This window comes from Kitasatospora viridis, assembly GCF_007829815.1.
In the GTDB taxonomy this organism is placed as follows: domain Bacteria; phylum Actinomycetota; class Actinomycetes; order Streptomycetales; family Streptomycetaceae; genus Kitasatospora; species Kitasatospora viridis.
Genome location: NZ_VIWT01000001.1, coordinates 5378937 through 5491659, shown reverse-complemented (window position 1 = coordinate 5491659; position 112723 = coordinate 5378937). Strand labels below are relative to the sequence as shown.

General features: G+C 72.6%; 104 protein-coding genes, 1 tRNA gene and 1 riboswitch (2 of these 106 only partly in view). Of the genes, 39 read left to right on the top strand and 66 right to left on the bottom strand.

Translation table 11 applies throughout. The features are described 5' to 3' along the window. Window positions 1-522, top strand: the 3' portion of a protein-coding gene (locus tag FHX73_RS24615; RefSeq protein ID WP_145907082.1) for a M56 family metallopeptidase. 441 nt of this gene lie to the left of the window's left edge; the window shows 522 of its 963 coding nt (coding positions 442-963); its start codon lies off the left edge, out of view; its stop codon occupies window positions 520-522. Between the two features lie 30 nt (window positions 523-552). Here FHX73_RS24615 and FHX73_RS24610 read toward each other — a convergent pair whose 3' ends face one another. Then, window positions 553-966, bottom strand: a complete 414-nt coding sequence (locus FHX73_RS24610; protein WP_145907081.1) for a MarR family winged helix-turn-helix transcriptional regulator — start codon at window positions 964-966, stop codon at window positions 553-555. Between the two features lie 87 nt (window positions 967-1053). Here FHX73_RS24610 and FHX73_RS24605 point away from each other — a divergent pair, with 87 nt between their 5' ends. Together FHX73_RS24605 and FHX73_RS24600 are read left to right on the top strand one after the other, a co-directional pair. After that, a complete protein-coding gene (locus FHX73_RS24605; RefSeq protein ID WP_145907080.1) occupies window positions 1054-2595 on the top strand; it encodes an MFS transporter in 1542 nt (513 codons plus the stop codon). Between the two features lie 206 nt (window positions 2596-2801). Continuing rightward, on the top strand, window positions 2802-3443 hold the full coding sequence (locus tag FHX73_RS24600) for a TetR/AcrR family transcriptional regulator (protein ID WP_145907079.1): 642 nt from the start codon (window positions 2802-2804) through the stop codon (window positions 3441-3443). A 58-nt stretch (window positions 3444-3501) separates the two neighbouring features. On the opposite strand, the gene FHX73_RS24595 is transcribed toward FHX73_RS24600, so the two are convergent. Then, window positions 3502-4368, bottom strand: a complete 867-nt coding sequence (locus FHX73_RS24595) for a helix-turn-helix domain-containing protein (protein WP_145907078.1) — start codon at window positions 4366-4368, stop codon at window positions 3502-3504. 384 nt (window positions 4369-4752) lie between these two features. On the opposite strand from FHX73_RS24595, the gene FHX73_RS24590 reads away from it, so the two are divergent. Continuing rightward, window positions 4753-5295: an ATP-binding protein gene (locus FHX73_RS24590; protein ID WP_246213697.1), complete on the top strand. Its 543-nt coding sequence runs from the start codon at window positions 4753-4755 to the stop codon at window positions 5293-5295. 209 nt (window positions 5296-5504) lie between these two features. Here the strand turns inward: FHX73_RS24590 and FHX73_RS24585 are convergent, their stop codons facing one another. Next, window positions 5505-5741, bottom strand: coding sequence for a DUF397 domain-containing protein (locus tag FHX73_RS24585; protein WP_145907077.1), 237 nt, complete (start codon window positions 5739-5741; stop codon window positions 5505-5507). 464 nt (window positions 5742-6205) lie between these two features. Here FHX73_RS24585 and FHX73_RS24580 point away from each other — a divergent pair, with 464 nt between their 5' ends. The 3 genes from FHX73_RS24580 (at window position 6206) to FHX73_RS24570 (ending at window position 9309) form a co-directional block, all read left to right on the top strand. Continuing rightward, a complete protein-coding gene (locus FHX73_RS24580; RefSeq protein ID WP_246213696.1) occupies window positions 6206-7171 on the top strand; it encodes a sirohydrochlorin chelatase in 966 nt (321 codons plus the stop codon). Between the two features lie 473 nt (window positions 7172-7644). Beyond that, window positions 7645-7792, top strand: a riboswitch (cyclic di-AMP (ydaO/yuaA leader). 5 nt (window positions 7793-7797) lie between these two features. After that, the gene (locus FHX73_RS24575) at window positions 7798-8988 is read left to right on the top strand and encodes a transglycosylase family protein (RefSeq protein ID WP_145907076.1); all 1191 of its coding nucleotides are present in this window, start codon (window positions 7798-7800) and stop codon (window positions 8986-8988) included. Window positions 8989-9108: 120 nt separating this feature from the next. Then, window positions 9109-9309: a hypothetical protein gene (locus tag FHX73_RS24570; protein ID WP_145907075.1), complete on the top strand. Its 201-nt coding sequence runs from the start codon at window positions 9109-9111 to the stop codon at window positions 9307-9309. A gap of 74 nt (window positions 9310-9383) precedes the next feature. On the opposite strand, the gene FHX73_RS24565 is transcribed toward FHX73_RS24570, so the two are convergent. From FHX73_RS24565 to FHX73_RS24545, 5 genes are all read right to left on the bottom strand, one after another. Next, a complete protein-coding gene (locus FHX73_RS24565; protein ID WP_425461419.1) occupies window positions 9384-10406 on the bottom strand; it encodes a LacI family DNA-binding transcriptional regulator in 1023 nt (340 codons plus the stop codon). Between the two features lie 25 nt (window positions 10407-10431). Beyond that, window positions 10432-12111, bottom strand: a complete 1680-nt coding sequence (locus FHX73_RS24560; protein ID WP_145908500.1) for a glycoside hydrolase family 13 protein — start codon at window positions 12109-12111, stop codon at window positions 10432-10434. A 73-nt stretch (window positions 12112-12184) separates the two neighbouring features. Continuing rightward, window positions 12185-13093, bottom strand: coding sequence for a sugar ABC transporter permease (locus tag FHX73_RS24555; protein WP_145907073.1), 909 nt, complete (start codon window positions 13091-13093; stop codon window positions 12185-12187). 49 nt (window positions 13094-13142) lie between these two features. Beyond that, window positions 13143-14093: a carbohydrate ABC transporter permease gene (locus FHX73_RS24550; protein ID WP_145907072.1), complete on the bottom strand. Its 951-nt coding sequence runs from the start codon at window positions 14091-14093 to the stop codon at window positions 13143-13145. Window positions 14094-14211: 118 nt separating this feature from the next. Continuing rightward, window positions 14212-15492 (bottom strand): extracellular solute-binding protein, encoded by a 1281-nt coding sequence (locus FHX73_RS24545; RefSeq protein ID WP_145907071.1) that lies wholly within the window; start codon window positions 15490-15492, stop codon window positions 14212-14214. Window positions 15493-15851: 359 nt separating this feature from the next. Here FHX73_RS24545 and FHX73_RS24540 point away from each other — a divergent pair, with 359 nt between their 5' ends. The 3 genes from FHX73_RS24540 to FHX73_RS24530 all read left to right on the top strand — a co-directional run bounded on the left by FHX73_RS24540 (window position 15852) and on the right by FHX73_RS24530 (window position 19257). After that, the gene (locus FHX73_RS24540) at window positions 15852-17072 is read left to right on the top strand and encodes a homogentisate 1,2-dioxygenase (protein WP_145907070.1); all 1221 of its coding nucleotides are present in this window, start codon (window positions 15852-15854) and stop codon (window positions 17070-17072) included. After that, window positions 17069-18274 carry a fumarylacetoacetase gene (fahA, locus tag FHX73_RS24535; RefSeq protein WP_145907069.1) on the top strand — a complete coding sequence of 402 codons (1206 nt, stop codon included), beginning with the start codon at window positions 17069-17071 and terminating at the stop codon, window positions 18272-18274. The genes FHX73_RS24540 and fahA overlap by 4 nt, the downstream gene beginning before the upstream one ends. Window positions 18275-18483: 209 nt before the next feature. Beyond that, window positions 18484-19257 carry a G1 family glutamic endopeptidase gene (locus FHX73_RS24530; RefSeq protein WP_145907068.1) on the top strand — a complete coding sequence of 258 codons (774 nt, stop codon included), beginning with the start codon at window positions 18484-18486 and terminating at the stop codon, window positions 19255-19257. A gap of 55 nt (window positions 19258-19312) precedes the next feature. Here the strand turns inward: FHX73_RS24530 and FHX73_RS24525 are convergent, their stop codons facing one another. The 6 genes from FHX73_RS24525 to FHX73_RS24500 all read right to left on the bottom strand — a co-directional run bounded on the left by FHX73_RS24525 (window position 19313) and on the right by FHX73_RS24500 (window position 27287). After that, entirely contained in the window at window positions 19313-19876 is a 564-nt protein-coding gene (locus FHX73_RS24525; RefSeq protein ID WP_145907067.1) for a GTP-binding protein, read from the bottom strand. Further along, entirely contained in the window at window positions 19876-20274 is a 399-nt protein-coding gene (locus FHX73_RS24520; protein WP_145907066.1) for a DUF742 domain-containing protein, read from the bottom strand. Before FHX73_RS24520 ends, FHX73_RS24525 begins: the two co-directional genes overlap by 1 nt. Continuing rightward, the gene (locus tag FHX73_RS24515; protein ID WP_145907065.1) at window positions 20271-20675 is read right to left on the bottom strand and encodes a roadblock/LC7 domain-containing protein; all 405 of its coding nucleotides are present in this window, start codon (window positions 20673-20675) and stop codon (window positions 20271-20273) included. Before FHX73_RS24515 ends, FHX73_RS24520 begins: the two co-directional genes overlap by 4 nt. After that, a complete protein-coding gene (locus FHX73_RS24510; RefSeq protein WP_211786250.1) occupies window positions 20672-22990 on the bottom strand; it encodes a sensor histidine kinase in 2319 nt (772 codons plus the stop codon). The genes FHX73_RS24515 and FHX73_RS24510 overlap by 4 nt, the downstream gene beginning before the upstream one ends. 267 nt (window positions 22991-23257) lie before the next feature. Continuing rightward, the gene (locus FHX73_RS24505) at window positions 23258-24322 is read right to left on the bottom strand and encodes an aldose epimerase family protein (RefSeq protein WP_145907064.1); all 1065 of its coding nucleotides are present in this window, start codon (window positions 24320-24322) and stop codon (window positions 23258-23260) included. A gap of 25 nt (window positions 24323-24347) precedes the next feature. Continuing rightward, a complete protein-coding gene (locus tag FHX73_RS24500; protein ID WP_246213694.1) occupies window positions 24348-27287 on the bottom strand; it encodes an ATP-binding protein in 2940 nt (979 codons plus the stop codon). Between the two features lie 236 nt (window positions 27288-27523). On the opposite strand from FHX73_RS24500, the gene FHX73_RS24495 reads away from it, so the two are divergent. Then, window positions 27524-28474, top strand: coding sequence for a terpene synthase family protein (locus tag FHX73_RS24495; protein ID WP_145907063.1), 951 nt, complete (start codon window positions 27524-27526; stop codon window positions 28472-28474). Window positions 28475-28570: 96 nt separating this feature from the next. Beyond that, window positions 28571-30076 (top strand): acetaldehyde dehydrogenase ExaC, encoded by a 1506-nt coding sequence (gene exaC / locus FHX73_RS24490; protein WP_145907062.1) that lies wholly within the window; start codon window positions 28571-28573, stop codon window positions 30074-30076. Between the two features lie 53 nt (window positions 30077-30129). Here the strand turns inward: exaC and FHX73_RS24485 are convergent, their stop codons facing one another. Continuing rightward, a complete protein-coding gene (locus FHX73_RS24485) occupies window positions 30130-31344 on the bottom strand; it encodes a serine hydrolase domain-containing protein (protein ID WP_246213693.1) in 1215 nt (404 codons plus the stop codon). 66 nt (window positions 31345-31410) lie between these two features. Between FHX73_RS24485 and FHX73_RS24480 the strand changes: the two genes are divergently transcribed. Next, window positions 31411-31938 carry an NUDIX domain-containing protein gene (locus tag FHX73_RS24480; RefSeq protein WP_145907061.1) on the top strand — a complete coding sequence of 176 codons (528 nt, stop codon included), beginning with the start codon at window positions 31411-31413 and terminating at the stop codon, window positions 31936-31938. Here the strand turns inward: FHX73_RS24480 and FHX73_RS24475 are convergent. Both FHX73_RS24475 and FHX73_RS24470 read right to left on the bottom strand, forming a co-directional pair. Further along, window positions 31908-32558, bottom strand: coding sequence for a cytochrome b/b6 domain-containing protein (locus FHX73_RS24475; protein ID WP_145907060.1), 651 nt, complete (start codon window positions 32556-32558; stop codon window positions 31908-31910). The genes FHX73_RS24480 and FHX73_RS24475 overlap by 31 nt on opposite strands. Then, entirely contained in the window at window positions 32542-33216 is a 675-nt protein-coding gene (locus FHX73_RS24470; protein ID WP_145908496.1) for a molybdopterin-dependent oxidoreductase, read from the bottom strand. Before FHX73_RS24470 ends, FHX73_RS24475 begins: the two co-directional genes overlap by 17 nt. A 152-nt stretch (window positions 33217-33368) precedes the next feature. Between FHX73_RS24470 and FHX73_RS24465 the strand changes: the two genes are divergently transcribed. Together FHX73_RS24465 and FHX73_RS24460 are read left to right on the top strand one after the other, a co-directional pair. Then, window positions 33369-34121, top strand: coding sequence for a TetR/AcrR family transcriptional regulator (locus FHX73_RS24465; RefSeq protein ID WP_145907059.1), 753 nt, complete (start codon window positions 33369-33371; stop codon window positions 34119-34121). A 68-nt stretch (window positions 34122-34189) separates the two neighbouring features. Next, a complete protein-coding gene (locus tag FHX73_RS24460; RefSeq protein ID WP_145907058.1) occupies window positions 34190-35953 on the top strand; it encodes a serine/threonine-protein kinase in 1764 nt (587 codons plus the stop codon). 91 nt (window positions 35954-36044) lie between these two features. On the opposite strand, the gene FHX73_RS24455 is transcribed toward FHX73_RS24460, so the two are convergent. From FHX73_RS24455 to FHX73_RS24425, 8 genes are all read right to left on the bottom strand, one after another. Next, on the bottom strand, window positions 36045-37109 hold the full coding sequence (locus FHX73_RS24455) for a YeiH family protein (protein WP_145907057.1): 1065 nt from the start codon (window positions 37107-37109) through the stop codon (window positions 36045-36047). Further along, window positions 37109-37231, bottom strand: a complete 123-nt coding sequence (locus FHX73_RS47295) for a hypothetical protein (protein WP_281292697.1) — start codon at window positions 37229-37231, stop codon at window positions 37109-37111. Before FHX73_RS47295 ends, FHX73_RS24455 begins: the two co-directional genes overlap by 1 nt. A gap of 97 nt (window positions 37232-37328) precedes the next feature. Beyond that, window positions 37329-38237 (bottom strand): LysR family transcriptional regulator, encoded by a 909-nt coding sequence (locus FHX73_RS24450; protein WP_145907056.1) that lies wholly within the window; start codon window positions 38235-38237, stop codon window positions 37329-37331. Window positions 38238-38291: 54 nt separating this feature from the next. After that, the gene (locus tag FHX73_RS24445) at window positions 38292-39104 is read right to left on the bottom strand and encodes an amino acid ABC transporter permease (protein ID WP_145907055.1); all 813 of its coding nucleotides are present in this window, start codon (window positions 39102-39104) and stop codon (window positions 38292-38294) included. After that, window positions 39101-39745, bottom strand: coding sequence for an amino acid ABC transporter permease (locus FHX73_RS24440; protein ID WP_145907054.1), 645 nt, complete (start codon window positions 39743-39745; stop codon window positions 39101-39103). Before FHX73_RS24440 ends, FHX73_RS24445 begins: the two co-directional genes overlap by 4 nt. Before the next feature lie 111 nt (window positions 39746-39856). Beyond that, window positions 39857-40747 (bottom strand): glutamate ABC transporter substrate-binding protein, encoded by an 891-nt coding sequence (locus tag FHX73_RS24435; protein WP_145907053.1) that lies wholly within the window; start codon window positions 40745-40747, stop codon window positions 39857-39859. 9 nt (window positions 40748-40756) lie between these two features. After that, window positions 40757-41512 carry an amino acid ABC transporter ATP-binding protein gene (locus tag FHX73_RS24430; RefSeq protein WP_425461418.1) on the bottom strand — a complete coding sequence of 252 codons (756 nt, stop codon included), beginning with the start codon at window positions 41510-41512 and terminating at the stop codon, window positions 40757-40759. Window positions 41513-41605: 93 nt separating this feature from the next. Beyond that, on the bottom strand, window positions 41606-41857 hold the full coding sequence (locus FHX73_RS24425; RefSeq protein ID WP_145907051.1) for a LapA family protein: 252 nt from the start codon (window positions 41855-41857) through the stop codon (window positions 41606-41608). Window positions 41858-42055: 198 nt separating this feature from the next. Here FHX73_RS24425 and FHX73_RS24420 point away from each other — a divergent pair, with 198 nt between their 5' ends. Then, window positions 42056-42910 (top strand): aldo/keto reductase, encoded by an 855-nt coding sequence (locus tag FHX73_RS24420; protein ID WP_145907050.1) that lies wholly within the window; start codon window positions 42056-42058, stop codon window positions 42908-42910. A gap of 108 nt (window positions 42911-43018) precedes the next feature. On the opposite strand, the gene FHX73_RS46420 is transcribed toward FHX73_RS24420, so the two are convergent. Beyond that, on the bottom strand, window positions 43019-43855 hold the full coding sequence (locus FHX73_RS46420) for a MarR family winged helix-turn-helix transcriptional regulator (protein WP_246213692.1): 837 nt from the start codon (window positions 43853-43855) through the stop codon (window positions 43019-43021). Between the two features lie 409 nt (window positions 43856-44264). Between FHX73_RS46420 and fabG the strand changes: the two genes are divergently transcribed. After that, window positions 44265-45032: a 3-oxoacyl-ACP reductase FabG gene (gene fabG, locus FHX73_RS24405; RefSeq protein ID WP_145907049.1), complete on the top strand. Its 768-nt coding sequence runs from the start codon at window positions 44265-44267 to the stop codon at window positions 45030-45032. A gap of 215 nt (window positions 45033-45247) precedes the next feature. Further along, on the top strand, window positions 45248-46087 hold the full coding sequence (locus FHX73_RS24400) for an SAM-dependent methyltransferase (protein ID WP_145907048.1): 840 nt from the start codon (window positions 45248-45250) through the stop codon (window positions 46085-46087). A gap of 27 nt (window positions 46088-46114) precedes the next feature. On the opposite strand, the gene FHX73_RS24395 is transcribed toward FHX73_RS24400, so the two are convergent. Further along, the gene (locus FHX73_RS24395) at window positions 46115-46318 is read right to left on the bottom strand and encodes a hypothetical protein (RefSeq protein ID WP_170304790.1); all 204 of its coding nucleotides are present in this window, start codon (window positions 46316-46318) and stop codon (window positions 46115-46117) included. Window positions 46319-46400: 82 nt separating this feature from the next. Next, entirely contained in the window at window positions 46401-46649 is a 249-nt protein-coding gene (locus tag FHX73_RS24390; RefSeq protein ID WP_145907046.1) for a hypothetical protein, read from the bottom strand. A gap of 102 nt (window positions 46650-46751) precedes the next feature. On the opposite strand from FHX73_RS24390, the gene FHX73_RS24385 reads away from it, so the two are divergent. Further along, on the top strand, window positions 46752-47027 hold the full coding sequence (locus FHX73_RS24385) for a DUF6343 family protein (protein WP_145907045.1): 276 nt from the start codon (window positions 46752-46754) through the stop codon (window positions 47025-47027). 1 nt (window position 47028) lies between these two features. Here the strand turns inward: FHX73_RS24385 and FHX73_RS24380 are convergent, their stop codons facing one another. The 16 genes from FHX73_RS24380 to FHX73_RS24305 all read right to left on the bottom strand — a co-directional run bounded on the left by FHX73_RS24380 (window position 47029) and on the right by FHX73_RS24305 (window position 65739). Further along, the gene (locus FHX73_RS24380; protein ID WP_145907044.1) at window positions 47029-48429 is read right to left on the bottom strand and encodes an aspartate aminotransferase family protein; all 1401 of its coding nucleotides are present in this window, start codon (window positions 48427-48429) and stop codon (window positions 47029-47031) included. After that, entirely contained in the window at window positions 48419-50341 is a 1923-nt protein-coding gene (gene dxs / locus FHX73_RS24375) for a 1-deoxy-D-xylulose-5-phosphate synthase (RefSeq protein ID WP_145907043.1), read from the bottom strand. The genes FHX73_RS24380 and dxs overlap by 11 nt, the downstream gene beginning before the upstream one ends. A gap of 67 nt (window positions 50342-50408) precedes the next feature. Then, window positions 50409-51569 carry a flavodoxin-dependent (E)-4-hydroxy-3-methylbut-2-enyl-diphosphate synthase gene (gene ispG, locus FHX73_RS24370; protein WP_145907042.1) on the bottom strand — a complete coding sequence of 387 codons (1161 nt, stop codon included), beginning with the start codon at window positions 51567-51569 and terminating at the stop codon, window positions 50409-50411. A gap of 88 nt (window positions 51570-51657) precedes the next feature. Next, window positions 51658-52680, bottom strand: coding sequence for an adenosyl-hopene transferase HpnH (hpnH, locus tag FHX73_RS24365; protein ID WP_145907041.1), 1023 nt, complete (start codon window positions 52678-52680; stop codon window positions 51658-51660). A gap of 2 nt (window positions 52681-52682) precedes the next feature. Beyond that, window positions 52683-53357, bottom strand: a complete 675-nt coding sequence (locus tag FHX73_RS24360) for a phosphorylase family protein (RefSeq protein WP_145907040.1) — start codon at window positions 53355-53357, stop codon at window positions 52683-52685. Then, a complete protein-coding gene (gene shc / locus FHX73_RS24355) occupies window positions 53354-55462 on the bottom strand; it encodes a squalene--hopene cyclase (RefSeq protein WP_425461417.1) in 2109 nt (702 codons plus the stop codon). The genes FHX73_RS24360 and shc overlap by 4 nt, the downstream gene beginning before the upstream one ends. Window positions 55463-55469: 7 nt before the next feature. After that, window positions 55470-56633, bottom strand: a complete 1164-nt coding sequence (locus FHX73_RS24350; protein WP_145907039.1) for a polyprenyl synthetase family protein — start codon at window positions 56631-56633, stop codon at window positions 55470-55472. Next, window positions 56630-58036, bottom strand: a complete 1407-nt coding sequence (gene hpnE / locus FHX73_RS24345; protein WP_145907038.1) for a hydroxysqualene dehydroxylase HpnE — start codon at window positions 58034-58036, stop codon at window positions 56630-56632. Before hpnE ends, FHX73_RS24350 begins: the two co-directional genes overlap by 4 nt. 94 nt (window positions 58037-58130) lie before the next feature. Next, window positions 58131-58991, bottom strand: coding sequence for a presqualene diphosphate synthase HpnD (gene hpnD, locus FHX73_RS24340; RefSeq protein ID WP_145907037.1), 861 nt, complete (start codon window positions 58989-58991; stop codon window positions 58131-58133). A 41-nt stretch (window positions 58992-59032) separates the two neighbouring features. Continuing rightward, entirely contained in the window at window positions 59033-59938 is a 906-nt protein-coding gene (gene hpnC, locus FHX73_RS24335) for a squalene synthase HpnC (protein WP_145907036.1), read from the bottom strand. 353 nt (window positions 59939-60291) lie between these two features. Next, entirely contained in the window at window positions 60292-61107 is an 816-nt protein-coding gene (locus FHX73_RS24330; protein ID WP_145908493.1) for an ABC transporter ATP-binding protein, read from the bottom strand. Window positions 61108-61111: 4 nt separating this feature from the next. Further along, entirely contained in the window at window positions 61112-62041 is a 930-nt protein-coding gene (locus FHX73_RS24325) for an ABC transporter permease (protein ID WP_246213690.1), read from the bottom strand. Window positions 62042-62191: 150 nt separating this feature from the next. Beyond that, a complete protein-coding gene (locus tag FHX73_RS24320; RefSeq protein WP_145907034.1) occupies window positions 62192-63115 on the bottom strand; it encodes a glycosyltransferase family 2 protein in 924 nt (307 codons plus the stop codon). Further along, complete coding sequence (locus tag FHX73_RS24315) at window positions 63112-63849, bottom strand: CDP-alcohol phosphatidyltransferase family protein (RefSeq protein WP_246213689.1); 738 nt, start codon at window positions 63847-63849, stop codon at window positions 63112-63114. Before FHX73_RS24315 ends, FHX73_RS24320 begins: the two co-directional genes overlap by 4 nt. An 85-nt stretch (window positions 63850-63934) precedes the next feature. Continuing rightward, on the bottom strand, window positions 63935-64996 hold the full coding sequence (locus tag FHX73_RS24310) for an iron-containing alcohol dehydrogenase family protein (RefSeq protein ID WP_145907032.1): 1062 nt from the start codon (window positions 64994-64996) through the stop codon (window positions 63935-63937). Continuing rightward, window positions 64984-65739, bottom strand: coding sequence for a phosphocholine cytidylyltransferase family protein (locus FHX73_RS24305; protein ID WP_145907031.1), 756 nt, complete (start codon window positions 65737-65739; stop codon window positions 64984-64986). The genes FHX73_RS24310 and FHX73_RS24305 overlap by 13 nt, the downstream gene beginning before the upstream one ends. Window positions 65740-66096: 357 nt before the next feature. Between FHX73_RS24305 and idi the strand changes: the two genes are divergently transcribed. After that, the gene (idi, locus tag FHX73_RS24300; protein ID WP_145907030.1) at window positions 66097-66687 is read left to right on the top strand and encodes an isopentenyl-diphosphate Delta-isomerase; all 591 of its coding nucleotides are present in this window, start codon (window positions 66097-66099) and stop codon (window positions 66685-66687) included. Window positions 66688-66710: 23 nt separating this feature from the next. Here the strand turns inward: idi and FHX73_RS24295 are convergent, their stop codons facing one another. Then, complete coding sequence (locus FHX73_RS24295) at window positions 66711-67163, bottom strand: ATP-binding protein (RefSeq protein WP_170305087.1); 453 nt, start codon at window positions 67161-67163, stop codon at window positions 66711-66713. A gap of 332 nt (window positions 67164-67495) precedes the next feature. Between FHX73_RS24295 and FHX73_RS24290 the strand changes: the two genes are divergently transcribed. The 3 genes from FHX73_RS24290 (at window position 67496) to FHX73_RS24280 (ending at window position 70748) form a co-directional block, all read left to right on the top strand. After that, a tRNA-Leu gene (locus FHX73_RS24290) sits at window positions 67496-67580 on the top strand. 308 nt (window positions 67581-67888) lie between these two features. After that, window positions 67889-68947, top strand: a complete 1059-nt coding sequence (locus tag FHX73_RS24285) for an iron ABC transporter substrate-binding protein (RefSeq protein ID WP_170305017.1) — start codon at window positions 67889-67891, stop codon at window positions 68945-68947. 184 nt (window positions 68948-69131) lie between these two features. Beyond that, on the top strand, window positions 69132-70748 hold the full coding sequence (locus FHX73_RS24280; protein WP_246213688.1) for a multicopper oxidase family protein: 1617 nt from the start codon (window positions 69132-69134) through the stop codon (window positions 70746-70748). Window positions 70749-70797: 49 nt separating this feature from the next. Here FHX73_RS24280 and FHX73_RS24275 read toward each other — a convergent pair whose 3' ends face one another. The 4 genes from FHX73_RS24275 to FHX73_RS24260 all read right to left on the bottom strand — a co-directional run bounded on the left by FHX73_RS24275 (window position 70798) and on the right by FHX73_RS24260 (window position 75979). Next, a complete protein-coding gene (locus tag FHX73_RS24275) occupies window positions 70798-71871 on the bottom strand; it encodes an ABC transporter ATP-binding protein (protein WP_145907029.1) in 1074 nt (357 codons plus the stop codon). Further along, entirely contained in the window at window positions 71871-73466 is a 1596-nt protein-coding gene (locus FHX73_RS24270) for an ABC transporter permease (protein ID WP_211786249.1), read from the bottom strand. Before FHX73_RS24270 ends, FHX73_RS24275 begins: the two co-directional genes overlap by 1 nt. 199 nt (window positions 73467-73665) lie before the next feature. After that, window positions 73666-75429 (bottom strand): oleate hydratase, encoded by a 1764-nt coding sequence (locus FHX73_RS24265; protein ID WP_145907027.1) that lies wholly within the window; start codon window positions 75427-75429, stop codon window positions 73666-73668. A 136-nt stretch (window positions 75430-75565) separates the two neighbouring features. Next, window positions 75566-75979, bottom strand: a complete 414-nt coding sequence (locus tag FHX73_RS24260; protein ID WP_145907026.1) for an organic hydroperoxide resistance protein — start codon at window positions 75977-75979, stop codon at window positions 75566-75568. A gap of 91 nt (window positions 75980-76070) precedes the next feature. On the opposite strand from FHX73_RS24260, the gene FHX73_RS24255 reads away from it, so the two are divergent. Both FHX73_RS24255 and FHX73_RS24250 read left to right on the top strand, forming a co-directional pair. Beyond that, window positions 76071-76589, top strand: coding sequence for a MarR family winged helix-turn-helix transcriptional regulator (locus FHX73_RS24255; protein ID WP_145907025.1), 519 nt, complete (start codon window positions 76071-76073; stop codon window positions 76587-76589). Between the two features lie 37 nt (window positions 76590-76626). After that, complete coding sequence (locus tag FHX73_RS24250) at window positions 76627-77967, top strand: DUF2254 domain-containing protein (protein ID WP_211786248.1); 1341 nt, start codon at window positions 76627-76629, stop codon at window positions 77965-77967. Window positions 77968-78001: 34 nt separating this feature from the next. Here FHX73_RS24250 and FHX73_RS24245 read toward each other — a convergent pair whose 3' ends face one another. From FHX73_RS24245 to FHX73_RS24235, 3 genes are all read right to left on the bottom strand, one after another. Beyond that, window positions 78002-79033, bottom strand: a complete 1032-nt coding sequence (locus FHX73_RS24245) for a ParB/RepB/Spo0J family partition protein (RefSeq protein WP_145907024.1) — start codon at window positions 79031-79033, stop codon at window positions 78002-78004. A 175-nt stretch (window positions 79034-79208) separates the two neighbouring features. Then, window positions 79209-80480, bottom strand: coding sequence for an MFS transporter (locus FHX73_RS24240; protein ID WP_145907023.1), 1272 nt, complete (start codon window positions 80478-80480; stop codon window positions 79209-79211). Window positions 80481-80486: 6 nt separating this feature from the next. After that, window positions 80487-80885, bottom strand: a complete 399-nt coding sequence (locus tag FHX73_RS24235; protein ID WP_145907022.1) for a hypothetical protein — start codon at window positions 80883-80885, stop codon at window positions 80487-80489. 677 nt (window positions 80886-81562) lie between these two features. Between FHX73_RS24235 and lysA the strand changes: the two genes are divergently transcribed. The 3 genes from lysA (at window position 81563) to metG (ending at window position 86847) form a co-directional block, all read left to right on the top strand. Next, window positions 81563-82828, top strand: coding sequence for a diaminopimelate decarboxylase (gene lysA / locus FHX73_RS24230; protein ID WP_145907021.1), 1266 nt, complete (start codon window positions 81563-81565; stop codon window positions 82826-82828). Between the two features lie 267 nt (window positions 82829-83095). Further along, window positions 83096-84934, top strand: a complete 1839-nt coding sequence (locus FHX73_RS24225; protein WP_145907020.1) for an LCP family protein — start codon at window positions 83096-83098, stop codon at window positions 84932-84934. A 203-nt stretch (window positions 84935-85137) separates the two neighbouring features. Continuing rightward, window positions 85138-86847: a methionine--tRNA ligase gene (gene metG / locus FHX73_RS24220; RefSeq protein WP_145907019.1), complete on the top strand. Its 1710-nt coding sequence runs from the start codon at window positions 85138-85140 to the stop codon at window positions 86845-86847. 30 nt (window positions 86848-86877) lie between these two features. Here metG and FHX73_RS24215 read toward each other — a convergent pair whose 3' ends face one another. Together FHX73_RS24215 and FHX73_RS24210 are read right to left on the bottom strand one after the other, a co-directional pair. After that, window positions 86878-87741, bottom strand: a complete 864-nt coding sequence (locus FHX73_RS24215) for an ABC transporter permease (RefSeq protein WP_145907018.1) — start codon at window positions 87739-87741, stop codon at window positions 86878-86880. Further along, window positions 87741-88685: an ATP-binding cassette domain-containing protein gene (locus FHX73_RS24210; RefSeq protein ID WP_246213687.1), complete on the bottom strand. Its 945-nt coding sequence runs from the start codon at window positions 88683-88685 to the stop codon at window positions 87741-87743. The genes FHX73_RS24215 and FHX73_RS24210 overlap by 1 nt, the downstream gene beginning before the upstream one ends. Before the next feature lie 245 nt (window positions 88686-88930). Between FHX73_RS24210 and FHX73_RS24205 the strand changes: the two genes are divergently transcribed. Together FHX73_RS24205 and FHX73_RS24200 are read left to right on the top strand one after the other, a co-directional pair. Next, window positions 88931-90073, top strand: coding sequence for a cytochrome P450 (locus FHX73_RS24205; protein WP_145908488.1), 1143 nt, complete (start codon window positions 88931-88933; stop codon window positions 90071-90073). Beyond that, the gene (locus FHX73_RS24200; RefSeq protein WP_211786247.1) at window positions 90070-90303 is read left to right on the top strand and encodes a ferredoxin; all 234 of its coding nucleotides are present in this window, start codon (window positions 90070-90072) and stop codon (window positions 90301-90303) included. The genes FHX73_RS24205 and FHX73_RS24200 overlap by 4 nt, the downstream gene beginning before the upstream one ends. Before the next feature lie 52 nt (window positions 90304-90355). Here the strand turns inward: FHX73_RS24200 and FHX73_RS24195 are convergent, their stop codons facing one another. Beyond that, window positions 90356-92281 (bottom strand): Xaa-Pro dipeptidyl-peptidase, encoded by a 1926-nt coding sequence (locus tag FHX73_RS24195; protein WP_425461450.1) that lies wholly within the window; start codon window positions 92279-92281, stop codon window positions 90356-90358. 142 nt (window positions 92282-92423) lie between these two features. Beyond that, window positions 92424-92693, bottom strand: a complete 270-nt coding sequence (locus FHX73_RS24190) for a DUF1876 domain-containing protein (protein WP_145907016.1) — start codon at window positions 92691-92693, stop codon at window positions 92424-92426. A gap of 205 nt (window positions 92694-92898) precedes the next feature. Between FHX73_RS24190 and FHX73_RS24185 the strand changes: the two genes are divergently transcribed. The 4 genes from FHX73_RS24185 (at window position 92899) to FHX73_RS24170 (ending at window position 96857) form a co-directional block, all read left to right on the top strand. Beyond that, window positions 92899-93381, top strand: a complete 483-nt coding sequence (locus FHX73_RS24185) for a hypothetical protein (RefSeq protein WP_145907015.1) — start codon at window positions 92899-92901, stop codon at window positions 93379-93381. Between the two features lie 116 nt (window positions 93382-93497). Next, window positions 93498-94196, top strand: a complete 699-nt coding sequence (locus tag FHX73_RS24180) for a class F sortase (RefSeq protein WP_145907014.1) — start codon at window positions 93498-93500, stop codon at window positions 94194-94196. A 110-nt stretch (window positions 94197-94306) separates the two neighbouring features. Further along, complete coding sequence (locus FHX73_RS24175) at window positions 94307-95878, top strand: alpha-amylase family glycosyl hydrolase (RefSeq protein WP_145907013.1); 1572 nt, start codon at window positions 94307-94309, stop codon at window positions 95876-95878. A gap of 100 nt (window positions 95879-95978) precedes the next feature. After that, complete coding sequence (locus tag FHX73_RS24170; protein ID WP_145907012.1) at window positions 95979-96857, top strand: polysaccharide deacetylase family protein; 879 nt, start codon at window positions 95979-95981, stop codon at window positions 96855-96857. 7 nt (window positions 96858-96864) lie between these two features. Here FHX73_RS24170 and FHX73_RS24165 read toward each other — a convergent pair whose 3' ends face one another. After that, window positions 96865-97683, bottom strand: coding sequence for an SDR family NAD(P)-dependent oxidoreductase (locus FHX73_RS24165; protein WP_145907011.1), 819 nt, complete (start codon window positions 97681-97683; stop codon window positions 96865-96867). A gap of 258 nt (window positions 97684-97941) precedes the next feature. Here FHX73_RS24165 and FHX73_RS24160 point away from each other — a divergent pair, with 258 nt between their 5' ends. Both FHX73_RS24160 and FHX73_RS24155 read left to right on the top strand, forming a co-directional pair. After that, window positions 97942-98811 carry a 3-hydroxybutyryl-CoA dehydrogenase gene (locus tag FHX73_RS24160; RefSeq protein WP_145907010.1) on the top strand — a complete coding sequence of 290 codons (870 nt, stop codon included), beginning with the start codon at window positions 97942-97944 and terminating at the stop codon, window positions 98809-98811. A 142-nt stretch (window positions 98812-98953) separates the two neighbouring features. Then, window positions 98954-100201 carry a glycosyltransferase 87 family protein gene (locus tag FHX73_RS24155; RefSeq protein ID WP_145907009.1) on the top strand — a complete coding sequence of 416 codons (1248 nt, stop codon included), beginning with the start codon at window positions 98954-98956 and terminating at the stop codon, window positions 100199-100201. A gap of 66 nt (window positions 100202-100267) precedes the next feature. Here FHX73_RS24155 and pheT read toward each other — a convergent pair whose 3' ends face one another. The 7 genes from pheT to infC form a co-directional block, all read right to left on the bottom strand. After that, window positions 100268-102805, bottom strand: coding sequence for a phenylalanine--tRNA ligase subunit beta (pheT, locus tag FHX73_RS24150; protein ID WP_145907008.1), 2538 nt, complete (start codon window positions 102803-102805; stop codon window positions 100268-100270). Continuing rightward, window positions 102805-103926 carry a phenylalanine--tRNA ligase subunit alpha gene (gene pheS / locus FHX73_RS24145; RefSeq protein ID WP_145907007.1) on the bottom strand — a complete coding sequence of 374 codons (1122 nt, stop codon included), beginning with the start codon at window positions 103924-103926 and terminating at the stop codon, window positions 102805-102807. Before pheS ends, pheT begins: the two co-directional genes overlap by 1 nt. Window positions 103927-104065: 139 nt before the next feature. Next, window positions 104066-105250: a sensor histidine kinase gene (locus FHX73_RS24140; protein ID WP_145907006.1), complete on the bottom strand. Its 1185-nt coding sequence runs from the start codon at window positions 105248-105250 to the stop codon at window positions 104066-104068. A 59-nt stretch (window positions 105251-105309) separates the two neighbouring features. After that, window positions 105310-106182, bottom strand: a complete 873-nt coding sequence (locus tag FHX73_RS24135) for a TrmH family RNA methyltransferase (RefSeq protein ID WP_145907005.1) — start codon at window positions 106180-106182, stop codon at window positions 105310-105312. Between the two features lie 96 nt (window positions 106183-106278). Continuing rightward, the gene (gene rplT / locus FHX73_RS24130) at window positions 106279-106674 is read right to left on the bottom strand and encodes a 50S ribosomal protein L20 (protein WP_145907004.1); all 396 of its coding nucleotides are present in this window, start codon (window positions 106672-106674) and stop codon (window positions 106279-106281) included. Between the two features lie 106 nt (window positions 106675-106780). After that, on the bottom strand, window positions 106781-106975 hold the full coding sequence (gene rpmI / locus FHX73_RS24125) for a 50S ribosomal protein L35 (protein ID WP_145907003.1): 195 nt from the start codon (window positions 106973-106975) through the stop codon (window positions 106781-106783). Window positions 106976-107117: 142 nt separating this feature from the next. Then, window positions 107118-107894 carry a translation initiation factor IF-3 gene (gene infC, locus FHX73_RS24120; RefSeq protein ID WP_281292722.1) on the bottom strand — a complete coding sequence of 259 codons (777 nt, stop codon included), beginning with the start codon at window positions 107892-107894 and terminating at the stop codon, window positions 107118-107120. A gap of 405 nt (window positions 107895-108299) precedes the next feature. Between infC and FHX73_RS24115 the strand changes: the two genes are divergently transcribed. Then, complete coding sequence (locus tag FHX73_RS24115) at window positions 108300-108644, top strand: DUF1844 domain-containing protein (protein WP_145907002.1); 345 nt, start codon at window positions 108300-108302, stop codon at window positions 108642-108644. Between the two features lie 31 nt (window positions 108645-108675). Here the strand turns inward: FHX73_RS24115 and FHX73_RS24110 are convergent, their stop codons facing one another. Then, complete coding sequence (locus FHX73_RS24110) at window positions 108676-109425, bottom strand: SseB family protein (RefSeq protein WP_145907001.1); 750 nt, start codon at window positions 109423-109425, stop codon at window positions 108676-108678. Between the two features lie 49 nt (window positions 109426-109474). On the opposite strand from FHX73_RS24110, the gene FHX73_RS24105 reads away from it, so the two are divergent. Continuing rightward, a complete protein-coding gene (locus tag FHX73_RS24105; protein WP_145907000.1) occupies window positions 109475-110563 on the top strand; it encodes a WD40/YVTN/BNR-like repeat-containing protein in 1089 nt (362 codons plus the stop codon). A 56-nt stretch (window positions 110564-110619) separates the two neighbouring features. Then, entirely contained in the window at window positions 110620-111855 is a 1236-nt protein-coding gene (locus tag FHX73_RS24100; RefSeq protein ID WP_145906999.1) for an alanine racemase, read from the top strand. Between the two features lie 77 nt (window positions 111856-111932). Here the strand turns inward: FHX73_RS24100 and FHX73_RS24095 are convergent, their stop codons facing one another. Next, a protein-coding gene (locus FHX73_RS24095; protein ID WP_145906998.1) for a DUF2510 domain-containing protein crosses the window boundary here: on the bottom strand, window positions 111933-112723 show its 3' portion. The gene runs 418 nt beyond the window's last position; the window shows 791 of its 1209 coding nt (coding positions 419-1209); its start codon lies off the right edge, out of view — the gene reads right to left on this strand; its stop codon occupies window positions 111933-111935.

Genomic DNA, 112723 nt, shown 5'->3' with positions numbered 1-112723 from the left:
GTGGTGCTGGAGAGCGGGCGTCCCGAGGCCTGGTCGCTGCCCGGCCCGCAGTCCCGGCTGGTGGTGACCACCGGGGCGCTGAGCCGGCTGACCGACCGTGAGCTGGCCGCCGTGCTGAGCCACGAGCGCGGGCACGTGCGGGCCCGGCACCACTGGCTCTCCCAGGTCTCCCAGGCGCTGGCCGCGGGCTTCCCCCGGGTCGGGGTGTTCACCGCGTTCCGCGACCAGGTGGGCGAGTTGGTGGAGTGGGCCGCCGACGACCGGGCGGCGCGCCGGCACGGCCGGGTGATCACGGCGCACGCGATGGTGGAGATCAACGCGGGGCGCGGGGTCTTCGGCTCCTGCGCGGGCGAGCTGCCGCCGGGTCAGCTGGCCCAGGCGCCGCGGCGGGTGGACCGGCTGCTGGCCGGCGAGCCGCGGCTGCCGGTGCTCACCCGGCTGTGGCTGACCCTGCTGGCGCTGGCCGCGCCGGCGGCTCCGCTGCTGCTCGCGGTGGCCCCGGGGCTCGGCGCGCTGCGCTGACGCTGCGCCGGTCCGCCGGGTGGGCCGGCGTCAGCCGCAGGTGACCTGACGGGCCGTCAGGGTGCGCCGGAGCACCTCGCGGTGGAGCGGGCGGGCCTGTTCGTAGCGCTGCCTGCCGTCCTCGGAGAGCAGCACGAAGACGCCGCGCCGGTCCTCGGGGCACATGTGCCGCTCGACCATGCCGTTCTTCTCCAGCCGCCCGATCAGCCGGGACAGCGCGCTCTGGCTGAGGTGGACCTTCTCGGCCAGCTCCTGGACCCGCACCTTGCCCCCGCAGTCGAGGTCCTCGGCGAGCCGCTCCAGCACTTCGAACTCGCTCATGCCGAGCCCGAAGTGCTCACCCAGTTCACGGTCGAGCGCGCATGCGGTGGCCGCGTGGCGGGCCAGCAGCTCACGCCACTCGGCGACCAAGTCGGCCGCGGGGGCCGGGTCATCGTTCGGCATGGCCGCATCCTACCAGATGCACGTGAACTATATGCGTCGGCACTAGATTCACTTGCATTGGATGCATATGCATGTAGTCTCCTCCCCATGACGCCCACGACGACCACGACCACCACCCACGACGGATCACCCGGCAAGCCCGCCAAGGCCACTGACGCACCATCGGACGCCGTGCAATGGAGCCCCCGGCTCTGGGGCACCCTGATCGTGCTCTGTGCCGCGCTCTTCCTGGACGCGCTGGACGTCTCGATGGTCGGCGTCGCCCTGCCCTCGATCGGCTCCGACCTGAAGCTCTCCACCTCGACCCTGCAGTGGGTGGTCTCCGGCTACGTGCTGGGCTACGGCGGCCTGCTGCTGCTCGGCGGCCGGGCCGCCGACCTGCTCGGCCGGCGCCGGGTCTTCCTGGTCGCGCTCGCGGTCTTCGCCGCCGCCTCGCTGCTCGGCGGGGTGCTGGACGACGGCGGCCTGCTGATCGGCGCCCGCTTCCTCAAGGGCGCCAGCGCCGCGTTCACCGCGCCGGCCGCCCTCTCCATCATCACCACGACCTTCCCCGAGGGTCCGGCCCGCAACAAGGCGCTGTCGATCTTCACCACCTGCGGCGCCAGCGGCTACTCGCTGGGCCTGGTGCTCAGCGGCCTGCTCACCTCGGTCGGCTGGCGCTGGACCTTCCTGATGCCGGTGCCGGTCGCGGTGATCGCGCTGGTCTTCGCCCTGCGGGTGCTCCCCCGGCACGCCCACGAGCGCGGCAACGGCGGCTACGACGTGGCCGGCGCGATCACCGGCACGGTGGCGCTGCTGCTGCTGGTCTTCACCGTGACCGAGGCGCAGAACGTCGGCTGGGCCAGTGCCCGCACGATCGCCTCGCTGGCCGTGGTGGCGGTGCTGCTCGCCGTCTTCCTGCGGATCGAGCAGCGCACCGCGCACCCGCTGGTCCGGCTCGGCATCTTCCGCAACGGCAGCGTGGCCCGGGCCAACCTGGCCGCCTTCACGCTGATGGGTTCCTACGCCGGCTTCCAGTTCGTGGTCGCGCTCTACCTGCAGCAGACCCTGCACTGGTCGGCGCTGGAGATGGGCTTCGCGTTGCTGCCGGCCGGCGCGCTGGTGGCGCTCTCGGCGACCCGGATGGGCAAGATCGTGGACCGCTTCGGCACCGGCCGGCTGCTGCCGCTGGGCAGCCTGGCGATGGTGCTCGGCTACCTGCTCTTCCTGCGGCTCGGCGCGCACAGCGGCTTCCTCGGCCTGGTGCTGCCGACCATGGTGCTGCTGGGCATCGGCTTCGCGCTCTTCTACCCCTCGGCCAACATCGCCGCGACCAACGGCGTGGCCGACGAGGAGCAGGGCCTGGCCTCCGGCCTGGTGAACACCGCGATGCAGATCGGCAACGCGCTGGTGCTCGCGGTGACCACCGCGGTGCTGACCGCCGACGGCCACGGCGGCGGGACGGCCGGCCAACTGCACGGCTACCGCGCGGCGGTGCTGCTGGTCACCGGGGTCGCGGTGGTGGCCCTGCTGGTGACCTCGGCCGGCGCGCTGCTGGACCGCCGGCGGGCCGCGCCGCTGCCCCCGGTGCCCGACTACGATTACCGGCGGACCGAGGAGACCGCGGCGGCCCTGGAGGAGCGGGTCTGACGGACCGGCAGCAATCCTGAACCCCACGCCCATCGGGTCGGCGCCGCGCGCCGCCCGGTGGGCGCCGGTCTCACCAGTCCCCCGTTCTGGTGAGGCCGACGCCGGACCCGTACAGGCCCCGCGCCCGCCTTCGTCCAGGACGCAGAGCCGGTCTCCCTCGGACAAGTATATTGACCAAGGGCCAACCAACGTACGGAGCTGACACGATGGCACCTCGCGGGGAATCGGTCAACGAGGAGATGCGGCTGCGCTCCCGCCGGCGACTGATGCGCGCCACGGTCGAACTGGTCGACCAGCGCGGTTACGCGGCCACCACACTGGCCGACATCGCCGAGCGCGCCGGGCTCGCCCGCGGCCTGGTCTCCTACTACTTCGACGGCAAACGACTCCTGATGCAGTCGGCCACCCACCGCCTGATGCACCTCGAACTGGCCGCGGCGCTCGGCGAGCTGGCGCCGGACGCCTGCCCGCAGCAGCGGCTGGCGGCGGCGATCGACCAGGTGTTGCGGACCGCGCTGGACCACCCCCGGGTGATGCGCTCGCACCTGGCGCTGATGCTCGACCCGGACACCGGCGGCTTCGTGCAGGACCCGGAGCAGCAGCAGCTCGGCGCGATCCTGCGCGAGGTGCTGGCCGACTGGGGCGCCGACGACCCGGCGGCCGAGCACGCGGTGCTGCGCAGCGCCCTGATGGGCGGCTGCATCGGTGTGCTGCTGCCCGGGGCGCAGACCCCGTTGCCGCCGATCCGGGCCGACCTGTTCGCCCGCTACCGGCTGCCCTGGCGGATGGGCCGGCCGCCGCAGCCGGACGACCCGGGCCGGCCGGAGTGGACCGGGCCGACCTCCTGACGCCGCCGCGGTCGGACCTGCCGGGCCCGCCCGGAGCGGGTCAGTTCTCCGCGAGGCTTCAGTTCTCCGCGAGGATGGTGCGCAGCAGGTCGATGGTCTGCTCGGGGGTCAGGCTGTCCACGCAGAGCCGCTCCATCACCTGCACGTACTCGTCCACGTCGTCCCGCTTGTCCAGGTAGAGCGCGCTGGTGAGCTGCTCCAGGTAGACCACGTCGGCCAGGTCCTGTTCGGGGAAGCGCAGGATGCTGAACGCCCCGCTCTCCCCGGCGTGCGCGCCGAACCGGAACGGCATCACCTGGACCACCACGTTGGGCTGCTCGGCGATGTCGATCAGGTACTGGAGCTGACCGCGCATCACCTTCGGCCCTCCGACCGGGCGGCGCAGCGCCGCCTCGTCGATCACCGCCCACAGCCGCGGCCCCTGGCCCTCGGCCAGCAGGGCCTGGCGGCGCAGCCGCAGGCCGACCAGCCGCTCGATCTCCTCCTCACTGAGCACCGGGCGGCTCTGCGCGAAGACCGCCCGCGCGTAGGCCTCGGACTGCAGCAGGCCGGGGATGAACTGCACCTCGTAGGTGCGGATCAGCGAGGCGGCCTCCTCCAGCCCGACGTAGGTCTGGAACCACCCGGGCAGCACGTCGCTGAAGCTGTGCCACCAGCCGGACTTGTTGGCCTCGCGGACCAGGCCGAGCAGCTGCTCGCGCTCCTCGCCGTCGGTCACCCCGTAGAGGGTGAGCAGGTCGGCGACGTCGCGCTCCTTGAAGCTGACCCGGCCGAGCTCCATGCGGCTGATCTTGGACTCGGAGGCGCGGATCGCGTAACCGGCGTCCTCCCTGGTGACCGCGCGGGCCTCGCGCAGCCGGCGCAGCTGGGAGCCCAGGAGGATCCGGCGCACCATCGAACCGCCGCCGGGCTGCACTGTGGTCATGCCGTGGGAACCTCCGACTCAGGAAATCAGCGCACAGTCTGCCATCATCCGGCCGCTCAGCGTGCCTGTACCAGTACAAGGATCTACCAATTCTGCATCAGCACGTCCATCGGCACGTCCATTCGCACGTTCCGATGCACGTGCATCCGGCGCCTGCATATGCCAAAGGTGCGACTGCACGTGAATCGACTCTTGCATCCGCCGTGAGCACAGAGCACGATGGTGCACGTGCAGTTGCACGCCCCCTGTGACAGTCCCGCAGGCTCCGCTGTCGACCCCTGGCACTTGGTCGAGAGGCAGGCGAAGCGGCCGAGCGAGTCGGAGGTGACCGGCATGACCCCGCCGGGTCCAGCCGTGTCTGCCCCCTTATGGGAGGAGCTCTTCATGGGCACCGGTACGGCCCTGGCCGTCGATCCTGACGTGGTGACGTGTACGCTCGCCCCCCGCTACGACGCGGTGAAGACCGCCCGCGACTTCGCCAGAACCTCCTTGTGCAGCTGGGGCCTTGACGATCTGTTCGACGACGTCGCCCTGGTCGCCTCGGAGCTGGTGACCAACGCCCTGCGGCACGCGATCGGCCGGCCCACCGCGGCCGACCTGCCGGGGCAGCAGCTCCCGCAGCAGCCCGGCCCGTTCGAGGGACGGCTGCCGATCCGGATCAGCCTGGTCCACCGGGGCAACCAACTGGTCTGCGCGGTCAGCGATCCGAGCAGCCAGGGGCCGGTCACCAGGGAGGCCGACTTCGTCGCCGAGTCGGGCCGCGGCCTGCACCTGGTGGACTCCTTCAGCAAGTCCTGGGGCTGGCACCCGCTGGCCTCCGGCACCGGCAAGGTGGTCTGGGCGCTCTTCCAGGCCGAGGAGGCGCCGGCGGGCATGTCGTCCATCGGACTGGACTCCTCGGTCGGCCGGCACCGCCGCTCCGCCTGAGGCACCGCTCCGCACCACCCAGCCCAGCTCCGCACCGCCCAGCCGAAACACCGAACGCCGCGCCAGTGCGCGGCGTTTCGCTTTTCCGGGGCCGGGGCGCGACCGGTCGCTGGACCCGGGCACGAAGAAGAGCCGCCACGGGAACGGTGGGCCACCCCATGACGGCTCTCGGCACAACCACCCGGTGCAGCGGGCGGACTGACGGCCGATCAGGCGACCAGGTGGTCGAACTCGCCGTCCTTGACGCCCAGCAGCATCGCCTCGATCTCGTCCCGGGTGTAGATCAGGGCCGGCCCGTCCGGGAAGCGCGAGTTGCGCATCGCGACCGAGCCGCCCGGCAGTGCGGCGAACTCCACGCAGTTCCCCTTGGAGTTGCTGTGCCGGCTCTTCTGCCAGACCACGCCATCGAGGTCGGTTGCCGGCATGCCGTTGTACGTGTGGTGCATCGAATTCTCCCAAGAGCTGGAGTGCTCATAGCGCTCGGCGCCCGACCGCTCCGGCCGCCGGCCGCCTCCGGCTCGTACGGGCAGGGCGAATGCCTTACTTGTCGTGATGATAACGCTAATGCACGTGCATCGGCATGCGATTTTGCGCGTGCACGGTGTCGCTTTCAGCGTGACAAATCATCACCAACCCGGCACATCACATGGGGCATAACCGGACAGATGAGGACGCGTCAGACGCTGATCCGTCACCCCGCGTGGAGATTGACGTCCGCGCGAGACTGACTGGTTCAACCATTGACGACGCAGAACGGCGCCCGGTTCCGCACCGATCCCCTCACCCTCCGTCACATCCGGTGCCACGGTGGGCCGCTGGGCCCGGGGGCGCCCCGGGAATCCGCGCAGCTGGGGGGCCGACCGGCAGCCCGATGCGGCCGGATCGCGCGTATGTCCTACGATGCTGCGCCATGAGCACTGCAGCCATCCCGGGCGCACCACTGCCCGTCCGCACGCCAGGCTCCCGGGCACGGGGGCGCCACCGTCGGCCCGAGCGGCCCGAGGTCCCGGCGGGTTCGCCCGCACTGATCCTCGCCGTGCCGGGCCCGGCGACGCCCGAGTCGGTGGCGGTGGCCGAGGAGCTGATGTCGATGGTCCGGGGCGATCACCCCGGCATCGAGCTGCTGGCCGGCTGGCTGCCCGGTCCTGACATGGAGATCCCGGCCCAGATGGGCCCGACCGTGGCCGAGCTGCTGGTCAGCGCCGCCGAGGCCGGGGTGCCGACGCCGGTGCTGCTGCCGCTGCTCGCCGGTCCGCACCCGCTGCTGGACCAGCTGCACGAGCTGGGCGAGCAGGCCGGCGCGGTGGTCACCGACGCACTCGGCCCGCACCCGCTGCTGGCCGAGGCCGTGCACGTGCGGCTCTCCGAGGCCGGACTGGCCCGGGCCGACCGGGCCCGGCTGTTCGCCATCACCACCGCGGCCGACGGCGTGGTGCTGACCACCGCCGGCGGCGAGGAGGCGGTCGCGGCCGCCGGGATCACCGGCGTCCTGCTGGCGGCCCGACTGGCGGTGCCGGTGGTGGCCGCCGCGCTGGACGTGCCGGGCTCGGTGCTCGCCGCGGTGGAGCACCTGCGGGCCACCGGTGCCCAGCAGCCCGCGCTGGCGCCGCTGGTGCTCGGCCCCGAGGTGGACCCCGAGCTGCTGCTCACCGCCTCCGAGGACACCGGCTGCCCGAGCGCGGCCCCGGTCGGCGCGTACCCGACGGTGGGTCAGCTGATCGCCTCGGCGTACCTGGCGGTGCTGCCACAGGTGCTGCCGGAGGGCGGCGCCGAGGAGGGCACCCAGGAGCTCGACGGCGAGCCGGCCGCGCACGCCTCGGCCGGGGCCGAACCGTCGGCCGCGCAGGGCGCCCTGGAGGCCGCCGAGGAGGCCTGAGACCCCCTGGCCGGCTGCGACTGACCGTGCGGCCCCGCTCCGACCCGGAGCGGGGCCGCACGGCTTTTGCGCGCCCCGAGGCCGGCGGACGGGCTGATGGACCGACAGAAGGTGCAAAACGGACATGTGTCGACGGTTTGACGAATGGTCTCGAAACGGTAACCCCGGCGTGTCGCGAGCCGCCCGGATCCCGGAATGCGGGCGCCGGCCGAGCCCTGGGCGAGCCCGGATTTTGAACGCGCAGTCAGTCTGAAACGACGGCAATTCCGGTACGCACCAAGCACATTGCCGATCCGCCAGCCGACGCCCCCTCAGCTGCTAGCACACCTTGATCTTGAAGAGCCGGTGAAGGCGGTGTGATGCTGCTCACAGCTGTTTGCGGATTGAACTTATCTCTGTCTAACGTGCTCCCCGTTCGTGGTCACACGGACCCAGCGAGCCGGACGCCGAGTCCTGCCACCGGCGCTGCTGGCGGTGCGAAAACGCAACCAGGGCAGGAGCGGGGGAACCAGGTAAGCCGCCCCGGGAGACCGGGGCTAGGGGTGAAGCCGCGCACAGCGCGGCCGGGCAACTCCAGCCCGAATCCGACAGCTCACCTCGTAGGCGTAGGAGAGGAACGCTTCTCAATGCTGCCCACTACTGGCACGAACCGTACGTCCCGCACCGCCAAGCGCGCGATCGCCGCCACCGGCCTGCTCGGCCTCGGCCTGGCCCTGCCGTGCATCACCGCCACCACCGCCTCTGCCGCGCCGGTCTCGGTCTGGGACAAGGTCGCCGCTTGTGAGAGCACCAACGACTGGTCCATCAACACCGGCAACGGCTTCTACGGCGGACTGCAGTTCACCTCCTCGACCTGGGCCGCCTACGGCGGCACCCAGTACGCCCCCGAGGCCAACCAGGCCACCAAGGACCAGCAGATCTCCGTCGCCGAGAAGGTGCTCGCCGACCAGGGCCCCGGTGCCTGGCCGGTCTGCTCCATCGAGGCGGGCCTGACCGCCGGCGGCGCCCCCGCCGACGTCAACCCGGGTGGCTCGGCCCAGTCGGCCCCGGCCCAGCAGGCCGCCCCGGCCCAGGCCCCGCAGTCCGACCAGTCCACCCAGTCCGCCCCGTCCACCCAGGGCAACTCGGGCGGCCAGGGCGGCGACCACCACGGCCGCCACCACAACGCCCAGCAGCCCGCCGCGCAGGCCCAGAGCTACACCGTGGTCGCCGGCGACTGGCTCTCCACCATCGCCCAGAAGCACGACGTGCAGGGCGGCTGGCAGAAGCTCTACGACCTCAACAAGTCGGTGCTGACCCAGGGTCCGGACGTCATCTACCCGGGCGAGCAGCTGGTGCTGGCCGTCGCCTCCGCGCCGGTCCAGCAGAGCTCGGACGACTCCACCGCCCCCGCACAGGCGCCGGCCACCCCGGTCCGCACCGCCAGCGTGCAGACCGCCGCTCCGGCCCAGGCCACCGGCTCGATGGCCGCCGCCGTCAACTTCGCCGAGTCCAAGGTCGGCCAGGCCTACGTCTGGGGCGGCAGCAGCAACGGCGGCTGGGACTGCTCCGGCCTGACCCAGGCCGCGCTGGCCCAGGCCGGCATCTCCATCCCGCGGGTCGCGGCCGACCAGGCCGCCGTCACCACCCGGGTGTCGCTGGACAGCCTGCAGCCGGGCGACCTGCTGTTCTGGTCGAACGACGGCACCGACGCGGGCGTCTACCACGTCGGCATCTACATCGGGAACGGCCAGTACGTCGAGGCCGCCAACCCCAGCGCGGGCGTGAAGTTCGAGACCATCTCCAACTACACCCCGGACTTCGCCGGCCGGGTCTGACCCACCGCCAGTCCGTCTTGACACCGCAGGGCCGCTCCCCGTCACGGGGGGCGGCCCTGCGGTTTCCGCCAGGCGCACCGGCGGGCATGCTGGGATCTCCACTACCGGAGGGAGCCCGCCGTGCCCAAGGTGACCGTCAGCCTGGACGCCGACCTCGCCATCGACGTGATGATGCTCAGCGGTGCCGCCAATCCGCAGGACGCGGTGGAACTGATCGTCCGTGACTACCTGGCCCGCAGCCGCCGCACCGAGGCCCGCACCGGCACCCCGGACGACTCCGCCCGGCTGACCCGCGAGCAGCGCCCGCACACCGAGGGCTGAACGCGCGCGAACCCGCCGGCGGCCCGGGTCGGGCCGTCGGCGGGTTCGGTCGTCGTCGCGTCAGCGGTGGTGGGTCAGCGGTGGTGGGCCGCGCCGGTGGAGCCGCGCATCACCAGCTCGGGCTGGAACATGAACTCCGCGCGCTGGGCCGGCTCGCCGCTGATCTCCTCCAGCAGGGCGTCCACGGCGGTGGTGGCCATCGCCTCGACCGGCTGGCGGATGGTGGTCAGCGGGGGCTCGGTGAAGGCGATCAGCGGGGAGTCGTCGAAGCCGACCACCGAGACGTCGCCCGGCACGCTCAGGCCGCGCTGGCGCACCGCGCGGATCGCGCCGAGCGCCATCATGTCGCTGCCGCAGACGATCGCCGTGCAGCCCCGGTCCAGCAGCACGCCCGCCGCCGAGTGGCCGCCCTCCACGCTGAACAGGGTGGAGTGCACCAACTCCTCGGCCTCGGCCTCGGTGCGGCCGAGCACCGCCCGTATCGCCGCGGTGAAGCCCTCGATCTTGCGCTGCACCGGCACGTACCGGCGCTGGCCGACCGCCAGGCCGATCCGCTCGTGGCCCAGCTCGGCCAGGTGCTGCACCGCCATCCACATGGCGGCCCGGTCGTCCGGCGAGACGAACGGCGCGGCGATCCGCTCGCTGTACCCGTTGATCAGCACGAACGGCACCTGGCGCCCGGTCAGCTTGGCGTACCGGTCGTGGTCGGCCGTGGTGTCGGCGTGCAGGCCGGAGACGAAGACGATGCCCGCGACCTGGCGGTCCACCAGCATCTCGACCAGCTCGTCCTCGGTGGATCCGCCCGGCGTCTGGGTGCAGAGCACCGGGGTGTAGCCGTGCCGGCTGAGCACCTGCTCGATCACCTGGGCCAGGGCCGGGAAGATCGGGTTGCTCAGCTCCGGGGTGATCAGGCCGATCAGCCCGGCGCTGCGCTGGCGCAGCCGGGTCGGCCGTTCGTAACCGAGCACGTCCAAGGCGGCCAGCACGGTCTGCCGGGTGGTCGCGGAGACGCCCGCCTTGCCGTTGAGCACCCGGCTGACGGTCGCTTCGCTGACCCCCGCCTGAGCGGCGATGTCCGAGAGTCGCGCGGTAGTCACGACCCCAGAGCCTATTGCAACCATGTCAGACCGCCCACCAGCCGGTGCTGTCCGGTGCCAGCACCCCGGGCCGGCCCGGCTCCGCGGAGCCGAGCAGCAGGGTCCCCGGAACCTCGAACTCGACCGGCAGCGCAGTGGTGTTGACGGCGCAGACGAAGCCGTCGCGGCGGAACGCCAGCACCCCGGCCGGGGCCTCCAGCCACTCGACGGCCTCGCCCGCACCCAGCTCGGGGCGCTCCCGGCGGACGGTGAGCGCCCGGCGGTAGAGCTCCAGGGTGGAGTCCGGGTCGCCGGTCTGCGCCGCCACGCTCAGCCCGGCCCACTCGGCCGGCTGCGGCAGCCAACTCGGGCCGCCCTCGCGGGGCCCGAAGCCGTAGGGGGCGGCGGCGCCGGACCACGGGATCGGCACCCGGCAGCCGTCCCGGAAGCCGTCCTGGCCGCTGGCCCGGAAGAACGAGGGGTCCTGGCGGACCTCGTCGGGCAGGTCGGTGACGTCCGGCAGGCCGAGCTCCTCGCCCTGGTAGAGGTAGGCCGAGCCGGGCAGCGCGAGCATCAGCAGGGTGGCCGCCCGGGCCCGCCGCAGGCCCAGCGCGCGGTCGCCGGGTTCGCGCAGCTGGGTGCCGCCGGGCGGGTTGGCGAACCGGGTGGCGTGCCGGGTCACGTCGTGGTTGGAGAGCACCCAGGTGGTGGGCGCGCCGACCGGGCGCATCGCGGCGAGCGAGCGGTCGATCACCAGGCGCAGCTCCGCGGCGTCCCAGGCGGTGCCCAGGTACTGGAAGTTGAAGGCCTGGTGCATCTCGTCGGGGCGCACGTAGTTGGCGGTGCGCTCGACGGTGGGGGTCCAGGCCTCGGCGACCAGGATCCGCTGGCCGGGGTACTCGTCGAGGATCTGACGCCAGGTCCGGTAGATCTCGTGCACGCCGTCCTGGTCGAAGAACGGCATCACGTCGTTGCCGAGCAGCTTCAGCTGGTCGTGGGCGCCGAGGTCGGGCAGGCCGGGGGCCTTGACCAGGCCGTGCGCGACGTCCACCCGGAAGCCGTCCACGCCCATGTCCAGCCAGAACCGCAGGATCGAGCGGAACTCGTCGGCGACGGCCCGGCTGTCCCAGTTGAAGTCGGGCTGCTCGGGGGCGAACAGGTGCAGGTACCAGTCCCCCGGCGTGCCGTCGGGGTTCTCGGTCCGGGTCCAGGCCGGGCCGCCGAAGATGGACTCCCAGTCGTTGGGCGGCAGTTCGCCGTCCTCGCCCTTGCCGGGGCGGAAGTGGTAGCGCTCGCGCAGAGGGGACGCAGGACCCTCGCGCAGCGCCCGCTGGAACCACTCGTGCTGGTCCGAGGAGTGGTTGGGGACCAGGTCCACGATGATCCGCAGGCCCAGCCGGTGGGCGTCCCGGATCAGCCCGTCGGCGTCCAGCAGGGTGCCGAACATCGGGTCCACGGCGCGGTAGTCGGCCACGTCGTAGCCCGCGTCGGCCTGCGGGGAGGCGTAGAACGGGGAGAGCCAGACCGCGTCCACGCCGAGCTCGCGCAGGTGCGGCAGCCGGCTGCGGATGCCGGGCAGGTCGCCCATGCCGTCGCCGTTGGCGTCGGCGAAACTGCGCGGGTACACCTGGTAGATGACCGCGTCCCGCCACCAGCCTCTGGACGCACCGTCAGCGGTGGCGCCGGCGGAGGTCGGCCGGGGGGTGTCGGCCGCGCTCTGGGTCATGGAAGCCTGGGTCATCAGGAGGATCCCTTGGAAACGTGGAGAGGCTGGGTGGCGTAGGAGAGTTGACGATACGTCAGGACTTTGCGGCGCCTGCCGTCAAGCCGGTGACCAGGTTCTTCTGGACCAGGTAGAAGAGCGCGGTGACCGGGATCGCGATCAGCACGGCGGTGGCGGCCATCAGGTTCCACTGGCTCTCGTACTGGCTGACGAAGGTGGTCAGGCCCACCGCGAGGGTGTACTTGTCCGAGCTGAGCATGAAGGTGGAGGCGAACGGCACCTCGGCCCACGCGGTCAGGAACGAGTAGAACGCGGCGACCGCCAGGCCCGGGCGGGCCAGCGGCAGGATCAGCCGCCAGAAGGTGCCGAACGGGCTCAGCCCGTCCACCCGGCCGGCCTCGTCGATCTCGGTCGGGATGGTGTCGAAGTAGCCCTTCAACAGCCAGGCGCAGTACGGCACGGTGGTGGTCGAGTAGACCAGGATCAGCCCGCCGTAGCTGTCCAGCAGGTTGAGGCTGGCCATGATGTAGTACATCGGCACGATCAGCACCGCGATCGGGAACATCTGGGTCGCCAGCAGCGACCACATCAGCGGGCGCAGGCCCGGGAACTTCATCCGGGAGACCGCGTAGCCGGTGCTGGCCGCGATCAGCACGCCGAACAGCGCGGTGCCGCCGGCCACGATCAGCGAGTTGCCGAACCAGGTCAGGAAGTCGGTCTGGCCGAGCACCTTGGAGAAGTTGGCGAAGCTGGCCTTGCCGGCGATCTGCCCGGGGTGCAGGTAGTCCGTCTTGTCCGGGCCGAGCGAGATGTAGAAGATCCACAGCACCGGGAAGACCGCGATCAGCGCGGCCAGCCCGAGCACGGTGTGGGTCAGCGCGGCCCCGGCGCGGCTGGGCTCGCCGCGCCGGCGGGACTTGGCGGGCGCGGCCGCGCCGGCGGGGGCGCCGGTCGCCCGGGTGGTGAGGTCGGTGGTGGTGCTCATCTGTGGCCCTTCCTGGGTGGTCCGGTGTGCCTGCTCGACTGGTGGCGCGTCAGACGGCGCTCTGGTCGGCGCGCTTGAGCCAGCGCTGGTAGAAGGCCGTGAAGACGATCAGGATGGAGAGCAGGATGATCCCGTAGGTCGCCGACTGCGCGTAGTCGCGCGGCAGTTGGCCGAAGCCCAGCTGGTAGGCCCAGGTGACCAGGATCTGCACGTCCGGCGCGTTGTTCTTGCCGAACAGCAGGTAGATGATGGTGAACTGGTTGAACGTCCAGATCACGCCGAGCAGCACCACGGTGCTGCTGACCGAACGCAGGCCCGGCAGGGTCACGTTGCGGAAGCGCTGCCAGGCGTTGGCGCCGTCCATCTCGGCCGCCTCGTACAGTTCGGCGGGGATCGCCTGCAGGCCGCCGAGCAGCGAGACCATCATGAACGGCACCCCGCACCAGGTGTTGACCAGGATCGCGGCGGCCTTCTGCGCCAGCGGGTCCTCCAGCCAGTTCGGCTGCGGCAGGTGGGCGAAGCTCAGCAGGTTGTTGACCAGGCCGCCGTCGGCCAGCATCAGGCGCCAGGAGAAGACCGTCACGAAGCTCGGCACGGCCCACGGCACGATGAGCATCAGCCGGTAGAAGGTGCGCCCGCGCATCTTCTGGTTGAGCAGCAGTGCCAGGCCCAGCCCGAGGCTGAAGTGCAGCACCACGCAGGTCACCGTCCACACGACGGTCCAGACGAAGTGCGACCAGAACCGGTCGTACGAGCCGGGGCCGAAGAGCACGTCGGTGTAGTTGTGCAGCCCGACGAACTTGAAGGTGTCGGGGATGTGGTTCACCCCGACGGTGTGCCCCACGTTGAGGCTGTTCGCGTCGGTCAGCGTCAGGTAGATGCCGCGGCCGAGCGGGTAGGCGACCAGCACCCCCAGCACGATCACCACGGGCGCGGCCATCGCGTAGGCGTACCAGTACGTGCTGTACGAGCGCTTCAGGCTCTTCACCAGGGCTGTCATGGGGGTGGGGCACCTTCTCCGAGTCGGGACCGGACGGCGGGTCCGCCCGGCCCGCCGTCAGGTGGCGGGCCGGGCGAAGAGCGGTGGCTTTCTTCGCTGCGGCTTTCGTCGCTGCGGCTTACTTCGCGAAGTCCGGCAGGAGCTTGGTGTAGTCCTGGGCGGTGGCGTCCAGGCCGGCCTGGATGCTCTGCTGGTTCTGCGCGATCTTGCCGAGGTTGGTGCTCAGCGAGGTGTAGAGCGAGGAGTACTCCGGCAGCGCGGGGCGCGGCTGACCGACGCTCAGGATCTGCTGGAAGCCGGCGATGCCCGGGTCGGCCTTGACGTCGGCGGTGTAGGCGTCGGTGCGGGTCGGCAGGGTGGAGTTCTTCTGCGCGATGTACGACTCGCTGTCGGCCGAGGTCATGAAGGCGGCGAACTTCTCGGCGGCGGCCTGGTGGGCGGCGTCCGAACCGGCGAAGACGCAGATGTTGTGGCCGCCGATCGGGGCGCCGGGCTTGCCGGTCGAGCCGGCCGGGACCGCGGCGATGCCCAGGTTGGTGTGGTCGGTGAAGGACGAGCCCTTGTAGATGTTGGTGATCTCCCAGGGGCCGTTGACGATCGCCGCGACCTTGCCGTTGTTGAAGGCGTCCATCATGTGCGCGTAGGAGTCGGTGGTCACGTCGGCCTTGACCAGGCCGGGCCCGTCGAACATCGACTGGTAGGTGGCGATCGCCGCCGCGGCCTGCGGCTTGTTGACGGTGATCTTCTTGGCGCCGGCGTCGACCATGTCGGTGCCCTCGCCGTAGAGGTAGGGCATCGCGTAGTAGGAGTCGCCCGCGCGCTGCTCGAAGCCGTCGACGCCGGTCTTGTCCTTGATGGTGGCGGCGTCGGCCTTCAGCTCGTCCCAGCTCTTCGGCGCGGCGGTGATGCCGGCCTTGGCGAACAGCGCCTTGTTGTAGAGCAGGCCCAGGGTGTCGGTGACCAGCGGCACGCCGTAGGTCTTGCCCTGGTACTGCGCCTGCTTGATCAGGCTGGGCTCGAAGGCCGAGGCGTCCGGCAGCGCAGCGGTGCCGTCCAGCGGGGTCAGGAAGCCGGACTTGGCGAAGGCGGCGGTCCAGCCGACGTCGGAGCGGAAGACGTCCGGGGCGCCCTTGCTGCCCATCGCGGTCTGCAGCTTGTCCTGCGCCTGGTCGAACGGCACGTTGACGAAGTTGACGGTGATGCCCGGGTTGGCCGCCTCGAACTTCTTCACCACGTCCTGGTAGTTCGGAGCCTCGTTGGTGGCGTTCGAGGTGTCCCAGTAGGTGATGGTCACCGGACCGGACGCCGAGCCGGACGAGCCGGAGCCGCTGCTGCCGCAGGCCGCGAGAGAGACCGCGAGGGCCGCTACGAGGACGGAGGCCGCGATGCCACGCCGCATGAGAACTCCAAAGGTAAGGGTGGTGGGGGTGGATGCCCGAGCTGGGGTGATCAGGGCGCATACTGGCCCCCGACGCCGACCGCACCTGGCGTCGGATTCGGGCTCGGGCAGGAACGTAACAGCGGCGCAAGCGTTCGTGAAAGCTCTTGCAGCAAGTTTCTGCAAGACGCCGGGGATCGTTACATCCACGTGTCCGGACGGTTGCCTCCGCGCGTCTTGACCCACCCGGCCTCCGGGCCGTGGGTCCTTGACACCGCACACCCGCTGGCCATGGGATTGGTCTGGTCCGCCTCCACCCCACGGGCGGGCCCGCCCTGGCCGGCGCAGTCCAGGGCGTCAGTCGCTCAGGAGGCGCAGAGATGGCGTACTACCGCAGTGTCGGCAAGGTGCCGCCCAAGAGGCACACCCAGCACCGCAACGAGGCCGGCGGCCTCTACTACGAGGAACTGATGGGTGAGGAGGGCTTCTCCTCCGACTCCTCGCTGCTCTACCACCGCGCCATTCCGTCCGCGCTGGTGGACAGCCGGGTCTGGGCGCTGCCGGAGGGCAAGCCGGAGCCCAACCACCCGCTCAAGCCCTACCACTTCAAGCTGCACGACCTCTTCCCCGGCGACGAGTGGCGCCAGACCGACGCCGTGCGCGGGCGCCGGACCGTGCTGGCCAACGCCGACGTGCGGATCGCCTACGCGGCCTGCGGCCAGGCCTCGCCGCTCTACCGCAACGCGATAGGCGACGAGTGCGTCTACGTGGAGTCCGGCGAAGGCGTGGTGGAGACCGTCTTCGGCACCCTGACGGTCGGCCAGGGCGACTACGTGCTGCTCCCCCGGGCCACCACCCACCGCTGGGTGCCCACCGGGGACCAGCCGCTGCGGCTCTACGCGATCGAGGCCAACAGCCACATCACCCCGGCCAAGCGCTACCTGTCCAAGTACGGGCAGCTGCTGGAGCACGCGCCGTTCTGCGAGCGCGACCTGCGCGGGCCGGTCGGGCCGCTGCTGGCCGAGGAGAGCGGCGACGTCGAGATCTACGTGAAGCACCGGGGCAACGGCTCCTCGGGCATCGCCGGCACCGTCTTCGTCACCCCGACCCACCCGTTCGACGTGGTCGGCTGGGACGGCTGCCTCTACCCGTACGCCTTCAACATCGCGGACTACGAGCCGATCACCGGCCGGATCCACCAGCCGCCGCCGGCCCACCAGGTCTTCGAGGGCAACAACTTCGTGATCTGCAACTTCGTGCCGCGCAAGGTGGACTACCACCCGCTGTCGATCCCGGTGCCGTACTACCACGCCAACGTGGACAGCGACGAGGTGATGTTCTACTGCGGCGGCGACTACGAGGCCCGCAAGGGCTCCGGGATCGGCCAGGGCTCGATCTCGCTGCACCCGGGCGGCCACACCCACGGCCCGCAGCCGGGCGCCTACGAGCGCTCGATCGGCGCCGAGTTCTTCGACGAGCTCGCGGTGATGGTGGACACCTTCCGCCCGCTGGAGGTCGCCGAGGGCGGCCGGGCGAGCGACGACGGCAAGTACGCGTGGAGCTGGAGCGGGCGCGGCCCGCAGGACGGTGTGAGCAAGTGAGCGAGCAGACCTGGGTCCCGGTTCCCGAGGGCTCGGACTTCCCGGTGCAGAACCTGCCGTACGGGGTGTTCACCCCGCCCGGCAGCGAGCAGCCCCGGGTGGGCGTGGCGATCGGCGAGCAGGTGCTGGACCTCTCGGCGATCTGGGCGGGCACCCCGCTGGGCGCCGACCTGGCGACCGGTTCGCTCAACCGCTTCATGCGGCGCGGCCCGCGCGAGTGGGCCTACGTGCGCGAGCGGGTCACCGGCCTGCTGACCGACGAGACCGAGCGCCGGCTGGTCGAGGCCAACCTGTACCGGATCGACCAGGTGACCCTGCACCTGCCGGTCGAGGTGGCCGACTACGTCGACTTCTACGCCTCCGAGCAGCACGCCACCAACCTCGGGCGGATCTTCCGGCCGGACGCCGCGGCGCTGCTGCCGAACTGGAAGCACCTGCCGGTCGGTTACCACGGCCGGGCCGGCACGGTGCTGGTCTCCGGCAGCGAGGTCAAGCGGCCGAGCGGCCAGCGCAAGGGCCCGCAGGACCCGGCGCCGGTCTTCGGCCCCTCGGCCCGCCTGGACATCGAGGCGGAGCTGGGCTTCGTGGTCGGCGCCGGCTCGACGCTGGGCGAGCCGGTGTCGGTGGACGACTTCGCCGAGCACGTGTTCGGCGTGGTGCTGCTGAACGACTGGAGCGCCCGGGACGTGCAGGCCTGGGAGTACGTGCCGCTCGGCCCGTTCCTCGGCAAGTCCTTCGCCACCTCGATCTCGCCCTGGGTGGTGCCGCTGGCCGCGCTCGCGGCGGCCCGCACCGCGACCCCGGTGCAGGAGCCGCAGCCGCTGCCCTACCTGGTGGAGAAGGAGCCCTGGGGGCTGGACGTCGACCTGGCGGTGGAGCTCAACGGCGCTGTCGTCTCCCGCCCGCCGTACCGCGGGATGTACTGGTCGCCGGCCCAGATGCTGGCGCACACCACGGTCAACGGCGCCTCGCTGCGCACCGGTGACCTGTACGGCTCGGGCACCATCTCCGGTGCCGAGCCGGACCAGCGCGGCTCGCTGATCGAGCTGACCTGGAACGGCCGGGACCCGATCGCGCTGCCGGACGGCAGCACCCGCACCTTCCTGGCGGACGGCGACACGGTGACGATCACCGCCTCGGCGCCCGGCGCGGACGGCGTGCGGATCGGCTTCGGCCAGGTCACCGGCACGATCCGGGGCTGATCAGGCACTGAACAGGAACTGATCCGGCGTCAGGCCACTCGGCCCGCCCCGCGCACGCGGGGCGGGCCGAGGCGCGCCCGGACCTGACGGTCCGTCGGCCGAACGAGTGAACCCGGGCGGATTTGCATATCCGTCAGACCGCGCGAACGGTTCGTTGTCCTACCGTTGGCCGGGCACGGTCAAACCACTCCGCCCCCACGGGAGCCGCCATGCCCGCAGCCCGCCGCGTCCTCGCCCTCACCGCCGGCCTCACCGCCCTGCTCTCCGCCTCCGCCGCCCCCGCGCTGGCGGCGCCGACCATCCGTCAGCTGCCGCACCACGCACCGGTGGTGCTCACCTCCCCGCACACCACCGGCCCGCACGGCGGGGTGCTGAACAGCACCAGCTCCAACTGGGCCGGCTACTCCGCCACCGGCGGCAAGTACACCAGCGTCAGCGCCAGCTGGATCCAGCCGACCGCCACCTGCACCGAGACCAACACCTGGTCCAGCTTCTGGGTCGGCCTGGACGGCGACGGCAGCGACTCGGTCGAGCAGACCGGCACCGAGGCGGACTGCTCGGGCGGCAGCCCGGTCTACTCCTCCTGGTACGAGATGTACCCGGCCTACCCGGTCAACTACAGCGACCCGGTGGCCCCCGGCGACCACTTCAGCGCCTCGGTCACCGAGGCCCTCGGCCGGTTCACCCTCAAGATCACCGACGAGACCCAGGGCTGGAGCCACACGGTGCGCAAGACCTCGCGCTCCGCCAAGCTGGCCTCCGCCGAGGTGATCGCCGAGGCGCCGTCCAACCTGGCCGGGCCGCTGCCGCTCACCGACTTCGGCACCGTCGCCTTCACCGGCGCGACCGCCAACGGGAAGCCGCTGGGCAGCTTCAAGCCGGACGGCATCACCATGGCCAAGAAGGACGGCACCGTGCTGGCCTCGATCTCGCCGCTCTCCGCCAACGGCGAGGACTTCACCTCCACCTGGCACCACAGCTGACACGCGAACGCCGCGGCACCCCAGCAGGGGTGCCGCGGCGTCAGCCGGTGCGGCGTCAGACCAGCGCCGGTGCCATCAGGTGGTCCACCAGCGCGAGCAGCACGTCCCGGCTGAAGGTGCGGGCGCGCACGTCGCCGAGCAGCATCGGCACCTGCGGGTCGAGGTCCAGCGCGGCGCGGATCTCGTTGGTCGAGCGGGTGTTGACCCCGTCGAAGCAGTTGATCGCCACCACGAACGGGATCTGCCGGCTCTCGAAGAAGTCGATCGAGGCGAAGCTGGAGTCCAGCCGCCGGGTGTCGGCGATCACCACGCCGCCCAGCACGCCCTGCACCAGGTCGTTCCACATGAACCAGAAGCGCTCCTGGCCGGGCGTGCCGAACAGGTAGACCACCAGCTCGGGGCTGACGGTGATGCGGCCGAAGTCCAGCGCGACGGTGGTGGTCTCCTTCGAGCCCACCCCGTCCAGCGAGTCGACGCCGACGCTGGCCTTGGTCAGGTACTCCTCGGTGCGCAGCGGGGTGACCTCGCTCACCGCGCCGACCATGGTGGTCTTGCCCACCCCGAATCCGCCGGCGATCAGGATCTTGACGGCGGCCGGCGCCGCCTGATCGTTCGTCATCACAGTCTCCGCAGTCCATCACGTACGGCGGTCAGCAGCGCCAGGTCGACACCGCCGCTGACCTTGGCAACCGCTAGCGGGGCACGGGCCGTCAGCAGGCCCTGCGCGATCAGGTCACCTAAGAGGATCTTGGTGACCGAGACCGGCAGGTTGAGGTCGGCCGCCACCTCGGCGACGGCCGCGGGGTACCGGCAGCGGTCCAGGATGACCCGGTGCTCCGGCTGGAGCCGTCGGCCGGCCATCGCGGCCGACGGCACCGTGCTCAGCACGGTGATCAAGGTGAGGTCGTCGCGCTCGGAGGTCGTGCGGCCCCGGGTGATGGTGTACGGGCGCACCATCGAGTCCGCGCCGTCGTCCTCGTACTCGAAGGCCTCCTCCTCGCTCCAGTGCGCGTTCATCCGACGGTCCGGAACTGGGTGCCCAGCTTCATCCCCACCTGCTGGACCAGGGTGTGCATGGCCAGCGACATCATCTCGGCGTCCACCTCCTGGGAGGCGATGACCGCCAGGTGGGTGCCCTGGCCGGCAGCGGTGATGAAGAGCCACAGCTCCGCCAGCTCGACGATCACCTGGTGCACCGCGCCGCCGCCGAAGAGCGTGCCGACCCCGCGGGCGAGGCTCTGCTGGCCGGTGGCGACCGCCGCGAGGCGCTCGGCGTCGGCCCGCTCGATGCTGCGGGACTTGCTGACCACCAGGCCGTCGTCGGAGAGCAGAACGGCACATCTGGTTCCGGCGACCGAGTCGACAAGCCCGTCCAGCAGCCAGTCGAGGTCCTGGTGAGTGGCAGTGGTGCGCGTCATGACTGGTCCTCGGTCGTCGGGGCGGGGAACTGGGCGGGGTTCGGGAACTGCATGATCTCGCCGGTCTGCTCGTAGCGAGCGGCCCGGGAGCGGCGCTGGAAGGCTCCGATGGTGGTGGCGCCGGAGCGGGCCCGGGTCGGCGCCGGCTCCTCCACCGGGGCGGCCGGCATGCCGGCCGGCGGCGGGGTGCGCAGCTCGGCCGCCAGGCTGGCCTGGCGGACCCGCTGCGGCAGCGGCGGGTCCACGGACTCGACGGTCCGCTCGTGGTCGTTGACGCGGGTGGCCCAGGAGGGCCGCGGCGCGGGAACAGGCTCCAAGGGCTCGGTCCAGGTCTCGGCGGAGGGTGCGTCGTAGGACTCGTCGTAGGACTGGTACGAGGTGGAGCTCAGGTCGGCCTCGAACTCGTTGTAGGCCTCGGCCTCGTCGTAGGTCTCGCCGCTGAGCGTGGCACCGGCGCTGCGCACCGGCAGCGGCTCGGGCTCCGGGTCCGGCACCGCGGTCGGGTAGCCGCCGTAGCCGGCGTTCGGGTCGCGGGAGACCAGTTCGCCCGGGATCAGCACCACCGCACGGGTGCCGCCGAAGGCGGACGGGCGGAACTCCACCTGGAGGCCCAGGGTGGCGGCCAGTCGGGCCACCACGTAGAGGCCGAGGCGGACGTCGTCGGCCTGGGCCAGCACGTCCATGCGCGGGGTGCTGCGCATCAGCGCGTTGGCCGCGTCGTACTGCGCCTGCTCCATGCCCAGGCCGCGGTCCTCGACCTCGACCGCCAGGCCGCGGCCGACCAGCGCGGCCCGGACCTCGACGGGGGACGGCGGCTTGGAGAAGGTGGCCGCGTTCTCCATCAGCTCGGCGAGCACGTGGACCACCGGGCCGACCGCGCGCTCGGACAGCCAGGGGCTGCCCTCGACGTCGATCAGGATCCGCCGGTAGTCCTGCACCTCGCCCTGCGCGGAGCGCAGCACGTCCAGCAGCGGGACCGGCTTGCGCCAGCGGCGCTGCGGCTGGCCGCCGCCGAGGATGACCAGGTTCTCCTCGTAACGGCGCAGACGGGCCGTCAGGTGGTCGAGGTCGAAGAGGCCTTCGAGCACCTCGGGGTCCTCGTGCCGGCGCTCCATCTCGTTCAGCGTCTTCAGCTGGAGGCCGATCAGCAGCTGGGTGCGGCGGGCGATGCGCTGCAGCAGCTTCTCGAAGCCGCGGTGCTGCTCGGCCTGCCGGACGGCGGTGCCGACCGCGCTGGCCCGGGCCAGGTTGAGCGCCTGGCCGAGCCGGTCGAGCTCGTCGCCGCCAGTGCTGTTCGTGTCGCCGGTGGCGATCGCCCGGCTGGCCGCGGCGGGGTCGACCTGCTCGCCACGGGCGAGCCGCTCGACCACCTCGGGCAGGGTGCGCTCCAGCTCGCCGGCCTGGTCGGTGAGACCGACGATCCGGCGGCGCAGCGAACCGGTCAGGCGCCAGGTGACCAGCACCACGATGATCACGGCGACCAGGCCGATCAGCGTGGTGGTGATGACCTTGTTCAGCAGCGAGTCGGCGTCCTGCTGGCCGTTGTCCAGCACCGCGGTGGCGCGCAGGGTCACCAGCTCGGTGATCTGCGGGCGGATCGAGTCCATCGCGGACCGCCACTGCTGGCCCATCGGCGGCAGCACCATCATGCCGGCCTTGTTGGGCGCGGCCGGCTTGAACACCTCCTGCTCGATCTGGCCCTTGACCTGCCAACCGTCGCTGGTACCCAGCTTCTGGATGAGCGCGCTCTCGTTGGCCGGCAGGCGGGTGCTGACCTCCTCGCCGAAGATGTAGGCCTGCGCACCGATGTTCTGCGAGACGGAGGTGTAGACGGCCGGCGGCAACTGGCCGACGCTCCAGCCCATGCCGAGCTCGGTGTCCTCGCGGGCCATCAGCTCCATCACCCAGAACTCACCCACCAGCGGGCGGGTCAGGTAGGCGACGGTGCCGTCGTCCACGTGGCTGAGCGACGTGAACATCTCCAGGTAGTTGCCGATCAGCCCGGTGTAGTAGGTGAAGGCACCGGTCGCGTCCAGGCTGCCGCTGTCGATCGCGGACCGCTTGGCGGACAGGTCGCCCAGGCCGTTGCGGGCCGCGGCGAGCGTGGCCTTGATGTCGGACGGCACGTTGTCCATCGACACGTTGGAGGAGGCCAGGAAGGCCCTCGCCTCGGTGTCGGTCTTCTGCCGCTGGGCCTTCAACGCGTCGGTGGAGGCGCCCGGTTGGGTCTGCGACGCGGCCGTGAGCCGGCGCTCCTCCTGCAGGCTGAACATCAGCACCGAGCCGGGTTGACCGGTCTTTCTGACCAGGTCCACCTGAGCCGCCTGCCGCTGGTACTGCGACAGGGTCTGGATCGAGGTGGTCGCCCACAGCGCGGCGAGCGCGAGGCTGGGGATGATTGCCAGGACGAGCAGGGCTGTGCGGAGGCTCAGCCGAGGGCGTCGGGCACGGGAGGCTCTACGCGCGCGCAGGGCATTCTCCTAGAGACGGAACGGCTGGCCGGGGCGACACGCCGTCTGCGGTAAGACCTTTGACGGAGTGATACTAGTCATACAGCGTGTCGCCAGTTCAAACGGCCCCGGTCAACAACCGAAACGCAGCAGGGTGACCGAGCGGAACTCCTCGCCGGGGCGCAGCTCGGTGCTCGGGAACCGCGGGTGGTGCGGCGAGTCGGGGAAGTGCTGGGTCTCCAGGGCCACTCCGGTGAACGGCCCGTAGGCCGTGCCGCTCGGTCCGGTGACCGCGCCGGCGAAGCCGTTCGCCGTGTAGACCTGGATCCCCGGCTCGGTGGTCCAGACCTCCAACCACCGCCCGGAGACCGGGTCCTGGAGCACCGCCGCCCGCACCGGCCGGGTGTCCTGCGCATCCGAACGAAGCACCCAGTTGTGGTCGTACCCGCCGGTGCCGGCCAGCTGCGGGTGCTCCTCGCGGATCCGCTCGCCGATCGGGCGCGGGGTGGTGAAGTCGAACGGCGTGCCGGCCACCGGGAGGTACTCGCCGGTCGGCACCTGCCGCCCGTCGGTCGGGGTGATCAGGTCCGCCTCGACCGTCAGCAGGTGGCCGAGCACGTCGCCCGAGCCCTCGCCGTTCAAGTTGAAGTAGGCATGATTGGTGAGATTGATCACGGTCGGACGGGTCGTCACCGCCCGGTACTCGATGGCGAGTTCGCCGTCCGGCGCGAGCAGGTAGCTGACCCAGGTGTCGAGCGCGCCGGGAAAGCCCTGGTCACCGTCCGGGCTGTGCAGGTGCAGCCGCACCCCGGCCCGCTCGCCGTCGGCGACCTGCTCGGCCGCCCAGGTCCGGTCGGCGAAACCGTCCGGACCGCCGTGCAGGGTCACCCCGGGCCCGGTCGGCGCGAGCCGGTGCGCCACCCCGTCCAGCGTGAACGAGCTGTCGCCGATCCGGTTGGCGTACCGGCCGACCGTCGCCCCGTAGTGCCGGGCCGGGCCGAGGATCCCGGCCAACTCCTCGGTACAGAGCAGCACCTGGGCCACCGCACCGGTGCGGTCCGGCACCCGCACGGTGTGCAGGGTGGCGCCCAGCGAGAGCACCGACACCTCGACCGGGCCGCTGCTCAGCGTCCAGCGCTCGATCTCCGCACCGGCCCCGCTGTCCGCCAGCGGGGCCCGGCTGACCTGTACCGTCATCGTTCCTCCTCGTTCCCGGCCAAGCCTAGGGGGTGTCAGGTCCCTTGCCCTGCAGGCCGAGCGCGGCGGCCAGACCCTCCGGACTGCTGCCGGTCTTGCGGTAGACCGCGGCGATCCGACGGTGGATCAGCGGCTCCGGCACGTCGAGCCGGCGGGCGATCTCGGCCGGGCCGAGACCGGAGACGGTCAGCTCGGCCACCCGCCACTCGGCCCGGCTCAACCCGTCCCGGCCGGCGCTGCGCAGTCGGCTGGGGCGCAGGCCGGAGGCGTTCAGCTCGTGCCGGGCCCGGGTGACCAGTCCGTCCGCGTTGCACACCACCGCCAGCTCCATGCCCTGCTGCAACTGCTCGGCGGCCTCCGCCAGCCGGCCGGTGCGGCGCAGCGCGGCGCCGAGGTCGACCAGCGCGCAGGCGTGCTCGTAGCCGGCCGGCGAGGTGCCGAGCACCGCGACCGACTCGGTCAGCAGCTCCACCGCCGACTGGCCCTCCAGCACCGCCGCCTGCATCCGCAGCGCGCTGCCGATCGCCGAGCCGACGCCGAAGGCGCGGGCCCGCTCGACGTTCCAGGCGGCCAGCTCGCGGGCCTCCTCCGGGCGGTCCGGCAGCAGCGCCAGGGCCAGGTTGGCGGCCCACGGCGCCCACAGCGTGTTGTGCCAGCCGCGCGCCGACAGCTGCTCCCCGACCCCGCGCAGCACCCGGACCGCCGCCTCCCGGTCGTGCTGGGCCAGCAGCAGCTTGCCGTGCAGCGTGGCCGCGTCCGGCAGCACCATCACGGTCGGGTGGTAGGGCGGTGCGAAGTCGTGGTCGGCGGCCAGCTTCCAGGCCTCCTCGACCCGGCCGCGGGCCAGCAGGGTGTCGGCCAGCACGCCCACCGCGTCCCACTGCAACGGCAGGCCCGGGCCGAGCCGGCGGGCGATCCGCAGCGCGTTGCGCAGGTCCACCTCGGCCTCGGCGAGCGCGCCCCGGCGGAACTTGGCCAGCCCCATCAGGAAGTGCGCGAAGCCCAGGTGACCGCCCTCCCAGCCGGCCACCCCGAAGGCCCAGTTGGCCTCCTCGAAGAGCTCCTCGGCGCGGTTCAGCCGGTCGGTGTAGATGTGGGTGAGGCCGATGATGCCGGGCAGTTCCAGGCCCCACGGGTTGCTGGTCCAGCCCAGGCCCTCGGGCAGCCGGCCGTCCTCCAGCGCGGAGTCCAGCAGGGTCTGCACCTCGGCCGCGCTGCCGCCCTGCAGGGTCAGGTCCCAGGCCCGCAGCGCCCTGGCGGCCCGGGCGTTGACGTCGTCGCCGTGCTGCCCGGCGGCCAGCACGGCCAGCCGGGCCGAGCGCCCCGGACCGTCGGCCTCGTCGCGCTGGAAGGCGGCCCAGATGAAGTGCGCCACCTCCAGCCGGACCCGGGCGGGCCCCGGCTCGGTGCGCTGGGCCTCCGCCAGGGTCAGCTCGGTGGCCTCGCCCAACTGGCCGCTGTGCGCCAGCACCTCGGAGAGCCGGAAGGTGGCGTCCACCCGCAGTTCGTCGCTCAGGCCGGGGGTGTCCAGCGCGAGGCGCAGCTGGTTGACGGTGGCGATCGGGTCGGTGAGCAGGGTGGCGCAGGCCAGCTCGTAGATCACCTGGGCCCGGTCCTCGTCCTCCGGCGGCTCGGTCAGCGCGCGCTCCAGGCAGCGCACGGCCGCCTCCGGCGCGCCGACCGCCAGGTGCTCACGGGCCGCCCGGCGCAGCTTGGCGACCACCTCGCGGTCGGCGTCCGGGTGGGTCTCCAGCAGGTGGCGGGAGGACTCGACCAGCGGGCGGCCCGCGTTCTCCAGCTCCACCGCGGCCTTGCCGTGCATCGCGGTGCGGGTCATCGGGCGGATCGACTTGTAGATGGAGGTGGCGAGCAGCGGGTGGACGAACTCCAACGGACCGTCGGCCGGGCCGGTGAGCACCTGGTGGCGGCGCAGGTCGGCGATCGCGTCGGCCGCCGCGGTCGGCGGGATGCCGGCGATCCGGGTGGCCAGCCGGGGCAGGATCTCGCTGCCGAGCATCGCCGCGGCCTGGGCGAACTGCAGGGTGTTGGTGGACAGTTTGCGCAGCCAGTACTCCCGGTCCATGCCCTGCGCCTCGGCCGCCAGGTCGTGCAGCAGCCGGACGTTCTCGTGCACCGGGTCGATGCCGCTCTCGCGGATCTTGGCGATCAGCGCGTTCACCAGGAAGGGGTTGCCGTCGGTCACCGCCCAGACCTGGCGGTTGAAGGAGTCCTCGGCCTCCGGGAAGGCGGTGAGCACCAGCCGGGCGGTGCCGGCCGGGGTGAGGCCCTGGAACTCCAGGTGCCGGTGCGAGGTGGCGGCCACCAGGGAGCGGAAGGTCTGCATGTGGTCGGGCAGTTCGCCGGTGCGCCAGGCGATGGCCAGCAGCATCGGCAGCTCGGGGCAGCGCACCGCGAGCTCCTCCAGCCAGACCAGCGACTCCTGGTCGGCCCACTGCAGGTCGTCCACCAGCATGACCAGCGGGGCGCGGCGCACGGCCAGCTGGGTCATCACGTAGTTGAGGCCGGCCCGCACGCTCTGCGGGTCGAGGTCCTCGCCGCTCGGCGGCACCAGGCCGAGCGCGGGGCCGGCCATCGGACGCCACTCGCCGAGCACCAGGTCGCGCTGTTCGGCGGGGAGCGCGAGCAGCTCGCTGAGCAACAGCTGGCGCAGCAGGTGGAACGGTTCGTTGACGCGCTGCTCGAAGGCCCGGCCGCTGAGCACGGTCAGGCCCTCGCGGCCGGCCAGCGCCCGGATCTCCTGGAGCATGCTGGTCTTCCCCATGCCGGCCTTGCCGCTGTACAGCAGCAGCGATCCGAGCTCCACGCCGTCCGCGTCGTACCGCACCCGCAGGGTGTCGATGGCCTGCCTGGCCGCCTGCATGGCGGCCTCGCGCTCGTAGAGCCGGGGCTGCGCCCGCTCCGGCCGCCCGCCCTCCGACGGGATGTCGCTGCGCTGTTCCGTCACCCTCGGTCCCCTCCGCGTCCGCACTGCGTGATCTGCCCGAGGCTATCGCCGCGGGGCGCGCCGGACTGCGGCTTTGCCCAGGTCGGTCGTCTGATGATGATTCAAGTACAGGTGGCTTGGGCAATTGGTGCGACGTCAATGTCATGTGATGGTGCTATGGGATACCCTGCGCCCCTTGGGACCAGCGGGTGTTCCCGGTCTCCACCACCATCGAGTGCCCATCCTTCGGGAGTCCCATGTCCGATGCGACGACCCTTGACGTCCCCTATCCCTACCGTCGGAACCCGCACCGCGCCAACGCCGATACCCACCATCGACGTTGGCTCCAGCGGTTCCGGATGCTGGGCAGCGCGCTGACCCCGGCCTCCTACGACCGCTGGGGTGTGCCCGACCTGGCGGCGCTCAGCTACCCCGACTGCACGGCCGAGGAACTCGCCCTGGCCACCGACCTGATGGGGTTCTACTTCCTCTTCGACGACCAGTTCGACGGGCCGCTCGGACTGCGCCCCGGCGAGGTCGCCGTTCTCTGCGACCGGCTCACCGGCGTGCTGCACGGCGAGGCCCCGCCCGCCGACATGCCCTGCGCGCTGGCCTTCGAGGACCTCTGGGAGCGGATCAGCCGCGGCATGTCCGCGCGCTGGCGGGCCCGGGCGACCTACAACTGGGAGTGCTACTTCGCCAGCCACCCCGCCGAGGCGGCCGGCCGGCGCGACGGCCACCCGCCGGACCGGGAGAGCTACCTGATCCTGCGTCGGGGCACCGCCGCGATGGAATCGGTGCTGGACATGGTGGAGCGGCTCGGGCGGTTCGAGGTCTCCCCCGCCGCCTTCCACTGCCCGCCGCTGCGACAACTGCGCCAACTGGCCGCCGACATCCCTTCCCTCAGCAACGACATCCGCTCCTACCCCAAGGAGGCGCCGCACGGCGACGTCAACAACCTGGTCATGATCGTCCAACGCGAGCGCGGCTGCTCCCTGGAGGAGGCCGGCTCCGTGGTCCTCGCCGAGGCCCAGCTGATGGTCGACCGCTACGCCCAGCTGAAGGACGAACTCCCCCGCACCTACCGGGCCCTGGAACTCGGCCCGGACCAGGAGCAGGTCGCCGAGCGGTACGCGGACGGGCTCACCGCGTGGCTCAGCGGATACCTCAGTTGGGAGAGCGGCACCGGCCGCTACCAGTCGGGGTGACCGGATCGGCACACACCGTAGCCGATCGGCCGCGCGGCGGCTAGGGTGCCTCTCGCACGTCGATTCGCACTCCCACCGCCGTGAAAGGGACCGGACTTGACGATCTACCAGCCCCCGACCACCTTCAAGTCCCGCTATCAGAACTGGATCGGCGGCGCCTGGGTGCCGCCGGTCCGCGGCCGGTACTTCGAGGACCCGAGCCCGGTGACCGGACAGGCCTTCTGCGAGGTGCCGCGCTCCACCGCCGAGGACATCGAACTGGCGCTGGACGCGGCGCACGCGGCAGCGCCGGCCTGGGGGCGCACCCCGCCCGCCGAGCGGGCCCTGGTGCTGAACCGGATCGCCGACCGGGTCGAGGAGAACCTGGAGCTGCTCGCGGTCGCCGAGAGCTGGGAGAACGGCAAGCCGGTGCGCGAGACGCTGGCCGCCGACCTGCCGCTGGCGGTGGACCACCTGCGCTACTTCGCCGGTGCGCTCCGGGCCCAGGAGGGCTCGCTCTCGCAGCTCGACGAGGACACCGTGGCCTACCACTTCCACGAGCCGCTGGGCGTGGTCGGCCAGATCATCCCGTGGAACTTCCCGCTGCTGATGGCGGTCTGGAAGCTCGCCCCGGCGCTGGCGGCCGGCAACGCGGTGGTGCTCAAGCCCGCCGAGCAGACCCCCGCCTCGATCCTGGTGCTGATCGAGCTGATCGCCGACCTGCTGCCCGCCGGCGTGCTCAACGTGGTGAACGGCTACGGCCTGGAGGCCGGCAAGCCGCTCGCCTCCAGCAACCGGGTGCGCAAGATCTCCTTCACCGGCGAGACCGGCACCGGCCGGCTCATCTCGCAGTACGCGGCGGACAACCTGATACCCGTCACCCTGGAGCTCGGCGGCAAGAGCCCCAACGTCTTCTTCGCCGACGTGGCCGGCGCCCGGGACGACTTCTACGACAAGGCGCTGGAGGGCTTCGCGATGTTCGCCCTCAACCAGGGCGAGGTCTGCACCTGCCCGAGCCGGGCGCTGATCGACGCCGCGATCTACGACCGCTTCCTGGGCGACGGGCTCGACCGGGTGGCCGCGATGAAGCAGGGCAACCCGCTGGACACCGACACCACGGTCGGCGCGCAGGCCAGCCGGGAGCAGCTGGACAAGATCCTCTCCTACATCGGGATCGGCAAGGCGGAGGGCGCCAAACTGCTGGCCGGCGGCGAGCAGGCGGACCTCGGCGGGGTGCTGTCCGGCGGCTGGTACGTGCAGCCGACCGTCTTCGAGGGCGACCACGGCATGCGGATCTTCCAGGAGGAGATCTTCGGCCCGGTGCTCGCGGTGGCCCGGTTCAGCGGCTTCGACGAGGCGGTCAAGCTGGCCAACGACACCAGCTACGGCCTCGGCGCGGGCGTCTGGAGCCGGGACGGCGCCACCGCCTACCGGGCCGGGCGGGCGATCGAGGCCGGCCGGGTGTGGACCAACTCCTACCACCTCTACCCGGCGCACGCGGCGTTCGGCGGCTACAAGAACTCCGGGATCGGCCGGGAGAACCACCTGCGCACCCTGGAGGCCTACCAGCAGACCAAGAACCTGCTGGTGAGCTACTCGCCGCAGGCGCTCGGCCTGTTCTGACGGACCGTCGGCACCAGCTCTGACGGACCGTCGAGGCCGACAGCGGGCCCGCGTCAGCCCCGCCCGGGGAGGACGCAGGCCCGCACCGCCTCGATCAGCCCGCGCGAGCGCACGTCCCCGGTCACCCCGGGCTGCATCCCGCAGGTCACGTAGCCGAACCCGAGCCCCAGCTCCGGGTCGGCGAAGCCCAGCGCGCCGCCCCGGCCCGGGTGGCCGAAGGCGGCCGGCGAGGTCATCGGCGAGGTCGGGTGGTGCCGGAAGAAGCCGTGCCCGAAGCGGGTGTTGACGACCAGCACCCGGTCCGGCCCGTCCGAGTCCGAGACCGCCGCCGCGGCCAGCGTGTCCGCCGTGAACAGCGGCCGCCCCGCCGGCCCGTCCCCCGCGCCGATCAGCGCCGCGTAGTAGCGGGCCACCGCGCGGGCCGTGCCGATCCCGTTCGCGCCCGGCACCTCGGCCGCCCGTACCGCCGGGTCGTTCAGGTCCAACCCGCCGGCCACCGCGCCGAACGCACGGACCGTCAGCGACTGCGGATCCTGGTAGGCCTGCGCCACCGAGGGCTTGGGCCGCAGCTTCAGCCCCGCCGCGGCGGCCGGCGCGGGCAGGTCCACCAGCCGGCCGACCCGCCCGGCCTCGCCGGCCGGCAGCCCGATCCACAGGTCCAGCCCGAGCGGCCCGGCGACCTCCTCGGCGAAGTACCGGCCCACCGTGCGCCCGGTCACCCGCCGGACCACCTCGCCGACCAACCAGCCGTAGGTGTAGGGGTGGTAGCCGTGCGCACTGCCCGGCTCCCAGGACGGCGCCTGCGCGGCCACCGCCGCCACCGCCGGCTCCCAGGCCAGCACCTGCTCCCGCACCAGCGGCCGGTCCAGCGCCGGCAGGCCCGCCCGGTGCGAGAGCAGCCAGCGCACCGGCAGCCGGTCCTTGCCCGCCGCCTTGAACTCCGGCCAGTACTCGGCCACCGGCGCGTCCAGGTCGAGCTCCCCGCGCTGGGCCAGCAGCAGCGCCGCACCGGCCACCAGGCCCTTGGTCACCGAGCGCAGCACCTGCGCGCTCCCCGCCTCCCAGGCCACCGCCGGGTCCGGCCCGCCCCCGACCTCCGGGCGGGCGTCCCCCGCCCACAGGTCGGCCACCTTGCGCCCCTGGTGGTAGAGCGCGAACGCGGCGCCCAGCTCGCCGTGGTCCCGGAAGTTGCGCGCGAACGCCGCCCTGACCGGCTCGAACCCCGCCGCCACCTCGCCCTGGATCTCCACCACCGCGTACCGCCTCACCTCTCCTGCCGCCCTGCCACCGAGGGCACCTGACACCCGCTCGCCCCGCACTCTAGTGTGAGGCGCATGAGCGAACCGCGAGAAGAGCTGCTGGACGTGGTGGACCGGGACGACCGGGTGATCGGCACCTCCACCCGGGGCGAGGTCTACCGGCTCGGGCTCACCCACCGGTGCTCCGCCGTGCTGGTGCGCGACGCCGCCGGGCGGATCTTCACGCACCGCCGGCACGCCGACAAGCTCTTCGCCCCCAGCACCTACGACGTCTTCGTCGGCGGGGTGCTCGGGACGGGTGAGAGCTACCCCGAGGCCGCCGTCCGGGAGGCCGAGGAGGAGCTGGGGGTGACCGGCATCACCGTCTCGCCCGCCTTCAAGTTCCTCTTCGAGTACCCGCAGGACGGCAGCTCCTGGTTCTGCGACGTCTACACCGCCGAGTGGAACGGTCCGGTCGACCCGCAGCAGAGCGAGATCGAGTGGCACGACTGGCTGACCGAGGATCAGATCGAGCAGCGGATCGCCGAGGGCGACTGGCCGTTCGTGCCGGACGGCCTGGCCGCCTGGCAGCGCTACCGGGTCTGGCGCTCCGAGCGCGGCTGAGCCTCCTCCGCTTCCTCCTCCTCCGGGTCCCAGTGCGGGTGCTCCCGGGCGGCCCAGCTCCGGTCCACCCTGCCGGTGCGCATGCCGTGCCGGGCCTGCGGGTCGCGCAGCGCCATCCACAGGTGCCCGCCGACCACCACGCCGATCGCCAGCGCCAGCCAGTCGTGCACGAAGGTCGCGCCGGTGCGCCAGGCCAGCGGGGCCAGGCCGGTGAACCACATCAGGAGCCCGGTGCCGAGCATCACCACGACGGCGCCGGCGATCCAGCCCGCGTAGAGCTTCTGGCCGGCGTTGAACTTGCCGGCCGGGCGGCGGTGGTTGCGCCAGACCACCGCGGCCAGCCACTCCCGGTCGTAGCGGGCGAACCGGTTCAGCCGGCCGAGGTCGCGGCGCAGCGCCTTGGAGCCCAGCCCGAGCAGCACGGGCACCGGCAGCACCAGCCCGCTCCACTCGTGCACCAGCTCGACCAGCCGGCGGCGGCCGACCAGCACGGCCAGCTGCGGCAGGTAGAGGCAGGCGGCGGTGGCGATGCAGAGCAGCATCAGCGTGGCGGTGCAGCGGTGCACCCAGCGCTCGGCGGTGGTGAACCGGGCCAGTCGGTCGTCAGCTCGTCGGGGCATCGTCCCGCCCGTTCGACTTGCCCACCCAGGCGTCGGTGTCGTAGCCGTAGTTCTCCCAGTAGCCCTTGCGCACGGTCGGCGTCACGGTGATGCCCGAGAGCCACTTGGCCGACTTGTAGAAGTACATCGGCGCGACGTAGAGCCGCACCGGCCCGCCGTGGTCGTGGGTGACCGGCTGGTCCTTCATCTTCAGCGCGACCAGCACGTCGTCGCGGCGGGCCTGGTCCAGCGTGAGGCTCTCGGTGTAGCTGCCGTCGAAGCAGTCGAAGTGCACGGCGGTGGCGCCCTGGCGCACCCCGGCCGCCTCCAGCAGGTCGGCCAGCCGCACGCCCTCGAACGGGGTGGCCGGCACCCGCCAGCCGGTGACGCACTGCACGTCGTGCACGATCCGGTGCTGCGGCAGCGCCTGCAGGTCGGCGAAGGAGTAGCTCGCGGGCCGGTCCACCAGGCCGTTCACGGTGAGCCGGTAGTCGGCGGGCGCGACCGACTTCACCGGGCCGGTCACCGAGTAGTAGCGGAACTGGCCGGAGTCCGGCAGCAGGCCGGTCAGCCCGGTCGGGTCCTGCTTCGAGAGGCCGGCCAACAGGGAGTCCACCGAGCGGGAGAGCGCCGGCCCGGCCGCCACCCCGGCGGCGCCCAGCGCGATCACGCCGAGCATCACCCGGCGGCCGACCGGCGTGCCGCGCTGCTCAGGTTCGTCGTTCACGGGACCGATTGTCCTCGGCCCGCGGCGGCCGGGACAGGCCCGGCGGCCGGACGTCAGACTTTCGTCAGCTTTGCATCGCGGCGGGTCCGGCTAGGGTGGCGCGCATGGCCTCTCCGAAGACCCAGCCGCGCCGCCGACTCTCCGTCGACGAGCGGCGCGAGCAGCTGATCGCCGTCGCCCTGGAGTTGTTCAGCGCGCGGCCGCCGGAGGAGGTGTCGATCGACGACATCGCGGCGGCGGCCGGCGCCTCGCGGCCGCTGGTCTACCACTACTTCCCCGGCAAGCAGGCGATCTACGAGGAGTCGCTGCGCCGGGCCGGGCAGGAGCTGGCCGGCCGGTTCGAGGAGCCGCTCACCGGCCCGCTCTCCGAGCGGCTGTCCCGGGTGATGGGCCGTTACCTGGACTTCGTCGCCTCGCACGGCCCGGGCTTCGCGGCACTGCTGCGCGGCGGCTCGGTGGCGGCCAGCCCGGGCACCAACGCGGTGATCGACGACGTGCGGCAGGCGGCGCACGACCAGATCCTGCACCACCTGGACCTCGACGACCCCGGACCGCAGCTGCGCCTGGCCATCCGGTCCTGGATCGCCAAGGCCGAGATCACCTCGCTCGCCTGGCTCGCCGACCGGCAGCACGAGCCGCGCGAGCGGCTCCAGCAGCACCTGGTGCAGGACTTCGTGGTCGCCCTGGTGGTCACCGCCGCCCGCGAGCCCGGGCTGGCCCCGCGGCTGGCCGGCTACCTCGCCGCCGAGCACCCCGCCACCCCCACCGGCGCCCTGGTGCGCGAGCTGGCGGCCCTGCTCGCCACCCCGGGCCTGCCGGAGGCGCTCACCGCCCTCACCGCCCCGGACCCCGGCTGACCCCGGACGTGGTCTGATACAACAGCTGGACGGAAGCGCTGGACAAGCACGATCGGGGGCTGCGGACCATGACGCAGGACGGCTACGGCGGCGGGGCGGCAGGCCCGGTGGGCGCGGCGGTGATCGCCGCCGGAACACCGGCCGAGCTGATCTCCGCCACCCTCGACTCCTTCGCGGACGCCTTGCTCGGCCCCACGACGGCCCGTCAGCCGGCCACCGCGCTGGAGGCCGGCACCCCGCGCGAGCCGCTGTTCACCACCTGGCTCACCCAGTCCGGGCCCGGCCGGGTGGCCCTGCCGGGGATCGGCACCCTGGTCTCCTGCGCCGCCCCGCGCCCCGCCGCCGGTTCGACCGGCACCTCGGCCCGGCTGCTGGACCGCTTCGGCCCCGGCCCGGTGCGCGGCCAGGCGGGGGCACCGACGGCGGCCGGCTTCCAGCTGCCGGTGAGCGCCGAGCCCTCGGCGGCCCGGCTGCGCCCGCCGTTCTCGGCGCCGCTGGCCGAGCTGGCCGCCGGGCGGCACACCCTGGCGCCCGCCGAGCTGCCCACCGGCACCGGCGTGGAGGCGCGGCTGCTGCTGCCGCCCGCCTTCCACGCCCTGACGGTCCGTGGGACGGACGAGGCGCTGGCGGACCAGCTCGGCGAGGTGGCCGAGGAGCTGTTCGCCGCCGACGGCCCGGCGGCCCGGCGCGACTGGGCGGTGCTCAACGCGCTGCTCGCCGACGAGGGCGCCGGCGCCGGGGTCCGGTACGCGGGCCTGGCCGCCGTGGAGATCGACGGCCGGGCCAGCAGCGCCTCCCTGGTGGTGGCGCTGCAGCCGAACCGCACCCCGATCGCCGAGCTGGCCGCCGAGCTGGCCACCGCCCGCCCGCAGGCCGAGGTGTGGACGGTGATCCTGCCGGCCGGCCCCGCCGTGGTGCTGGTGCAGGGCCGCACCGGCGCGGTGCCCGCCCCGCTGGCCGGGGACGGCGCCCGGCGCTGGGTGGTCTCCTCGGTGGTCCAGGCCTTCCTGCCGCTGCCTGACGGTGCGTCACTGCTGACGGTGCAGTTGGGCACCGCGCACGGCGAGGACTGGGAGCGCTACGCCGCGCTCTTCGCCCGGCTGCTGCACGGCATCGAGCTGGGCTGGGACGGCGTGGCGGCGCGGCCCGCCGAGCCGGCCGGCGGCACGGTCGCACCGCTCACCGCCCCGGTCCCGCCGGTGCCGCCGCAGGCCCCGCCGGTGCCGCCCCTGCCGCCGCTGCCCCCGATGGTGCCCGCACCGGCGCCGGAGCCCGCGGTCGCCGTGACGCCGGAGCCGGCACCCGAGCCCGAGCCCGAGCCCGAGCCTGAACCCGAGCCCGAGCCCGCCCCGCAGCCGGTCCCGCTGGACCCGTTCGGCACCGTGATGGCGAACCAGCCGGCCGACCCCTTCGGCACGGTGACCGCCGCCCCCGCCAAGCCCGCCGCGCCCGCCCCAACCCGCGCACCGGCCGCCGGGGCCGACGCCCCGCCCCGCAAGGGCACCCCGGTGATGATCCCGCCGGACGACTTCGACCCCTTCGCCCCCCAGCCGGACGAACCCACCACCGAACCGGAAGCCGCCCCGCGCAAGGGCACGCCCGTGATGATCCCGCCGGACGACTTCGACCCGTTCGCGCCGCAGCCGGACGAACCCACCGCCGGTTCCGAGCCCGCCCCCCGCAAGGGCACCCCGGTGATGATCCCCCCGGACGACTTCGACCCCTTCGCCCCCCAGCCGCCCAGCACCCCGGCGGCCACCGCCAGCGAGCCCGCCGCCCCCGCGACCGACCCGTTCGGCACCACGACGGCCAAGCCCGACCCGTTCGCCTGACCCCCCGCCGGGAAACGCGCGGCGGGGCGGGCCCACCCGGGCCCGCCCCGCCGACGGCTCACCAACGGCTCGCCACCTGACGCCGCGCCACTCAGCGCACCGTCAGCAGCACCCCCACGTACGACACCCCGGCCACCATCACCCACGACGCCAGCCCCAGCACCGCCAGCCGGCCCCCGGTGCGGGCCAGCTGACGCAGGTTCACCGCCGCCCCGAGCCCGAACAGCGCGGCCGCCAGCACCAGCTCCTGCACCTGCGCGGCCGCGTCCAGGGCGCCCGCCGCGAGCACCCCGGTGCTGCGCAGCGCGATCGCGCCGAGGAACCCGGCCACGAACAGCGGCAGCACCGGCGGCCGCTTGCCCTCCGCCGCGCCCGCCCGCCGGGTCACCACCCCGCGCCGCACCGCCACGCCCAGGCCGGCCACCAGCGGGGCGAGCAGCGCCACCCGCATCAGCTTGACCAGCACGGCCTGCCGCAGCGCGGCCGGCCCGGCGGTCTGCGCGGTGGCGACCACCTGTCCGACGTCGTGCACGCTGGCCCCGACCCAGCGCCCGAACTGCACCTGGTCCAGGCCGAGCGGTCCGTGCAGCAGCGGCAGCACGGCGATCGCCAGCGTGCCGCACAGGGTGACCAGGGCCACCGAGCCGGCCACGTCCTCCTCGTCGCTGCCGGACACCTGGCTGACCGCGCCGATCGCCGAGGCCCCGCAGATCGAGTAGCCGGTGGCGACCAGCAGCGGCTGGTCGCCGGGCAGGCCGAGCCGGCGCCCGAGCCACCAGGTGCCGAAGAAGGTGGCGAACACGACGGCGAAGACCAGCCCCACGGTCGCCCAGCCCAGCCCGACCACGTCGGAGAGGCTGAGCTTCAGTCCGAGCAGCACCACGCCGACCCGCATCAGCCGCTTCCCGGCGATGCCGAGGCCGGCCTTGGCCGCGCCCTGCACCACCTGCCGGGTGCCGGGCAGTTGCGCGGCGAGGATGCCCAGCACCACCGAGGCGGTGAGCATCGGCACGGCCGGCACGGCCCGGTGCACCAGGATCGCGGCGACCACGCCGAGCGCGGCGAGCAGCAGACCGGGCACAGCCGCGGGCGGCCGCATCCGGCGCAGGCCGGGCAGTGCGGCCAGGGGGTGCGCCGAGGTGGGGGTGAGTGCCATCAGTCCCGTTCCCCGGCCGGGCTCAGTCCGCGGGCCACCACGGCCCGGACGTCGGCGATCAGGTCGCGCGCGGCGGGTGTGAGGTGCGCGCTGTCGGGGCGGGCGGGTGCGGTGGCGGGCATGGTGCGCAGCTAACGCCGCCGGATGGACCATCGTCCAAGGAGCGTTCGTTGGCGATTGCCTACCGGGGCTTATGGGTCAGCTCGGGCTGGCGGTGCCTCAGCAGCCGATCCGGGCCGCCCCCGCCGCCTTGAGCCCCTCCAGCACCAGCGCGGTGGCCGGCAGCGCCAGGTGGTCGCGGAGCACGTAGGCGCTGACCTGGCGGCGCACGTGCGGCTCCAGCGCCCGCCCGGTCACCTGCCGGTGGCTGAGGAAGGAGAGCACCAGCGAGGGCGCCACGGCCAGTCCGACCCCGGCCGCGACCAGGCTCTGCAGCGCCAGGTTGTCGTCGGTGGTGACCACGATGTCCGGCTCGAACCCCTGGTCGGCGCAGACGTGCAGGAAGGTGGCCCGGCAGCGCGGGCAGCCGGCGATCCACCGGGCCTGGGAGAGCTCGGCCAGCCGCACCGCGTGCCGGCGGGCCAGCGGGTGGCCGACCGGGAGCAGCACGGTGAGCAGGTCCTCCATCAGCCGCACCTCCACCACCTCCTCGGGCAGCTCGGTGCGCAGCATGCCGGGGTAGCTGAAGGAGAGCGCGATGTCGCACTCGCCCGCCAGCAGCCGGTTGACCGACTCCGGCGGCTCGGCCTCCTGGAGCTCGACCCGGATCTCGGGGTGGTCGGCCATCAGCCCGGCCATCGCCTCCGGGATCAGCGTGGCGTTGGCGCTGGGGAAGGCGCAGACCCGGACCCGGCCGGCCCGCAGCCGGGCCAGCGCCTGGAGCTGCTGCTTGGCGGCGCCGAGGTTGCCGAGGATCACCTCGGCGTGCCGGGCGAGCGACTCGCCGGCCTCGGTGAGCCGCATCCGCCGGCCGTCCCGGGCGAAGAGCGGCACCCCGACCTCCCGCTCCAGCGCGCGGATCTGCTGGGTGACGGCCGGCTGGGTGTAGCCGAGCGAGCGAGCCGCGGCGGTGTAGGAGCCGGTGCTCACCACCTCGTGGAAGGTCCGGATGTGCCGGGAGTCGAGCATGGGGAAATCATAAGCAGAATTTGGGTGATCACGATTCGCCCAAAGCAGCGTTGATCACTGCCGGGGGCTGCGCCGGCCGTGCCGCTCGATCGCCCCGGCCAGCCAGGAGAGCAGCAGGCACATGCCGATGTAGACCGGTGCGATCACCATCACCACCGGGATGAACGGCAGGTCGTAGTCCAGGTTGGTGGCGATCAGCTTGCCCGCGTGCAGGAACTCCTCGTAGGTGATCAGGAAGCCCAGCGAGGTGTCCTTGAGCGCCACCACCAGCTGGCTGACGATGCTCGGCAGCATCGCCCGGTTGGCCTGCGGCACCAGCACGTAGGCCATCACCTGGGTCTTGCGCAGCCCGAGCGCGTAGGCCGCCTCGCGCTGCCCGCGCGGCACCGCCAGCACCCCGGCCCGGAACACCTCGGCCAGCACCGAACCGTTGTAGAGGGTGAGCCCGGCGACCAGCGCCCAGAGCGGCTGCACCCGCATCGCGACGAAGATGAAGAAGATCATCACCAGCAGCGGCATCGCCCGGAAGAACTCCACCACCAGCGTGCTCGCCCAGCGCACCACCCGGTGGTCGGAGAGCCGCCCGGCCGCGAACAGCGCCCCGAACGGCAGCGCGAGGAGCACGGTGAGCCCGAAGGCCCGCAGGGTGTTCAGCAGCCCGTGCCAGAGCAGCTCCTGGATCCCGACGTACTGGAACGGGATCCACTTGGCGGCGCTGAACTGCCCGGTGCTGACCAGCTCGTAGCCCAGCCAGGCGAGCAGCCCGGCGATCCCGAGCAGCGCGCCGAACCCGTACAGCCGGTGCCGCCCGCGGGCCCTGGGCCCGGGCAGGTCGTAGAGCGCGCTGGCCTCGGCGGTCGAACTCATCGGGCCACCGCCGCCTTCCGCTCCAGCAGGTTGAACAGCGCGCTGATCGCCAGCGTCAGCACCAGGTAGCCGACCGCGATCCAGACGAAGGTCCAGACGATGTCGTAGCCCAGCTCGTTGATGGTCCGGTAGGTGCCGAGCAGCTCGACCACGCTGAACGAGCCGGCGATCGCCGAGTTCTTGGCCAGCGCGATCAGCAGGCTGCCGACCGGTGCCACCACCGCCCGGGCCGCCTGCGGGAGCACCACCAGCGCCAGCGTCTGACCGAAGGTCATGCCCAGGCTGCGGGCCGCCTCGCCCTGCCCGAGCGGCACGGTGTTGATCCCCGAGCGCAGCGCCTCGCAGATGAAGGCCGAGGTGTAGCAGCCGAGCGCGAGCACGGCGAAGGTGAAGAACGGCAGCGAGATGCCGAACCGGGGCAGGCCGAGCACCACGATGAAGAAGAGCAGGGTGAGCGGGGTGTTGCGCAGGATCGTCACCCAGACCGTGCCGAAGGCGCGCAGCGCCGGCACCGGCGAGACCCGGAACCCGGCGATCAGCACGCCGAGCACCAGCGCCAGCGCCGCGCTCACCGCGGTCAGCTCGACGGTGCCGACGAACCCCTGCCAGTAGGTGGACCAGTTGGCGGTCAGGACGTGCACGCCCGCCTCCTCCTCTCAGTAGCGCCGACTCTCAGCACCGCTGGCTCTCAGCACCGCTGGCTCTCAATACCGCTGGCTCTCAATACCGCTGGCTCTCAATACCGCTGGCTCTCAATACCGCTGGACCTGGGGCGGGGCCGGGGCCGGCACCCCGGAGAGCCCGAGGGTGGCGTCGTAGGCCTTCTTCCAGTCGCCGTCGGCCTCGTGGTGCTCGATCGCGTCGTCCAGCAGGCCGCGCAGCACGGTGTCGCCCTTGGGGGTGCCGATCCCGTAGGGCTCGGTGGAGAACGGCTGCCCGACCAGCTTCAACTCGTCCGACACCTTGGCCGCGTAGCCCTGGAGGATCGCGTTGTCGGTGGTCACCGCGTCGACCTGACCGGTGATCAGGTTGTCCACGCAGGCCGAGTAGGTGTCGTAGCCGACCAGCTGGGCCTTCGGGTACTGCTGCTGGATCCGCTGGTAGGGGGTGGAGCCGGCGGCCGAGCAGACCTTCTTGCCGGCCAGGTCCTGCGGACCGTTGATCCCGGTCTCGTGCTTGCGGACCAGCAGGCCCTGCCCGGCGACGAAGTACGGGCCGGCGAAACCGACCAGCTTCTTCCGGTTGTCGTTGATGGTGTAGGTGCCGACGTAGTAGTCGACCTGCCCGTTCTGCAGCGAGGTCTCCCGGTTCGCCGAGGCGATGGTCTTGAACTGCACCTGGTCGGCCCGGAAGCCCAGGTCGGCGGCGACCATCTTGGCGATCTCGATGTCGAAGCCCGAGTAGACGCCGCTGGCCGGGTCCTTCTCGCCCAGGTAGGGCTGGTCCTCCTTGGCCCCGACCACCAGGTGGCCGCGGGCCCGGGCGGCGGCCAGGGTGGGCGAGCCGGCGGTGTCGGCGGCGGTGTTGACCTGGTAGCTGGGCAGCGAGCCGGGCTTGGGGCCCTTGGTCGGCGGGGTGCCCGGCTTGCCGCAGGCGGCCAGCAGCACGGCCGGCAGCGCGAGGAGCAGCAGGAGGCGACGCATCCCGGCCCCTCAGTGCTTGAGGATCTTGGAGAGGAAGTCCCTGGCCCGCTCGCTGTTCGGCCGGGCGAAGAACTCCTCCGGCGCCCGGTCCTCCAGGATCCGGCCGTCGGCCATGAAGACCACCCGGTTCGCGGAGGCCCGGGCGAAGCCCATCTCGTGGGTGACCACCACCATCGTCATGCCCTCCGCGGCCAGCGCCCGCATCACGTCCAGCACCTCGTTGATCATCTCCGGGTCGAGCGCGGAGGTCGGCTCGTCGAAGAGCAGGGCCTTGGGGTCCATGGCGAGCGCGCGGGCGATCGCCACCCGCTGCTGCTGGCCGCCGGAGAGCTGGGCCGGGTACTTGTCGGCGTGCGCCAGCAGCCCCACCCGCTCCAGCAGCGCCCGGCCCTTGGCCTCGGCCTCCTCCTTGCCGCGCCGACGGACCCTCAGCTGGGCCAGCGTCACGTTCTGCAGCACGGTCTTGTGCGCGAACAGGTTGAACGACTGGAAGACCATGCCGACCTCGGCCCGCAGCTGCGCCAGGCCCTTGCCCTCGGCCGGCAGCGGCCGGCCGTCGATGGTGATGGTGCCGCTCTCGATCGACTCCAGCCGGTTGATCGCCCGGCACAGGGTGGACTTGCCGGAGCCGGACGGGCCGATCACCACCACGACCTCGCCCCGACCGACCGTCAGGTCGATGTCCTGGAGCACGTGCAGTTCACCGAAGTGCTTGTTGACCCCGCTGAGCTCGATCAGCGGGGTGCCCGACGCGTAGCCGGTCACCGGCCCTCCCCTCCCCTGTCCCACCCGACCCTGTTCCAGCCGGTCCTGTCCCACCCGATGGTCCGTCATCCGCCGGCCCGGCCGGCCCGCCGGCTACCGGTTCTCCCGGCGACCCTTCAGGACCCAGCCGAGCACCATGCCGATCAGCAGGGTCGCGGCCAGCGCGATCCACAGCGGGGCGGTCACGGTGAACACCCAGAACTGGATCTTCACCTTGCCGAGGTTGGCGAGCAGGAACCAGAGCGCCAACAGCGCCGCCACCACCCCGACCACGATGCTGGTCGGGATCCCGGCGATCTCGCTCTTCTTCTGGCCGCCGAACTGCTTGCCCGGGTTGTTCGTCACACCGGCAGTCTGCTGGCCGGGTGACCCCGATCGCGGCGAATCGGCGCCGACCTCCCTCGATCGGAGGACGCGCGGTCCCTCCAACGGGTGGTCAGCTCGGGTCGGACCAGGCAATTCCCCCCATTCGGGAACACCGCGGGCCACCGCGCGGTTCACCCCCCGGAAGCACTGGACGAAGACGAAGGGCACCAGCTTCTCGTGAGCAGCATCCCCGGCATCACCCTGAACAACGGCTCGGTCATCCCCCAGCTCGGCTTCGGCGTCTGGCAGGTCCCGGACGAGGGCGCGGCGGCCGCCGTCCGCACCGCGATCGAGACCGGCTACCGGAGCATCGACACCGCCGCGATCTACGACAACGAGCGCGGCACCGGTCTGGGCATCCAGCAGGCGGGCGTCCCGCGCGAGGAGCTCTTCCTCACCACCAAGCTGTGGAACAGCGGCACCCGCGACTGGTCCGGCCAGGCCGGCCGGGACGCGGTGCTGCGCGAGTTCGACGCCTCGCTGGAGAAGCTCGGCACCGACTACGTCGACCTCTACCTGATCCACTGGCCGCGCCCGATGCACGGCAGCTTCGGCAACATCTGGGCGGCCTTCGAGGAGTTGGCGGCCAGCGGGCGGGCGAAGGCGGTCGGCGTCTCCAACTTCGGCCCGGCGGAGCTGACCCGGCTGCTGGAGAACACCTCGCTGGTGCCGGCGCTGAACCAGGTCGAGCTGCACCCGTACTTCCCGCAGACCGAACTGCGCGCCTTCCACGCCGAGCACGGCATCGCCACCGAGGCCTGGAGCCCGCTGGGTCAGGGCGGCGCGCTGCTGGCCGAGTCGGCGCTGGTGAAGGTCGCGGAGAAGCACGACCGCTCGGTCGCCCAGGTGGTGCTCCGCTGGCACCTGCAGAGCGGCATCATCGCGATCCCGAAGTCGGTGACCCCGGCCCGGATCCAGCAGAACTTCGACGTCCTGGGCTTCGAGCTGGACGCCGAGGACCTGGCCGCGCTGGACTCGGTCGCCACCGGCGAGCGGATCGGCCCGGACCCGACCGGCTTCGACTGGAACTGATCACTGCTGATCCGGGAAGACTGTTCCCGGTCCAGTGAAAAATCGTATGGGCGCCCCTGGGAAGGAGCGCCCATACGTGTGCCTGGCCTGTGTTGAGTTGACGAATCGTTACGCCACAGGCGTCAGTCGCGCGGCCTTGCCCAGCAGCACCAGCACCTGCTGACGTTCGGTCGCGTCCAGCGGTTCGAGCAGTTGCTGCTCCACCCGGGCCACCCCGGCGGCGGCGCTGTGCAACAGCTCCTGACCGGTGGGCGAGAGCGAGAGCAGGTTGCGCCGTCCGTCCGAAGGGTCGCGCCGGCGCAGCACCAGGCCGCGGCGGACCAGGCGGGAGACCATCTCGGCCATCGTCGCCTTGTCCAGCGAGGCCAGCTCGCCGACCGTGCGCTGGTCGGCGCCCGGCTCGGTCTCCAGGGCGTCCAGCACCGCGAACTGAGGTGCCGTCAACTCCGAACCGACGCACTCCGACCAGAGCTTGGTATGGACCTGCTGGCCCACCCTGATCAGGTAGCCGACCGCCCGCTGCGCGTCCAGCAGCGGCCGGGTGTCGGTCACCGAGGCGACCGCGGCCGGTTCCAACCGGGCTATCTTGGCCAGCACCCTGACCAGTTCGAGCTGCTCGTCCGTGCTGAGCGGCTCGAACAGGGTGCGTTGCACCCGCACCACGCCGCCGGTGGCCTCACGGACCGCCTGTGCGCCGTTCTGCGAGAGCGCGAGCAGTTTGCGCCGGCCGTCCGCCGGATCGCGACGGCGCAGCACCAGGCCACGCCGAACCAGCCGAGCGACCATCTCGGCCATCGTCGCCTTGTCCAGCGAGGCCCGCTCCCCCACCGTGCGCTGATCGGCGCCAGGTTCGAGAGCGAGGGCAAGCAGGACTGCGAACTGAGGAGCCGTCAGTTCGGCTCCCACGTGTTCGGACCACAGCCGGGTGTGAACCTGCTGGGCCACGCGGATGAGGTGACCGGGTGACTGCTGCAGTCGTCCGGGCACGCGGGTCGTCGGGATCTCCCCCAGCACCATGAATCCGTCCTGATGTCACACCCGGTGTGCTGTGGGACACCCGGGCGGGGCAGTAGCGGCGCGCTGGCCTCCCCCAACCGAATCGGCACCAACCGCAGTGATGCGACCCGGATCGAGGGGAGCTCCGCCGTGCAGCCGACGGCTGCTGGCGCACACTATACAAACGGAGCCCGCAATGCGGCAGGCAGGGGCAGATAGTAGACGGATGTTCAACCCAGTTGTGGTATTTCGTCCCGCGCCACGGAGTTGACCACCCGGCCGAGTGGCACTCTTCTCCGGTTCACTACTCGCGGGTAGGGTAACTCCACCCCGAATCGAGTAGAGACGAGTACTCCATATGACCGAGCAGACCAGTTCCCAGCGGGTCGCCGTCGTCACCGGTGCGGCGCGCGGAATCGGCGCCGCCACCGCACTGCGCCTGGCCGCCGACGGATACGCCGTCGCGGTGGTCGATCTGACGGAGGAGAACGGCAAGGAGACGGTCGAGAAGATCGTCGCCGCCGGCGGCCGGGCCCTCGCCGTGGGCGCCGACGTCTCCGACGAAGCGCAGGTCGAAGCGGCCGTGGCGCGGATCGCGGACGAGCTGGGCGCCCCCGTGGTGCTGGTCAACAACGCCGGTGTGCTGCGCGACAACCTGCTGTTCAAGATGTCCGTGGCGGACTGGGACACCGTCATGAACGTGCACCTGCGCGGCGCCTTCCTGATGACCCGTGCGGTCCAGAAGCACATGGTCGCCGCCGGGTTCGGGCGGGTCGTCAACCTCTCCTCCTCGTCCGCCCAGGGCAACCGCGGCCAGGCCAACTACTCCTCCGCCAAGGCCGGCCTGCAGGGCTTCACCAAGACCCTGGCGATCGAGCTGGGCAAGTTCGGCGTCACCGCCAACGCGGTGGCCCCGGGCTTCATCGCCACCGACATGACGGCCGCCACCGCGCAGCGCGTGGGCATGGAGTTCGAGGCCTTCAAGCAGGCCGCGGCCAGCCAGATCCCGGTCCAGCGGGTCGGCCTCCCGGAGGACATCGCGCACACCGTCTCGTTCCTCGCCAGCGAGGGCGCGGGATTTGTCAGCGGCCAGGTGATTTACGTCGCGGGCGGACCGCTCGACTAGTCATTCGGACGTAGTTTCCCTGGTCACCGCGCCCAGGCAGTGGCCAGGGAGGTGTCAGTCACCGGCATTTCAGAGGCTTCTCCCAGCAACTTCCGAAAACTGCGGGACAATTCCCAGCAAGGATTCCGCCCGACGGATCTGACGAACCCTCGTACAGCTGATCGTCTGCTGTCTATGCTGCTGACACAGCGTCGAACCGAGGGCGGGATCCGGACATGGCCGAAACCACTGGTTGGATGGCGCAGGACTGGCCGGACGAGCCGCCGGCCGCGAGCGATCTGCGCCCCGAAGTGCCGCATCCGGCCCGGATCTACAACTACCTGTTGGGCGGGAAGGACAACTTCCCCGCCGACCGGGCCGCCGCCGAGCAGCTGATCTCGCTCTCCCCGGGGATCGGGGCCGCGGCCCGGAGCAACCGGACCTTCCTGCGGCGCGCGGTGCGGCTGGCCGCCGAGCAGGGCATCGGCCAGTTCCTGGACATCGGCACCGGGATTCCCAGCGAGGGCAACACCCACCAGGTGGCCCAACTCGTCGATCCGGCCGCCCGGGTGGTCTACGTGGACAACGACCCGATCGTGCTGGCGCACGCCCGGGCGCTGATGGCCGGCCCCGGGCACGGCGCCACCACGGTGCTCCAGGCCGACCTGCGCGAGCCGGAGGCGATCCTGGCCGACCCCCGGGTGCGCGCGGCGCTCGACTTCGACCGGCCGGTGGCGCTGCTGCTGGTCGCGGTGCTGCACTTCATCGACGAGGAGCAGGACCCGTACCGGCTGGTCGCCACGCTGCTGGCGGCGCTGGCCCCGGGCAGTCTGCTGATCCTGTCGCACGGCACCGGCGACTTCGACCCGCCGGCCCGGGTCGCGGCCGGCACCCAGGTCTACTGCGCCGCCACCGCCCAGGTGACCCCGCGCTCCCGGGCGCAGATCGAGCGCTTCCTCACCGGCCTCGAACTGGTCGAGCCAGGCCTGGTGCCGGCGCCGGCCTGGCGGGCCGAGTCCGCCGAGGAGGCCGCGATCTGGGCGCCCGGCTACGCGGTGGTGGCCCGCAAGCCGTAGCCCCTCGGGCCGGGGCGGGCCGTCAGCTCAGTAGCGTTGCAGCTGCCGCAGCCGGGCCGCCTCGGCGACCATGGTGGCCCGCTCGATCCGCCGGCGCTTGCGAGCCTCGTCCGCGCCACGCGGCTCCACCACGTGGAAACAGGCCCCGCACACGTAGCCGCCCTCCGGTCCTTCGGTGACCGGGGTACCGCAGGACTCGCAGTACCGGGTGTACGTGTCGACAGCGACCATGGACCGACCTCGCATCGGATACGAAGAGTGAGTCCACGGTAGCGGTTTGACGGTACATCAGAAAGTGCGACCTGAGGGACGGTCAGGCGTCCACCGGGTGACCCGCGGTGATCGTCCCGGTGCCGTCGCAGGTCCGGCACGGCTCCTCGCGGTACGCCTGCTTGCTGCCGTCGGCGGAGACCCGGTAGCGGGTGTAGATGCCGCTCCCCGTGCACAGGAAGCAGTTGCCGCCACCGTCGCGCTCGGTGGTGCCGGTGCCCTTGCAGGTCCGGCACTGCAAACCGGCCAGCCGCCCGGTGCCGGTGCAGATGGTGCACACCGCGATGCTCACGCCGCTCCTCCGCTCTTCGTGCCTCGGCTCACGAGGGTACCGCCGGATTAGCCTGGAGCTGTCCGGGTACTCGCCACGACTACGGACGAAAGGTGCAGCGCCATGCGCTACGCGACCACACCCCGCCGCTGGCGCAGCGGTACCGAGCCCCGGTTCGCGCGCAGCGACCTCAAGCTCCGGTTCCTGCTCTCAGTGGTCTTCACGCCGCTCTTCGCGCTGGCCACCGCCGCCTTCGCGGTCTTCGCCGCGCTGGCCGGGCCGACCAGCGCGCCCTCCCGGAGCACCCTGATCGGCTTCGCCGTCGTCTGCTTCGCCCTGACCCTGTTCGCCGTCGTGGACCTCTACGTGGTGATCCGCCGCCGCCGGGTCGAGCTCTGAGCTAGCGGTTGCTGACGGCCTGCTTCACCAGCGTCCGGCCGAAGTCCCACATCAGGCCGCTGCCCCGGTGCGCGTCGTCCATCACCTCGCTGAACGCGTCGACGAAGCGGTCCACCTCGCGCTCGGTGATGATCAGCGGCGGGATCAGCTTGATCACCTCCAGGTGGTCCCCGGAGACCTGGGTGAGGATCCGGTGCTTCTGCAGCAGCGGGACCACCACCATCTGGGCGAACAGGCCCTTGCGGGCGGCCTGCAGCGCGGTCCACCCGGTGCGCAGCTTGAGCGACTTCGGCCGGCCGAACTCGATGCCGATCATCAGCCCGCGGCCGCGCACGTCGGCCAGCAGCTCGTACTTCTCGGTGAGCGCGGCCAGCCGGGAGCGGAACAGGTCGCCCACCACCCGGGCGTTCTCCACCACCTTCTCGTCCCGCATCACCTGCAGGGTGGCCAGACCGGCCGCCATCGCCTGGGCGTTGGAGCCGAAGCTGGCCGAGTGCACCAGCACCCGGTCCATCGAGGAGTAGACCTTCTCGAAGATCCAGTTCTTGCCGAGGGTGGCGCCGATCGGCACGTAGCCGCCGGACAGGGCCTTGGCCGCGCAGACCAGGTCCGGCTGCACGCCCTCCTCGTCCTGGTAGGCGAAGAACGCGCCGGTGCGGCCGACCCCGGTCTGCACCTCGTCGCAGATCAGCAGCGCCTTGTTCTCGTGCAGCAGCTCCTGGGCGGCGCGCAGCCAGCCGGGCGGCGCCTGGTGCACGCCCTTGCCCTGGATCGGCTCGACGATCAGCGCCGCGACGTCACCCTTGCGCAGCTCCCGCTGGAGCGCGCCGAGGTCGCCCAGCGGGATCGCGGTGTCCGGCAGCAGCGGGCCGAAGCCCTTGCGGAACCCTCCCTCGCCGTTGATCGAGAGCGAGCCGGTGGTCAGGCCGTGGAAGGCGTGGTCGCAGTAGAGGATCCGGCCCCGACCGGTGGCGTAGCGGGCGAACTTGATCGCCGTCTCCACCGCCTCGGTGCCGCTGTTGCCGAAGAACACCCGGTCCAGCCCGGGCGCCAGCGCGAGCAGCCGCTCGGCCAGCAGCCCCGGCAGCGGCGGGCAGTCGAACCGGGTCAGGTCCGGCAGGTCCAGCTCCATCACCTGCCGGATCGCGTCCCGCACCACCGGGTGGTGCCGGCCCAGCGCGAAGATCCCGAACCCGGCCAGCATGTCCAGGTACTCGTTGCCCTCGGCGTCGTAGAAGTACGGACCGGCCGCGCGGTCGTAGGTCTTGTCGAAGCCGATGGTGTGCAGCATCCGGGGCAGCTGCGGGTTGAGGTAGCGGGCGTGCAGCTCGTACCGCTCGCCGCCGCGCTCGGCGAGCAGGGCGGCGAGGTCCAGTGCGTTGTTCGGGCGGTCAGCTGGCACGGGGTTCGTTCACTCCTCGTTCGGGCAGCAGGTGCTTGGCGTAGGCGGCGGCCTGGGCGGCGATACCGGTCCCGGTCAGCCCGGCCTCCTCCATGATTTCGCCCCGGCCCGCGTGCTCCAGGAACTCCTGGCGCAGACCGAGGTCGCGCAGCGGGGTGTCCACCTCGGCGTCCCGCAGCGCCTGGGCGATCGCCGCCCCGACGCCGCCGGCGCGCCCGTTGTCCTCCACGGTGACCACCAGGGTGTGCTCGGCCGCGAGCTTGGCCAGCGCGGGGTCCACCGGCTTGACCCAGCGCGGGTCCACCACGGTGGTGGCGAAGCCGTCGGCGGTGAGCAGGGCGGCGGCGTCCAGGCAGGCGCCGGCCATCGCGCCGACCGAGACCAGCAGGATCTGCTGCCCGCTGCGGTCCGCCACCTGGGTGCGCTGCAGCACGTCCACCCCGCCCAGGTGCTCGATCGCCGGGAAGACCCGGCCGACCTCGCCCTTGGGGAAGCGGACCACGGTCGGCGCGTCCGCCACCTCCAGCGCCTCGTGCAGCTGGGCCTTGAGCTGCTCGGCGTCGCGCGGCGCGGCCAGCCGCAGGCCGGGCACCACCTGGAGCACCGACAGGTCCCACATGCCGTTGTGCGAGGCTCCGTCGTTGCCGGTCACCCCGGCCCGGTCCAGCACGAAGGTGACGCCGAGCCGGTGCAGCGCCACGTCCATCAGCACCTGGTCGAAGGCCCGGTTGAGGAAGGTCGCGTAGACCGCCACCACCGGGTGCAGTCCCGCGGTGGCCAGCCCGGCGGCGCTGGTCACGGCGTGCTGCTCGGCGATGCCCACGTCGAAGGTGCGCTGCGGGTAGGCCTTGGCGAAGGCGGCCAGGCCGACCGGCTGGAGCATCGCGGCGGTGATCGCCACCACGTCCGGCCGCTGGGCCCCGACCGCGAGCATCTCGTCGCCGAAGACGGAGGTCCAGGAGGTGCCGCCGGCCGGCGAGATCGGCAGGCAGGTGTAGGGGTCCATCGCGCCGACCGCGTGGAAGCGGTCCGCCTCGTCCAGCTCGGCGGGGCGGTAGCCGCGGCCCTTGACGGTCAGGCAGTGCACGATCACCGGCCCGCCGAAGCCGCGGGCCCGGCGCAGCGCGGACTCCACGGCGCCGATGTCGTGCCCGTCGATCGGGCCGACGTACTTCAGGCCCAGGTCCTCGAACATGCCCTGCGGCGCGAAGGAGTCCTTGAACCCCTTCTTGGCGCCGTGCAGCGCCTCGAAGATCGGCTGGCCGACCACCGGGGTGCGCTGCAGCGCCTCCTTGCCCCAGGCCAGGAAGCGCTCGTAGCCCTGGGTGGTGCGCAGCGTGGCCAGGTGGTTGGCCAGACCGCCGATGGTCTTGGCGTAGGACCGCTCGTTGTCGTTGACCACGATCACCAGCGGGCGGTCCTGCGCCTCGGCGATGTTGTTCAGCGCCTCCCAGGCCAGGCCGCCGGTGAGCGCGCCGTCGCCGATCACGGCGACGGTCTGCCGGTCCCGGCGGCCCTGGATCTGGTGCGCCTTGGCGATCCCGTCGGCGTAGCTGAGCACGGTGGAGGCGTGCGAGTTCTCGATCACGTCGTGCTCGGACTCGGCCCGGGACGGGTAGCCGGACAGGCCGCCCTTGGCCCGCAGCCGGCTGAAGTCCTGACGGCCGGTCAGCAGCTTGTGCACGTAGGACTGGTGCCCGGTGTCGAAGAGGATCCGGTCGTGCGGTGAGTCGAAGACCCGGTGCAGGGCGATGGTCAGCTCGACCACGCCGAGGTTGGGGCCCAGGTGGCCGCCGGTGCGGGAGACCGCCTCGATCAGGAAGTCGCGGATCTCCTGGGCCAGCTCGGGCAGCCGGCTGGCCGGCAGCTCCTTCAGGTCGGCCGGCCCGTGGACGGAGGACAGCAGTGACATGACTCCACCTCTCGGCTTCATTGCGCTCGGGTGAGGGAACGGCCCGCGTGGGCCTGGTGAGCTGGTATCAGCCTGCGGCGATCACCGCGGGCACGCCTGCCGGCCCGCCGTCCGCCCGCATCTCCTCGGCCAGCAGCAGGGCCTCCTCGATCAGGGTCTCGACGATCTTCGACTCCGGCACGGTCTTGATCACCTCGCCCTTGACGAAGATCTGCCCCTTCCCGTTGCCCGAGGCCACACCCAGATCGGCCTCCCGCGCCTCACCCGGGCCGTTCACCACACACCCCATCACCGCGACCCGCAGCGGCACGTCCATGCCCTCCAGGCCCGCGGTGACCTCCTCCGCCAGCTTGTACACGTCGACCTGGGCGCGGCCGCAGGACGGGCAGGAGACGATCTCCAGGCCGCGCTGACGCAGGTTCAGCGACTCCAGGATCTGGATGCCGACCTTGACCTCCTCCACCGGCGGAGCCGACAGCGAGACCCGGATGGTGTCGCCGATCCCCTCCGCCAGCAGCGCGCCGAACGCCACCGCCGACTTGATCGTGCCCTGGAACGCCGGACCGGCCTCGGTCACGCCCAGGTGCAGCGGGTAGTCGCACGCCGCCGCCAGCTGCCGGTAGGCGTTGATCATCACGACCGGGTCGTTGTGCTTCACCGAGATCTTGATGTCCCGGAACCCGTGCTCCTCGAACAGCGAGCACTCCCAGAGCGCCGACTCGACCAGCGCCTCCGGAGTCGCCTTGCCGTACTTCTCCAGCAGCCGCTTGTCCAGCGAGCCGGCGTTGACGCCGATCCGGATCGGCACGCCCGCCTGCGAGGCCGCCTTGGCGATCTCGCCGACCTTGTCGTCGAAGGCCTTGATGTTGCCCGGGTTCACCCGGACCGCGGCACAGCCGGCGTCGATCGCGGCGAACACGTACTTCGGCTGGAAGTGGATGTCCGCGATCACCGGGATCTGCGACTTCTTCGCGATGATCGGCAGCGCGTCCGCGTCGTCCTGCGAGGGCACCGCCACCCGCACGATCTGACACCCCGACGCCGTCAGCTGCGCGATCTGCTGCAGCGTGGCGTTGACGTCCGAGGTCAGCGTGGTGGTCATCGACTGCACCGACACCGGCGCATCGCCGCCGACCGGCACGCTGCCCACCATGATCTGCCGGGAGACCCGGCGAGTGGCGAGCGGCAGATGCGGCAGCGACGGAATGCCGAGCGAGATCGCGGTCATGGGTTGGCTCATCCTTGCTGTGCGGTAGTCGTCCTGATGCCATGGTCGAGCCCGGCGCGCGCTCCTGCACGCGCGCCGGGCCGCCGACTCAGCTGGAGCTGACCACCGTTTCGCGGGCGGCTCGGAGCGACTCCTTGAGCGAACCCATGGTGGCCAGCACCGCGGTCGGCTCGTACCCGCAGTGCGCCATGCAGTTCTCGCAGCGCGGGTCCTTGCCCCGTCCGTACTTGGACCAGTCGGTCTTCTCGATCAGCTCCCGGTAGGTGGGGACGTAGCCGTCGCTCATCAGGTAGCAGGGGCGCTGCCAACCGAAGAGCGAGTAGTTCGGGATCCCCCAGGCGGTGCACTCGAAGTCCACCTTGCCTTCGAGGAAGTCGAGGAAGAGCGGACTGTGGTTGAGCCGCCAGCGGCTCCGATTGCCACCCGCGAAGGTCTTGCGGAACAGCTCGCGGGTCTGCTCGACACCGAGGAAGTGCTCCTGGTCGGGAGCCTTCTCGTACGCGTAGGCCGGAGAGATCATCATCTCGTCGACCTTCAGATCATCGTTGAGGAAGTCCAGCACGTCGATGATCGTCTGCGGGGTGTCGGTGTTGAAGAAGGTGCTGTTGGTGGTCACCCGGAAGCCGCGGCGCTTGGCCTCCTTGATGGCGGCCACCGCCTCGTCGAAGGTCCCCTCCTTGGCCACCGACTCATCGTGCCGCTCGCGCAGGCCGTCGATGTGCACGGTGAAGGTGAAGTACGGCGAAGGAGTGAACTTGTCCAACTTCTTGCGCAGCAGGAGCGCGTTCGTGCAAAGGAAGACGTACTTCCGCCGGGCCACCAGCTGACGGACGATCTCGTCGATCTGCGGGTGCATCAGCGGCTCGCCACCCGCGATGGAGACCATCGGCGCGCCCGACTCCAGCACCGCGCCGACCGCCTGGGCGACCGGCATCCGCTGCTTCAGCACGCCGGCCGGGTGCTGGATCTTGCCGCAGCCCTCGCAGGCCAGGTTGCAGGCGAAGAGCGGTTCCAGCTCGACGATCAGGGGGAACTTCTCGCGCCGCTTGATGAGCTTCTGCTGCATGAGGTAGGTGCCGACTCGTAGGGTCTGGCGCAGCGGCATGGCCATGACTAGCTCACTTCCTGAGAGAACTTCGGCAGGGAAGGGGAGTTCGGAACGGGGTCGGACGGGGCGGCGAGGACGGCGCGGTGCCAGTCGGCCAGGGCGGGCACGAGGGCCCGCAGGGCGCGGAAGGCGCGCAGCCCCCCGGGCAGCGTCCCGGGTCTGAGGAGTTCGTGCTCGGGCGTGTCCACCACCACCCGGACCGCGGCCACCGGCAGGCCCGCGGGCAGCCGCTCCAGCACGGCGGCGGACTCCATGTCCACCGCCGTCACGCCGGCCCGGTGCAGCACCCGGCGCTCGGGCCCGCGCACCACGTGGTCCGCGGAGTGCAGCGCGCCGATCCGCACGTCCAGCCCCAGACCCCGCAGCGACCGGGCCAGCGGCTCGGCCTGCTGGGTCGTCGTGGAACGTCCCGACGCGGAGTGCACCCTGTCGGCAACAACCACCTGGCCGGGTGTTGTTCCCGGGGCCGCGGCCGCGCAGAACCCGGTGAGCACCACCGCCCCGTAGGCGGGGGTGCCGCGCGCCAGCAGCGCGCTGACGGTCCGTCCGGCCTTCTGCGGCCCCATCCCGGTGCGCACCAGCACCGGCGGTCCGCCGGGCGCGCCGGACCAGTCCCCGCCGCGCAGCGCCCAGGCCTCGGGCGCCAGCGCGCAGAGCACCAGCAGCGGAGCCGTCGTCACCCGGTCCTCCCCGCGCGCCCCAGCACCGGGTTGCCGTTCAGGTAGCGGCCGAGCGCGGTGACCGGGAAGACCAGCCGGTAGAGGTGGTAGTTGATGGAGAAGTCCCACGGGAAGCCGGTGCCGGTGAACTGCGGCTCGTCCCAGCTGCCTTCGGCCAACTGGGTGGCGGCGAGCCAGCGCACCCCGCGCTCCACCGCGGCGCTGCCCCGCCCGTCACCCGGGGCGTACCGACCCCCTGGACCCTCGCCGGCCGCCAGCAGCGCCATCAGCGCCCAGGCGGTCTGCGAGGCGGTGGAGTCGCCGCGCCCGGACCACTTCGCCGGGTCCTCGTAGGAGCGCATGTCCTCGCCCCAGCCGCCGTCCTGGTTCTGCCGCTCCTCCAGCCAGCTGACGGCCCGGCGGATCGCCGGGTCGGACTCCGGCACCCCGGCCGCGGTCAGCGCCGGCACCACCGAGCCGGTGCCGTAGATGTAGTTGGTGCCCCAGCGGCCGAACCAGGAGCCGTCGCTCTCCTGGTTCGCCAGCAGCCAGTCGATCCCGCGCCGGGTGCGCGGGTCGTCGGCCTGCCCGACCTCGGCCAGCATCTCCACCACGTGGGCGGTGACGTCGGCGGACGGCGGGTCCACCACCTCGCCGAAGTCGCAGAACGGCAGCTTGTTCGGCAGCGTGCTGGTGTTGTCCACGTCGAAGGCGCCCCAGGCGCCGTTCTTGGACTGCATCCCGAGGTTCCACTCCACCCCGCGGCGCACCGAGGCCTCGACCCGCGCCGGGTCCGGGTGGTCGACCCGGCGCAGCGCCAGCACCACCTCGGCGGTGTCGTCGATGTCCGGGTAGGTGTCGTTGTGGAACTCGAAGGCCCAGCCGCCGGGCGCCAGCGCGGGCCGCTGCACCGACCAGTCGCCCTTCTTGGTGATCTCCTCGCCGACCATCCAGTCGGTGGCCTTCACCAGCGCCGGGTGGTCGGCCGGCAGCCCGGCGTCGACCAGCGCGATGGTGGCCAGGCAGGTGTCCCAGACCGGGGACTGACAGGCCTCCATCCAGCGGCCGCCGCCCTCGGTGTGCACGGTGAAGCGGTCGAAGGCGTCCAGGCCGCGGCGCATCACCGGGTGCTCCAGCTCGTAGCCGAGCAGGTGCAGGGCGATCAGCGAGTAGACGGCGGGCGGCTGGATCCCGCCCCAGCAGCCGTCCGCCTCCTGGCGCTCGACGATCCACCGGCCGGCCTGGTTGAGCGCCAGTCTGCGCAGCGGCCGCACCGCGCGCTTGTGGTAGGCGTGCAGCACCAGGTCGAGCCGCTCGAAGAAGCCGTCCCAACTGGTCGGCGGGGCCAGCGGGCGCAGCGGGAAGGGGTTGTCCGGGTCGGTGTGCAACTCGGTCAGGTCGAACGGGGCCGGGCGCACCGGGCGGAAGGCGGAGACCACGGTCAGCGGCACGATGGTCTGCCGGGCCCAGCAGCCGAAGGCGTAGATGTTGAGCGGTGCCCACTTGGGCAGGAACATGATCTCCGGCGGCATCTCCGGCAGCCGCTCCCAGGGCCACCAGCCGAACAGGGCCAGCCAGATCCGGGTGAACACCCGGGTGGCGGCGATGCCGCCCTCGCCGCGCACGTACTCGGCCGCGGCCCGCATGTGCGGGGCGTCCGGCCGGTCACCCGCCAGGCGCAGCGCGACGTACGCCTCGACGGTGGTGGAGATCTCCGGTGGACCTCCGTGGAACGTTCCCCAGGTGCCGTCCTCGCGTTGTTGCGACCGGATCCACTCGGCGGTGGCGGCGGTCTGCTCGGCGGTCCGGATCCCGAGGAACTGACGCAGTAACAGGTCCTCGGCGTCCATCGTCACATTGGTTTCGAGGTCCCCCTTCCACCAGCCCTGCTCGTCCTGGAGCGACAACAGGTGTTCGGTGGCCCGGCGCAGGCTGTCCTCGATCGCCGCGCGGTCCAGGGGTGACGGGTCCTCACCCGGTTCGCCGGCCGGCCCCCCTGTGGCCGCCGCGTGTTGCCCGGCCGGCCCGGCCCCGGTCGGATCTCCCGGGGCCCGGCGCCGTTCGTCCACCGCGACCGGCTCGGAATCGTACTCAGGGTCGAGCCGGCCGTCCGCGGTTGCTGTCAACTTGCTGTCACCTCTCTCGTACCACGACGAACTCGGCCAGGGCGACGAAGCGTTCACGCACCTGGTCGGCCATGGGCACTTCGTCGAGCGCGGCCAGCGCGGTGCTGTGCTGGCGGCGTGCCTCCTCCTGGGTCCACGCCCGGCCGCCGGCCTGCTCGATCAGCGCGGCCCGCTCGGCCAGTACCTCCTCGGACTCCTCGCCGCGCCCGGTCGGGTCGGCGAGCAGTTCGGCCAGCCGCCGCGAGGCGGCGCCGCCCTCGGCCAGCGCGGCGGCGACCGGCAGCGACTTCTTGCGCTGGCGCAGGTCGCCCCAGTGCGGCTTGCCGGTGACCTCGGTGGCCCCCCAGATGCCGAGCAGGTCGTCCACGGCCTGGAAGGCCAGGCCGAGGTGGTGCCCGTAGCGCTGCAGCGCGTCCGAGGTGCGGTCGTCCGCCCCGGCCAGCACCGCGCCGATCGCGGCGGCGGCGGCCAGCAGGGCGCCGGTCTTGCCGCCCTCCATCTCCAGGCACTCGGCGACGGTGACCACGTCGCGGTGCTCGAAGGAGAGGTCCCGGGCCTGACCGTCGATCAGCTTGCGGGTGGCGGTGGTGATCAGGCTGACCGCGCGGGCGGCGTCGGCGGCGGTGGCGGCACCGGTCCGGCCGGCGTCCAGCAGCACCTCGGTGCCCAGGGTGGCCAGCGCGTCGCCGACCAGGATCGCCTGGGCCGGACCGAAGACGGTCCAGGCGGTGGCCCGGTGCCTGCGGGTTTCGTCACCGTCCATCAGATCATCATGCAGCAGCGAAAAGTTGTGCACCAGCTCCACCGCGACGCCACCGGGCACACCCGCGTGCGCGCCGGCCCCGGCCGCCTCGGCGGAGAGCAGCGCCAGCGCCGGGCGGACCGCCTTGCCGCCGTCGCCGGCGACCGGGTTGCCGGCCTGGTCGGTCCAGCCGAAGTGGTAGGCCGCGACCGCGTCCATCGGCGGGGCGAGCCGGGACACCGCCGAGCGCAGCGGCGGGGTGCAGAGCGTGCGGCCCCTGGCCAGCAGCTCGGGTACCGAGACGGGTTCGGCCTGGGCCGTCGCGCCCGCGACCGTGCTGGGACGTGCCTCCACGAGTGATCCCTCTCCCTGAGCCGTAGGTCTGGTGTTGCTGGGCGTGCTGAGCTGGGTGCCGGCCGGGGCGGTCATCGCGGCCACCGTCCGTCGCCCCGGTCCACCGGGGCGCGCCGACCGGCGGCGGCGAGCGCGGCGTCGGCCGCCGCGTGGCCGCTGCGCACCGCGCCCTCCATGGTCGCGGGCCAGTCGGTGGCGGTCCACGAACCGGCCAGCAGCAGACCGCGCACCCGGGTCACCGGTCCGGGCCGCAGGGCGGCCGTGCCCGGAGCCGGGTCGAAGGTCGCGGTCCGCTCCCGGGTGACGAAGAAGTCGAGCACCTCGGCCCCGCGGGCCGGCGGCAGCAACCGGGCCAGCTCGGGCAGGTAGCGGCCGCGCAACTCGGCCACCGACAACTCGATCTCGTCCTGCACGGCCGACTGGGAGAGCGCCAGGTACTGCGCACCGGGGTGCACCGCGGTCACGCCGGAGTGCGCGGTGCGGTCGAAGACCCACTGCACCGGCGAGTCCAGCGCCGCGAAGAACGGGCGGCGCAGCACCGGCCGGTCGTAGACCACGTGCACGTTGAGGATCGGCGCGTAGCCGAGCTCGCTGAGCCGCCGCTGACCGTCGATCGACTCCGGCGGCAGCAGCGCCTGGGCGGTGTCCTGGGCGCCGGCCAGCACCACGGTGTCGGCGGTGAGCAGTTCGCCGCCGTCCAGCCGCACGGTGTGCCGGCCGTCCCCGTCCGGCTTCAGTTCCACGGCCTTGGTCCGCAGCCGCACCTCGACCTGGGCGGCGGCCAGTTCACGGCCCGCCAGGTCGTGGTGCAGCGCTCCCAAGGGCACCGAGGCGATGCCGATGTCGCTGGCGCCGCGCTCGGTGAGCAGCCCGGTCTTGAAGACCATCGCGGCCAGCGCCAGCGAGACCTGGTCGGCCCGGGCGTTCAGGGTGGCCACGCCGACCAGGTCCCAGAGCGCGGCCAGGGTGCGGTCGTTCTGCCCGTGGGAGCGCAACCACTCGCCGAACGAGACGGCGTCCAGCGCCGGGTCGGCCAGGTCCAGCCGCTGCAGCGCCAGCGCGCCGCGGATCACCCGCAGCCGGTCGGCCGGCGCCAGGTGCGGGTAGCGGGCCAGGCTGGCGGACAGGTGCAGCGGCACGGGCAGGTCGGACCGGCTGAGCCGGCCGTACCGGTAGTGCCCGTGCTCGTCGACGGAGAGCACCGGCACCTCCAGCCTTGGCTGGATCTTTACCTTCCCGTCCGCGCCCAGCCGGTCGATCAAGCCCCGGTAAGCCGTGCAGCAGCGCAGGAAGACGTGCTGGCCGTTGTCCACGGTCAGCTCGCCGCGGCGGAACGAGAAGGCCAGGCCGCCGAGCCGGGGCCGGGCCTCCAGCAGGGTGACCCGGACGTCGGCCTCGGCGAGCCGCAGCGCGGCGGTCAGTCCGGCCAGGCCGCCGCCGACCACCACGGCTGTGCGGCCTGCGGTGCGCCCGGTCATCTCGCCTCCCTGCTCAGTGCCCTGCTCGTCGGCTTCGCCCTGTTCGTGGTCCACCGGACCGGCCTGCTGAATCTCTGCCCAAGATCGGCAACGGTCAAGAGCGTCCTCCGGCCAAGCCGGAGAGCGCGACGTAGGCCTTCTCCCAGCCGGGCAGCGAGACCCGGCCGCGCAGCACCGACTCCGGCTCGGCCGCGATCCGCCCGAGCAGCCGGTGGTAGATCCCCGCCATCGCGGCGGTGCAGGCCCGGCTGCGCCGGTCCAGCATCGGGAGCAGCCGCAGGCCCTCCTCGAAGTAGCCCTGGGCGCGCTCGGCCTCGAAGGCGACCAGGCCGGTGAAGTCCGCGCCGACCGGCGGCCGGGACAGCGCGAAGCCCTGCTCGCAGCCGAACCGGGCCAGGTCCTCGGCGGGCAGGTAGGTGCGCCCGTTGATCGCGTCCTCGCGCAGGTCGCGCAGGATGTTGGTGAGCTGCAGGGCCAGGCCCAGTGTGTCCGCGTACTCGGCGCCCCGCTTGGGGTCCTCGCAGCCGTAGACGCCGAGCGAGAGCCGGCCGATCGAGCCGGCCACGCAGCGGCAGTACACCTTGAGGTCCTCGAAGGTGCGGTACTCCTCGCCGCGCAGGTCCATCTCGACGCCGTCGATCAGCTCGTCGAAGGCGTCCAGCGGGATCGGGAAGCGCCGCGCCGCGTCGGCCAGCGCGACCTTGATCGGGTCGGTGTCCTCCTCGGCGACGCTGCCCGCCCGGACCTCGTCCAGCAGGGTCCGGGTGGCCAGCAGCTGCTCGTGCTTGCGCTCGGGCGTCAGCTGCTCGCCGTCGCCGATGTCGTCGACCCGGCGGGCCAGCGCGTAGAGCGCGGACATGGCGAGCCGCTTCGGCTCCGGGAGCAGCCGGATCCCGTAGCTGAAGTTGCGGGCCTGCAGGGCGGTGACCGCCTCGCAGTAGCGGTACGCCGCCATGACCGGTGCCGACGCCAGTGGTGATGCCGCCACTCGGGCGTTCACCTTCCCTTCGCGAAGATGGCCGCCGCCTTCATCGCGAGGCGGCGCTTGTCGGGCTTCGGCTGCACGGCGAGCACGTCGTGGCCGGCCGCCTCGATGGCCGCCAGTGCCGCGTACCCGCCGGCCGTGAATCCCGCCAGCAGCAGTCGAAGCCTGCCACGAACCGTACCCACCAGCGGGGCGCCGTGATCGAGCAGGGTCCGGGCTCGGCCGGCCTCGAAGACGACCAGCTCACGGACCCGGTCGTCCGCGGACGACCGGCCCAGGTCGGCCTCGGTGACCCGGAACCGGGCCATGTCCGAGGCCGGCAGGTAGATCCGGCCGTTGGCGAAGTCCTCGGCCACGTCCTGCAGGTGCTCGATCACCTGGAGCGCGGTGCAGATCCGGTCGGAGAGCACGATCCGCTGCGGGGTCGACACCCCGGCCAGGGCCAGCACCAGCCGGCCGACCGGGTCGGCGGAGAGCGTGCAGTAGCCGACCAGGTCGTCGAAGGTCCGGTAGCGGGCGACCGTCTGGTCGACCCGGTTGGCCTCGATCAGCCGGCGGAACGGTTCGGGGGTGACGTCCGGGCGCCCGACCAGCGGGACCAGGGCGCGCAGCAGCGGGTGCCGCGGGCGCTCGCCGACGGCACCGGGCATCCCGGACTCGAACACCCGGTCGAGATCGCGTTCGAGGGCATCGAGAAGGCCGAGTCTGAAAGTCGTATCGTCCGACTGCTCCGAAGGAGTGGGGGCCCCCAGCAGCTCCGCCGTCCCGGCGGGGTCGGCGAGGTCGCCGTCCCCCGCGTCGTCGACCAGCCGCGCGAAGCCGTAGACCGCCATCAGGTCGTCCCGCCAGGCCGCGGGCAGGAAGCCGGGGGCGACCGGGAAGTTCTCCCTGGCCGCCTTGTCGAGTGTGTCCCCCACCGAGGCCTCCTGGCGCCGCACCGAGGACCGGGCCGATACCGTCACGTCCGTCACTCCCCCGTTCTACACCGGTGTTGACCATGGAATCGACTCGGATATTCCCCCGGGGCGGAAACGGACCGCGCCTGGGCCCCCACCCTTTCACTTTCCGGCACCAGCCGAAAAGCCCGCCCCACGGCGCGCCGAACCTGCTCACTCGCCCGGCGCACACGCCCCCGCGCGCCTGCTCAGGGCGTGCGCGGGGCCCCGCCGGCCGGCGCACCGGACGGCCCCGGGCGCACAACGACGGAGCCGGTGCCGGGACGCTTCTGGCGTCCCGGCACCGGCTCCGGTGTCGGCGGGTCGGCTCGGACCTACGGGCGCTCGCCGCGCTCGTACATCCCGACCACCTCGTCGGTCGGACCGTCCATGATCAGCTCGCCGGTCTCGATCCAGATGGTCCGCTCGCAGGTGTCGCGGATCGCGTTGTTGTTGTGGCTGACCAGGAAGACCGTACCGGCCTCCTTGCGCAGCTCGCGGATCCGGGCCTCGCTGCGGCGCTGGAACGCCTGGTCGCCGGTGGACAGCGCCTCGTCGATCAGCAGCACGTCGTGGGTCTTGGCCGCCGCGATGGAGAACCGCAGGCGGGCGGCCATGCCGGACGAGTAGGTGCGCATCGGCAGGTTGATGAACTGGCCCTTCTCGTTGATGCCCGAGAAGTCCACGATGTCCTGGTAGCGCTCCTTCACCTGGGCCGGGCTCATGCCCATCGCCAGGCAGCCGAGCACCACGTTGCGCTCACCGGTCAGGTCGTCCATCAGCGCCGCGTTCACGCCGAGCAGCGAGGGCTGGCCCTGGGTGTAGATCCCGCCCTTGGCCGTCGGCAGCAGGCCGGCGATGGCCGACAGCATGGTCGACTTGCCGGAGCCGTTGGAGCCGATCAGGCCGATCGCCTCGCCCTTGTAGGCGGTGAAGGAGATGCCGCGCACGGCGTGCACCTCGGTGATCGCGGGAGAGCGCTTCTTGCTGATCAGCCGGGAGAGCGCCGAGGTGGCGCTGCCCTTGCCGGCCGAGGCGCCGTGCACCTTGTAGATGATGTGCACGTCGTCCACGACCACGGTCGGGACCCGGGTCTCCTGCGCCGCGGCGATCGCCTTGGCGTCGCGCTCCTCGCGGTCGGTCGTCGTCACGGTGTCAGCCACGGCCGTACTCCTCCTCAGCCTTCCAGAAGAAGACGTAACCCAGCACGAACATCACGACACCCCAGGCGACAGCGGCAGCCCAGACGTGCGGGGGCAGGACCTGGTAGTGGACCGGGTGCAGGGTGCGGTTGTAGATCGACGGCATCAGCGAGTGCCGGATCAGCTCCATGTACACGGAGGCCGGGTTGATCTGCATCAGGAACCGGCAGTACGACGGCCACCCCGAGACGTTGCCGCTGATGCTGTACATGACGCCGGAGATGTACATCCAGGTGCGCAGCAGGAACGGCATCAGCTGGGAGACGTCGCTGGTCTTCGCCCCGATCCGGGCCATGATCAGCGCGAGACCGGTGTTGAACAGCATCTGGAAGATCAGCGCCGGGACCACCAGCAGCCAGGCGGCACCGACCGGCATGCCGAAGCCGAGCACGATCGCAACCAGCACGACCATCGAGATCAGCAGCTGCTGCAGCTGGATCACGGTGAAGGCGATCGGCATGCAGGCGCGCGGGAAGTGCAGCGCCCGGATCAGACCGAGGTTGTAGGAGATCGCCCCGGTGCCGGACTGCACCGCGCTCTGGGTGAACTGGAAGATGAAGACACCGGTGCACAGCCACGGGATGTAGTCCGGGATGTTCCGGTTCTTCAGGATCACGCCGAACACCAGGTAGAACACCGCGCAGTTGAGCAGCGGGGTGACGACCTGCCAGACCTGGCCCATCTTGGCGGTGGTGTACTGCGCGACCAGGCGGGCCGTGGCGAAGGCGACGATGAAGTGCCGCCGGCCCCACAGCTGCTTCGTGTAGGCGAACAACCCGGGCCGGGCCCCACTGACCGCGAGGCCGTACTTCTCGGCGAGCTGCTTCTGGGTCAGCCCGGTATCAACACCCCCGGGGCGGGAGAGGTTGATCGGTTCACTCACTGTCGACACATTCGTCCTTCACGAATCGGAAGTCCGGCTGCTGGCCGGGGGCAGTCGCCGGGGCCCCTGAACGGGGCATGGGGAACCGGGGTCCCAGCGGATCACGGGGGGTGTCCGAGCGGCGGTGTGGTGGGTCCACCGCACGGGTGATCAGATGACCGGCGGTCTGCCCAACCTGGTCAATCGCCATACAGTACGCCATCGCATGGGCCGTCGCGCACCCGCGGGTGTGCGCCAGCCCTCCCGGAACCCGGTCCGCCATGCCTTCCAAGCCTCCCCCGAGGGTCGGCGGGCCAGGGTGAGCAGCATCCAGGTGCACAGGTAGAGAGGCACCAGCGGGGCCGGAAGGTTCCGCCGGGCCAGCCAGACCCGGTTGCGCGCCACGTTGTGGAAGTAGGTGGCGTGCCGGGCCGGCGAGGTGGTGGGGTGGTGCAGCACCACGTCCGCGCGGTAGTCGATCGACCAGCCGGCGTCGAGCGCCCGCCAGGCCAGGTCGGTCTCCTCGTGGGCGTAGAAGAACTCCGCGGGCAGCTGGCCGGCGTTCTCGAACACCGCGCAGCGGACCGCGCTGGCCCCGCCCAGGAAGGTGGTCACGGGCGAGGAGCGCAGCGGGTCGCTGGCCCGCAGCCGGGGCACGTGGCGGCGCTGGGTCTCGCCGGTGTCCGGGTCGGCGATCCGGAAGCTGACGATGCCCAGGCCCGGGTCGGCCGTGAAGGCCTCGCGCAGCAGCCGGGCCGAGTCGGTGCGCGGCAGGCAGCCGTCGTCGTCCAGGAAGAGCACCGCGTCGACGTCGCGACCGTTCGGGCCGAACAGCTCGATGCCGACGTTGCGGCCGCCCGGGATGCCCAGGTTCTCCGGCAGCTCGACGGTCCGCACGCCCTCGGGCAGCGGGGGCAGCGGGGCGCCGTTGGCAACCACGGCGAGCTCGACCGCCGGGCCCTCCTGGGCGCGCACCGAGTCGATCAGCGCGGCCAGTTCGGCCGGGCGGTTGCCCATGGTGATGATCACGGCGCCGAGCCGGAAGCGCTCGGCCTGGCCGACCCGGTCGGTCCGCTCGGCCGCCGCCGCGCTCATCGCAGCCTGCTGGACAGGACGATGCTGAGCAGGTGCAGCACGGTCTGCAGCATGGCGATGGCCGCCAGCACCACGACCGCGAGGCGGGTGAAGAAGAGGCCGCCGTGCACCTGGTCGGCGATCCCGGCCGCCAGGATGAAGAGCGAGGCCTCGACGGCGCCGACCAGCCGGTGGAACTTGAGGAAGGCGGCCGCCTTGCGGGCCCTGGCCACGCCGGAGGAGCGGGGCACCGAGGCGCTGTCCTCCACCGCGGTCATGCCGGAGCGGGCCCGGGCGACGTCGACCAGGTCGGTCTCCGACTTGATCAGGATCGCGCCGAGCGCGGCCAGGGTGCCGAGGAAGGCCCACTCCCAGTGGCTGGCCGGGCCGTTGCGGTGGAGCAGGTCGGTGGCGCGCAGGCCGAGGCCGGTGAGCAGCGCGGCCTCGGACATGTAGTGGCCGACCCGGTCCAGGTAGACGCCGGTGAGCGAGGTCTGCCGGCGCCAGCGGGCCACCTCGCCGTCCACGCAGTCGAGCAGCAGGTAGACCTGGATCAGCAGGGCCCCGGCGATCGCGCCCGCGATGCCCGGGATCACCAGCGCGGCACCGGCCAGGATGCCGGTGAGCATCATCAGGTAGGTCAGGCCGTTCGGGGTGATCGCGGTGACCGTGGAGAGCAGCCGGGTGATCCGCAGCGAGATCCTGCGCATGTACAGCCGGCCGGCCCAGTGCTCGGCACTGCGGCGCTGCAGCATGCCCGCGGGGTGGATGACCGCGCGCAGCTCCTCGATCGAGGGACGGACCGTGAGGTCGACCGGGGGGCGGGAAGCTGAGGGCGATTCAGCGGTTGACGGCTTGGACATAGTCGGCGTACGCGTCCCTGATGGCTGTTGGGGAGAGGTCGAGGTGCTCAAGGATGGTGAAGCGTCCCGGGCGGGTATTCGGAGCGTAGTGCACCGCGTCGGTGAACTCCGCCTCGCTGAAACCGAGCTGATCGGCGGTCACCGGCAGCCCGTGGGTCCGCAGGCAGTCGACGATCAGTCGGGTCAGTTCGCGCTCGCCCCGCAGGTGGCTCGCGAAGGCGGCCCCGAGGCCGACCTGCTCGCCGTGCTGGGCGGAACGCTTGGGGTACAGCACGTCCAGGGCGTGCGAGATCTCGTGGCAGGCGCCCGACGAGGGCCGGGTGCTGCCCGTGATGTTCATCGCGATGCCGGACAGTACCAGTGCTTCCGCGAGCGCTGTCAGCAGGTCCTGGTCCGGGAGCGCACCGGGGTGCCGCAGGATGTTCTCGCCCGCCGAGCGGGCCATCGCGACGGCCAGTCCGTCCACCGCCTCTCCGGTCTCCCGGTGCGACAGCTCCCAGTCGGCGCAGGCGGAGATGTTGGAGACGATGTCGCCGATCCCGGAGGCCACGAAGCGCAGCGGCGCCTGCCGGACCACGTCGAGGTCGACCAGGATGCCGATCGGCGAGGGCACCCCGTAGGAGCCGCGCCCGGCGTCGTTGTCCAGCGAGGAGACCGGCGAGCAGAGCCCGTCGTGCGCCAGGTTGGTGGCGACCGCGACCAGCGGCAGGCCGACCCGGGCCGCCGCGTACTTGGCCGCGTCGATGATCTTGCCGCCGCCCATGCCGACCAGCACGTCGTAGTGGCCGCCGCGCATCTGCTCGGCCAGGCGCACCGCGGCGTCCAGGGTGCCGTCCTCGACCCGGTACCAGTCGGCCTTCGGCAGCTGCGGCTCCAGCCGCTGGCGCAGCTTGGCGCCGCTGCCGTTGCTGATCGCCACCGCGATCCGGCCGGCGGTGGAGAGCCGTTGGTCGGCCAGCACGCCGGCCAGCGCGTCCAGCGCGCCGGGGCGGATCTCGACGAACAGCGGGGAGGGGATCAGCCTGGTCAGTACCGGCATGCGATCTCCCGGGCCTTCGCCAGGTCCTCGTGGTTGTCGACCTCGACCCAGGCGACCTCGCCGATCGGCTGCACGTCGATCCGCAGGCCGCGGTCGGCCATCTCCTGGTAGCCGTCCTCGTAGTAGAGCTGCGGGTCGCGCTCGAAGGTGGTGCGCAGCGCGTCGGTCAGGTCGGCGCCGGCGGACGGGTTGATCACGGTGAGGCCGATGTACTCGCCGGTCGCCTCGGCCGGGTCCATCAGCTTGGTGATCCTTTGCACGCCCTTTGCCGGATCGACGACGACCTTCATCTCCTCGTCGGCCAGCTTCTTGACGGTGTCCAGCGCGAGCAGCAGGCCGGGGGCGCGGCCCTCGGTGATCAGCCGGTCGTTGGCGTCGAGCATGGTGCGCTGCACCGAGGCCGGGTGCACGGTGTCGCCGTTGGCCAGCAGCAGGCCCTCGCCGAAGAGCTCGCGGGCGCACCAGAGCGAGTAGGCGTTGTTCCACTCCTCGGCGCGGTCGTTCTCCACCAGGGTCAGCCGCACCCCGTAGCGGCTCTCCAGTTCGGCCTTGCGCTGCTCGACGGCCTCCTTGCGGTAGCCGACCACGATGGCGGCCTCGCGCAGTCCGACCTCGGCGAAGTTGCCGAGGGTGAGGTCCAGCACGGTCTTCTCGCCGTCCACCGGGACCAGTGCCTTGGGCAGGGTGTCGGTGTACGGGCGCAGCCGGCGGCCGGCGCCGGCTGCCAGGACGAGGCCGATCATGCGGGGTCTCCTGTGGTTCGTCGGGCCGGGCGGTCGGCACTGCTGCTGCGGGTGCCCGCGTGACGGCCGGTCTCGCACCCCCGGGTCCGCAGGCTGTGCCGTAAGCGATGGTAGGCGACTCGGATGACCTGCCCGAACGCCGCCCGCCCGGGCGGGCCGCGGGTGAGCGGGCGGTGAACGGTCCGTGGACGAATCTCCCGACACCTGGGGAGCGTGTGCGCCCGAGGGGGCGCGAGGCCGTTCGCGCACGCCGTGCGAAGGCGCCTGTACCTGGCAGCGGCGGCGAATCCGTCCCCGCGCGCCGGGCATGCGGCAGACTGGGCCCCCGTGACCGGTCCACGCGCCGAAAGAGGTCCAATGCCCGATAGCCGATCGACCAGCCTGGCCGACGACCCCGTCGTCGCGGCCTCCCCCGAGATCCTGTTGGAGCTGGTGGACGACCAGGGCGTCACCATCGGCACCGCGGAGAAGCTCTGGGCCCACCAGCAGCCCGGGCACCTGCACCGGGCCTTCTCGGTCTTCCTCTTCGACAAGCAGGGCCGGCTGCTGCTGCAGCGCCGGGCGCTGGGCAAGTACCACTCGCCCGGGGTCTGGTCCAACACCTGCTGCGGCCACCCGTACCCCGACGAGCCGCCGTTCGTCGCCGCCGCCCGGCGCACCGCCGAGGAGCTCGGTGCCGCCCCCGCGCTGCTCTGCGCGGCCGGCACCGTCCGCTACGACCTGCCGGACGAGGCCTCCGGGCTGATCGAGCGGGAGTGGAACCACCTCTTCGTCGGCCTGGTCACCGACGAGCTGCGGCCGGACCCGGAGGAGGTCGACTCCACCCGGTTCGTCACCGCCCAGGAGCTGAAGGAGCTCCAGCAGGAGAAGCCGTTCTCGGTCTGGTTCGACACCGTCTTCCAGGCCGCGCTGCCGGGCATCCGGGAGATCGCCGGCCGGGACTGGTGACGGTCCGTCAGTAGTTCACCGGCTCACCCGGGGAGCGGCAGCGAGGCCCAGATCACCTTGCCGCCGTCCCCGGTCTGCTCCACGTCGCAGGAGCCGCCGGCGGCCAGGCTGATGCTCTTGACCAGCATCAGTCCGCGGCCGCCGGTCTGCTCCTCGTCGCTCTGCACCGCCTTGGGCCGGTACGGGTGCCCGTCCTCGACCGCCACCCGCACCTGGCCCGCGCCGATCGCCACCTCGCAGGTCACCTCCGGGGTGAGCAGCGCCGCGTGCGCCACCACGTTGGTGACCAGCTCCGAGACGATCAGCAGCAGCCCGTCGGTCAGGTCCAGGTACCGCCCGCCGGCCAGGCCCTGAGCCCGCAGCAGGTCGCGCACCGCGTGCCGCACCCGGGGCACCGAGGCCTCCTGGGCGTCGGCCACGATCCGCCAGACGCCCTCCGGGCGGCCGTCGGCCTTCTCCACCGGTTCCGCGACCAGTGGCTCGGTCACGCTGGTCCGCTTCACGTCCTGCCACCCTTCTGAGGAGCGCGGGGCGCCGGGAACGGGGCGTTCCGTTCAGGGCTCCCCCACTCACCCGAGGCTAGGAGAGCACCCCCCGCTCCCCGGCCCAGGTCGAGGAACTTGCCCCCGCCGGACCGTTTCCGACCGACCATGCCCACTCCGCCCCCTCTTGTGCCCGCCCCACCCCCCACAACCAGCGCACTCCCGTTCACCGTGCGAGGAACCCGCAGGTAAGAACCACTCCCAAATCCTGCTACTGTTCTCTCTGTCGCCACGGGGACGGACACGATCCCGAGGCAACACACCCGGTCCGGGTGGCGGAATGGCAGACGCGCTAGCTTGAGGTGCTAGTGCCCTTTATCGGGCGTGGGGGTTCAAGTCCCCCCTCGGACACAGAGCAGTGGCCAACGCGGTTGGCGAGCGAATGCAGATCAGGAGTCATCCTGGTCTGCATTTTGCGTTGTGCGGGTCATCGCGGCGGCGACACCGCAGCACGGGTTCATCACCAGAACTCCACAGGAACGGGTGAATACCCAAAGGAGGTTCAACAAGCCCTCCCCCCTGTTGTTAGGCAAGCCTTGCCTGTCCTAGAGTCCTGGGCGGCAGGCCCGCACACCCGCGGGCCGCCGGCGCGACCGGGGAATCGCCGGCACCACCGCTCACCCTCAGACAAGTGCCGCACGATTCGGAGAGAACCCACCGTGTTCGCAACCGCGCGTACCACCGCCGCGCTCGCCGTCCTGTCCGTCTCCTGCCTGGCGCTCACGGCGTGCGGCAGCTCGGGCGGGTCGAGCCCGAGCGCCTCGTCCGCGAGCGGCCAGTCGTTGGCCGGCCAGTCGATCACGGTGTACAGCGGCCAGCACGAGCAGACCACCAAGGCGCTGGCGGCCGACTTCCAGAAGCGCACCGGCGTGAAGGTGAACCTGCGCTCGGGCGACGAGGCGGAGCTGGCCAACCAGCTGCTCCAGGAGGGCTCGGCCAGCCCGGCGGACGTCTTCTACTCGGAGAACCCGCCGGCCCTGACCACGCTGGAGGAGAAGGGCCTGCTCGCCCCGGTGGACCCGGACACCCTGAAGGCCGTGCCGGCCGGGGACAGTTCGGCCAAGGGCGACTGGGTGGGCGTCTCGGCCCGCACCGCGGCCTGGGTGGCCCAGACCGGCAGCGCCGCCGACAGCGCCGCGCCCACCTCCGTGCTGGACCTGTCCGACCCGTCCTGGAAGGGGCGGCTCGGCATCGCCCCGAGCGAGACCGACTTCACCCCGATCATCACCCGGGTCATCGCGGCCAAGGGCGCCGACTTCGCCAAGAAGTGGCTGCAGGGCGTGAAGGCCAACGCCAAGACCTACGACAGCAACGAGGACCTGACCGCCGCCGTCAACAGCGGCGAGGTGCAGGGCGGCGTGATCGACCACTACTACTGGTACCGGCTGCGCGACGAGAAGACCCCGGCCGGCACGAAGAGCGCCCTGCACTACTTCGCCAAGGACGACCCGGGCGCGCTGATCGACGTCTCGGGTGCCGCCGTGCTGAAGAGCAGCAAGCACCAGGCCGCCGCGCAGGCGTTCCTCTCCTACCTGGCGAGCGCGCCCGCGCAGACCCTGATCGCCACCTCGCAGAGCTACGAGTACCCGCTGGTGGCGGGGGTCAGCAGCAAGGCCGACCTGCCCGCGCTGGACACCATCGGCACCGTGGCCAACCCCGCCGACCTGGGCGACGGGAAGCAGGCCCTGCAGCTGCTGCAGGACGCCGGCCTGCTCTGACCCGGTCGGTCGACCCGCACGCGCACCCGGTGACCTGGTCACCGGGTGCGCGGCCGCGTCCGGCCCTCCTGGCTTGGCGGAAAATGTCGGAAGATGGTCCGAATACCTGTCAAGTCTTGTTCTCATCAGATCATTCGAGCAAGGTTGGCCTGCTGTTCACCAACCTTCACGAATCGGAGATCTGATGTCCGGGGACATCACCGACCGGTCGACCCCCGACCGGTCGCACATCCGGCGGACCAGGCGGACGTTCCACGCCATGGCCGCCGTCGCCCTGCTCATATCCGCGGCCGTCGGCACCGAGGCGATGGCCGCCTCGCCCGCCGACACCCCTCAGCCGCCGTCAACCGCCCAGCAGGAGAAGGGCATGCACGCCGGCCGGCCCTTCCAGGACCCGGCCGACGCCAACTCCGCCGTCGGCGCCCACCCGAACCTGACCATCACCCTGGACGCGAAGCAGACCCGCTTCGACGTCTCCGGCAAGCAGGTCTTCGGCGAGTCGTACACCGGCTCGCTGGTCGCCCCGACCATCCACGTGCAGCCCGGCCAGACCCTCACCATCCACCTGGTCAACCACCTGCCGACCGCCACCAACCTGCACTTCCACGGCCTGCACGTGTCTCCTGACGGCCAGTCGGACGACCCGTTCCTGTGCGTGGCCCCCGGCGGCTCCACCACCTACCAGCTCGCCCTCCCGGCCGACCACCCGCAGGGCACCTACTGGTACCACAGCCACGCGATGAGCACCGCCTGCCCCGCCCCGGGGTCCACCGCCATGGCGGACCTCGCCGCGATGGACGACGCCGGCATGACCGGCGACGTCGAGAACCAGATCTTCGCCGGCCTGTCCGGCGCGCTGGTGGTCGGCGACGACCGCACCCTGCTGCCCGCCGACCTGCGGCACATCACCACCCACACCATCGCGCTGAAGGACGTTCAGCTCGACGCGAGCGGCCACATCCCGCAGAACACGGCCACCACGTCGATCAACTCGAACAACCCGACCGTCCGTCTGGTCAACGGCCAGCTGCGCCCGGTGCTCACCATGAAGCCGAACGAGACCCAGCTGTGGCGCCTGGCCAACATCGGGGCCGACATCTTCTACCAGCTGCACCTGGACGGCTACTGCTTCACCGTCATCAACGAGGACGGCACGCCGGTCGCCCGCACCCGCGACACCGACACCCTGCTGCTGCCCCCGGGCAAGCGCTACGACGTGCTGGTCACCGCCTCCGGCAAGCCCGGCACCGCCACCCTGCGCACCACCGCCTACAGCAACGGCCCGCAGGGCGACTCCTACCCGGACACCGCACTGGCCACCGTCAAGGTCGCCGGGCACCAGGTGCCCCGGCTGCCCGGGGTGAGCGGCCCGATGCCGACCGCGCCCGCCGACCTGTCGACCGCGCCGATCGCCCAGCGCCGCACCCTCGACCTCTCCGAGAACGCCGACGGCACCACCTTCTACATCAACGGCAAGCCGTTCTCGATGGACTCCTCCGTCTTCCAGACCCCCGCCAAGCTCGGCACCGTCGAGGAGTGGACCCTGGTCAACGAGTCCGGCGAGGACCACCCGTTCCACCTGCACACCACCGCGTTCCAGGTGACCTCGATCAACGGCGTGGCGCAGCCCTACACCAACCGGCAGGACATCATCCCGGTGCCGCACGCGGTCAACGGGGTGCCCGGCAAGGTGGTGATCCGGGTCGCCTTCGCCGACTACCCGGGCCGGTGGATGTTCCACTGCCACATCGCCGCCCACGAGGACAACGGGATGATGAGCTTCATCAACGTGGTCCGCTGACCGACTGACAGCTGACCGGCCATCAGCTGACCGGCCATCAGCCGAGGCTCTAGCCGACCGACGCGCCGGCGTCCGCCAGCCGGCTGGCCGCCCCCGCTCCCCCGCCGCCGACCGCGTGCGCCGGGCCGGTGGCGGCCAGCCGGACCGGGCTGCCGGCCGGCGGCGGGGCCGTGTCGGTGTAGGCGATCAGCCGCTCGGGCAGGCCGCGGCCCGGCTCCGGGGACAGCTCCACCCGGTGGTCGTGGCCGCGGAAGTGACTGCGCAGCACCCGCGCCGCGACCGCCCCCGCCTCGTCCAGCCGCAGCTGGCCGGGGCGCAGCAGCACCTGCGCGGAGCCGGTGCCGGCCGCGGTCAGCGGCAACGGGCCGAAGGCGGTCCGGCCCGTCTCGCCGTCGAGTTCGGCCGCGACCAGGTTCGCCTCGCCGAGGGTGCGGGCGACCTCGGGGTCGGCCGGGCGGTGGTAGAGCTCGTCCGGAGTGCCGGTCTGGGCGATCCGGCCGCCGCGGACCACGGCGATCAGGTCGGCGAAGGAGAGCGCCTCGTCCTGGTCGTGGGTGACCAGGATCGCGGTCGCGCCGGCGGCCCGCAGGGTGGCGGCGACCTCGGCCCGCAGGTCGGCCCGCAGCGCCGCGTCCAGGGCGGCGAACGGCTCGTCCAGCAGCAGCAGTTCCGGCGCGGGGGCGAGCGCTCGGGCGAGCGCCACGCGCTGCTGCTGGCCGCCGGAGAGCTGGTGCGGGTGGCGCTCGCCCAGGCCGGCCAGGCCGACCAGCTCCAGCAGTTCGGCGACCCGCCCGCGGCGGGCGGCCCGGGGCAGGCCGAAGCCGATGTTCCCGGCGATGGTCAGGTGCGGGAAGAGCGCGCCGTCCTGCGGCATGTAGCCGATCCGGCGGCGCTCGGCCGGCACCCAGGTGCGCTGGTCGGCCAGGGTGCGGCCGCGCAGCTCCACCGCTCCCGCGGTGGGCCGGTGGAAGCCGGCGATGACCCGCAGCAGGGTGCTCTTGCCGCAGCCGGACGGGCCGAGCACGCAGGCCAGCGCCCCGTCCTCGACGACCAGGTCCAGGCCGGTCAGCACCTCGTTGCGGCCGTGCTCGGCCCGAAGTCCGGTGATCGAAAGACCAGTCATCAGATCTCCTTGGAACCGAAGGTGCGGCGGGTGAGCAGCAGGACCGGGGGGACGGACAGCGCCGTCATCACGGCGGCGTACGGTGCGGCGGCGCCGTACGCCAGGCCGCTGGTGTACACCCAGAACTGGGTGGCCAGGGTCTGGGTGCCGGTCGGGCGCAGCAGCAGGGTGGCGGTCAGCTCGGTGCTGGCGGTGAGCGCGACCATGGCGAACGCGGCGCCCAGGCCCGGCAGGATCAGCGGCAGGGTGACCCGCCACAGCACCAGCAGCGGCCGGGTGCCCAGCGAGCGGGCGACCTCCTCGACGCCCGGCGGCACCTGGGCGAGCGCTGCGCGCACGGCGGTCAGCGCCAGCGGGAAGAACAGCACCACGTAGCCGACCACCAGCATCGCGGGCTGCTCGTAGAAGGGCTGGGCGTAGCGGATCGCGAAGAAGACCACCGCGAGCGCGACCGCGATGCCGGGCAGCGCGCGGGTGAGGTAGGCGGTGCGCTCCAGCACCCGGGAGAGCCGGCTGGCCCGCCGCCAGGAGTAGAGCGCGACCGGCACGGCGCAGGCGGTGGTGACCGCCCCGGTGCTCAGCGCGTACCCGAGCGTGGTGCCCGTGGCGTCGAGGATCGAGGCGGACGGCAGGGTGGTCGAACTGCCCACCACCAGCCAGTAGCCCAGCGCGTAGACCGGCACCCCGACGGCGACCGCGACGACCGCGGTGAGCCAGCCGAAGGCCGGCCAGCGCCAGCCGCCCAGCGGCTGCGGCACCCCGCGCCGCCCGGTGGCGCCCTCGCGCACCACCCGGCCGCGGCGGCCGACCCGGCCCTCCAGGCCGACCAGCAGCAGCGCGAGCGCGACCAGCGCCAGGGTGAGCATGGCGGCCGAGACGGCGTCGAAGCCGAGCTGGTACTCGGTGAAGATCGCGGTGGCGAAGGTGGTGTAGCGCATCATCGCGAAGGCGCCGTACTCGCCCAGCAGGTAGAGCGAGACCAGCAGCGCGCCGCCGGCCAGCGCCGGGCGGGTCAGCGGCAGGGTGACCCGCCACAGGGTGGCCAGCCGGCCGCGCCCCAGGCTGCGGGAGACCTCCTCGGCCGCCGGGTCGCCGCCGCGCAGCGCCGCGGCCACCGGCAGGAACACCAGGGGGTAGAGCGAGGTGGTCATCACCAGCACCGCGCCCCAGTAGCCGCGCACCCCGGTGAAGAGCGAGACCCAGGAGTAGCCGCGGACGAACTCCGGCACCGCCAGCGGCATGGTCAGCAGCACCGTCCAGGTGCGCCGCAGCGGCAGGTCGGTGCGCTCCACCAGCCAGGCCGCCGAGAAGCCGATCACCAGTGCGGCCGCGGTGACCGCGGCGACCAGCGAGACGGTGTGCTGCAGCAGGGTGGCGACCAGCGGGCGGCCGAGCAGCTGCCTGGCCTCGGCCCAGCCGGACTCGCTCGCCTTGAGCGCCAGGAACACCAGCGGCGAGGCGACCACCAGCACCACCGCGACCGCCAGCAGCGGCAGCAGCGGGCCCGAGCCGCGCCACCTCAGCCACCCGGGCAGCGCCACCGGGCGCGCGGGCGTCGCCGCCGCTCCCGCTCGCTGCGGTATCTCAGCGGACACCACGACCTCCATCACCAACCGCCGGACCGGGGCTGCCGCGGGGATCACCCGGACCGCAGCGCGGAAAACAGAGCCTTACCTTACTTGCACCGGATTCCGGGCGGCACCGCACCGGCGGCAACGATCCGAACACGGGGTGGCGACCCGCAGGGCGCACGCAACGGCGCACGCCCGCTCACCGGCTCCCGGGCTCCCCGGCTCACGGCGACACCAGGCCGAACTCCGCCAGCAGCTCGCCGATCTCGGTCTCGTCCAGCTTCTTCAGCAGCCGTCGGCGCAGGAAGTCCGGCATCGGCAGCCGCAGTTGCTCGCCGTCCCGGAGCCGGTGCAGCGCCTCCAGCAGGGCCCGCACGTCGTAGGTGGAGCCGAACACCTCGGGCACCCCGCGCTCCACGCCGAGCAGTTGGTAGACCGCCTCCATCGGGGTGCGCACCGAGTACTCGGTGGTGAAGACGCAGTCCCGGCTCGACTCGGCGAACTGGCCGACGAAGGCGAAGTTCACCGAGCCCTGCGGCACCACGGCCGGCCGGTCGCCGGCCTTGCGCGGCATGAAGAACGAGGTGACGTAGGGCGTCATCACCGGCACGCACTTGGCGCCGGTGGCGGCGAGTTCGGGGATCTGCTCGACCGGCACGCCGAGGTGGTAGAGCCACTCCCGGGTGATCTCCTCGCCGGTGCACTCCTGCATCGGCTTCTTCACGAAGTCGCCCGGCCGGTCCGTGAAGAGCCCGTAGAGCCAGACCACGACCTGGTCCTTCGCCTGCTGCTTGAAGTGCGGCTGCCGGTTGACCGTCCAGCTCAGCAGCCAGCCGGAGTCGCGCACCGTGACGATCCCGCCGGTGACCACCCGGCCGCTGAACGGGTCGCGCTTGCAGACCCGTTGGATGTGCTCGGGGATCCGCGGGTCGAGCGTGGTGACGGTGGCCGACTCCCACTTGGTGTGCGCGATGTCGGAGCCGAAGACGTCGGGGCGGCCGAACGCCGGGTCCTTGGCGGCGATCCGGCGCCACAGGTCCCAGGCCGGCGCCGGGCCCTCGTCCAGCACGGCCGGGGTGTGGTGGTCGCCGTTGCGGGAGTTCTCGGTGAGCGAGCCGATGGTCAGGAAGAGCAGGTCGTCGGGCCCGAGGTCCACGCCGCCGGGTTCGCCGTCCGCGCGCCAGTGCAGCCGGGTGGCCTGGCGGCGGCCGGCGGTGAGCTCGAAGTCCGCGTCGGTCACCTCGGTGCCGAACCGGAACTGCACGCCCTGCTCCAGCAGCCACTTGTAGAGCGGCAGGACCAGCGACTCGTACTGGTTGTACTTGGTGAACTTCAGTGCGGAGAAGTCGGGCAGGCCGCCGATGTGGTGGATGAAGCGGTGCAGGTAGAGCTTCATCTCCAGGGCGCTGTGCCACTCCTCGAAGGCGAACATGGTCCGCCAGTAGAGCCAGAAGTTGCTCGCCAGGAACTCCGCGCCGAAGACCTCGTCGATCCGCCGGCCCTCCATCTCCTCCCGGGTGGCCAGGAAGACCTTGAGGACGTCCTTCTGCGCGGCCGGGCCGAGGGTGAACAGGCCGTCGGTGCGGGCGTCCTGGCCCTGCCGCTCGGTGACCCGCTGGAGCGAGGAGTTCGGGTCGTCCTTGTTGAGCCAGTAGAACTCGTCGAGCACGCTGGCGCCGTCGACCTCCAGCGAGGGGATCGAGCGGAACAGGTCCCACAGGCACTCGAAGTGGTTCTCCATCTCGCGCCCGCCGCGGACCACGAAGCCGCGCTCGGGCTCCTTGATCCCGTCCAGCGCGCCGCCGGGCAGTTCCAGCCGCTCCAGCACGGTGATCCGCTCCCCCGGCAGCTGGGCGTCCCGGATCAGGAAGGCGGCGCCGGCGAGCGAGGCGAGGCCGGCGCCGACGAACCAGGCGGTCTTGCGCTCCACTCCCCGCGGCTTGCGCGGCCGGGCGAAGGCCTCGTAGTTGCCGCTGCTGTAGTACATCCGCGCGCCGTCCTCTCTCGAAGATCAATTGGCACGACAGTGTCACAAAGCGGACAACTCGCCCGGGTGCCACGCGCAGTGGCCCCCGCCGTCCGGGACGGCGGGGGCCACTGCACGGTGCGCGGTCAGCGGCGCACTACTCGATGACGAGCTGGACCGGGATGTTGCCGCGGGTGGCCTTGGAGTACGGGCAGACCTGGTGGGCCTGCTCGACCAGCTTCTCGGCGGTGGCGCGGTCGATCGAGTCCGGCAGCTCGACGCGCAGCACGACCTCAAGGGCGAAGCTGGTCTCGTCCTTGGCGATGCCGACCTCGCCGGTCACCGCGGCCTCGGAGGTGTCCACGCCGGCCTGCCGGCCGACCAGGCCGAGCGCGCTGGCGAAGCAGGCCGCGTAGCCGGCGGCGAAGAGCTGCTCGGGGTTGGTGCCCTCGCCGTTGCCGCCGAGCGCCGCCGGCAGCGCGAGCTGCACGTCGAGCTTGCCGTCGGAGCTGACGGCACGGCCCTCGCGGCCGTGGGTGGCGGTGGCGACGGCGGTGTAGAGCGCGGTCATGACGAACCGTCCTTCTGTCGGTGCGGTCTCGGTACGGGATCGATAGTTGCACACAATTCTGTTGTGCACAACTAAATGGTACGCTCGGGCCATGACCGAGGAGCACATCACCGAGGACCGGGAGGACGCGCCCGCCCCCGCGCAGGCCGAGGCCGACTGGCTGCGACTGGACAACCAGATCTGCTTCGCACTGCACGCCGCCTCGCGCGCCTTCACCGCGCTCTACCGCGAGGCGCTCGACGAACTCGGCCTGACCTACTCGCAGTACCTGGTGATGCTGGTGCTCTGGGAGCACGGCGCACTGCCGGTCAAGCGGATCGGCGAACACCTGCGCCTGGACTCCGGCACCCTCTCCCCGCTGCTCAAGCGGCTGGAGGCGAACGGCCTGGTGGTCCGCGAGCGCAGCGCCGCCGACGAACGCTCCGTCACCGTGCGCGCCACCGCCGCCGGCGCCGCGCTGCGCGAGCGGGCCGCGGCCCTGCCCGGCCGGGTGGTCGGCGCCACCGGCCTCGACCTGGCCGAGGTGACCGAGCTGCGCGACCGGATCAACCGGCTGACCCGGGCGCTGGACGCCGCCGCGCTGCACGGCTCCCCGGCCGACTGCGGCTGACCGGGCGGCCCCACCCGGCGCTGCCTACGCTGGAAGAGTGATCAACCGGGTCCACCTGGAGTCCGCGTGGCGCAGGGAGGCGCTGCGGACCAACCTGTGGCTCATCCCGACCGTGGCCGTGGCGTTCGCGGTCGGCCTGTTCGTGCTCACCCGCGACCTGGACGAGGCCGCCTACCGCGGCTCGATCACCCTCCCGTCCTGGGTGATCAGCGGCACCGCCGACGCCGCCCGGCAGATCCTCACCGCGATCGCGGCGGCGCTGATCACCGTGGTCAGCATGGTCTTCTCGATCACCATCGTGACCCTCACGCTGGCCTCCACCCAGTTCGGGCCGCGGATGCTGCGCACCTTCATCCGGGACCGCAGCACCCAGCTGACCCTGGGCAGCTTCGTGGCCACCTTCGTCTACGCGATCCTGGCGCTGATCGCGATCGGGCCCGGCTCGCACGGCGACTTCGTGCCGCACCTGTCGATCACCGTCTGCCTGGTGCTGGTGCTGGCCGACCTGGCGGTGCTGATCTACTTCATCCACCACATCGCCGTCTCCATCCAGCTGCCCCGGGTGATCGCCTCGATCGCGGCCGACCTGTCGGCCGCGATCGAGGCGGGCGCGGGCGAGCCGCACCGGCCGGACGGGCCGGTCAGCGGACCGTCGGAGGCCGAGCTGACCGAGCAGTTGGACATCGCCGGGGCTCCGGTGACCGCGCCGAGCAGCGGCTACCTGCAGTTCGTCCGGCACCGCAGCCTGGTGCGGGTGGCCCGGCAACTGGACGCGGTGATCCGGCTGGACCACCGGCCCGGCCACTTCCTGGTGCAGGGCAGCCGGCTGGCCACCGTCTGGCCGCCCGAGGCGGCGCCCGCGGTGGCCCGCAGCTTCGCCCGGGCGCACGTCACCGGGCCGTCCCGGACGCTGGCCCAGGACATCGCCTTCGCCGTGGACCAGTTGGTGGAGATCGCGATCCGGGCGCTGTCCACCGCGGTCAACGACACCTTCACCGCGCTGGCCTGCATCGACTGGCTGGGCGAGGGCCTGTGCCGGATCGCCCGGGGCTGGCACCCGGATCCGGTGCACCGGGACGCCGAGGGCCGGATCCGGGTGATCGCCCGGCCGGTGAGCTACGACCGGCTGGTGCGGCGCGCGTTCGAGAAGGTCCGGCAGGCGGCGCCCGGGATGCCGGCGGTGCTGATCCGCCAGCTGGACGCGCTGGTCGAGATCATGAACGCCACCGGCACGCCCGACCAGCGCGCCGTGCTGCTCGAACAGGCCGAGATGATCGACCGGCTGAGCGACATCTCGGTGGCCGAACCGGCCGACCGGGCGGACGTGCACCGCTGCTACCTCGCGGTGCTCGCCGCCCACGCCGCGCGGCAGGACTGAACGGCGGCCCGCCGCGCCCGCCGGCTCAGCTGACTCAGCCGGTCTGCCGGGCCCGGCACTGGAGCTCGACCGACAGGCGGTGCCAGCTGTCCGCACACTCCTGCGCCAACTCGGCCACCACCGGCAGCAGGTGCGCCGGGATCTGGTCCAGCTCGCGGTCGGCCTCGCCGACCACCACCAGCCGCCGGTGCAGCCAGACCAGCAGCGCCCGCCCGTGGTCGGTGAAGCGCAGCGAGGGGTCGCGCCGCAGGCTCTCCAGCCCGGCGAACGGCTCGGCCTTGGCGGGCCGGGCGGCCCGGGCCGGCCGGGGCCCGGGGCCCGCCCCGATCCGCGGCACCGCCGCGACCGCGCGGGCCACCACCGGCGACACCCCCGACACCCCCGACGGCGCGATGGCCGGCGCGGCGGACTGCCCGGCCGGCGGGACCACCGGCGTCGCCGCGCCGCGCAGCGGGTCCTCGCCGCGGTCGAGCCGGGCCCGGATGTCGTGCGCGGTGCCCAGCGAGACCCCGGCCGCCTGGGCGATCTCGCGCAGCGAGGCGTCGGGGCTGGCCCGGATCACCGCGACGGCCCGCCGCCGCCCCTCGCCGCCGTCCACCGGCCGCAGCCGCCCGTCCTGCCCGACCCGGGCGGCGGCACGGGCGCCCTCGCCCACCACCTCCCGGCGGATGCCGCCGACCGTGCTGGCGGCCAGTCCGCAGGTGCGGGCCACCGCCCGGTCGGCCAGCTCGGGCCGCAGCTCGACGATCCGCCTGGCCGCCGCCTTCCGTTCGGCCAGCGAGAGCGGCAGCCCGTGCGCCACGTTGGCCTGCACGCCGAGGATGTAGGCGGCCGCGTCGGTGCCGTCGAAGAACTCGGCGGCGATGGTGCGTTCGCCCTTGCGCCGGGCGGCGCTCAGCCGGTGCGCGCCGTCGATCACCCGCATGCTCGACCGGTGCACCAGGATCGGCGGTAAGTCCGCCTCGGACTCGGCCAGCCGCCGCACGTGCTCCTCGTCCACCTCGCGGAACCGGGGCGAGTCGCCCGGCTGCAGGGTGTCGATCTCGATCAGCTCCACAGGTCTCATCCAGTGCCCCCCGGGCAGCTTTTGGTGCCAGTACCGTCTCCGGGCGCCATGTGGCGGAGCCCGGGTTTCGTGCTGTGCGCAGCGGGTGGGGCGGGCCGCGCGGGGTTTCCGCGCGGCGCCGCCGCCGCATCGTGGTCGGACGCCGGGTCAGGTCCGGGTAGGCGTCGGCGCGGGATCAGACGGTCTCGGCGACCGGCTCGGTCTGCGCCTCCGGGTCCCGGGCCGCCACCAGTGGCTGGATCGGCCTGATGCCGAGCACGCCGAACACGGTCGAGAAGACCGCGAAGACCGCGACCACCGGCCAGACGCCGTGGTGCAGTTGTTGGAACAGCACGCCGCCGACCACCGGCCCGATCGCGGTGCCGGCCGTGAACATCAGCTGGAAGCTGCTGATGTAACGGGCCTTCAGCCGGTCGGGTGCGACCAGCCCGGGGTAGGCGAACATGGTGGGCCCGCCGAGGATCTCGCCGAGCGTCCAGATCAGCGTGCCGATCAGGATCACCGCCGCACCCAGCGGCAGGCCGTAGCACGCCTCGCCGAGGCCGACCAGGGCGAAGGCGCAGCCCGCGGTGATCCGGACCGGCCACTTCTGGGTGACCTTGGTCAGTGGCAGCTCGACCGCGATCACGATGACGCTGTTGACCGAGACCGCCAGGCTGTACCAGAAGACGTCCACCCCGGAGCGGGCCACGTCCAGCGGCAGGGTCGAGAGGTACTGCGAGTAGATGATCGCGTTGGCCAGCGAGGCGATCAGGAAGAAGACGTAGCGGGTGTCCCTGAGCACCCGCAGGTAGCTCTCCCGCTCCCCCTTCGCGGCCCCGGCGACCGCCCCGGCGCCCGGCCCCGCCTTGCCGGGCAGGGTGGCGAAGGCCAGCACGGCGTAGGCCACCGCGACCACCGCCTCGCCCCAGAAGAGCATCCCGTACCCGTGCCCGCCGAGCCGGTAGAGGCCGAAGCCGAGCTGCGGGCAGAGCGTGGTGCCGAGGTTGAGGCCGAGCCGCCAGATCCCGAAGACCATCACCTGCCGGTCGGCCGGGGTGAGTTCGGAGAGCAGCGCGGCCGCGGCCGGCCGGTAGATGGTCTGGAACAGGCCGACCAGGACCACGGAGGCCACGATCAGCGGGTAGCTGTGCACGTAGTAGACCAGCACCAGCAGCAGTGCCGAGCCGGTCATGCTCAGCACGGTGGCGTTGCGGGCGCCGAGCGCGTTGGCCAGCGCCCCGCCGACCAGCACCCCGGCCACGCCGCCGGCGCCGTAGCCGCCGAGGGCCAGCGCCGCCTGGTCGGCGGAGTAGCCGCGGGCGGTCAGGTAGAGCACCAGGAAGATGCTGAGGAACGCCCCCAGACGGTTGATCACCACCCCGGCCAGCACCGCCTTGACGGCGAGCGGTGACTCGGTGAACGTGGCCCACGGCCCGGGGCCGGCGGCTTTCGGCTTCGCGCCCATGGCCGGTCAGGCGGGTTCGACGACGAGCGCGGCGGCGGCCTCGTCGAGCGCGCGGTCGCAGGCCTGCCGGCTGTCGGCGACCACGGTGGCGTAGGCGACCCGTTCCCAGAGCGACCCCTTGGGCGGCGGCGAGACCACCGCGCCGGGCGCGGCCACGGCCCGGTCGAAGGGTTCGGTGCGGTGCAGCGCGGCGGCGGTCCGGGCCATCGCCGGGCCGTCGTGGGTGTCCGGCACGACCGTCCAACCGCTCAGGTGCTCGCGTTCCCAGGTGGGTTGCGCGGTGTGGAAGAGGTGCACCCGGAACTCGGGGGCGATCGAGCGGAGCAGGTACTCGCGGTACGGCCGCGAGCCGGTTGCGAGCAGGAGGAGAAGTGGCCGCGCCGCCACTTCGGAGCCGGAGATCATCTCGTCCCTTCCTGGGCTCCATCGCCCCGGTGCGTCCGAGCACGGACCGGGTCGCCGCCGCGGAGCCCCAGCGATTTCGTCCCACAAGCTACAAGCGTTCCTGACACAGTGTCGACAGTCCTGCCGACAGTTCGCCGACGCCCCAATTTCCTTGTCCCACAAGCCATACCGTCCCGCGCCGACAGACCGTCACCGGGCTGCGACGCGGGTGCCCGGGTGTTCGACCGGCCGAATCCGACGGTTGAACGGGCCGCACCGGAATCCACCTCGGTGAATCCATTCACTGAATGGCCCGAAAGACCGCGGGGAGGGGCTCCGGGGCGATATCGGGCGGCAATTCCGCAGGGGGCGGCCGGTACGGTATTCACGGTCTGCACCCAGCTCCTATTTACCATGCGCACGACAAATTCCCGGGCGCCCGGGTACGGGATTTTCTCCCGGCCGACCTGCCTCCCGACGGGATTCGTCCACCCCGCGCCACCCGTTCGCGGACAAGTTCCGCCGGACCGCGAGCCATGCCGAAAACCCCGCCCCAGCGGGCCTGATCAGCGATTTCGCCGCCGTCACGGCCGCCGGTACGGTCCAAGGAGCGGACAGCCGAGCGGGCCGGCCGCCCGGTCGCACAGGATCACCACCGGCGCCCGCGACACCCCTGACCCCGCACGGAGGACCAGCCCGTGACCACTGCGACCACGCTTGCAGCCGACCCGCTGAGCGGCCCCCGGCTGGCCCGCCTCGCCGAGCGGTACGGCACCCCCGCCTGGATCTACGACGCCGACCGGATCCGCGCCCAGATCGCCCGGCTGCGCGGCTTCGACGTGATCCGCTTCGCCCAGAAGGCCTGCTCCAACACCCACATCCTGCGCCTGATGCGCGAGGAGGGCGTGCTGGTCGACGCCGTCTCGCTGGGCGAGATCGAGCGCGCGCTGACCGCCGGCTACCAACCGCACGGCGCCGACGAGCCGATCGTCCTCACCGCCGACCTGCTGGACCGGGCCACCCTGCGCCGGGTGGTGGAGCTGCGGCTGCCGGTCAACGCCGGCTCGCCGCAGATGCTCGACCAGGTGGGCACGGCCAGCCCCGGCCACCCGGTCTGGCTGCGGATCAACCCCGGCTTCGGGCACGGCCACAGCCGCAAGACCAACACCGGCGGCGAGCAGAGCAAGCACGGCATCTGGCACGAGCACCTGGCCGAGAGCCTGGAGCTGATCGACCGTCACGGGCTGGAGCTGATCGGCCTGCACATGCACATCGGCTCCGGGGTGGACTACGGCCACCTGGAGGCGGTCTGCGAGACCATGGTCAAGCAGGTGCGGCTCAGCGGCCGGGACGTCCGGGCGATCTCGGCCGGCGGCGGACTGTCGGTGCCCTACCGGGAGGGCCAGCCGGAGGTGGACACCGAGCGCTACTTCCGGCTCTGGGACTCCGCCCGGCAGGAGCTGGAGCGCGAACTCGGCCACCGGGTGCGGCTGGAGATCGAGCCGGGGCGCTTCCTGGTGGCCGGCGCCGGGGTGCTCACCAGCGAGGTGCGGGCCCAGAAGCCGGTCGGCAGCAACCACTTCGTGCTGGTCGACGCCGGCTTCAACGACCTGATGCGGCCCGCCATGTACGGCAGCAGCCACCGCGTCTCGGTGCTCTCGCCGAGCGGCGAGCCGCGCACCGAGGCGGTCCGGGACACCGTGCTGGCCGGCCCGCTGTGCGAGTCGGGCGACGTCTTCACCCAGGTCGAGGGCGGCGACGTGGAGCCGATCCCGCTGCCCAGCGCCCGGATCGGCGACCTGGTGGTCTTCCACGACACCGGCGCCTACGGGGCCAGCATGTCCTCCAACTACAACTCCCGCCCGCTGCTCCCCGAGGTGCTGGTCGAGGGCGCCGAGGCCCGGCTGATCCGCCGCCGCCAGACGGTTGCGGAACTCCTGTCGCTGGAGACCGAGTTGGGCTGACCCGCCGGAACGGGCGGGCCGGCCACCGCCTCCGGGCCGCCCGAGTGTCCATCCGCAGCGGAATGCAATCACAGGACGATCACTTTTTCGCTTCGCTTCAACACCCTTGGCAGGACGCGTGATACCCCCGAGTAGGGGGTCGCCCGGAGGACCTCCGACGGCCTCTCATGAGCCCAAGATCCTCACATAAACCTATGATTTCGAATTGATATAGTCTGCCGCCAAGAGTCCAGGGAGGACCTGGCGAGGCCAGCTTGGTGGACACCTATGACGCTTGACGGTAACCGCTCAACCAGCGGTCAGCCGACCGACGGCAGCCCCGTGGAGGGCGGCCGCGCGGCCGCCCGACGGGCCGCCCAGCAGGCTGCCAAGGGTGGCGGCCGCGGACGGCGCGCCGGCGGTACCGGCACCACCGCGCCGACCGGCGGCCGGGCGGCCAACCGCAAGGCGCCGCTGGGCAAGGCCGCCAAGCGCAAGCGGATCCTCAAGTTCACCGCGTACGGCGTCGGGATCACCCTGCTGGTCTCGGTCGGCGGCGGCTACCTGTACATCCAGGAGCTCAACGCCAACATCAAGAAGGGCAACCTCAACAACGGGGGCACCGCCCTCGCCCCGGACTCCAAGGCCAACGCGGCCGGCCAGAAGCCGCTGAACATCCTGATGCTGGGCTCCGACGGCCGCAACAACGCCGCCGACTGCCAGCTCGGCGGCTCCTGCGACGGCAGCGCCCCGCACGCGGACGTCGAGATGCTGGTGCACCTCTCCGCGGACCGGTCCAACGCCTCGATCATGAGCATCCCGCGCGACACCCAGGCGAAGATCCCGGACTGCAAGGACCCGAAGAGCGGCAAGGTGCTGAAGGGCCGCACCAGCATCATCACCGACAGCCTCAACGTCGGTGACCCGGGCTGCGTGGTGGACACCTGGGAGTCGCTCACCGGCATCCACATCGACCACTACATGATGATCGACTTCTCCGGCGTGGTGAACATGGCCGACGCCATCGGCGGTGTGCAGGTGTGCACCAAGGAGAACGTCATGGACTACCAGCCGTACACCGACGCGCAGGGCGTCTTCCACCAGATCGGCTCGCACCTGGAGCTGGCCGCCGGCACCCACTCGATCAAGGGCGAGCAGGCGCTGGAGTGGCTGCGCACCCGGCACGCCTTCGGCGACGGCAGCGACATCGGCCGCGCCCAGGCCCAGCACCTCTACATCAACTCGATGATCCGCTCGTTCAAGTCGGCCAAGACGCTGGCCGACCCGCTGAAACTGAACGACCTGGCGCAGGCCGCGACCAAGGCGCTCTCGGTGGACAACGCGCTCGGCTCGGTGCAGGCGCTGGCCAACCTGGCACTGGACCTGAACAAGGTGCCGACCGAGCGGATCACCACGGTGACCATGCCCTGGGCCTACCAGCCGGACCCGAAGAACCCGAGCGCCGCGCTGGTGGTCACCACGCCGGACTCCAAGAAGCTGTTCCAGATGATCGTCAACGACGTGGCGCTGGACAAGAACGCCCCGCCGCCGGCCGGCGGCGGCACGCTCCCCGCCACCGACCAGCCGAGCGCCCCGGCCGCCCCCGCGCCGGCCGCGCCGCCCGCGGTGACCGTGGACAAGTCGACCATCCACATCGACGTGCAGAACTCCAGCGGCGCCGCCGGCCGGTCCACCGCGATCAGCGACGCGCTGGTGAAGCAGGGCTTCACGCACGCCGCCAAGGACACCACCAAGGTGCCGAACTCGCCGACCAAGCTGCTCTACCCGGCGAACAAGTCGGACTCGGCCAAGACCGTGGCCGCCGCGCTCGGCCTGCCGGACTCGGCGCTGGAGCAGTCCGGCGCCTCCGGCACCTCGCTGACCCTCAAGGTCGGCACCGACTGGACCAGCGGCGACAGCTTCGGCGGCGGCGGCGCCGCGGGCGGCGGCGCCCCGCAGGCGCCCGTGCCCACCGCGATGCCCACCACCGCCCAGTCGCAGAACGCCTCGGACGACAGCCAGTGCATGGAGGTCAACCCGGCGCCGTACAGCTCGTTCAAGGACGGCCAGAGCAAGTACATCTACAGCTGGACCAGCGCCAACCCGCCGAACGTGCCGCAGCCCTGACCCCGCGTCAGGCCGCCTGCCAGTGCCGCCGGGCCCGCCCGGCGGCACTGTGCGCCGCGCTGCCGCCGGCACCCCGCCGAGCACGTACGACCAGCCTGTTCGCGGCCGATAGAATGGCCGCATCCTCGGCGATGGCCGCCGACCGCCCGCCCGACCCGCACAGGAGCCGAGCGGTGCCGCCCCAGTAGAAGGAGCTTCCCCGGATGGCTCGACACCTGATCACCAGCGCGCTTCCCTACATCAACGGGATCAAGCACCTGGGGAACATGGTGGGCTCCATGCTCCCGGCGGACGTCTACTCCCGGTACCTGCGCCAGCGCGGCCACGAGGTGCTCTACATCTGCGCCACCGACGAGCACGGCACCCCGGCCGAGCTGGCCGCCAAGGCCGCCGGCCAGTCGGTCGAGCAGTTCTGCGCCGAGCAGCACGACGCGCAGAAGGCGATCTACGACGGCTTCGCGCTCTCCTTCGACTACTTCGGCCGCTCCTCCTCGCAGCAGAACCGGGAGATCACCCAGGAGTTCGCCCGCGAGCTGCAGGCCAACGGCTTCATCGAGGAGCGGGCGATCCGCCAGGTCTACTCGATCGCCGACGGCCGGTTCCTGCCGGACCGCTACATCGAGGGCACCTGCCCGCACTGCGGCTACGACAAGGCCCGCGGCGACCAGTGCGAGAACTGCACCCGGCTGCTCGACCCGACCGACCTGATCAACCCGCGCTCGGCGGTCAGCGGTTCCACCGAGCTGGAGGTCCGCGAGACCAGCCACCTCTTCCTGCTGCAGTCCAAGCTGGCCGGCGAGGTCGAGGCCTGGATCGACGAGCACGGCAAGGACTGGCCGACGCTGGCCTCCTCGATCGCCCGCAAGTGGCTCACCGAGGGCCTGAACGACCGTGCGATCACCCGCGACCTGGACTGGGGCGTGCCGGTCCCGGCCGACGTCTGGCCGGAGATGGCCGCGCAGGGCAAGGTCTTCTACGTCTGGTTCGACGCCCCGATCGAGTACATCGGCGCGACCAAGGAGTGGTCGGACGCCGACCCGGCCAACCGGGACTGGAAGTCCTGGTGGTACCAGGCCGACGACGTGCGCTACACCGAGTTCATGGCCAAGGACAACGTCCCGTTCCACACCGTGATGTTCCCGGCCACCCAGATCGGCACCCGGGCGCCGTGGAAGAAGGTCGACTTCGTCAAGGCCTTCAACTGGCTGAACTACTACGGCGGCAAGTTCTCCACCAGCCAGAAGCACGGCATCTTCACCGACGCCGCGCTGGAGCTGCTGCCCGCCGACTACTGGCGCTACTTCCTGATCGCCAACGCCCCGGAGTCGGACGACACCAGCTTCAGCTGGGAGCTGTTCTCCGCCACCGTGAACAAGGACCTGGCCGACACCCTGGGCAACTTCGTCAACCGGGTGCTCTCCTTCTCGCTGAAGCGCTTCGGCGACACCGTGCCGGCCGGCGCCGAGCCGGGCGAGGCCGAGCGGGCGCTGGGCACCGAGATCGCCGGGCTGCTCGCCGAGTACCAGGGCCACCTGGACGCGCTGCAGTTCCGCAAGGCGGCCCAGGCGCTGCGCGCGCTGTGGAGCGCGGGCAACGTCTACCTGGAGACCAAGGCCCCCTGGCTGGAGATCAAGACCGACGAGGCCGCCGCCGCGCTCACGCTGCGCACCGCGATGCAGCTGATCCACCTCTACGGCGTGGTCTCCGCCCCGTTCATCCCGGCCTCCAGCGCCGCGATGCGCGCGGTCTTCGCCACCGCCGAGGCGGGCGAGCCGACCTGGATCTCCCAGGAGCAGGCCGCCGCGCTGGAGTTCGTGCCGGCCGGCACCGCCTTCGCCGTCCCGCCGGTGCTCTTCGCCAAGATCACCGAGGACGACCTGGCGGCGTGGCGCGAGCGCTTCGGCGCCCAGTAACAACGACGTGTGGTTCCGGCGGCGGGAGGCTCAGGAGAGCACCCGCCGCCGGAAGTTGCGCAGCCCGAGCCCCAGGAAGAGCACGCAGAACCCGATCAGCACCGGGTAGACCACGTACAGGTGCATGTGCGAGGCGTCGGTCAGCCCGGCCCGCATGCCCTCGGCGATGTAGATCAGCGGGTTGGCCAGCACCAGGGTCTGCAGCCAGGGGAAGCCGCCGACCTTGACCGCCGCCAGCCGGGTCCACTGGTAGTAGGTGCCGCCGAGGAAGACCAGCGGCAGCACCACGAAGCCGAACATCAGCCCGATGTTGCGCGGTTCGAAGGCGGTGCCGAGCACCAGCCCGAGCGAGGTCATCGCCAGGCAGCTGAGCGGGATCAGCGTCACCACCACCCACCAGTGCACCGACAGGTGGGCGTGCACCCCGGGCGCGTGCACCACCGCGGCGATCGGGAAGACGATCACCGCCGAGATCATCCCCTGGGTCGCCCCGGAGAGCACCCGGGAGACCGCGACCAGCCAGAGCGGGCAGGGTGCCTGCACCCGGTCCTCGATCTCCCGGGTGTAGCCGAACTCCTGGGAGAGCTGGATCGCCACCGACTGGATGCCCTGGAACATGATGGTCACCGCGACCACCCCGGGCACCAGCACCGTCGCGAAGTCCGACTCCCCCGACTTCCCGCCGCCCGCGCCCACCCCCTGCCCGATGGTCGGGAAGACGTAGAGGAAGACGAAGACCAGCAGCAGCGGCTGCATCACCGTCCGCCCGGCGAACTCGCCGAAGTTCTTCCGCAGCACCAGCAGGTCCCGCCGGATCAGCGCGCCCAGCGCCGAGCGGGCGGCGGCCGGCACCGAGCGGGCCGGCGTCACCGTGATCATCGCCGGATCGGCCATCAGTCCCGCAACTCCTTCCCGGTCAGCGAGATGAAGACGGTCTCCAGGGTCGGCGCGGCCACCGAGAGGTCGGCCACCTCGAACCCGCCGTTCTCCGCCGCGTTCAGCACCCGGGGCAGCAGCCGGTTCGCGCCGCCGCCCTTGACCTGGAGCTCGACCCCGCCGGGCAGCAGCCGGGTGCGGTTCACCCCGGCCACCTCGCGGGCCAGCAGCTCCGCCAGCGCACCCGGTTCGCCGCCCGCCTGGACGGTCACCACGGTGTCCGCGTCCACCGCCTGCTTGAGCGCGGCCGGGGTGTCCAGCGCCAGCACCCGGCCGTGGTCGATCACCGCGACCCGGTCGCAGAGTTGGTCGGCCTCCTCCATGTTGTGGGTGGTGAGCAGGATGGTCTGGCCCTCGGCGATCAGCGCGGCCAGGATCTCCCAGAGCGCCAGCCGGCTCTGCGGGTCCAGGCCCGCCGTCGGCTCGTCCAGGAAGAGCACCGCCGGGCGGTGGAAGATCGCCCGGGCGACCATCAGTCGCTGGGCCAGCCCGCCGGAGAGCGCGTAGACCGAGGCGTCGGCCCACCGCCCGAGGTGGAACCGCTCCAGCAGCCCGTCGGCGGTGCGGCGGGCCTCGCGGGCCGGGAAGCCGAAGAGCAGGCCGTGGTAGACCAGGTTCTCCCGCACGGTGAGCGAGCGGTCCAGGGTGTTCTGCTGCGAGACCACCGCGATCACCTGCTTGACCAGGGTCGGCCGGGCCACCACGTCGATGCCGCCGATCCAGGCCCGCCCGGAGCTGGGCACCACCCGGGTGGTGAGCATCCCGACCGTGGTGGTCTTGCCCGCCCCGTTCGGCCCGAGCAGCCCGAAGAGTTCGCCGCGGCGCACCTGGAGGTCGAGCCGGTCCACCGCCCGCACGCCGGTGCCCGGATAGGTCTTGGTCAGCCCCTGCGTGCGAATCACCGCCGCCTCGTCCACCGCCGGCACCTCCAGGCTCCCCCTCCACGATGCGCCCGGCGCGGCGCCCCGGGCAACCGCGCCCAGCGCCCCCGCGCGCGCCCCAAGTGGCCGAGAACACCCCCTGGCTGACGGGTGATCGGCCGTCTACCGTCAGTAGCAAGGCCTATCCCCGGAGGATTCCCGTGTCCCTCGACCCCAGTGAAGCCGCCGCCCTCGAACCCCTGATCCCGCTGCACTGCCTGCGTGCCATGGATCCCGCCCCGCCCACGCTCACCGAGCTGCGCACCGGCACCCCGGCCTACCTGGTCCGCCGGCACGCCGACGTGCGGCAGGTGCTGACCGACCCGCGCCTGGACCGGTCCGGCCTGTTCGCCCCCGACGCCCCGCCGCTCACCCCGTACCCGAACCTGCTCGACTCCCCGGACACCATCCTCAGCGTGGACGGCGTCGAGCACCAGCGGCTGCGCCGCACCGTGCAGCGGGCCTTCACCCCGCGGGCCATCGAGCGCTGGCGCCCCTGGGTCGCCTCGGTGGTGGAGGACCTGGTCAGCAGGCTGAGCGACGCCGAGCAGCCGGCCGACCTGGTGGCGCTGCTGGCCCGCCCGCTGCCGGTCGCGGTGATCAGCCGGCTGATGGGCCTGGAGGACGTGGACCTCAAGCGGCTGGCCTACTGGAGCGACCACGCGCTCTCCGCCTCCGCCTACACCCCCGCGCAGGTGCAGGAGGCGATCCTGGACTTCGCCGGGTTCGGTGCCGCGCTGGTCGCCAAGCGGCGCGCCGATCCGGGTGACGACCTGGTCAGCTCGCTGGTCCTGGCCGCCGACCAGGACGGCGAGGTGACGCAGGATCAGATCGTGATGCTGGTGATCGGTCTGGTGGTGGCCGGTCACGAGACCACCATGACCTCGCTGAGCAACGCCCTGGTCTACCTGCTGAGCGAGGACCGGGCGGCCTGGCAGGCGCTGGCCGGCGACGAGCAGCGGGCCGGCGCGGCCACCGAGCAGCTGCTGCGCGGCATCCCGCTCGGCGAGAACGACGTGCTGCCGGGCACGCTGCGCCGGGCCCGGGAGGACGTGGAGATCGGCGGGGTGCTGATCCCGGCCGGCTCGGTGGTGGCCGCCGACACCTTCGCCGCCAACCACGACCCGGAGGTCTTCCCGACCTCCTGGCGCGAGCAGCTGTTCGAGCCGCCCGGCACCCCGCACCTGACCTTCGGCGCCGGCCCGCACCACTGCCTGGGCGCCTGGCTGGCCCGGCTGGAGCTGGAGTTGGCGCTGCACCGGCTGGCCCGCCGGCTGCCGGGGCTGCGGCTCACCGTGCCGGTCGAGGAGATCGACTGGCGCCGGGGCCTGATGACCCGCTGCCCGCAGACCCTGCCGGCCGCCTGGTGAGCGCCGGGGCGGGCGAGCTGACGGTCGCCGTGGACCGCACCCGGTGCGCCGGCACCGCGCTCTGCACCGCGAGCGCGCCCGCCGACCTGGAGCTCGGGCCGGACGGCCGGGCCCGGCCGGTGCGCGGGCGCACCGACGCGCTGGACGCGGTGGTGGAGGCGGCCGAGCTCTGCCCGATGGAGGCGATCACCGTGCACCGCGCGGCCACCGGCGAGCAGTTGGCGCCCTGACCGGCCACGGCCACCGGCGCCCGGCTGGAAGCTCCGGGCGCCGGCGGCCGGTTCAGCGCAGGTCGGCCAGCGCGTCCCGTTGCTGGGTGGGCCGCAGCACGGTGAGCGGCGCCGTGCTGGGCGCCATGGTCGGCGCGGGCGGCTGACCGGGCGTCACGGTGTCGGCTCCGGCGGTCAGCGGCAGCCGCAGCTGGGAGTGCGAGAGGTCGACCGTCAGGGTGGGCCGGGTGTCCGGCGGGTCGATCAGGTTGGCGTCGGTGCCGGCCACGATCAGCGCCAGCCGGTGGCCGGCCGGCACCACGTGGTCGGTGGGAGCGAGTTGGACGGTCATCCGGTACGGGGCACCCGGGGTGAGCGGCCGCTGCTGGTCCAGCGAGGCGTAGTGCCCGAGGTCGATCCAGCCCCGGCTGAACACGGTCGCCCCGACCTGTGCGGTGGCCGCCGAGGTGTCCATGAAGCAGCCGGTGTCGGTCGGCGTGCCCTCGCCCCAACAGGACTGGGTGGTGAGGGTGTTGATCCCCTCGCCGGCGCCCTGGTAGTCGCGGATCACGGCCGGGCCGACGTCCACCAGGACGGCGCTCAGGTGGGCGCTGGTGGTACTGGAGGCGACGGTGAGGGTGAGCGAGCCGCTGCCGGAGACCCGCAGGTCGTGCTGGAGCACGCCGCTGCTGAACACGGTCTTGTCCGGGGTGGTCCGGTCCACGTCGGCGGCCCAGGCGTTCTCGTCGCGGGTGGGGTCGTCGGTGAAGCCCACCGTGCCGCCCGCGCCGGCGCCGAGGGTGCCGGGGGCCAGGGCCACCAGGTCCTGACGGGTGCCCGGGGCGGGCCACTTGGCGTCGGTGGACCACTGGTCGGGGGCGCGCTCGATGTCGGCCATCGGCTGGCGGTCGATGCCGTTGTCGACGCCCATCAGGTAGTGGTCGAACCAGCTGTGCAGGGTGTCCACCCAGGCCGAGCGCCGGTAGTCGAAGGGGTCGACGTGGCCGGTCTGGGAGAGCCAGATCTTGCGCGGCACGCCGCGCGCGGCGAGCGCGTCCCACCAGGGCCCGAACTCGTCGGCCCGCACGTTGAGGTCCTGCATGCCGTGCACCACGAAGACGCTGGCCTTCACCTTGCTCGCGTCGGCCACGTAGTCGCGCTGCTGCCAGAACCCGTTCCAGTCGCCGTCGTAGGGCGCGCCGGCGGCCAGGTCGGCCTGCTCGGCGGCGCACTTGGCGGTGGTGGCCGGGTCCTCCACGTAGCTCGCCAGGTCGGCGGGGGTGCCCTGGTAGAGCGGGGCGCCCTGGGAGCGGTAGTAGTCGTACCAGTCGCTGATCGCGGAGATCGGCACGATGGTCTTCAGGCCCGCGACGCCGGTGGCGGCCACGCCGTTGGCGACCGTGCCGTCCCAGGACTTGCCGATCATGCCGACCGAGCCGTCCGCCCAGCCGGCCCGCACCGGCGTTCCCGCGGTGCGCGCGCTGTAGCCGGTGGCCCGGCCGTTCAGCCAGTCGACGACCGCCTTGGCACTGGTCACGTCGGAGGCGCCGCCGACGTCCACGCAGCCGTCCGAGCGGTTTGTTCCGGCCAGGTCGACCAGCACCACGGCGTAGCCGCGCGGCACGAAGTAGTTGTCGTAGTAGAGCGGGAACTGCAGCGGGTTCCCGTTCGCGTCATAGGTCTTGACCTGGCTGTCGTTGCCCCGCCCGCAGCAGGAGTAGTACGGGCTGGCGTCCATGATCACCGGGATCCGGCGCCCGTGGGCGGCCGGCTCGCGCGGGCGGATGATGTCGGCGGCGACCCGGTCGTGGCCGGCTCCCCCGCGCACGCCGTCCAGGCCGGTGTCGACCCAGACGGTCTCGCGGATCGCGTCGGCGTAGGAGTAGACGGGTTGGCTGGCGCCGTCGTGCACGGAGCCGGCCCAGGCAGTGCCGACCGGGCCGAGCAGGCCGGCGGCGAACGCGAGCAGCAGGGTGGCGATGACCGTCACCGGGGGAATGCGGCGGTGTCTCACAAACGATGACCGTACCCAGTCATGTTCATGTTGACTCGTCAGCTCGCCGACCGGTCGCCTGACGAACCGTCAACACCACCAACCCACCGACACCCCACGGCCGTTCGACGCACGGCCGCCCGCCGGCTCAGAGCGGGTAGCTCGGCACCGCGCCCAGGTCGTCGATCTCCTCGTGCGCCTTGTCCAGCAGTTGCCTGGCCAGCGCCTGCAAGGCACGGGCCGTGGCCACCTCCTCGCCGACCCGCTCCTGCTCGGGATCGGCCGGGTGCCTGCTGGTGTCGCCGCGGGCGCGCAGCTCCCGGCCGTCGGGCAGCCGGAGCAGCACCGCCGCCGCCGTGTGCGCGCCCTCCTCGGCGAACTCGACCTCGATGTGCCATCCGACCAGCGTGTTCGTCATCGCCGTCACCTCCGTGGCTCCTCCTCCAGGATGCACCCGCGGTAACCGCGACCTCCCCCGGGTGGACGCAGCGTCACACGTTCGCACGCGATGTAGTGGCAGCCCGCCCCGACCCGGCCGACGGTTGAGCCAGCACCCGGGATGTCCCCGAGGCCGACCGACGGTCGGCCCGTCCCGGCGCGCCCAGGAAAGGGAAACCCTCACCATGCGTCGTGCACACCACCTCGTCGCCGCCGGCCTCACCGCCGCCGCGCTGAGCCTGGCCCCGACCACCGCCTTCGCCGACACCACGCCCGGCGCTCCGGCCGACCACCCGGTCGTCACCACCCAGCCGGACGACCGGCGGACCGACGACCACAAGGCCGACGACCAGAAGGCCGACGACCACAAGGCCGACGACCAGAAGGCGGACTCGAAGGACCGCTCCGACCGCGACAAGGACCACGGTGACCGCGACCGTGACCGGGACCACGGCACGCCCGGCGACCGCGACCGGGACCACGACCACGGGATGTCCGGCGACCACGACGGCGAGCACCGCCCGCACGGCGGCGTGCACACCGGCGGCGGCTTCGGCGCGCTGACCGCCGACCACAGCCTGGCCACCGGCGGCGTGCTGCTGGCCGGCGGTCTGGTCGTCGGTGCGCTGGCCCTGCGCCGCCGCAAGCCGGCGCCCTCGCAGGCCTGACCCCGCCCCGGCGCCCCACCCCCGGCGCCCCGTCCGGCCCGCCCGCCCGTCCCCGGCGGGCGGGCCGCGCGGGGCCCGCCCCCGTTCCACCACCGGCTGCCCGCGAAAGGTCCGGCATGAGCCCCAAGGTTCCCCACGACGGCGACCCCGCCCCGTTCAACGAGAAGCTCAGCCGTCGGCGCCGGAACGCGCTCTTCGCCGCGCTGCTCAGCTGCCTGCTCGGCCTGGTGCTGATCCACCGCTCCGCCGACCCGCGCCCGGCCCTGCCGCCCCGTCAGCCCACCGCCGCCCAGGCCGCCGCCGCGAGCCCGAGCGCCCAGGCGAAGCGGACCGTCCCGGCCGTGGCGGTGCCGGACGCCCGCCCGACCCGGCTGTCGATCCCGGCGATCGGCGTCACCGCCCCGTTCACCGGCCTGAGCCTCGGCTCCAACGGCGTGCTCAACGCCCCGCCGCCGGACGACACCAACCTGGTCGGCTGGTACCAGGGCGGCACGGTGCCCGGCAACAAGGGCCCGGCGATCGTGCTCGGCCACGTCGACACCCAGACCGCGCCGGCCGTCTTCTGGGGCCTGTCCACGCTCACCCAGGGCGCGACCGTGGACATCGACCGCGACGACCTGGTGACCGCCACCTTCACCGTGGACAGCGTGGAGGTCTTCGCGAAGGACGCCTTCCCGGACGACCGGGTCTACGGCCCCACCCAGGACGCCCAGTTGCGGCTGATCACCTGCGGCGGCGCCTACGACCGGCAGCGCGGCGACTACACCGCCAACGTCGTGGTCTTCGCCCACCTCAGCGGCCTGCGCGAGACCTGACCGACCGCCGGACCGACCGCCGGACCCACCTCCGGACCCGGCGAACCCGTCCCGCGGCGCCGCGATCTGACGCATCATCGAGCGGTACCCCCACACCAGGAGGCCGCGCGATGACCCGCTCCGTCCCCGACTGGCTCGCCGAGGGCGTGCTCTACCAGGTCTACCCGCAGTCCTTCGCCGACGCGAACGGCGACGGCATCGGCGACCTGCCCGGCCTGACCGCCCGGCTCGACCACCTGGCCGAGCTGGGCGTCACCGCGGTCTGGCTCAGCCCGTGCTTCGCCTCCGAGTTCGGCGACGCCGGCTACGACGTCAGCGACTACCTGACCATCGCCCCGCGCTACGGCACCAACGCCGACCTGGTCGCGCTGGTCGCCGCCGCCCGCGAGCACGGCATCCGGGTGCTGCTGGACCTGGTGCCCGGTCACACCTCGCACCGCCACCCCTGGTTCCGGCGCTCCGCCGCGGACCCGGCCGACGACCGGTACGTCTGGTCGGACCGGATCACCGCCCCGGTCCACGAGTGGATCCCCAACCTGGGCCCGCGCGGCGGCTTCTACCGGGCCAACTTCTACCCGATCCAGCCCGCGCTCAACTTCGGCTACGCCCGCCCGCACCCGGCCGAGCCCTGGCGCAGCCCGGTGGACGCCCCGGGCCCGCTCGCCAACCGGGCGGCGCTGCGCGAGGTCATGGCGCACTGGTTCGACCTCGGGGTGGCCGGCTTCCGGGTGGACATGGCCGCCTCCCTGGTCAAGGACGACCCCGGGCACCTGGAGACCGGGCGGCTCTGGGGCGAGCTGCGCGAGTGGCTGGACGCGCACTACCCGGACCGGGCGCTGATCGCCGAGTGGGGCGACCCGGCCACCTCCGTCCCGGCCGGCCTGCACGCCGACTTCTTCCTGCACTTCAACGGCCGGGCGCTGCGCTCGCTCTGGGACAACGGCGCCGGCAGCCAGGGCCGCTGGGCCGACGGCCGGCCCTGCTACTTCGACGCCGAGGGCGCCGGCTCCCCCGCCGAGTTCCTGGCCGCCTGGACCGCGGCCGACCGGGCGATCAAGGGCGCCGGGCTGACCGCGCTGCCCACCGCCAACCACGACTTCTCCCGGCTCACCTGCGGCCCGCGCACCCGCGAGCAGACCGCCTGCGCCTTCGCCTTCCTGCTCAGCTGGCCCAGCCTGCCGGTGATCTACTACGGCGACGAGATCGGCATGCGCTACCTGCCCGGGCTGCCGGAGAAGGAGGGCAGCCAGTTCGGCACCGAGGCCCGGCAGGGCTCGCGCACCCCGATGCAGTGGGACGGCTCGCCGGGCGCCGGTTTCTCCAGCGCCGACCCGGCCGACTTCTACCTCCCGCTCGACCCGGCCGTGGACCGGCCGAACGTGGCGGACCAGCGCACCGACCCGGACTCGCTCTACCGGCAGGTGCGCCGGCTGGTCCGGCTGCGCCGGCGGACCCCGGAGCTGTCCACCGGCGGCACGGTGACGGTGCTGGGCGCCGGCTACCCGCTGGTCTACCGGCGGGGCGAGCACCACCTCGTGGTGGTCAACCCGCGCCGGGAGCCGGCCGAGCTGCTGCTGCCCGAGCCGGTCGGGCCGGCCACCGGGCTCGTGGTGCGCGGCGCAGCGGTGGACGGACGGCGGATCGGCGCCGAGGGCTTCGGCTACGGGATCTTCCGGCTCTGACACCGGGTCAGGTACGTGACCAAAAGTTGACCCACCGACAGCTGACGCGCCGTCGGCTCTGGATGGCTGTCCGGTTCCACCCTATTTATGCTGATTCGCGATGACAGTCGACCGACGCAGCATCCTGCGCACCTCCGCCCAGCTGGCCACCCTGACGGCGACCGGCGGTCTGCTGGCCGGCTGCGGCCGGGAGGCCGCCACCGCAGCCGGCGGGCCGCACCCCGCCACCGCCGCCCCGACCCGACCCGCGGCCACCGGCTCCCCGCTCTCCCCGAACCTGTTCCCGCACGTGACCGGGAGCCCGGCCGCCCCCTCCCCGACCCAGCCACCCAGCCCCTCCCCGGCCGCCGAGCAGCCACCGCTGGCCCCCGGCACCCCGCAGGAGGTGGTCACCGGACCGCGCGACCGTCCCCAGGTGGCGCTCACCTTCCACGGCCAGGGCGACCCCGCGCTCGCGCTCGCCCTGCTGACCGCCGCCGAGCAGCACGGCGCCCAGCTCACCGTGCTCGCCGTCGGCAGCTGGCTGGACCAGCAGCCGCAGCTGGCCCGGCGGATCCTGGACGGCGGCCACGAGCTGGGCAACCACACCCAGAACCACCTGGACATCTCCTCCATGTCCCCGGACCAGGCCTACGCCGAGATCACCGCCTGCGCCGACCGGCTGAAGGCGCTCACCGGCTCGATCGGCCGCTGGTTCCGGCCCTCCGAGGCGCAGTTCGCCACCAGCCAGGTCAAGGAGCAGGCCCGCCGGGCCGGCTACGAACACCTGCTCTCCTTCGACCTGGACCCGCGCGACTACGCCGACCCGGGCGCGGACGCGGTGCAGCGCCGGATCCTCGGCGCGGTCAAGCCCGGCTCGATCGTCGCCCTGCACATGGGCCACCAGGGCACGGTGGACGCGCTGCCCGCCGTGCTGGACGGGCTGCGCGAGCGCGGCCTCACCGCGGTGACGGCCAGTCGGCTGTGCGCCGCCACCTGAGCCGCCGTCAACTCAGCGGGTCGTCGTCCCCGTAGGACCGCAGCCGCAGGGTCCGGGCGTCCAGCGCCCGGATCCGCTCGGCCGCGGCCACCAACTGCTCCAGGTCGTCCCGCCCCGCGTGCAGGAACCGCCCGTGCAGCGCGTCGAACCGCCCCCGGGCCGCGTCCACCGCGACCGCGACCATGTACGGGATGCTGTTCCACTCCTTCATCCCGGCGAACATCGGCATCCCGGCAGTCATGTCGGTGGCCACCGCGCCGGGACTGATGTCCAGCACCACCACGTGGTGCTCGGCCAGCGAGTCGGCGATGTTGTCGGAGAGCTGGAGCAGCGCGCCCTTGGAGGTGGCGTAGGCCGTGTAGTGGCCGTCGGGGCGCACCGCGAAGCCCGAGTTCAGGTTGAGGATCCGGCCCCGGCGCCGCTCCACCATGCCGGGCAGCACGCTGCGCATCAGGTTGAACGGCCCGCGCAGGTTCACCTCCACCACCTGCCACCACTGGCCCGGGTCGACCTCCCAGATCGGCACCTCGGCCCGGTCCACCTGCCCGGCGTTGTTGACCAGCAGGTCGATCGGCCCGAGGTCGCGCTCCACGCTGCGCACCGCCTCCCGGACCGCGCCGGGCCGGGCCACGTCGGCGGTCACCGCGATCCCCCGGGCGCCCTCCTTGACGCAGGCCTTGAGGGTCCCGGTCAGCGACTCCAGGGTCCGGCCGACCAGCCCCACCGCCATCCCCTCGGCGGCCAGGCCGAGCGCGATCTCCCGCCCGATCCCCCGGCCGGCGCCGGTCACCAGGGCCACCTGTCCCTCCAGCGTGCCGGTGCGCATCGCCGCTCCCTCCCGCGTCGCGTTCCGCGGGCTGCTGTGCGGTCCCCGCGTGGTGTCCGCAACAGCATGCTCGCCGCTCCCACCCGGCACACCTGGCCACACGGGCCGGCCCGCCGCCCTCACCCGGACGGCTCAGCGGACGAACTGTCGGGGCGCCGCCCCACCGGGCTCTACCAGGTAGTACGGTCGAGCGACACGGTCCTGCGTCAACGGTCGAGCGGCGATCCCGCTGGGCCGGCATCGGGAAAGGCAAGTTGAGTGAGCGACATCTCGCGCGTCGGAGTGATCGGTTGCGGCCTCATGGGGTCGGGCATCGCCGAGGTCTTCGCCCGGTCCGGGCTGGACGTGCTGGTCTCGGAGGCGAGTGCCACCGCCCTGGAGGCCGGCCGGGCCCGGATCACGAACTCGCTGGACACCGCCGTCAAGCGCGGCAAGCTCACCGTCGAGCAGCGCGACGAGGCGCTGGGCCGGATCGGCTTCACCACCGAGCTGGCCGAGTTCGCCGACCGCGACCTGGTGGTCGAGGCGGTCGCCGAGATCGAGGAGATCAAGGTCCAGATCTTCCAGACCCTGGACCAGGTGGTCACCCGCCGCGACGCGATCCTGGCCTCCAACACCTCCTCGATCCCGATCGTCAAGCTCGCCGCCGCGACCAGCCGCCCGGAGCAGGTGATCGGCCTGCACTTCTTCAACCCCGCGCCGGTGCAGAAGCTGGTCGAGGTGATCCCGACCCTGACCACCTCCGCCGAGACCACCGCGCGGACCGAGTCCTTCGCGGTCGAGGTGCTCGGCAAGGAGCCGATCCGGGCCCGCGACCGGGCCGGCTTCGTGGTGAACGCGCTGCTGGTGCCCTACCTGCTCTCCGCCGTGCGGATGTTCGAGTCCGGGGTGGCCACCGCCGCTGACATCGACAAGGGCATGGAGGCCGGCTGCGCCCACCCGATGGGCCCGCTGCGGCTGTGCGACCTGATCGGCCTGGACACCATCGTCTCGATCGCCGACTCGATGTACGAGGAGTTCAAGGAGCCGCTGTTCGCCGCTCCCCCGCTGCTCTCCCGGATGGTCGACGCGGGCCTGCTGGGCCGCAAGTCCGGCCGCGGCTTCTACGACTACACCGCCACCGCCTGAGCCTGCGCAGCACCGGGCCGTCCGTGTCCGTCCCGCCCGGGACGGAGGCGGACGGCCCGGGCCGTTCCGGTGGGTAAGGTGGTTTCCCGACGAATGGCAGCCACCGTACGCGCGGGTGTTCGGGGATCGGGAAAGGCCCACTGTGCTCACAACCTCGCCGCCGGGGCGGCTCGCCTCGACCTGGGCGGTGCTGCTGCGCCGGGCCGGCTGGATCCTGGCCGGCTCGCTGGCGGTGCACCTGGTGCTCACCGTGCTGGCCACCGACATGTTCGACCTGAAGGTCTACTACCAGGGCGCGCCCAGCCTGCTGCACGGCCGGCTCTACGACTTCGTGCTGCACCGCGCCGACCCCAATGCGGCGCAACTGCCGTTCACCTACCCTCCGTTCGCCGCGCTGCTGTTCCTGCCGCTGTCCGCGCTGCCCTGGGCAGCGGCCGCCACCGTCTGGCAGCTGCTCTCGCTGGCCTCGCTGGCGCTGCTGGTGCACTGCTCCTTCCGGCTGCTCGGCCGCGGCCACCAGCGGCGGCACGCCATGCTCTGGTTCGCCCTGGCGCTCTGGCTGGAGCCGGTCAAGCACGGCCTGGACCTCGGCCAGATCGACCTGGTGCTGGCCGCCGTGGTGCTCGCCGGCATCACCTACGGCCGCTCCCTCGCGGCCGGCGCGGGCGTGGCGGTCGCGGCCGGGGTCAAGCTGGTCCCCGCCATCACCGGCCTGTACTTCCTGGTCACCCGTCAGTGGCGGGCCGCCTGCTGGTCGGCCGTCGTGTTCTTCGCCACCGTCGGGGTGGCCTGGGCGGTCGACCCGGCGGAGAGCCACCGCTACTGGTTCGAGCTGCTCGGCGACCCGAGCCGGATAGGCCAGGTGGCCTCCTTCGAGAACCAGTCGCTGCGCGGCGCGCTGGCCCGCACCCTGGGCCACGACGGCGGCATGTCGCCGCTCTGGTGCGCGCTGGCGCTGGGCATGGCGCTGGCCGCCGCACCGGCCCTGCGCACCGCCGCCCGGCACGGCGAGGCGCTGGCCGTCCTGGTGGTCACCCAGCTGCTCGGGCTGCTCTACAGCCCGATCTCCTGGAGCCACCACTGGGTCTGGTTCCTGCCCACGCTGATCTGCCTGGTGCACGGCCCGGCCCGGCACTCCGCGGTCGGGCGGCTGGCGATCGGCGCCTGGCTGGCCGCCACCGGGAGCTGGCTGGTGCCGGCCGCCGGCCACGCCGCCGCGCACGTCGCGAGCGGCCACGCCGTGCCCTGGTACCTGATCGCCCTCGACTGGTGCTACCCGGTCTGCGCGCTGCTCAGCTTCCTCGCCCTCGCCCTGGCCCCCCGGCCCGCGCCGGCCGCCGGAGTCCGGATGCCGCACCAGGAGGCCGTCCCGGCACCCGCCCTGGACTGACCGGCCGTCCGAGAACGCGAGTGGGCCCCGGCGACAGCCGGGGCCCACTCGCGTTCTACCGGTGCGTCAGACGCCGCGGAGCACCGCGCCGGTGCGCTCCTGCGCGACGGCGACGGCGGCCTCGCGGGCGGCCGAGGCCTCGTCCGCGGTCAGCGTGCGGTCGGTCGCCCGGAACCGCAGCGCGTAGGCCAGCGACTTCTTGCCCTCGCCGACCTGCTCGCCGGTGAAGACGTCGAACAGCCGGATCGCCTCCAGCAGCTCGCCCGCGCCGTCGCGCAGCGCGGCCTCCACCGCGGCGGCCGGCACCGAGCCGTCCACGATCAGCGCCACGTCCTGGGTCGCCACCGGGTAGCCGGAGACGGTCGGACCCTGCACCAGCTGCTCGCCGTCGGCGGTCAGCGCGTCCACGTCCAGCTCCATCACCGAGGTGCGCTCGGGCAGGTGCAGCGCCTTGACCACCCGCGGGTGCAGCTCGCCGGCGTGGCCGACCACCCGCTCGGTGCCCGCCACCAGCAGCTCGGCACAGCGGCCCGGGTGCCACGGCGCGGCCTGGCCCGGACGGACCGTCAGCTCGACGCCGGCGGCCGCGGCCACCGCGCGGGCGGCCTGCACGGCGTCGGCCCAGCCGGCCTGCCCGCCCTTGCCCCACCAGCCGGAGGGCAGCCGCTCACCGGCCAGTGCGACCGCGACGTGGCGCGGCTGCGCGGGCAGCGCGGCGTTCAGCTCGGCCAGCTCCGCCTCGCTCGGGCGCCGGTCCACGGCCGGACGCGGGGCGACCTTCGGCTCGGCCTCGGGCAGGAAGACCAGCCCGGTCTCGAACACGGCCAGGTCGGTGTTGCCCCGGCCGATGTTGCGCCGCACCGCGCCGAGCAGGCCCGGCAGCAGCGTGGTGCGCAGCGCCGGCTCCTCGTCGTTCAGCGGGTTGACCAGCTTGACGGTGCGCCGGCGGACGTCGTCCGCCGCCAGACCCAGCTCGTCGAAGGCCTGGTCGCCGAGGAACGGGTAGTTGTTGACCTCGACGTAGCCGGCGCCGGCCAGCGCCACCCCGATCCGGCGGTGCGTCCGCTGGGCGGGGGTGAGGCCCTGGCCCGGCGGCACCTGGGGCATCCGGGCGGGCACGTTGTCGTAGCCCTCCAGCCGGATGACCTCCTCCGCCAGGTCATTGGGGTCGGTCAGGTCGGGGCGCCAGCTGGGCGGGGTGACCTCCAGCAGGTCGGCGCCGACCACCGTGCAGCCCACTTCCTGGAGCCGGCGGGCGACCGTCTCCCGGCCGTAGGCGGTGCCCGCGACCCGGTCCGGCAGGTCGGCGGCGATGGTGATGGTGCGCACCGGCTGCGGGCCGACGATGTCGGTGACGCCCGCCTCGGCGGTGCCGCCGGCGATCAGCACCAGCAGGTCCACCGCGCGCTGGGCGGCGGCCCGGGCGGCCTCCGGGTCCACGCCGCGCTCGAAGCGCTTGGAGGCCTCGGAGGGCAGCTTGTGCCGCTTGGCGGTGCGGGCGATCGCGACCGGGTCGAAGTGCGCGGCCTCGATGATCACCTCGGTACTGCCGGTGACCTGGCCGGTCTCCGGGTCGGCCACCGGGTCGAGGATCTCGGTGGAGGCCCCGCCCATGACGCCGGCCAGCCCGATCGGGCCGGAGTTGTCGCAGATCAGCAGGTCCTCGGCGGCGAGCTCGCGCTTCTGCCCGTCCAGCGTGGTGAGCACCTCGCCGGGCTCGGCCCGGCGGACCGTGATCGGGCCGTCGACCCGGGCGCGGTCGTAGGCGTGCAGCGGCTGGCCGACCTCAAGCATCACGTAGTTGGTGATGTCGACGGTCAGCGAGATCGGGCGCACGTGCATCTTCTGCAGCCGGCGCTGGAGCCAGATCGGCGACTTGGCGGCCGGGTCGATGCCGACCACGGTGCGGGCCACGAAGCGGTCGCAGCCGACCGGGTCGGCGATCTTCACCAGGTAGCCGTAGGAGTTGGCCGGCGGCACGTCGAGCAGCGCCGGGTCGGCCAGCGGCAGCCCGAAGGCGGCGGCCGCCTCCCGGGCCACCCCGCGCATCGACAGGCAGTAGCCGCGGTCCGGGGTGACGGCGATGTCCAGCACCTCGTCGACCAGCTGGAGCAGCTCGACCGCGTCGGTGCCGGGGGCGTACTCCGGCGGCAGCACGATGATGCCGTCGCCCCCAAGAGAATCAGACGCAGTGTCGCCCATGCCGAGCTCGCGGGAGGAGCAGATCATGCCGGCCGAGGTGCGGCCGTAGGTCTGCCGGGCGGCGATCGGGAACGGGCCGGGCAGCACGGCGCCGGGCAGCACCACGACCACCTTGTCGCCGACCGCGAAGTTGCGGGCGCCGCAGACGATCTCCTGCGGCTCGCCGGTGCCGTTCGCCTCGCCGACGTTGACCATGCAGTACCGGATCGGCTTCTTGAACCCGGTCAGCTCCTCGATCGAGAGCACCTCGCCGACCACCAGCGGGCCCTTGAGGTCGCCGCCGAGCTGCTCGACGGTCTCCACCTCCAGACCGGCCCGGATCAGCTTCTCGGCGACCTCGCGGCCGGTCACCGACTCCGGCAGGTCGACGTACTCGCGCAGCCAGGAAAGCGGGACGCGCATCAGATCTCCACCCCGAACGGGAGAGTGAAACGCACGTCACCCTCGACCATGTCGCGCATGTCGGCGACGTTGTGACGGTTCATCAGGATCCGCTCCAGGCCCAGGCCGAAGGCGAACCCGCTGTAGCGCTCCGGGTCCACGCCGGAGGCGATCAGCACCCGCGGGTTGACCACGCCGCAGCCGCCGAGCTCGATCCAGCCCTCCGAGGAGCAGGTCCGGCACGGCCGGTCCGGGTTGCCCACGCTCTCGCCGCGGCAGACGAAGCAGAGCAGGTCCACCTCGGCGCTCGGCTCGGTGAACGGGAAGTACGAGGGCCGCCAGCGCAGCGGCAGCTCGTCGCCGATCAGCTTGGAGACCAGCAGCTCGATGGTGCCCTTGAGGTCGGCGAAGGTGATGCCCTCGTCCACCGCGATGCCCTCGACCTGGCGGAACACCGGGGTGTGGGTGGCGTCCAGCTCGTCGGTCCGGTAGACCCGGCCCGGCGCGACGGCGTAGACCGGCGGCTGCTTGCTCAGCATGCTGCGGATCTGCACCGGCGAGGTCTGGGTGCGCAGCACCATGCCGGAGTCGGGCGAGCCGTCGGCGGCCGCCACGAAGAAGGTGTCCTGCATCGAGCGGGCCGGGTGGTCCGGGCCCAGGTTCAGCGCGTCGAAGTTGAGCCACTCGGCCTCGACCTCGGGGCCCTCGGCGATCGAGTAGCCCATCGCGATGAAGGTGTCCTCGACCCGCTCGGCCAGCGTGGTCAGCGGGTGGCGGGCGCCGCGCGGCAGCCGGTCGTACGGCAGGGTGACGTCCACCGCCTCCTCGACCAGCACCCGGGCGTCGCGCTCGGCCTCCAGTTCGACCTGACGGTCCGCCAGCGCCTTGTTCACCGCGCCGCGGGCCTGGCCGATCAGCTTGCCGGCCGCGGCCTTGGCCTGCGGGGGCAGTGCGCCGATCTCCCGGTTGGCCAGGGCGAGCGGGGAACGGTCGCCGGTGTGCGCGATCTTGGCCTGCTTCAGCTCGTCCAGGCTGCCGGCGGCGGCGAAGGCCGCGACGGCCTCGTCACGGGCGCGCTCGACCTCTTCGGGCTTCAATGCCTCGACCTCAACCGGGTCGTAGGACTTGTTGGGTGCCGACATCTCGATGTTTTCCCGTGCTCCTGCTCGTCTCCGTGGCGTTACACCAGGTCGAGTGTAGTCGCAGAGCGCACACGGCCCGGATGGTCGCCCATGTCTGTGAAAGGCACGACCAGCCCGCCGGGCCCGTGGGGAAGGTCTCTCAGACCATGAACTCGGGCACCCCGGCGGGCAGGATAAATCGGAACCGCGCGCCGCCCCCGGGGGCCCGGTCGATCCGGATGGTGCCGCCGTGCGCCTCGACGATGCCCTTGACGATGTAGAGGCCCAGACCGGTGCCGCCGCGCTTGGAGCCGCGCCAGAAGCGGGTGAAGACGCGGGGCATCGACTCCTCGGGGATGCCGCCGCCCTCGTCGCTCACCGTCACCGCCGTCCCCTCCACGTACCTCGGCGCGGTGCCCGGCTGCTCCCAGCTGGCGGGCTCGACGACCTCCTTGGCCGGCGCCACCTCGATGGTGACAGTTCCCTCGCCGTGCCGCACCGCGTTTTCCAGCAGGTTGGCCAGCACCTGGTCCACCTTGTCCGGATCGGCCCACTGCTGCGGCAGGTCCGCGGCGAGCCGGATGTCGAACCGGGCGGACGGGACGCCGGCCGCGACCCGGCCGGCCACCTGCCGGCGCACCGCGGCCGACAGGTCCACCACCTGCTTGCGGATCTCCAGCCGGCCGGCGTCGATCCGGGAGATGTCCAGCAGTTCGGCGATCAGCCGGGTGACCCGGTCGGCGTCCGCGTTCACCGTCTCCAGCATCACCCGCTTCTGGCCGTCGGTGAACCTCTCCCACTTGTTCAGCAGGGTCGCGGTGAAGCCCTTGACGCTGGTCAGCGGCGAGCGCAGCTCGTGCGCCACGGTGGCGATCAGCTCGGCGTGCGCCCGTTCGGTGCGCCGCCGCGCCTCGGTGCCGCGCAGCGCCACCACCAGGCGGCGCACCGGGCCCCGCGGGTGGGCGCGGACGTAGCGGGCGGAGACCAGCACCTCGCGGTTCGAGCCGGGCAGCAGCAGGTTGCGCTCCGGCTGCCGGCTGCGGATCGCCAGTCCGCCGTAGGGGTCGGTCAGCGGCCACCAGCGGCGGCCGTCCAGGTCCTCCAGCGGCAGCGCCTGCTCCAGCGGGCGGCCCAGCGCGACGGCCGGGCTGATCCCGGTGAGCCGGGCGGCGGCGGCGTTGAAGCAGACCACCAGGCCGTCCTGGTCGGCGATCACCAGGCCGTCCGGCAGCTCGTCGGCGCACAGCCCGACGGGCTGCGACAAGCCGACGGGATCCGACGGGCCGTCAGGATCGGGGCCGGGCAAGGCCGTCGCCGCACCGGGCCGTTCCTCGCCGCCGACCATGGGTGTCCTCCCGATCCCACACGCCTCGCGCACGCTCCGGCCCCCGTCCAGGCACGACCCTAGCGCTCGGTGGCCGACTCGCGACACCCTGAGGGCGAACGCTGGGCGCGGGCCGAGGCGTAGAGGCAGACGGCGGCGGCGGTGGCGAGGTTCAGGCTCTCGGCGTGACCGTGAATGGGCACGCGCACCACCTCGTCGGCGAGTGCGCGGGTCTGCTCCGGCAGACCCCAGGCCTCGTTGCCGAAGATCCAGGCGGTCGGCGCGCCCAGCGTGCCCTGGTCCAGCTCCTGGTCCAGGTCGCGGCTGCCCGCGCCGTCGGCGGCCAGCACCCGCACCCCGGCGGCCTTCAGCTCGGCCACCGCCTGCTCGACCGGCACCCCGACCGCCACCGGCAGGTGGAACAGGCTGCCCACCGAGGCCCGCACCGCCTTGGGGTTGTACAGGTCCACCGAGGCGTCGGTGAGCACCACGGCGTCCGCCCCGGCCGCGTCGGCGGTGCGCAGCACGGTGCCCGCGTTGCCGGGGTCGCGCACGTTGGCCAGCACCGCGACCAGCTTCGGCCGGCTGCTCAGCACCTCCTGGAACGGGGTGTCCAGGAACCGGCAGAGCGCCACGATGCCCTGCGGGGTGACGGTGTCGCAGATGTCCGCGATCACCTCGTCGGTCGCGGTCAGCACCGCCAGGCCCGCCGCCCTGGTCGCCGCGACGATGTCCGCGTGCCGCTCGGCGGCCTCCGCGGTCGCGTAGACCTCGACCACCACGTGCTCGCCGTCGGGCAGCCGGCCGAAGGCCACCGCCTCGCGGACCGCCTGCGGCCCCTCGGCGAGGAAGCGGCGGTCCTTGCCGCGCTGGGCCCGCCGGGCCAACTTGCGGGCGGCGACCACCCGCGGCGAGCGGAGCGAGGTGAGCAGGGGGGTGTCGGTGCTGGCCATGGTTCGCTTTCTCGATGGGCCCGTACCCGGAGCCCTGGAACGACAGACCCGCAGGCTCCGTTGGAGCCTGCGGGTCTGTTGGAGCTACGACGACGATCAGGCGGCGTCGGCGGCGACCTTCGGCGCGTTGACGTCGGTCGGCAGCGCCTTCTGGGCGGCCTCGACGAGCGCGGCGAACGCGTTCGGGTCGTTGACGGCCAGCTCGGCCAGCATCTTGCGGTCGATCTCGATGCTGGCGGCCTTCAGGCCCTGCACGAAGCGGTTGTAGGTCATGCCGTTGGCACGGGCCGCCGCGTTGATGCGCTGGATCCAGAGCTGACGGAAGTCGCCCTTGCGCTTCTTGCGGTCGTTGTAGTTGTAAACGAGCGAGTGGGTGACCTGCTCCTTGGCCTTGCGGTACAGGCGCGAGCGCTGGCCACGGTAGCCGCTGGCGCGCTCCAGGATGACCCGGCGCTTCTTGTGGGCGTTCACTGCCCGCTTGACGCGTGCCACTTCATTACTCCTTGGGTTGGACCACGGACTACTTCACGTGGTCCGTCATTCGAATAGGTCGGGAAGGATCAGCCGGACTCCGCGGCCCGCAGGTCGCGGCGGGCGATCACTTGCCGAGAAGCTTCTTGATCTTCTTGGCGTCCGCGGGAGCCATCTCGGCGGTGCCGCTCAGACGGCGGGTCAGCGTGGAGGGCTTGTGCTCCAGGAGGTGGCGCTTGCCGGCGCGCTCGCGCAGCACCTTGCCAGAACCCGTGATCTTGAAGCGCTTGCTCGCGCCACTGTGCGTCTTCTGCTTCGGCATGTCGCCGTATCTCCTCGTCGGTCCGCCCCGGCCCGCGTGCGGTGCACACGGGCCGAAGCGCTGGGTGTTCTCCGGTCACCGGGGCGGGAGCCCCGGAACCGCGGTGGCCGGATCACTCCAGTCGGCCGAGCCCTTGCGGGGCTCAGGCGTCCTGGGCGACCTCGGCCGGCTTCTCGGCGGCGTCGGCGTCGGCGCCGTCCTCCGCCTGGTCCTGGGTCGCGCCCTCGTCCTCGACGTCCTCGTCCGCGACGTCCTCGGCGAGGTCGTCCTCAGCCAGGTCGTCGTCGGCCAGGTCGTCCACGAGGTCCTCGTCGGCGACGTCGGCCTCGGCGTCCGCCTGGCCACGGCCCAGACGCTCCGCCTTGCGGGCGTCCTGGGCGGCGCGGGCCTCGGCCATCGCCTCGGTCTTCTTCTTGTGCGGGCCGAGAACCATGATCATGTTCCGGCCGTCCTGCTTGGCCGAGCTCTCCACGAAGCCCAGGTCCTGGACGTCGTTCGCGAGCCGCTGCAGCAGTCGGAAGCCCAGCTCGGGGCGGGACTGCTCACGACCGCGGAACATGATCGTGATCTTGACCTTGTCGCCCTGCTTGAGGAACCGGACGACGTGACCCTTCTTGGTGTCATAGTCGTGCGGGTCGATCTTCGGCCGGAGCTTCATCTCCTTGATGACCGTGTGCGCCTGGTTCTTGCGCGCCTCACGGGCCTTCATGGCCGACTCGTACTTGAACTTGCCGTAGTCCATGAGCTTGCACACGGGCGGCCGGGCGGTCGCCGCGACCTCGACCAGGTCGAGGTCGTACTCCTGCGCGAGCTCCAGCGCCTTGGCAAGCGGCACGATGCCGACCTGCTCGCCGCTGGGACCGACGAGTCGCACCTCGGGGACGCGAATCCGGTCGTTGATGCGGGGCTCGGTGCTGATGGGGCCTCCTCGGTTGCACCTTCTGCGATGCGGCCGTCGGGCGCGGTCGCACGTAGTGGACTTCGACCACTGGGCGGGACTTCATGCGTGCTGCGCTGCTACTGCGGCACCGCGGCACGAAAAAAGCCCCGCTCGAATAACAAGCGGGGCTCCACACAACCGGGCATCCGTTGCCGGATGACTCTGGCGACGCTCGGCCGTCACTGGCCGGGATCGCGGACCGGGGACCCGTCAACCCTAGGGTTGCACCAGGTGGGAGGTGGAACCTCCACTTGCTGGCTGGGCACAGTGAAGCGCCGAGCCGGTCAGTGGACACTGTACACGATGCCGGGGCGCCCTGTCGCCAGGCCCTCCTTGTACCCTCCAGGAGTACCGAAATCCCCCTTTGGACGGAATGAGCCCCACGTGAGCAGCGAGCCCGAGTACGACGACCTGACCCGCGACATCGCGGAGGTGCCGGCCGTCGAGGTGATCACCACCGTCGCGGTCCACCTGATGAGCGCCGCGGCGGTCAAGTGCGGGCTGGCCGAGGGCGGCGACAAGGACAAGGACCTGGACGAGGCGCGCAAGCTGATCACCGCGCTGGCCGGGCTGGTCACCGCGGGCGCCCCGGAGATCAGCAACTTCCACGCCGCGCCGCTGCGCGACGGGCTGCGCTCGCTCCAGCTGGCCTTCCGCGAGGCCTCCCTGGTGCCGGACGCCCCCGGCGCCGGCCCCGGCGAGAAGTTCACCGGGCCGGTCTACTCCTGATCCCGCGCCCGCTCCCGCGCCTGATCCCGCACTACCGGCCGCGCTGGTAGAAGTCGCTGCCCGCCGCCGTCGCGGGCAGCAGGGCCAGGTCCAGGCCGCGGGCCAGCCGGACCCGGAGCAGCTCGTCGGCCGCCAGCGCCCCGGCCAGCCGCTGGGCCAGCTCCTGCACCGGCGCGTCCTCGGCCAGCCGCAGCCCGAGCACCACGTCGGTCTGCTGCCCGGGCCGCAGCTCGGCGCCCAGCACCTGCGGCTCGGCGGCCAGCAGGGCGCCGAGCGCGGCCCGCACCTCGGGGTCCTCGACCGGCGGCAGCCAGTCCCGGTTCTCCGCCACCGCGCGCAGCCGGGCACCGGTCAGCTGGTAGGCGACCGGGCCGGCCGGGTCGATCAGCAGGGTGTCGGCCTGCTCGGAGTAGGCGGTCAGCGCGGCCTGCGGGGCCGCCGCCGGGGCCGGCCGGGCATCCGCCCGCCAGGCCGCCATGGTGGCCAGCGAGGTGAACGCGGGCAGCGCCCGGCGCCCGTCCGCGGCCTGGATCACCGGGACCGCCATGTCGCTGGTCTTCTCGTGCTCGTGCCCGTGCTCGTCCACCTCGACCTCGCCGAGCAGGGCCACGATCGGCACCATCAGGCGGGCGGGGCGCAGCGCCGCGAGCAGGGCGGGCTCGGTGGCCGGGTCGGCGGCGAAGGCCGCCAGGGCGGCGGTCAGGGCCGGGTCGGCGGAACCGTCGTCGCCGGAGAACCCGGGGTCCGGGATGTTCTTGCGCTGCTCGTTCGGGCTGTCCACCCGGCGAGCCTAGCCGCTGGTCGCCGGGGGTCGGCGCACAGTGGTGGCCATGACCGAGGTACTGCTCGCGGTGGGCACCCAGAAGGGCCTGTTCCTGGGCCGCAGCTACGGACGCCGGGACTGGGCCTTCACCGGACCGCACTTCCCGATGAACGCGATCTACGCGATCGGCATCGACCGCCGGGGCGGCCGGACCAGGCTCCTGGTGGGCGCGGACAGCAGTCACTGGGGCCCGTCCGTCTGGCGCTCGGACGACCTGGGCGCGAGCTGGAACGAGCCGGAGCGGCCGGCGGTGAAGTTCCCCGAGCACACCGGGGCCTCGCTGACTCGGCTCTGGCAGCTCCAGCCGGCCGGCCCGGAGGCGCCCGGGGTGGTCTACGCGGGCACCGAGCCGGCCGCGCTCTTCCGCTCCACCGACCACGGCGAGACCTTCTCCCTGGTCGAGCCGCTCTGGGCGCACCCGCACCGCACGCAGTGGGGCGAGGGCTTCGGCGGCCAGGGCATGCACACGATCCTGACCGACCCGCGCGACCCGGCCGCACTGACCGTCGCGGTCTCCTCCGGCGGCGTCTACCGCAGCAGCGACGGCGGGGAGAGCTGGCAGGCCTCCAACGCCGGGATCCGGGTGAGCTTCCTGCCCGAGGAGTACCCGGAGTTCGGGCAGTGCGTGCACAAGATCGCGCCGGACCCGACCGACCCGGACCGGCTGCTGCTGCAGAACCACGGCGGGGTCTTCCGCAGCGACGACGGGGGCGCCGGCTGGCGGCCGGTGGAGAACGGGCTGCCGGCGGTCTTCGGCTTCGCGGTGGCCGCCCACCCGCGCCGGGCCGGCACCGCCTACCTGGCCCCGCTGGAGGCCGACTACCTGCGCTTCCCGCCCGGGCGCCGGTGCCGGATCTACCGGACCGAGGACGGCGGCGCCAACTGGCACCCGCTGGGCGAGGGCCTGCCCACCGAGGACCACTACGGCGTGGTGCTGCGGGACGCGCTGCGCTGTGACGACGCCGACCCGGCGGGGGTGTACTTCGGCAACCGCAACGGCGAGCTGTGGGCCAGCGCGGACGAGGGCGACAGCTGGCGCCTGCTGGCCTCGCACCTGCCGGACGTGCTCTGCGTGCGGGCCGCGGTGGTCGGCTGAAGCGCGCCCGGTCCGGCACCTACCCACGGGTATCGGGCATGTGGCAGTCTGCGCGCATGGCGCAGCTGACCTCCGCCCCGGCCACGCCGGCCGGGCTCTCCCGCACTGCCGACCGGGCTCGCTACGACCGCGCCACCGCCGGCCTGCCGGCGCCGCTGGCGATCGTCGACCTGGACGCCTTCGACGCCAACGCCGCCGACCTGGTCCGCCGGGCCGGCGGCAAACCGGTCCGGGTGGCCAGCAAGTCGCTGCGCTGCCGGGCCCTGATCGACCGGGCGCTCTCGCTGGACGGCTTCGCGGGGGTGATGGGCTTCACGCTCGCCGAGTCGATCTGGCTGGCCCGCTCCGGCATCACTGACGTGCTGCTCGCCTACCCCTCGACCGACCGGGCCGGCTTCGCCGAGCTGACCGCCGATCCCGAACTGGCCGCCCGGGTCACCGTGCTGGTGGACGACCCGGCGCAGCTGGAGCTGATCGACGCGGCCCGCGGCGGCGGCGAGCGGGTCCGGGTCTGCCTGGAGCTGGACACCTCGCTGCACCTGCTGGGCGGGCGGCTGCGGGTCGGCGCCCGGCGCTCGCCGCTGCGCACCCCGGAGCAACTGGCCGAGCTGGCCGAGCTGGTGGAGCGCCGGCCGGGCTTCGCGGTGGTCGGCCTGATGGCCTACGAGGGCCACATCGCCGGGGTCGGCGACCGGCTCGCGGGCCGGCCGGTGCGATCGGCGGCGATCCGGCTGATGCAGGCCAGGGCGACCGCGGAGCTGGCCGACCGGCGGGCCGCGGTGGTCCGCGCGGTGCGCCGGGTGGTCCCGGGGCTGGAGTTCGTCAACGGCGGCGGCACCGGCAGCGTGGCCCGGACGGCGGCCGAGGCGGCGGTCACCGAGGTGGCGGCCGGCTCGGGGCTCTACCAGCCGCGGCTCTTCGACAACTACCGAGCGTTCCGGGGCCGGCCGGCCGCGCTCTTCGCCCAGCCGGTGGTGCGCCGGCCCGGGGTGGGCGTGGTGACGGTGCTGGGCGGCGGCTACCCCGCCTCCGGCCCGGTCGGGGCGGACCGGCTGCCCGAGCCCTACCTGCCCGAGGGCCTGCGCTACGACCCGCAGGAGGCGGCCGGCGAGGTGCAGACCCCGCTGCTGGGGGCGGCCGCGGACGACCTGCTGATCGGCGACCGGGTCTGGTTCCGGCACGCCAAGGCCGGGGAGCTGTGCGAGCGGTTCGCCGAGCTGCACCTGGTGCGCGGCGACCGGGTGGTGGAGACGGTGCCGACCTACCGCGGCGAGGGCCGGACCTTCCTGTGACCGCGCGGTCGGCCGGCTGACCGTCAGGGCCCGCCGTGGTGGCGGGCCCTGACGCGTCGGTGTGAGCTGACCGGGACTCAGGTGTTGGTGCCGCCGGTTCCGCCGGCGCCGCTGCCACCGCCGGCGCTGGTCCCGTCGAAGTCCTTGATCCCGCCGACGATGGTGTCCATCTGGGAGACCGCGGGGGCCTTGTCGGCGATGTCGAAGCCGAGCTCCACCGCGACCAGGCCGCGGCCGTCGGCGGTCGGGAAGACCACGCTCTCCACCGTGCCGTTGTTGCCCTGCTGGGCGACGACCTGCCAGCGGACCAGGTAGCCGTTGCGGCCCGCCACGGTGACCGCCTCGGACTTGAGCTCCTGGTGGGACTTGATCTTCGGGCCGTAGGCGGCGTTCGCGAGCGTGCCGATGTCCTGCTCGGCCGCGGTCTTCGGGTCGGTGCCCTTGACCCGGGCGGTGTTGACGCTGCCCAGCGAGCAGGGCGGGCTGGAGCTGTTGGCGCCGGGGCAGGCGTACTCGCCGACGTCCATGAAGGCGGTGCCGTCGTCGGCGGTCGCCGCCTTCCAACCGCTCGGGATGGGCAGCGAGATGCCATTGACCAGGTCGATCGCCTGGGTGCCGTCGCCGAGTCCGGGGATGCCGCCGCCGGAGCCGCCGAGGCCCGGGATGCCGCCGCCCTGACCGCCGCCGGAGCCGCCCAGGCCCGGGATGCCGCCGCCCTGGCCACCACCGGAACCGCCCAGGCCGCCTCCCGAACCGCCCAGACCGCCCGAACCGCCGGAGCCGCCCGAGCCGCCGCCGCGGTGGCCGCCGCCGTAGCCGTTCTGCGGGTTCTGCTGCTGCACCGGGGCGGCGCTGGCGTGCTGGTCGT

Bases quoted from the DNA above. Each gene is read 5' to 3' on its own strand.
- FHX73_RS24610 (WP_145907081.1), bottom strand. From the start codon at position 966: ATGCCGAACGATGACCCGGCCCCCGCGGCCGACTTGGTCGCCGAGTGG.
- FHX73_RS24605 (WP_145907080.1), top strand. From the start codon at position 1,054: ATGACGCCCACGACGACCACGACCACCACCCACGACGGATCACCCGGC.
- FHX73_RS24600 (WP_145907079.1), top strand. From the start codon at position 2,802: ATGGCACCTCGCGGGGAATCGGTCAACGAGGAGATGCGGCTGCGCTCC.
- FHX73_RS24595 (WP_145907078.1), bottom strand. From the start codon at position 4,368: ATGACCACAGTGCAGCCCGGCGGCGGTTCGATGGTGCGCCGGATCCTC.
- FHX73_RS24590 (WP_246213697.1), top strand. From the start codon at position 4,753: ATGGGCACCGGTACGGCCCTGGCCGTCGATCCTGACGTGGTGACGTGT.
- FHX73_RS24585 (WP_145907077.1), bottom strand. From the start codon at position 5,741: ATGCACCACACGTACAACGGCATGCCGGCAACCGACCTCGATGGCGTG.
- FHX73_RS24580 (WP_246213696.1), top strand. From the start codon at position 6,206: ATGAGCACTGCAGCCATCCCGGGCGCACCACTGCCCGTCCGCACGCCA.
- FHX73_RS24575 (WP_145907076.1), top strand. From the start codon at position 7,798: ATGCTGCCCACTACTGGCACGAACCGTACGTCCCGCACCGCCAAGCGC.
- FHX73_RS24560 (WP_145908500.1), bottom strand. From the start codon at position 12,111: ATGACCCAGAGCGCGGCCGACACCCCCCGGCCGACCTCCGCCGGCGCC.
- FHX73_RS24555 (WP_145907073.1), bottom strand. From the start codon at position 13,093: ATGAGCACCACCACCGACCTCACCACCCGGGCGACCGGCGCCCCCGCC.
- FHX73_RS24550 (WP_145907072.1), bottom strand. From the start codon at position 14,093: ATGACAGCCCTGGTGAAGAGCCTGAAGCGCTCGTACAGCACGTACTGG.
- FHX73_RS24545 (WP_145907071.1), bottom strand. From the start codon at position 15,492: ATGCGGCGTGGCATCGCGGCCTCCGTCCTCGTAGCGGCCCTCGCGGTC.
- FHX73_RS24540 (WP_145907070.1), top strand. From the start codon at position 15,852: ATGGCGTACTACCGCAGTGTCGGCAAGGTGCCGCCCAAGAGGCACACC.
- FHX73_RS24530 (WP_145907068.1), top strand. From the start codon at position 18,484: ATGCCCGCAGCCCGCCGCGTCCTCGCCCTCACCGCCGGCCTCACCGCC.
- FHX73_RS24525 (WP_145907067.1), bottom strand. From the start codon at position 19,876: ATGACGAACGATCAGGCGGCGCCGGCCGCCGTCAAGATCCTGATCGCC.
- FHX73_RS24520 (WP_145907066.1), bottom strand. From the start codon at position 20,274: ATGAACGCGCACTGGAGCGAGGAGGAGGCCTTCGAGTACGAGGACGAC.
- FHX73_RS24515 (WP_145907065.1), bottom strand. From the start codon at position 20,675: ATGACGCGCACCACTGCCACTCACCAGGACCTCGACTGGCTGCTGGAC.
- FHX73_RS24505 (WP_145907064.1), bottom strand. From the start codon at position 24,322: ATGACGGTACAGGTCAGCCGGGCCCCGCTGGCGGACAGCGGGGCCGGT.
- FHX73_RS24495 (WP_145907063.1), top strand. From the start codon at position 27,524: ATGTCCGATGCGACGACCCTTGACGTCCCCTATCCCTACCGTCGGAAC.
- FHX73_RS24480 (WP_145907061.1), top strand. From the start codon at position 31,411: ATGAGCGAACCGCGAGAAGAGCTGCTGGACGTGGTGGACCGGGACGAC.
- FHX73_RS24475 (WP_145907060.1), bottom strand. From the start codon at position 32,558: ATGCCCCGACGAGCTGACGACCGACTGGCCCGGTTCACCACCGCCGAG.
- FHX73_RS24470 (WP_145908496.1), bottom strand. From the start codon at position 33,216: ATGCTCGGCGTGATCGCGCTGGGCGCCGCCGGGGTGGCGGCCGGGCCG.
- FHX73_RS24465 (WP_145907059.1), top strand. From the start codon at position 33,369: ATGGCCTCTCCGAAGACCCAGCCGCGCCGCCGACTCTCCGTCGACGAG.
- FHX73_RS24460 (WP_145907058.1), top strand. From the start codon at position 34,190: ATGACGCAGGACGGCTACGGCGGCGGGGCGGCAGGCCCGGTGGGCGCG.
- FHX73_RS24455 (WP_145907057.1), bottom strand. From the start codon at position 37,109: ATGGCACTCACCCCCACCTCGGCGCACCCCCTGGCCGCACTGCCCGGC.
- FHX73_RS47295 (WP_281292697.1), bottom strand. From the start codon at position 37,231: ATGCCCGCCACCGCACCCGCCCGCCCCGACAGCGCGCACCTCACACCC.
- FHX73_RS24450 (WP_145907056.1), bottom strand. From the start codon at position 38,237: ATGCTCGACTCCCGGCACATCCGGACCTTCCACGAGGTGGTGAGCACC.
- FHX73_RS24445 (WP_145907055.1), bottom strand. From the start codon at position 39,104: ATGAGTTCGACCGCCGAGGCCAGCGCGCTCTACGACCTGCCCGGGCCC.
- FHX73_RS24435 (WP_145907053.1), bottom strand. From the start codon at position 40,747: ATGCGTCGCCTCCTGCTGCTCCTCGCGCTGCCGGCCGTGCTGCTGGCC.
- fabG (WP_145907049.1), top strand. From the start codon at position 44,265: ATGACCGAGCAGACCAGTTCCCAGCGGGTCGCCGTCGTCACCGGTGCG.
- FHX73_RS24400 (WP_145907048.1), top strand. From the start codon at position 45,248: ATGGCCGAAACCACTGGTTGGATGGCGCAGGACTGGCCGGACGAGCCG.
- FHX73_RS24395 (WP_170304790.1), bottom strand. From the start codon at position 46,318: ATGGTCGCTGTCGACACGTACACCCGGTACTGCGAGTCCTGCGGTACC.
- FHX73_RS24385 (WP_145907045.1), top strand. From the start codon at position 46,752: ATGCGCTACGCGACCACACCCCGCCGCTGGCGCAGCGGTACCGAGCCC.
- dxs (WP_145907043.1), bottom strand. From the start codon at position 50,341: ATGTCACTGCTGTCCTCCGTCCACGGGCCGGCCGACCTGAAGGAGCTG.
- ispG (WP_145907042.1), bottom strand. From the start codon at position 51,569: ATGACCGCGATCTCGCTCGGCATTCCGTCGCTGCCGCATCTGCCGCTC.
- hpnH (WP_145907041.1), bottom strand. From the start codon at position 52,680: ATGGCCATGCCGCTGCGCCAGACCCTACGAGTCGGCACCTACCTCATG.
- FHX73_RS24350 (WP_145907039.1), bottom strand. From the start codon at position 56,633: ATGACCGCCCCGGCCGGCACCCAGCTCAGCACGCCCAGCAACACCAGA.
- hpnE (WP_145907038.1), bottom strand. From the start codon at position 58,036: ATGACCGGGCGCACCGCAGGCCGCACAGCCGTGGTGGTCGGCGGCGGC.
- hpnD (WP_145907037.1), bottom strand. From the start codon at position 58,991: ATGGCGGCGTACCGCTACTGCGAGGCGGTCACCGCCCTGCAGGCCCGC.
- FHX73_RS24320 (WP_145907034.1), bottom strand. From the start codon at position 63,115: ATGAGCGCGGCGGCGGCCGAGCGGACCGACCGGGTCGGCCAGGCCGAG.
- FHX73_RS24315 (WP_246213689.1), bottom strand. From the start codon at position 63,849: ATGCTGCAGCGCCGCAGTGCCGAGCACTGGGCCGGCCGGCTGTACATG.
- FHX73_RS24310 (WP_145907032.1), bottom strand. From the start codon at position 64,996: ATGCCGGTACTGACCAGGCTGATCCCCTCCCCGCTGTTCGTCGAGATC.
- FHX73_RS24305 (WP_145907031.1), bottom strand. From the start codon at position 65,739: ATGATCGGCCTCGTCCTGGCAGCCGGCGCCGGCCGCCGGCTGCGCCCG.
- idi (WP_145907030.1), top strand. From the start codon at position 66,097: ATGCCCGATAGCCGATCGACCAGCCTGGCCGACGACCCCGTCGTCGCG.
- FHX73_RS24280 (WP_246213688.1), top strand. From the start codon at position 69,132: ATGTCCGGGGACATCACCGACCGGTCGACCCCCGACCGGTCGCACATC.
- FHX73_RS24275 (WP_145907029.1), bottom strand. From the start codon at position 71,871: ATGACTGGTCTTTCGATCACCGGACTTCGGGCCGAGCACGGCCGCAAC.
- FHX73_RS24265 (WP_145907027.1), bottom strand. From the start codon at position 75,429: ATGTACTACAGCAGCGGCAACTACGAGGCCTTCGCCCGGCCGCGCAAG.
- FHX73_RS24260 (WP_145907026.1), bottom strand. From the start codon at position 75,979: ATGACCGCGCTCTACACCGCCGTCGCCACCGCCACCCACGGCCGCGAG.
- FHX73_RS24255 (WP_145907025.1), top strand. From the start codon at position 76,071: ATGACCGAGGAGCACATCACCGAGGACCGGGAGGACGCGCCCGCCCCC.
- FHX73_RS24245 (WP_145907024.1), bottom strand. From the start codon at position 79,033: ATGAGACCTGTGGAGCTGATCGAGATCGACACCCTGCAGCCGGGCGAC.
- FHX73_RS24240 (WP_145907023.1), bottom strand. From the start codon at position 80,480: ATGGGCGCGAAGCCGAAAGCCGCCGGCCCCGGGCCGTGGGCCACGTTC.
- FHX73_RS24235 (WP_145907022.1), bottom strand. From the start codon at position 80,885: ATGATCTCCGGCTCCGAAGTGGCGGCGCGGCCACTTCTCCTCCTGCTC.
- FHX73_RS24225 (WP_145907020.1), top strand. From the start codon at position 83,096: ATGACGCTTGACGGTAACCGCTCAACCAGCGGTCAGCCGACCGACGGC.
- metG (WP_145907019.1), top strand. From the start codon at position 85,138: ATGGCTCGACACCTGATCACCAGCGCGCTTCCCTACATCAACGGGATC.
- FHX73_RS24215 (WP_145907018.1), bottom strand. From the start codon at position 87,741: ATGGCCGATCCGGCGATGATCACGGTGACGCCGGCCCGCTCGGTGCCG.
- FHX73_RS24205 (WP_145908488.1), top strand. From the start codon at position 88,931: ATGGATCCCGCCCCGCCCACGCTCACCGAGCTGCGCACCGGCACCCCG.
- FHX73_RS24190 (WP_145907016.1), bottom strand. From the start codon at position 92,693: ATGACGAACACGCTGGTCGGATGGCACATCGAGGTCGAGTTCGCCGAG.
- FHX73_RS24185 (WP_145907015.1), top strand. From the start codon at position 92,899: ATGCGTCGTGCACACCACCTCGTCGCCGCCGGCCTCACCGCCGCCGCG.
- FHX73_RS24180 (WP_145907014.1), top strand. From the start codon at position 93,498: ATGAGCCCCAAGGTTCCCCACGACGGCGACCCCGCCCCGTTCAACGAG.
- FHX73_RS24175 (WP_145907013.1), top strand. From the start codon at position 94,307: ATGACCCGCTCCGTCCCCGACTGGCTCGCCGAGGGCGTGCTCTACCAG.
- FHX73_RS24170 (WP_145907012.1), top strand. From the start codon at position 95,979: ATGACAGTCGACCGACGCAGCATCCTGCGCACCTCCGCCCAGCTGGCC.
- FHX73_RS24165 (WP_145907011.1), bottom strand. From the start codon at position 97,683: ATGCGCACCGGCACGCTGGAGGGACAGGTGGCCCTGGTGACCGGCGCC.
- pheT (WP_145907008.1), bottom strand. From the start codon at position 102,805: ATGCGCGTCCCGCTTTCCTGGCTGCGCGAGTACGTCGACCTGCCGGAG.
- pheS (WP_145907007.1), bottom strand. From the start codon at position 103,926: ATGTCGGCACCCAACAAGTCCTACGACCCGGTTGAGGTCGAGGCATTG.
- FHX73_RS24140 (WP_145907006.1), bottom strand. From the start codon at position 105,250: ATGGTCGGCGGCGAGGAACGGCCCGGTGCGGCGACGGCCTTGCCCGGC.
- FHX73_RS24135 (WP_145907005.1), bottom strand. From the start codon at position 106,182: ATGGCCAGCACCGACACCCCCCTGCTCACCTCGCTCCGCTCGCCGCGG.
- rpmI (WP_145907003.1), bottom strand. From the start codon at position 106,975: ATGCCGAAGCAGAAGACGCACAGTGGCGCGAGCAAGCGCTTCAAGATC.
- FHX73_RS24105 (WP_145907000.1), top strand. From the start codon at position 109,475: ATGACCGAGGTACTGCTCGCGGTGGGCACCCAGAAGGGCCTGTTCCTG.
- FHX73_RS24100 (WP_145906999.1), top strand. From the start codon at position 110,620: ATGGCGCAGCTGACCTCCGCCCCGGCCACGCCGGCCGGGCTCTCCCGC.